This is a genomic window from Streptomyces sp. NPDC017979 (assembly GCF_044328175.1).
Classification (GTDB): domain Bacteria; phylum Actinomycetota; class Actinomycetes; order Streptomycetales; family Streptomycetaceae; genus Streptomyces.
The window spans coordinates 1-114791 of sequence record NZ_JBIRGU010000016.1; the positions used below are offsets into that span (position 1 = coordinate 1).

The following is a 114791-nucleotide window of genomic DNA, read 5'->3' on the forward strand; positions in this document are numbered from 1 at the left end:
GTGGACTACGGCGTCGTGGGCGACCTCCACACCGTCGTCCCCCAACTCACCGACGACATCAACACCCGCAAGAACTGAAGAACTGACCGACCCGCGTCGCGCATCCGGCGACGACGCGTGCAGACCGGAGCCGCACGGCGAACCCGCCGTGCGGCTCCGGCCGTTCCCGCCCACCGTTGACGGAGGCCGAAGCCCCCGACTAGCTTCGCCATGCGGATCATGGATTCCGTTCAACGGAAAATGGGAGGCGTGCAGCGATGGGTTCACAGAAGCAGCCGGCAACCACCTTCGACGGAACCGTCACCGAGGCCGTCGGCGCGGCCCTCGCGCCGGTGGACGCCGAACTCGCCCGCCGCTACCCCGGGGACCCCGGCACCCGTCAGCCCGTCCACACCGTCTACGTACCCGGCGAGGCGTTCGCCGCCGACACCGTCCGCGCCTGGGGTGACCGTGCCCTCGCCGCGCTCGACGAACACGCCCCGGACGCGGTCTCCTTCGCCGCCGCCCTCGGCCTGCCCGACCACCTGGCCGAGCCGGTGCACGGCCGGGTGCTGGCCAAGCTGGCGCGCGAGCCGATCGAGGACCTGCGGATCGACTTCGAGGACGGGTACGGCGGCCGTACGGACGCCGACGAGGACGCCCACGCGGCCCGGGCCGCGCGGCTGGTCGCCGATGCGTACGCGCGCGGCGCCGCCGCCCCGTACATGGGCATCCGGATGAAGTGCATGGAGGCGGCCGTGCGCGACCGGGGCGTACGGACCCTCGACGTCTTCCTCACCGGGCTGGTCGAGCACGGCGGGCTGCCGGCCGGGTTGGTGCTCACCCTGCCCAAGGTCACCTACCCCGAACAGGTCACGGCGATGGTGCGGCTGTTGGAGGCGTTCGAGCGGGCGCACGGACTGGACGCCGGCCGAATCGGCTTCGAGATCCAGATCGAGACGAGCCAGGCGATCCTGGCGTCGGACGGCACCGCGACCGTCGCCCGGCTGATCCGGGCCGCCGAAGGGCGCGCCACCGGACTGCACTACGGCACCTTCGACTACAGCGCCTGCCTCGGCGTCAGCGCGGCGCACCAGGCGAGCGACCACCCGGCCGCCGACCACGCGAAGGCGGTGATGCAGGTGGCCGCGGCCGGAACCGGCGTACGGGTGTCGGACGGCTCCACCAACGTGCTGCCCGTCGGGCCCACCGCGCAGGTCCACGAGGCGTGGCGGCTCCACTACGGCCTCACTCGCCGCGCCCTCGCCCGCGCCTACCACCAGGGCTGGGACATGCACCCAGGGCACCTCCCCACCCGCTACGCGGCGGTGTTCGCCTTCTACCGCGAGGGTTTGGAGAGGGCCGCCGCGCGGCTCGCGGCGTACGCGAACCGGGCGGGCGGCGACGTCATGGACGAGCCCGCCACGGCGAAGGCGCTGAGCGGGTACCTGCTCCGGGGCCTGGACTGCGGCGCGCTCGACCTCGACGAGGTGACCGGGCTCAGCGGGCTCGACCGGGTGGGTCTGGAAGCCTTCGCGGCCCCGCGCCGCGCGGCACCGACCGGGGCGTAGCGGACGGCGGCGGCGGGCGCCCGCGACCGGAACTGGTCGCGGGCGCCCGCCGTGCGGAGTCGGGGGCGGTGGGTCAGGGGCGCCAGATGGACAGGTCGTATCCGCCGGAGGCGTTGGGCGCGCAGTCGAAGTAGGAGGCGCCGGCGTTCATGACCGCCCACTGGCCCGCGTAGGCGCACGCGCCCAGGGACGAGTAGCTGCCCCATGAGACCCATCTCATCGGCTGGACGTCGGAGGCCGGTGCGGCGCTCGTCGTGGCGGTGGTCGGGGCCGCCTGTGCGGCCGGAGCGGCCATCAGTCCGGCGCCGGCGATGGCGGCGGCGACGGCTGTCGTGGCGAACATCTTGCGTAGGGACATGACGTGGAGCCCTCCCTCTTTTCGGGCCTTCGGAGTCCGCGCTCCGACGGCTGGGAGAAGATTGGTCCAGACCTATCCGTCGAGACAACGGGAAGTTCGCATTCCGTAGCGGATTGGCTGATATGTGGAGGAGTTGGCCGATAATGTGCGTAGCTTGTGAAGATGGTGCCGGGTGACTCGTGTGGGGAGGGGCGAGTTCACGTCAGGGCCGTGCCGCGGCCGGTGGGTGGGGCCTCGCGTGCGAGCCGCGTGCGTTCCCTAGCCCGGCGCGATCTCGCCCGAGCCGCGGGGGATCAGCCGGGTCGCCAGCGTCAGTTGGGTCGGCTGGTCCTCGATGCCGTCGAGGCGACGGAAGAGACGTTCCGCCGCGGTGCGGCCGAGCAGCGCCGCGTCCTGCGCTATGACGGTGATGCCGAGGAGGTCGGCGAGTTCGATGTCGTCGAAGCCGACCAGGGCCACCTCCGGTCGGCGGCCCGCCAGGGCGCGCACCGCGGTGACGGTGACGCGGTTGTTGCCCGCGAAGACGGCGGTGACCGGCTCCGGCCCGCTCACCATGGCGTCGACGGCGGCCCGCACCCGCTCCGGCGCGGTGGAGCCGAGGGAGACCCAGGCGTCGTCGACCGCGAGACCGGCGTCCTCCATGGCTGCGCGGTAGCCGCGCAGGCGCTCGACCGCGGTGTGGATGCGGGGTCGGTCGCCGATGAAGCCGATCCTGCGGTGGCCGTGCGCGATGACGTGGGCGACGCCGGCGCGGGCCCCGCCGAAGCTGTCGGAGAGGACCACGTCCGCCGAGATCCGGCCCGGCGGGCGGTCGACGAAGACGGTGGCGACGCCCGCCTTGATCTCCGGCTCCAGATAGCGGTGGTCGTGGCCGGCGGGGATGACGATGAGCCCGTCCACGCGGCGGGCGCACAGCGCGAGCGCCAACTCCTGCTCGCGGTCCGGGTCTTCTGCGCTCGAACCGTTGATCAGCAGGGCGCCGTGGGCGCGGGCGACCTCTTCCACGGCCCGGCTCAGCGGCCCGTAGAAGGGGTCGGCGAGGTCTTCGAGCACCAGCCCGATCGAGGCCGTGCGCCCCTTGCGCAACACGCGGGCGCTGTCGTTGCGGCGGAAGCCGAGGGAGTCGATGGCCTCCTGGACCCGGCGCTCGGTGTCCGGCGTGACGCCCGGCTCGCCGTTGACGACCCGTGAGACGGTCTTGAGCCCCACGCCCGCGCGCGCCGCCACGTCCTTCATGGTCGGCCGGTTGCCGTAGCGCCGTTCCGGGGTGCGGAGGTGGCCGGACACAACGGAGGAACGATTCGTTTCGGCCACGGTGCGCAGTCCTGTCTTCGTGTGGCGTAAGTGGGGTGCAGCGAAGAGCATAGGCCCTGGACAACGTTGTCAGGTGAATGGAGACTGGTGGCCCATCAGTAGGCACGACAGGCCACGGGGGGACCACATACCGATGGATACGGAGCTCGTCGCCGCGCTGGACATCGGCGGCACCAAGATCGCGGGCGGACTGGTGGACGGCGCCGGTCGCGTACTGCTGCGGGCGCAGAGACCGACCCCCGCCCGGGAGGGCGCGGAGACCGTCATGAAGGCCGTGGGCGCCGTCGTCGCCGAGTTGGCGGCGGCGACGGAGTGGCGGCGGGTGAACGCCGTGGGCATCGGCAGCGCGGGCCCGGTCGATGCGTCCGCGGGCACCGTCAGCCCGGTCAACGTGCCCGGGTGGCGCGACTTCCCGCTCGTCGCACGGGTCGGCCGGGCCACCGGCGGGCTGCCGGTCGCGCTCGTCGGCGACGGCGTGGCGATGGCCGCGGCCGAACACTGGCAGGGCGCGGCGCGCGGCTACGACAACGCGCTGTGCATGGTCGTCTCCACCGGGGTGGGCGGCGGTCTCGTCATCGGAGGCCGGCTCCACCCCGGACCCACGGGAAACGCCGGCCACATCGGCCACATCAGCGTCGACCTGGACGGCGACCTGTGCCCGTGCGGTGGGCGCGGCTGCGTCGAACGCATCGCCAGCGGACCCAACATCGCGCGCCGGGCCCTGGAGGACGGCTGGCGGCCCGGCCGCGACGGGGACGCTTCCGCCGCCGCGGTGGCCGCCGCGGCCCGCGCGGGCGACCCGGTCGCCACCGCCTCCTTCGCCCGCGCCGCGCAGGCGCTCGCCGCCGGCATCGCGGCCGCCGCCACCCTCGTGGAGATCGAGATCGCCGTCGTCGGCGGGGGAGTCGCGGGCGCGGGCGACGTCCTGTTCGCCCCGCTGAGGCGCAGCCTGCGCGACTACGCCGCGCTCTCCTTCGTCCGGGAGCTCGCCGTCGCCCCGGCGCTGACCGGCGTCGACGCCGGTCTGGTCGGCGCTGCGGCTGCGGCGCTGCTCAGCAGGGCGGGTGAGACGACGGCCGCGATCGGCGGATGAGCACGCGGGGCGTCCAGCCGCGTACTGCCCGGGGCATACGGCCAGCACTCCGATCACTCAACGCGCTGGTTGGCGATGAAGGGGTGACATACGATCACACAGCGCTCCGCGTACCTTCGTTGAGGCATGTTCGAATATGTTGGAATGGATGTGATATCGGTTGCTCGCTCTCGTGCCGGAGCTTTTGACGGCGCCCTTCTGGGGGAGTTCGGATCCGATTCTCGCGTTCGTTTATGTTGAGTTGGACTCCTGAGGAGGGGGCATGGCGCATGCCTGGCTTGACGGGTCCCACGGTGCAGCAGTGCCCGGAAGTGTGACAAGTCATCGGATGTCACGTCGGAGTTTGTTACGCGGCGCGATGGCAGGCGCGGGAGCCGTCGCCCTGCCCGCGCTCCTGACCGCGTGCAGCGGCGGCCCGGGCGGTGACGGCAAGACCGTCAACCTGGGCTCCAACTCCTCGGACCCGGTGCCGAAGAGGGCCTTCGCGGACGCCTTCGCCGCGTACGAGGAGCAGTCCGACGGCCGGAAGGTGAAGGTCAACACCGTCGACCACAACACCTTCCAGGAGAACATCAACCGCTATCTCCAGGGCAAGCCGGACGACGTCTTCATGTGGTTCGCGGGCTACCGCATGCAGTTCTTCGCCAAGAAGGGCCTGCTCCACGACATCAGTGACCTGTGGGCCGACTACGAGGGCTTCTCCGACGCCCTCAAGGCCCAGTCCACCGGCGAGGACGGCAAGCAGTACCTCACGCCGTACTACTACTATCCGTGGGCCGTCTTCCACCGGAAGAGCCTGTTCCAGAAGTACGGCTACACCGCGCCCAAGACGCTCGACGAATACGTCGCCCTCGCCCGCCAGATGCAGAAGGACAAACTCGTCCCCATCGCCTTCTGCGACAAGGACGGCTGGCCCGCGATGGGCACCTTCGACTACATCAACATGCGGACCAACGGTTACGAGTTCCACAAGTCCCTGATGGCCGGCGAGGAATCCTGGACCGATCGGCGCGTCAAGGACGTCTTCGACACCTGGCGCAGCCTGCTGCCGTACTGCCAGCCCGGCGCCAACGGACGCACCTGGCAGGAGGCGGCGACCAGCCTCCAAAAGCGCGAGGCCGGCATGGCCGTCTTCGGACTGCAACACCCGGGCGCCCAGTTCCCCGAGGTCGACCGGCCCGACATCGACTTCTTCCCCTTCCCCGAGATCAACCCCGAACACGGGCAGCAGGCGGTGGAGGCCCCCGTCGACGGCTTCCTGCTGGCGAAGAAGTCCAAGGCGCTGAAGAACGACAAGACCCTCGCCTCTGCGAAGGACCTGCTGCGCTGGCTGGCCACGGGCAAGGCGGAGGACGTCTATCTGGCCGGCGACCCCAACAACATCGCCGTCAGCGACCGGGCCGACACCTCGGCGTACACCCCGCTGCAGAAGAAGGCCGTGGAACTGGTCGGGGGCGCCGAGCAGATCTCCCAGTTCCTGGACCGCGACACCCGGCCCGACTTCTCGTCGACGGTGATGGTCCCGGCGATCCAGAGCTTCATCAACGACCCCAAGGACGTGGACGGGCTCGTCAACGGCATCGAGAAGCAGAAGAAGACCATCTTCGCCGGCGACGCGTAGGGCGCGTCCGCAGAGCAGCGCCGGCCGCCGGAGGCCCGCGGCCGGCCGCCCGGTTGCCCAGGAGTCCGCCAGCCGGACGTGACCGACTTGGAGTCCACCCGTGCCGCCGACGCGCACCACCGGAGGACAGCCCCCGCGCTCCCCGGCCCCCGCGGCCCGCCGCTCCGGGCGCCGGGGCCCGCGCCGCTACACCCGCCGCGACGTCGCCGTCCTCGGCGTGCTGCTGGGCGTGCCGATCCTGCTGGACGTCTTCGTCATCTGGGGGCCGACCCTCGCCTCCGTCGTGCTCTCCTTCACCAGTTGGGACGGCATCGGCGACATCACCTGGGTCGGTACGGAGAACTACGAGAACCTGTTCACCAACTACCCGGTGTTCTGGCCCGCCGTCCGCCACAACCTGCTGTGGCTGGCCTTCCTCGGTCTCGTCGCCACCCCCTTCGGGCTGCTGCTCGCCGTACTGATCGACCGCGGGGTCCGCTTCAGCCGCTTCTACCAGTCCACGTTCTACCTGCCGGTCGTGCTCTCGCTCGCCGTCGTCGGCTTCATCGCCCAACTGGTCCTCTCCCGCGACCAAGGAGCGCTGAACGCGATCGTCGGCAACGAACAGAACCCCACCGACTGGCTCGGGGACCCCGACCTCAACCTCTGGATGGTCCTGCTGGCCGCCGCCTGGCGGCACACCGGCTACGTGATGATCCTCTACCTCGCCGGACTCAAGGCCGTCGACCCCACCCTGAAGGAGGCCGCGGCCATCGACGGCGCCGGCGAGGCCCAGACCTTCTTCCGGGTCGTACTGCCCACTCTGCGCCCCGTGAACGTCCTGGTCGCCGTCATCACCGTCATCGAGGCCCTGCGCGCCTTCGACGTCGTCTACGCCGTGAACAAGGGCAGGAACGGCCTCGAACTGCTCTCCGTGCTCGTCACGGACAACATCGTCGGCGAAGCCAGCCGCATCGGGTTCGGCTCCGCCATCGCCGTCGTGCTGCTGCTGTTCTCCCTGGGCTTCGTGGTGACGTTCCTGGTCCGGGAGATCCGTGGGGAGAAGAATCGATGACCGCCACCGCACCCCCGTCCCCGGCCCGCGACACCGCCGCCGCCCCGGCACCGCACCGCCGGCGCCGGGTGCGCCCCGGCCGCCTCGGCGTGCACGCCTTCCTGGCGACCGTGTCCCTGGCCTTCCTCGCCCCGCTGCTGCTCGCGGTGTACGCCTCCCTGCGGCCCTACGACGAGACGTCCGAGCACGGATACTTCTCCTTCCCGAAGAAGCTCTCGTTCGACTACTACCGGCAGGCGTTCAGTGACTCGGGCATGACGAAGTACTTCGTCAACACCCTGCTCATCGCCGTGCCCGGGGTCGTCGTCACGCTCTTCTTCGCGTCCTTCGTCGCGTTCGCCGTGGCCCGGCTGTCGATGCGCGGCTCGACCGTGCTGCTGATGCTGTTCACCGCCGGGAACCTGCTGCCCCAACAGGTCGTCATCACCCCGCTGTACGTGCTGTTCAACCGGATCCCGCTGCCGTACTGGATGTCCGACTCGATGACGATGTACGACTCGTACTGGGCCGTGCTCGTGGTGAACGTCGGCTTCCAGATCGGGTTCTGCGTCTTCGTCCTCGCGGGCTTCATGCGGACCCTGCCGCAGGAGATCCAGGAGGCGGCGATCGTGGACGGAGCCGGGGTGTGGACGCGCTACTGGCGCATCACGCTCCCGCTGTGCCGCCCCGCCCTCGCGGCCCTCGGCACCCTCCAGTTCACCTGGATGTACAACGACTTCCTCTGGGCGCTGGTCTTCATCTCCGACGGCGACAAGCTCCCCGTCACCTCCGCGCTCAACAACCTGCGCGGCCAGTTCTTCACGGACCACAACCTGCTGGCCGCCGGCTCCGTCATCGTGGCGCTGCCCACCGTCCTGGTGTTCCTGCTGCTCCAACGGCACTTCATCGCCGGACTGACCCTCGGATCCAGCAAGGGCTGAGCCCCCCGCGGTCCGGGCAAACGGCTTACGTAAGGTGAGACGCTTCACGACCCCCGCCGCCGCCCGACCGGGACGGCGGCCCGGACACATTTCGACCGGTGACGGCCAAGATGTCCGGGTCGGGTTACGCGGCGGGGCGTTGTGGGCAATCCACTGTGGGCGAGGGAAGAGGGGGAACCGTGATCGTCTGGATAAACGGTGCGTTCGGCTCGGGCAAGACGACCACCGCAGGCGAACTGGTGGAGCTGATTCCGAACAGCACGCTGTACGACCCCGAGCTCACCGGCGCGCAGTTGCACCGACTCCTGCCGGCGAAGCAGCTCGACGAGGTGGACGACTACCAGGACCTGCCCATCTGGCGCCGGCTCGTGGTGGACACCGCAGCGGCCATGCTGGCCCAGCTCGGCGGCGTCCTCGTGGTGCCCATGACCCTGCTGCGGCAGGAGTACCGGGACGAGATCTTCGGTGGGCTCGCCGCGCGCAGGATCCCGGTGCGGCAGGTGCTGCTGAGGCCAGATGAAACGATCCTGCGGACCCGGATCGAAGCTCGGGGGGAGCTGCTCGAAGCCCGTGCCGCGGGCAACGGTGCCAAGAGCAACGGCGCCACCCCGCACGCCGGGCGCCGGAACGACAGCCGCCGGGACGCCGACCGCAACGGCGCCGACCGCGACGCCACGGGCGTGCGGGGCCCCGGCGCGGGACCGGTGCGCCGCCAGTGGTCGTACGACCGCATCGAGCCCTACCGCTCGGCCCTGGAGTGGATCAGCGACGACGCCTTCGTCATCGACAACGGCGCGCTCGACCCGCGGCAGACCGCGCACCGCATCGCCGAGGCGGTGCGCACCGGCGAGGCGCCCGTCTGCACCATCGTTCAGACGCCCGAGCCCGTGGCCGAGACGCTCGCCGCCGGCGTCCTCCTCTTCGACGAGGCGGACCGGGTGCTGCTCGTCGACCCCACCTACAAGCCGGGCTGGGAGTTCCCCGGCGGGGTGGTGGAGCCGGGGGAGGCGCCCGCCAGGGCCGGGATGCGGGAGGTCACCGAGGAGTTGGGCCTCGCGCTCGACCGGGTCCCGCGACTGCTCGTCGTCGACTGGGAGCCGCCGAAGCCGCCCGGCTACGGGGGCCTGCGGCTGCTCTTCGACGGCGGCACGATCGGCACCGCGGAGGCCGAACGCGTAACGCTGCCCGCCGACGAACTGCGATGTTGGCGCTTCGTCGGCGAGCGGGAGGCGGCCCGGCTGCTGCCGCCCCCGCGGTACGAGCGGTTGCGCTGGGCCCTGCGGGCGCGCGAGCGCGGTGTGGTGCTCAACCTGGAAGGCGGAGTGCCCGTCGGCTGAGCCCGCCGTTCGGCGCCGGTGGCCGGTGGCCGGTGGCCGGTGGCCGGTGGCCCGGGCCGTACCGCCTCGTGATCCGTCGTCGGCCCGTCCGCAGCGGCGCGCCGACCGGTACCGAGGCGCACGGTCCGGGCCGGGTCGGCCACTTCGGCTCCTTGGTCTACTTCCTACTTCCTCGCGTAGTTCCGCAGGAACAGCGCCTCCGTCACCGACAGCCGCTCCAACTCCTCGGGCGAGACGGACTCGTTCACCGCGTGGATCTGCGCCGCCGGCTCGCTCAACCCGATCAGCAGGATCTCCGTCTGCGGATACAACTCGGTGAGCGCGTTGCAGAACGGGATCGACCCGCCCATGCCGGCCACCTGCATCTCCTGCCCCGGATACGCCACCCGCATGGCGTCCGCCATCGACGCGTACGCCGGACCGGTGGTGTCCGCCCGGAACGGCTGCCCCATGCCGACGTGCTCGATCGACACCCGGGCACCCCACGGCGCGTGCGCTTCGAGGTGCGCCGTCAGCAGCCGGGTCGCCTCGTTCGCGTCCTGCCCGGGCCCCACCCGCAGGCTGACGGTCGCCCGGGCGCTCGCCTGCACCGACGGGGTGGCGCCGACCACGGGCGGGCAGTCGATGCCGATGACGGACACGGCGGGGCGCGCCCACAGCCGTTCCGCCACCGTGCCCGTACCGATCAGCTGCACGCCGTCCAGCACCTTGGCGTCCGCACGGAAGACGTCCTCCGGATACGCCAGCCCGTCCCACTGCTGATCGGCCGCCAGCCCGTCGACGGTGGTCGAACCGTCCTCGGCCCGCAGCGAGTCCAGCAATCGGATGAGCGCGGCGAGCGCGTCGGGCGCGGCCCCGCCGAACTGCCCCGAGTGCAGATTGCCCTGCAACGTGTCGACCCGCACCCGCAGCAGCGTCATCCCGCGCAGCGTCGCCACCACCGTCGGCAGGCCCGTCTGGAAGTTCCCGGAGTCACCGATCACGATGACGTCGGCCGCCAACAGTTCGGGGTGCTGCGCGGCGTACCGCTCCAGACCGCCGGTGCCCTGCTCCTCCGACCCTTCGAGGATCACCTTGACGCCGACGGGCACGCCGCCGTTCGCCTTCAGCGCACGCAGCGCCAGCAGGTGCATGATGAAGCCGCCCTTGCAGTCCGCGGCGCCCCGCCCGTACCAGCGGCCGTCGCGCTCGGTCAGCTCGAACGGCGGCGAGAGCCAGGCGTCCGGGTCCAGCGGCGGCTGCACGTCGTAGTGCGCGTACAGGAGCACGGTCGGCGCGCCTTCGGGGCCGGGCAGGTACCCGTACACCGACTCCGTGCCGTCGGGGGTGTCGAAGACGGTGACGTCCTGGAACCCCTCGGTGCGCAGCGCTTCGGCGCACCAGCGCGCGGCGGCCTCGCACTCGCTCTTCGGGAACTGCGCCGGGTCCGCGACCGAGGCGAACGCCACCAACTCCGCCAGCTCGGCACGGGCCCGCGGCATGAGGGAGGCGACGGTCCCCGCAATCTTGGGGTCGGACATGGGCACGCTCCTGGCGGGTGCGACGTTGGGAGTGGGTGTACGGCGAACGCGCGGTCGATCCTGCCACAGCAGAACGGCGGGGCCGCGCCGTAGGATGCCGTCGAGAGCAGCGTGTACGTGTCGGATCGGGAGCGAAACCACATCGTGAGCAGCGAGAACGGTGTCACCGGGGCAGGAGCGGAAGAGCACGGGCACGGCGAGGCGGTGTGGGACGTCGTCGTGGTCGGTGCGGGGCCGGCCGGTGCGTCCGCGGCCTACGCGGCAGCAGTGGCGGGCCGTCGGGTGCTGCTGCTGGAGAAGGCGGAGCTGCCGCGCTACAAGACGTGCGGCGGCGGCATCATCGGCCCGTCCAGAGACAGCCTGCCGCCCGGCTTTGAACTCCCCCTGAGGGACCGGGTGCACGCCGTCACCTTCAGTTTGAACGGCCGGCTGACGCGTACGCGTCGGTCCAAGAAGATGCTCTTCGGGCTGATCAACCGCCCGGAGTTCGACGCACAGCTGGTCGAGCACGCGGAGAAGGCGGGGGCGGTGCTGCGCACCGGGGTCACCGTCTCGCGGGTCGAGCAGCACGGCGCGGCCGTGCCGGACCGGCGCACGGTCGCGGTGGTGACGGCGGCGGGCGAGACGATCCTGGCGCACGCCGTGGTGGGCGCGGACGGCAGCGCCAGTCGGATAGGCGCCCACGTGGGGGTCAAGCTCGATCAGGTCGACCTGGGCCTGGAGGCCGAGATCCCGGTGCCGGAGCCGGTGGCCGAGGACTGGGCGGGGCGCGTCCTCATCGACTGGGGCCCGATGCCCGGGAGTTACGGGTGGGTGTTCCCCAAGGGGCGGACGCTGACCGTCGGGGTGATCTCGGCGCGCGGCGAGGGCGCGGCGACCAAGCGCTATCTGGAGGACTTCATCGCCCGGCTGGGGCTGGCCGGGTTCGAACCCGCCATCTCCTCCGGTCACTTGACCCGCTGCCGTAGCGACGACTCGCCGCTCTCCCGCGGTCGGGTCCTGGTGTGCGGAGACGCCGCCGGGCTGTTGGAGCCGTGGACCCGCGAGGGGATCTCCTTCGCACTGCGCTCGGGGCGGCTCGCGGGGGAGTGGGCGGTACGGATCGCGGAGGCGCACGACGCCGTCGACGCCCGGCGCCAAGCGCTGAACTACGCCTTCGCCATCAAGGCCGGACTCGGCGTCGAGATGGCGGTGGGGCGGCGGATGCTCACCATCTTCGAGCGCAAGCCCGGGCTGTTCCACGCGGCGCTGACGGGGCTGCGGCCGGCGTGGCGCGCGTTCACGGACATCACGCGCGGGTCGACGACGCTGGCCGGCATCGTCCGCGGGAGCGCGGTGGCGCGCCGGGCCCTGGAGACGTTGGACCGCCGTGCGGGTCGGGCCGGCGCCCGGCCGGGGGACGACGTCGATGCGGACCAGGCGAACAAGGCGAACAAGGGAGACGAGGGCGACGGCAAGGGGGAGATGGAGCCGTCGACCACGGCGTAGCGGTCTTCCGCGGCGTGGCGGCCCTCCGGAGTGTGGCGGCTGACCGCGGTGTGGTGGTTGACCGGGGTGTGGTGGAGGCGCGCGGTTCGGAGACGCAGGGCTCGGAGGTGCGCGCCTCGGGGACGTCGCTGCGGAGTGCCGCGGCTCGTCGGCCGGTTCGCGTCATGGCGATTCGTCGACTTCATCGACTCCCATCGACGGTGATGCGGAAGACCGGGTGCCGGTGGGCCGCGGCCAACAGCTCCTCGTCGGAGGAGTTCGCGTCGACGTCGCCGAAGAAGCGGCCGACCTCCCAGCCCCAGCGACGCAGGTAGTCGCGGAGCAGGGCCGGCTTCTCCTCGTCGGTCAGTTCTACGACGGTGAAGTGCTGGGTCTTGCGGCCCAGCGCCAGCCGGCCGCCGCCCGCGGCCCGGAGGTTGCGCACCCACTGGGAGTGCCCGCGGGCGGAGACGAGATAGGTCGCGCCCTCGTACGGCAGCGGATTGACGGGGATGCTCCGCCACTCGCCGCTGGTGCGACCGAGGACGGACAGCTCGGCCGTGCCCATCAGGCTCACACCGCGGCGTGCGAACCAGCGGACCAGCCCGTTGAGGGCGGTGTCGAAGCGACCCGGCTTGATGTAGTGGCGGTGGTGGTGCTCGGACTGGGGCTGAGCCGGGGCCGGGGGCGCGGGCGGGGTGTGCATGCGGGGCATGGGGTGCTCCTGTGGTTGATGGGGTGCGTGCGGGTGGGTGGCGCGTACACGGTGTGGTTACTGAGGTGATGGTCCGCGAGTCGTCAGGCGACCCGTTGGGCGCCCGGTCGGGCGTCGGGCGACGTGATGATGCTGCTCTCTTTTGAGGGCGGTGCTCCATTTCGAGAGCACTGCTCTCGTTTGGGATCGCCGCTCTCGAACTGACTCCAGTCTGCACGGAGCGGCGCTCCAAAGCAAGAGCAGTGCTCTCGAAATTGGTCAGTGCTCTCCGAGGCGTGGAAGACTGTGCCCCATGACGTCGCTCCGTGGGGCCCGGGACCGGGCCCGTGTTGAAGTCACTGCCGCGATCAAGGACGAGGCCCGCAAGCAACTCGCGGCCGAAGGCGCCGCGAAGCTGTCCCTGCGCGCGGTCGCCCGGGAGTTGGGGATGGTGTCCTCCGCCCTCTACCGCTACTTCCCGAGCCGCGACGACCTGCTGACCGCGCTCATCATCGACGCGTACGACGCCGTCGGCGCCGCCGCCGAGTCCGCGCTCGCCGCCGCGCCCCCGCCCTCGTCGGGGACGCGCTCCGTCCACGTCGCCCGCTGGACCGCGGTCTGTTCGGCCGTCCGCGCCTGGGCCATCGCGCACCCCCACGAGTACGCCCTGATCTACGGATCGCCCGTGCCCGGATACAGCGCCCCCCGGGACACCGTCGGCCCGGCGGCCCGGGTCGGCATGGCCCTGATCTCCGTGGCCCGCGACGCGTACAACACCACCGGACTCGCGCTCCCGCCCCTCGACCCCGCTCTGCGTCCCGAGGCGGAGCGAATGGCCGCAGAGCTCGCCCCCGACCTGCCGCCCGCGGCCGCGTTGGCCTTCGTGGCGGCCTGGGCGCAGCTCTTCGGGCTGATCTCCTTCGAGGTGTTCGGCCAGTTCCACCGGCTCGTCGGAGAGCGGGACGCCTTCTTCGCCCGGGCCGCAACCCGGCTCGCCCACGAGGTCGGCCTGGCCGAGCGGCCCTGAGCCGACCTCGCCCCACGGCTGACTGCACCCGCGGTTGTGGTGCCCGAGGCGCCGACCGCTACTTGGGTGCCATCCGGAGCTCCGGCCGTACTGCCCAGGGAGTAGGGGTGATCACCACACCGGGGTGACGCCCGGCGCACCGGCGTCCGTCTAGCGTTGCCGACATGGAACAACAGCCCGACCGCGTCTGCGGTGGTCCCCCCTGGATGAAGGAGGACGGACCACCGTGGATGCGGCCGTGGGCGCGGCGCCGGGCCGACGGCCGGGTGCCCTGGCCGTCCACTCTGCTGATCGCGGTGTTCGTGCTCGTGGGCACGGAGTTCGCGGCCAGGGGGCAGGAGGGGACGCGGGAGCCCGTGGACGCCTTCGCTCAGGCGCTGCTGGTGACCCTGTCGGCGTGCCTGCTGCTGCGGGTGCGCTGGCCCGTCGTGGCTCTCGTCGGCACGGCCGCGCTGACCTCCGGCTATCTGGCCGCCGGCTATCCCTACGGGCCGGTGTTCGTGCCGGTCCTCGTCGCCGCCTTCTCCGCGGTTCTCGCGGGCCACCGGCGGGCCGCCTGGTGGACCGCGGGTGCCTTCTGGGCGGGGCACGTCCTGCTCGCCCACTGGTGGTACGCGTATCTGCCACCCGCCGGGGACGATGCGGCGCCCTGGGGGCGGGAGTTGGTCTTCGCCGCGTGGATAGCGGCCGTGCTCGCGGGCTCCGAGCTGTTGCGCATACGGTGCGCGGAATGGGCCCGCGCCCGGTTGGAGCGGGCCGCTGCCGCCCGCCGTCGCGCCGAGGAGGAACGCCTGTTGATCGCCCGCGAGTTGCACGACGTGCTGGCGCACTCCATATCCGTGATCAATGTGCAGGCCGGGGTGGGTCTCGCGCTCCTCGACCAGGATCCGGAGCAGGCGCGCACCGCCCTGACCACCATCAAGGCGGCCAGCAAGGAGGCGCTCGGCGAGGTGCGGCAGGTCCTCGGCAGCCTCCGGGCACCGGGGGAGGCGCCGCGCGCCCCGGCTCCCGGGCTCGACCGCGTGCCCGAGTTGGTGGAGCAGGCGCAGAGCGCGTCCCTCGCCGTCGTCGTCGAGACGCGGGGCGCCCCGTTCGCCCTGCCACCGGGAACGGACCTGGCCGCCTTCCGCATCCTCCAAGAGGCCCTGACGAACGTGATACGGCACTCGGGCTCGCGCAGCGCCCGCGTCCAGATCTCGTACGCCCCCGGGCGGCTCACCCTGCGGGTGGCGGACGAGGGGCCGGCCAGCGCTTCGGAGCACAGCGGCAGCGGCAACGGCCTGGTGGGCATGCGGGAGCGCGCGGCCGGGCTGGGCGGCACGATCCAAGCCGGCCCGCGCAGCGAGGGCGGATTCGAGGTCCGTGCGGACCTACCGGTGCGACGGAAGGAGACGCCGTGATCCGCGTCCTGCTCGCCGATGACCAACTGTTGGTGCGCGCGGGTTTCCGGGCCCTGCTCGACGCCCAGCGGGACATCGAAGTCGCGGGCGAGGCGTCCGACGGGCAGGAAGCGGTGCGGCTGGTGGGCGAGGTGAAGCCGGACGTCGTCCTGATGGACGTCCGGATGCCGGTGCTGGACGGCCTCGCCGCCACCCGTCGGATCACCGAGGACGCACGGTTCGAGGAGGTGAAGGTCGTCATCCTGACCACCTTCGAGTTGGACGAGTACGTCTTCGAGGCGATACGGGCGGGCGCATCGGGCTTCTTGGTGAAGGACACCGAGCCGGACGAACTGCTCCGCGCCGTGCGCGCGGTGGTGGACGGTGACGCCCTGCTGTCGCCCGGGGTGACCCGGCGGCTGATCGCCGAGTTCGCGGCCCGCTCCCGTACCCCGGCCGACGCGGGTCGGCTCGCCGAATTGACTGACCGAGAGCGGGAGGTGATGGCCCTGGTCGGGATGGGCCTGTCGAACGAGGAGATCGCCCGGCGGCTGGTGGTGAGCCCGCTGACCGCCAAGACGCACGTCAGTCGGACGATGGTCAAGCTAGCCGCCCGTGACCGGGCGCAGTTGGTCGTCCTGGCCTACGAGTCGGGTTTGGTGCGCCCCGGCTGGCTGGGCTGACCGTCCGGGCGACCGGCCTCGGCGGCCGGCTGCTCCTGGAGTTCGGCCGGGCGGGGGACGGTGCCGTCCAGGGGCGGGGCGGTGACGTTGCGGGCCGCGTAGGCGATCACGGCGGCGCCGGTGGCGAGCAGGGCCACCGTCGTCAGGGCGAGGGGCAAGGTGAACCAGTCGGCGAGGAAGCCGATCGCGGGGGGACCGAGCAGCATGCCGCCGTAGCCGAGGGTGGACGCGGCCGCCACCCCGCTGGGGCCGGCCAGGGCGCCCGCCCTGGCCACGGCAACGGGGAAGATGTTCGCGAGTCCCAGCCCGGCCACGCCGAAGCCCAGCAGCACCAGCCACACCGTGGGTGCCAGGGCGCCGATGAGCATCCCGGCCGCCGCGGTCGTGCCGCCGGCGACCAGGGTGCGGGTCTGCCCGAGCCGTTCCAGCAGGAAGGTGCCCGACAGCCGGCCCACGGTCATGGCCAGGGCGAAGAGGGCGTAGCCGAGCGCGGCGACGCCCGGGGTCGCACCGAGGTCCTGTTCCAGGTGGAGCGCGCCCCAGTCGGCCATGGCGCCCTCGCCGTACGCGGTGCACAGCGCGATCACTCCGAGCAGGACGACGAAGTTCCGGGTGCGTCCCACCAGCCGGCGCGGGCGACCGCGGGGCGCGTCGGGGGCGGGCGGCTGCCCGGTGGTGGGCGCGGGCGCCCGTAGCAGCACGGGCGCGGTGAAGGCGGTGACCAGCAGTCCGAGCGCGGCGAGCGACAGCAGGTGCCGGGTCGGCGACAGCCCGCCGGCGATGAGCGCCCCGAGCCCGGCACCGACCATGCCGCCGAGGCTGTACGCCGCGTGGAACGCGGGCATCACGGGGCGCCCTATTGCGGCGACCAGATCGACCGCCGAACTGTTCAAGGAGACGCTCATGGCTCCGTAGGCGGCGCCGAACACCAGCAGCACCAGACCGAGGGCGACGACGTGCGACATCAGCGCCGGCAGCGCGACGCCAAGCGACATCAGCGCGGCGCTGCCGACGGTGACCCGCAGGCTGCCGAAGCGGTGGCACAGGCGCCCGGTGAGCATCATCGTCACCACGCCGCCGGCCGAGACGCCGAGCAGGGCGAGGCCCAGCGCACTGGCGGAGGCGCCGGTCTGTTCCTTGATGGCGGGGATGCGCACGACCCACCCGGCGAACAGGAAGCCGTCGAGGACGAAGAAGACGGTGAGGGCGAAGCGGAGGCGGGCCAAGGTCGAGGGTGCGGCGGCGCGTGCCGGGCGGGGCACGAACGGCCGTATTTTGTTCATGTCCGGCACAAACGCAGAATAGGTGTGACATCCGTTTCGGACAAGATGGCTGAGCATCCCTGGTCGTTCCCGCCCGGTCGCGCCGGAACGATTCCCTGGCGGGAACGGCGCACGACGGCGCGGCCCGCCCCGGGGCGCACGGCTCGGCACGACGAACGGCAGGGTTCGGCCTGCTGAACCGTACGGCGCGGTTCGGGGCCCCAAGGATCATGGGAGACTCCCCACCATGAACGGCAAGGCGACGAGCACCAGATCGAGGCTGGAGAGGGGCCGCAGCGCGCTCGGTCCCGCACTGGAACTCGTCCACACCGGACGCGCGCCCACCCGCGCCGTCCTCACGGCCGAACTGGGCGTCACCCGTGCCACCGCCGGTGCCGTCGCCGCCGAGTTGGCGGCACTCGGCTTGATCCGCGTCGACTCCCGCCCCGCCGCCGCGACCGGCTCCCAGGGCCGACCCTCCCATCGACTCGCCGTCGACGACGACGGCCCCGTCGTGCTCGCCGCCCAGGTCCACGCGGACGGTTTCCGTGCCGCCCTCGTCGGCCTCGGCGGCCGGACCCTCGCCACCGCACCCGGCTGCCTCACCGTGGCCGCCGACCCCGGCCAGGTCATCGGTGCGGTCGTCGCCGCGGGCGCCGTCCTGCTGCGCGACAGCGGCCGACGCTGCGTGGGTGCCGGCCTCGCGGTGCCGTCGGCCGTCGCCGAACCGGACGGCACCGCCCTCAACCCGCTGCACATCGCCTGGCCCGCCGGCTCCGCCGTGCGCGACACCTTCGCCGAGCACGTCCGCGCGGCCGGCATCACCGGCCCCGCCTTCACCGGCAACGACGTCAACCTCGCCGCCCTCGCCGAGCACCGCCACGGCGCCGGGCGCGGCGCGCACCACCTGCTGTGCGTGGCCACCGGCCACCGCGGCGTCGGCGGCGCCCTCGTCCTCGACGGCCGGCTGCACACCGGCAGTTCCGGGCTGGCCCTCGAAGTCGGCCACCTCACCGTCAACCCCGCAGGGCGGCCCTGCCACTGCGGAAGCCGCGGCTGCCTGGACGTGGAGACCGATCCGCTCGCCTTCCTCACCGCCGCCGGCCGGGTGCCGGGCCCCGAGGTCTCCCTGCTCGCGCAGGCCGGCGAACTGCTGCGCACCGAGCCCGACGACCCCGCCGTGGGCTCCGCCCGCGCCCAGCTCATCGACCGCCTCGGCCTCGGGCTCGCCGGACTCGTCAACATCCTCAACCCCGACCGGATCATCCTCGGCGGACTCCACCGCGAACTGCTCGCCGCCGACCCGGAGCGGCTGCGCGCCGTGGTCGCCGACCGCAGCCTGTGGGGGCGCAGCGGCGGCGTGCCCATCCTCGCCTGCACCCTCGACCACAACAGCCTGGTCGGCGCCGCCGAACTGGCCTGGCAGCCGGTGCTCGACGACCCGCTGACCGCCCTCGGCTGACGCCCCCGCCCGCCACCCGACCGGGGGCATCGAGGACGGCTCGGCCCCCGCGAGCGGGTAGGCGACGAGCATGACCCACGAGCGCCCCGGTGCGCCGCCCCACGGGCATCGCCTCCAGCGACTGCACCGCAGGATCGCCTCGTCCCCCGTCGGCCTCGGCTGGAACCGCGGTCGCGAGATGGAACTGCTCCACCGGGCCATGGGCTTCGCAGCGCTCGGCTTCCTCACCCTCGTGCCGCTGCTGGTGGTGGTCGCGGCGGCCGACCCCGCCAGCAGCCAGGGCTTCGCCCGTTGGCTCGGCCAGGCACTCGGCGTCTCCGAAGCCTCCCAGGCCCAGGTCGAACAGCTCTTCGCGCCACCGGGCACCGCACTCCAGCGCACCACCGCCTTCGGCCTCGCCGCCCTCGCGGTCTTCGGTCTGACCTTCGGCTCGGTGGTGCAGACCGGTTACGAGAAGGTGTGGGACCTGCCGACCGCCCGCTGGCACACCATGTGGCGCCACGTGATCTTCCTCGCGCTGCTGGTCTTCGCGCTGCTGGTGTTCGTCAACACTCCCGCGTTCGGCGATTCGGGCGTCGGCACGGTCGCCACCGCCGCGCTGGACCTCGTCGGCACCTTCGTCTTCTTCCTCGTAGCCCAGCGACTGCTGCTCGGCGGCCGGGTCCGCTGGGGCGCGCTGGTGCCGGGAGCGGCGGCGACGGCCCTGTTCATGCTGGGGCTGCGGGTCTTCTCCCAACTGGTGTTCTCCCCGCTGATCGCCTCGAACGCGGTCACCTACGGTCCGTTCGGCACCGTCCTGGTCCTCCAGTCCTGGCTGGTCGGCGTCGGAGTCGTCGTGTACGGGGGTGCCTTGGTGGGGCGGCTGGTGCACGAGGAACGGGTGCGTCGACGGTTGGAGCACAGCGTGCGCTCCGGCCCGGAGCGGAACCCTCTGTGAGGCCCGGAGGGAATCCCTCCGAAACCCTCTGTGAGGCCCGGAACTGGACCGTATGAGGCCGGGAACAGAACCCCTGTGAGGCCGGGAACGGAACCCCTTATGACGGGTCCGGCTCCCCGAGGACGGCGAGCTGCGGCGCCGTGAGCTGCGGTGCGGCGAGGGTGAACCAGACGACCTTGCCGCCCTCCCCCCGGGGCCGTACGCCCCAGGTCTCGCTGACCGCAGCTATCAATCCGAGGCCGCGGCCCGAGGTGGCGAAGAGGTCGGCCTCCCGCAGGCTCGGCAGCCGCGGGTCGTGGTCCTTGACGGAGACCACGAGCCGATCGAGCAGCAGCTCGATCTCCACGGTGCACAGCTTGTCGGGCTGGGCGTGGCGATGGACGTTCGTCAGCAACTCGGTGACGCCTAGGGCGGCCTGGTCGATCAGTGGATCGAGGTGCCAGTAGCGCAGTTGCGCCGAAATGATCCTGCGGACCTGTCCGATCCGCGACGGCAGGGCTTGCAGCTCCACCGTGCAGTGCCTGCTGGGCTGACTGATCACGGCTACGACTCCCCGAATGAGGTCCGGAGGTCCGGAGGAGGGCGAGGGAGGGAAGACGGGAGGAAGCGAAGACGGGAGGAAGCGAAGAACGGTGCAGTGCGACGAAGAACGACGAGGAACGACGAAGAACGACGCAAGGCAACGGCGTTGGTGGATCGGCGCAGTGGCCGGCTGTCAGCTGATCCGTTCGACGACCGCTGGATCCCAGCGTCACCGCCGATGCACTCTGAGTGATGTGAGACAAGCGTGAACCACTGGCCAAGGTCTCGCAACTCGGCGGCCGTCGTACGCCGCCGTACGGGGGTGCGGGCCTGGAGCGACCGCTCCGACGCCCTCCTGCGGACGCCGCCCCACGGCCCGCCCGTCCCGTCTCGTTCTGCCGCCCGCCCGACGGGCCGCGGCCCGTGCAGCCGGCCGGTGGACCGGCTCAGCCCTCGCTGCCGCCCGCCCCGCGCACGGCCTTCAGGAAGCGCCCCGCCGCCCTGCTCCCGTCGGCCTCCTCGTCACGCTGACCCATCGTCAAGCGGTAGCGCTTGCCGTTCACCGTCAGCGCCGTGCTGGCCTCGTCGGAGAACCACGTCTTGCCCGCGCGGACCGCGCGGACCGGCGCGCTGTCGATCACCCTGCCGTAGCTGGTGAGCAGTTGCAGCCGACCGTCCTTGATCAGGACCTGACCGGCTTTGGTGAGTGAGCGAGGCCATCGCTCGATCCGTACGCCAGTGGCCCGGAACTCGGGCTCTGCCATGGCCATCGGACCCCTCCTCCCCTGTGTGTCACGTCGTCTGAAGGAAGTTTGCAACATCCTGGGGCGCGGGCACCAGTGGACGGCGGCGGCGCTGTGCGCATCCGGGTGGTTCGTTGGGGCGCACGGACCACAAGCGATCCCTATGGATGCCCCAAGCGAATGTTTACGCAGGTGGGGCGCCTACTGTGACGGAAGGGTAAGCACAGTCGACGACAGCCGGCACCGGCGCATCCGGACGCATCCGGTGCACCGGCGCGGCAGGCACAGGGACGGCGGGCATGAACGGCGACGGGCAGCAGATCGGGCAGCGGATGACGGGCCAGGACACCACGACCGGCGACGTGGACCGCAGCGACCCCGGTTACCGCGGCTGGCTGAAGGAAGCGGTCCGCAAGGTCCAGGCGGACGCCAACCGTTCGGCGGACACCCACCTGCTGAAGTTCCCCCTGAAGGAGGAGTGGGGCATCGACCTCTACCTCAAGGACGAGTCCACCCACCCCACCGGCAGCCTCAAGCACCGGCTGGCCCGCTCCCTCTTCCTCTACGGGCTGTGCAACGGGTGGATCCGCCCCGGCCGCCCCGTCATCGAGGCGTCCAGCGGTTCGACCGCCGTCTCCGAGGCGTACTTCGCCAAGCTGATCGGCGTGCCGTTCGTCGCGGTGATGCCCCGCACCACCAGCCCCGAGAAGATCCGGCTCATCGAGTTCCACGGCGGGCGCTGCCACTTCGTCGACGACTCCCGCCGGATGTACGAGGAGTCCGCCGCGCTCGCGGAGCGCACCGGCGGCCACTACATGGACCAGTTCACCTACGCCGAACGGGCCACCGACTGGCGCGGCAACAACAACATCGCCGAGTCCGTCTACCAACAACTGCGCCTGGAGCGCTACCCCGAGCCCGCGTGGATCGTGGCCACCGCCGGCACGGGCGGCACCTCGGCGACCTTCGCCCGCTACATCCACTACATGCAGTACGACACCCGGGTCTGCGTGCCCGACCCGGAGAACTCCTGCTTCTTCGACGGCTGGACCCGCAACGACCCGGGCGCCACCAGCGACCACGGCTCCCGCATCGAGGGCATCGGCCGCCCCCGGATGGAGCCGAGCTTCGTGCCCGGCGCCATCGACCGGATGATGAAGGTGCCCGACGCGGCGTCCGTCGCCGCCGTACGGGCCCTGGACACCGCGATCGGCCGGAAGGCCGGCGGCTCCACCGGCACCGGGCTGTGGAGCGCCTTCAAGATCGTCGCGGAGATGGTGGCGGCGGGGGAGCGGGGGAGCGTGGTCACCCTGCTCTGCGACCCCGGCGAGCGCTATCTCGACAAGTACTACTCCGACGCCTGGCTCGTGGAGCAGGGCCTGGACGTCGCCCCGTACGCGAACGCGATCGAGCGGTTCCTCGACACCGGCCGGTGGACCGACGCCTGACCTACCCCTGACCGGGGCCGCTGCGGCTGCGCCGTCAGTGCGTCGCCGCACGGGCCAGCCGGAGGTCCAGCGCCCGCATCGCCCCGTGGAAGGAGTGCCGCAGGCCCGGCTTCGTCAGCCGCGCGAACGCCCGGGCCGCCGGCGGGCCGTCGACGGCGAACGTCCAGCGCACCCGGCTGCCGCCGGTCGGGCCCGGCAAGATGCGCCACTCCTCGGCGAGGGCCGTCACCGCGGGCGCGTTGGTGCGGTCCACGCGGTACGCGTACCGGGAGTCCGGGTCGCTGGCGAGGACGGTCTCCTCGAACGTGACCCCCACTCGCAGGGCGACGTCCCGGCCGTCGCCGCCGCGCGTCGGAACGACCCCGGAGACCGCGTCGAACCACCGGGGCCAGTCCACCAGGTCCTCGGCGAGCGCTTGGTAGACCGCCTGGGGCGACGCCTCCAGGGCTGCCGCGAAGGCCAGGCGCACGGGCGCGACCTCGACGAAGTCGAGTTCCACCGGGCGGAGTTGGTGAGTCATGGTGCGTACCTCCCGAACTGGACGACCAGATCCGCACACGATAGGCGGCGCGGGGCGCAATGTCCCCGACGGGGCCGGGCGTCCCCGCCGCGTCACGGCACGCGGCGCGCCGGCGAGCGCGTCAGTCGTCGTCGGTCGCAGCGAGCGGAGCCAGCGTGCCGCCCGAGGCCAGCCGTGCCGACAAGCGCACCGTGGAGCCCTGGGGGACCGGCACCGCGAGCGTGGTCCCCCGCTCATCGGCGGCAACCGTGCCCGCAGCCGTGATGCGGCTGACGCCACGACTCCCGGCCGCCAACAAGAACCACTTCCCCGACGGCGAACGCCAGTGCGCGCCGGCGAGGACGTGCTGTCCGAACCTGCTGCACGCGGCCGTGTCATCGGCCCGGGCCACCACCGAGCCCGCCGATTCCGGCCCGCCCGCCGGCGGCTGGAACTGGACCAGCACCCGGCCGCGCCCGCGCCACGTCTCCGCCCGGGTGCACACCCAGGCGGCCCGCCCCGCGTCGTCGGGCAACTGCTGGTGCGCGTAGGTCCAGTCGTTCACCGACCGCACGCCGGCGCCCCGCAGCGCCCCGAGGAGGCAGGCGCTACGGGCCCAACTCGCCAGCGCAGAACCGCCGGTGGCCTCCCTCGGCTGACGCGCGGGCGCGTCCTTGCCCGGCGGCGGAGTGTGCGTGAGGTGCACTGGCGCCAGGTCCCCGAGGTCCGTGACCAAGAAGGCGTGGTCCTCCACGATCTGCTGCGACGACCGCAACTGGAGCGCCGGCCACGACGTGCAGGCAGCTCCGGTCCCGGGAGACGGCACCGCAGCGGTCACCCCGCCGTCGGCCACCGCGAGCGCCCGCGCCGCCCCGCCCGGCTCCAACAGATCGCGCACCGCGGCCTCGGCGATCCACGGCGCCAACAGATGGCGCGCCCCGTCCTTCGTGCGGCCGAGCACGATCGACGCCGCGGTGGTGACGTCCGCGTCGTCCGTACGGGCGAAGTCCAGGGCCGGCGCGCCCGCACCGGAACGCGGCTCGGCGTACCGCACCACCCGGCCGCCGTCGTGGAAGAGGACGACGACCGCGTCGTCGACCGCCCCCGCGTACAGCAACCGGGCGGGCGCAGCGGGCCCGGTGCGCACCGTGTCCGCGGTGGCCGAGACCCGTACGGATGCATCGGGCGCGGCCCAGGCGTCGAGCGCCCGCCGCAACAGCGCCCTGTCGGCCGTGCGCTCGCCGCGCGCCGGCCACACCGAGAAGTCCAGTCGCGCCGTGTCCGTCCAGGCGTCGTGCGGCGCCCGCTGCAACAGGTCCACGTCGAGCGCCCGCGCCAGCGCCATCTGCCCCGGCGCACCGGCGTGCGCGGTCACGGGCGCACCGGCGTCGCGCGCCGGCAGGTCCACCGCGGCCATCCCGGCCGCCAACAGCGCGAGAACGCCACCGGCCGCGGCCGTACGGGACCGCTGACGGCGCCGCAGCAGATCGCTCGGCCGGGTCTGCACCGCACACGGATCGAACTCCGCGGCCCGCAACAGCGCCTCGGCCCGCCCGCCGCCCGACTCCCGCAGCCGCTGCGCCGTCCGCAGCGCCGCGCCGGGATCGGCCACCTGGCACTGCAACAGCAACTCCCTGACGTCGGAGTCGCGGAGCCCTTCGAGCACCCCGAGCGCGAACGCCGCACGCGCCGGCGCGGACGCGGACGACAGCGCCTGGTCCAGCGCCAGTTCCTCGGCCCCGCCAGCGCTCGGGAACAACCGCAGCCCCACCACCAGCGGCAGCCCGCCGCCCCGCCACCACCGCCAGCGCAGCGCACCCCGCAGGATCCGGTGCCGCACCCAGCGGTACGCGGCGCCCTCGACCCCGCCCTGCTGCTCCCCGCCCGCCCCGCCGCGGGACGTCCGCGGCAGTGCGCGCTGCACCGTGGCGTGGGCGGCCAGCACCCGCCGATGGCGCCCCAGCGACGGCGGCAGCGTCAGATAGGCGAGACGTACGAGCCGGGGGTAGTGCTCCACGAGGATCGCCTCCGCCTCCTGGACCTCAGGGCGGGCGCCCGTCGTGGCGCGGAGGGACGGCTGACGGTGTGTCGGCATCGGGCGCTGGGCCTTCCGGTACGGGCATCGCATCGCCATGCGCGGATCGCTCTCACTCGTTGCGTCAAACGAGTGGACCCCGGCTCGGTCACCCCCGGACCGCGCCCGCGTGCCCGCCCCGGCCGCTACCGTGCCCGGTTCGTCATGACTTCGGCGCCCGGTCGGCCCGTGACCTCAACGCAGCACGCCGTCCAGCGCCCGCCCGAATACCACCCGGCCCACCCGCGCCACCACCGGGTCCAACAGCCGCGGCAGCGGACGCAGGCGCAGGTCCTCCGTCCACACCACCAACGAGTGCTCGGCCCCGCGCGGGTGCACCTCGATCTCCGCCCACCCCAGGACGAGACGGCCGCGCTTCTCCAACCGGCAGCGGCCCGGAGCCCCGTCGGCGGGCGGCTCCCACCCGACGACCTCCATCGGGTCGTCGACGCCGATCCGCCCCAGGCCCGAGCGCACCACGAAGACCGTGCCCGGCCGCGTCGGGCCGGCGGTGACGGACGCCAGCGCGGTGAACGGCACCCGGGCCGCGTGCCCGCCCCAGTCCGTGACCCGCCCCCACGCCTGCGTCGCCGACAGCGAGACCTCGCGCTCCAGCCGGAACGCGGTCATTCGCCCGGCTCGCGCTCTCCCGCGACCACCAGCCCGTCCGGCAGGTGCTCCTCGATCTCCGCGCGCGCGGCGGCCGGCAGGCCCGTGTCGGTCACCAGGGCGTCCACCTCCGTCAGCCGGGCGAAGGAACTCAAGCCCACCGTTCCCCACTTCGTGTGGTCGGCGACCACGACCACCCGGCGGGCGGAGCGGACGAAGTGACGGTTGGTCTCCGCCTCCGCGAGGTTCGGCGTGGAAAGCCCGGCCTCCACCGAGATCCCGTGCACCCCGATGAAGAGCACGTCGAAGTGGAGCGTGCGGATCGCGGTGTCCGCGACCGGGCCGACGAGCGTGTCCGACGGGGTGCGCACACCACCGGTGAGGACCACCGTCGCACCGCCGGGCCGGCCGGGCGGCGCACCGGGCGGGGTGCGCTGGGCGTTGTGCAGGACGTCGGCGACCCGCACCGAGTTCGTCACCACGGTCAGGTCCGTGACGTCGACGAGCTGCTGCGCCAGTGCGTACGCCGTCGTCCCGCCGGCCAGCGCGATCGCCGTGCCCGGCGTCACCATGGCCGCCGCCGCCCGGGCGATGTCCTCCTTGGCCCGCAGCTCCAGGCCCGACTTCGCCTCGAACCCCGGCTCGTGCGTGCTGGCCTCCACCACGGGCACCGCGCCCCCGTGGACCTTCTCGATCACGCCCTGCCGGGCGAGCGCGTCCAGGTCCCGCCGCACGGTCATGTCCGAGACGTTCAGCCTGCGGGTGAGTTCGTTGACCCGCACCCCGCCCCGTCGGCGGACCTCGTCGAGGATCAACGCACGTCGTTGCTCCGCGAGCAGGTTCTGGTTGTCGGTCACTTCCCAGGCCCGTCCTTCTGTCCGTCTCCCGCCGCTCCCGGCGCCGCCCCGCCGCCCGTGCGGCCGGGGGCGCCCATCCTCCCACGGGCCCGTCCACGCCCGGGCGTACGGACTCCGTGACCTGTCCGCCGGGAGCTGTCAGAATCCGGGACCCTGAGGCGTGGCGCGCAGGCGCGCCGGCAGCCGAACTCCCACCGAGAGAGCGAGTCACCGCAGTGTCCGCTGAAGCGCCCGCCGAACCCCCGCAGCCGTCCGCACCGGGGCCCGCGCTCGAACTCCTCGTCCACGGCGTCGGCGGCACGACCCCGCAGGAGATGCTGGGCGACCCCCGCACGGTCCTCGTCTCCGGCGACGAGAAGGCCGCGGTCTTCCGCCGCGCCGACGACGTGGGCGCGGAGCGCGATCCGGCCCGCGGCCGCGGCGACCCCGTGCCCGAGGCGTACTGCTGGTCCAACCTCACCTCCGGCAACGGCGCACGGGCGCTGTGGCTGCTGCTCCTGCCCTTCATGGTGGCGAACCTCGCGCACTGGATGCGCCCGCGCGCCCGCGGGCGGGTGCGCACCACCCGGGTGTACGGGGCCCTGGTGCGGCTGGTGGCGCTCAGTTTGACGGTGGTGATGACGGCCGCCGCGTGCGAGGTCGCGCTCGACCTGGTGGCCTGGCAGTGCGCCGGGCGCGCGCCGTGCACGGACGGGCGGTCCTGGATCGGCTTCCTCGCCGCCGACCGCGGCGGCTGGTGGTCCCAGCCCGGCCGCCGGCTCGCGCTCGCGGCCCTCGTCCCGGTCGCCCTGGTGGGGCTCCTCTGGTACCTCTCCAACCGCACCTGGACCGCCTACGAGTCCCAGCGCCCGCCGCTCGGCGAGCACACCCCCGTCGCCGACGGGAGCCGCCGCGCCCCCCACAACCCTCACCCTGAAGTCGAGGATGAGGGTGACGGGGACGGCGAGGGCGAGGAGGACGAGCACGCCGGGGACCGGGAGCCGGACCCCCAGGCGCCGCAGTCCGCCGTGCGCTTCGCCCTGGGCCGACCCGGGTTCTGGTACGGCCGTCGGCACGTCGCCCGACTGCGCGCCGCCCACACCGCGGCAGGGTTCCTCACCGTCGCCGCGGCCGTCACCGGCGCCCCCGCGGGCCACGACCGGGGCGGCGACAGCGCCTTGCTGCAAACGCTCGGCATCCTGCTGACGGGCGCCCTGGCGCTCGGGGCGTGCGCCGTGGTCTGGGTCGTGGTCCACCGCGGACGCAGCGAGCGCCGCTTCGACGTCCGCGTCGAGCGCACCGCCGTCACCGCCCTGCCCGACGCCTCGCTCACGGTGCTCGCCGGCGCCCTGGTGTACGCCTCCTGGTCACGGCCCGGTTGGGAGTCGCACGGCACCCTCCCCGGCGAACTGGCCTTCAGCGTGCTCACCATCGCCCAGGGCGTCCTGGTCGTCGCCCTCGCCGCCGTCGCCCTCCGGTTGCACTGCCGCGCCCGCCACCCCCGCAGCGTCCTCGGCGGCCTCGGCGGTCCCGCCGTCGCCGTGCTCGCCTGCGCGCTGGGCTCCGTCATGACCGGCGGCACCGCCCAGCGCGTCGCCGACTGGCTCGACGGACCGGGCACCCCCGGCATGGACGGCGACGGTTCCATCCCCGGGCCACCCGTGCTGCTGAGCTGGCAGGCGTCGGTGATCCCCGTACTGCTCGCGCTGCTGTTCCTGCCCGCCCTGGCCCTCGCCGTACGGACCTGGCTGACGGGCCGTCGGCTCGGCGGCGCCGTCGAGCGGGAGTACGAGCGGTGGGACAGCCGCCTCGACCGGGGCGACCCGGCCGCCCGGCGCCTCGGTGACACCGGCTGGCGCCCCGACCCGGTCCGCACCCGCCGCATCGCCGGCGCCCGCGCACGGGCCGGACTCACCGACTCGGCGCCCCTGATAGTCGGCGTCCTCGCCGCGGCCACCCTGCTGCTCGGCGCCGCCGCCGTCTACGGCGCGTGGCGCAGCGACGCCGTGCCCGGCCGGGCCTTCGAAGGGGGCTTCGCAGACTCCGCAGCTCAGGCCGTCCAGTTCCTGGGCTCCTGGCTGGTGGGCTTCGGCATCCTGCTCTTCGTCACCTGGGGCCGCCGCGCCTACCGCGACCCCTCCGCCCGGCGCACCATCGGCATCCTGTGGGACGTCGGCACCTTCTGGCCCCGGGCCGCCCACCCGTTCGCACCGCCGTGCTACGCCGAGCGCGCCGTCCCCGACCTGACGTGGCGGATGTCGACGTGGACCGCGCAGACCCGGGCGCGCGGCGGCCGGCTGGTGATCTCCGGCCACTCCCAGGGCAGCGTCCTCGCGGCCTCCGCCGTGTGGCAACTGCCCGCCGAGACCCGCGGGCGGGTGGCGCTGCTGACGTACGGCTCACCGCTGGAGCGGCTGTACGGGCGGTGGTTCCCCGCCTACTTCGGACCCGAGGCCCTGCGCGCCCTGCGCGACGAGGTGCACTGCTGGAGCAACCTGTGGCGGCCCACCGATCCCATCGGCGGGCCGGTGCGCGTGCCGTCGGGCCCCCGGCCGTCGCCCGACCGGACCGCGCTGAAGGACCCGGTGGCGTACGGCCGTTCCGAGCGGCACCCGCTGCCCGAGCCGATCCGGGGGCACTCCGACTACCAGGCCGACCCCGCCTTCGCGGACGCCCGCGCGGACCTCCTGAGCCGCATCCCCGGCGTGCCCCGACAGGGCCGGCGCCGCAGGGGGCCGCGCAGCGGAACCGATCCGCGCAAGGGCCGTCAGGGCAGTTCGGGCAGGTCGTCCGGGTAGAGGAGGGTGAGGGCGTCGGTGTCGACCTCGGCCAGTTCGGCGACCCGCCCGGCGTGCCGCTCGACCATCGACTCGAAGGTCTGGCGCGCCGTGCGGCCGTTGCCGAAGGCCGGCCCCTTCGGCAACCGGCCGAAGTACGACACCAGCGCATCGGACGTGCCGTCGGCGAGCCGGTACTCGTGCTCGTCCGCCTGCTGCTGCACGATCCGCAGCAGCTCGCCGGCGCCGTAGTCCTGGAAGGTGATGGTGCGGGAGAAGCGCGACGCCACGCCGGGGTTGACCGCGAGGAAGCGCTCCATCTCGGCGGTGTAGCCGGCGACGATGACCACGACCGCGTCCCGGTGGTCCTCCATCAGCTTCACCAGGGTGTCGATGGCTTCCTTGCCGAAGTCCCGCCCCGTGTCCTCGGGGGAGAGCGCGTACGCCTCGTCGATGAAGAGCACTCCGCCGCGCGCCCGGTCGAACGCCTCCTGCGTGCGGATCGCGGTGGAGCCGATGTGCTCGCCGACCAGGTCCACCCGGGAGACCTCGACGAGGTGGCCGCGCTCCAGCACGCCGAGGGAGGCCAGGATCTCCCCGTACAACCGGGCCACGGTCGTCTTGCCGGTGCCGGGTGAGCCGGTGAAGACCAGGTGGCGGCGGACGGACGCGGCCTTCAGCCCCGCCTCCTGCCGGCGCCGGCCCACTTCGATCATGTTCGTCAGCGAGCGGACCTCGCGCTTGACGCTGTCCAGCCCCACCAGCGCGTCCAACTCGCCGAGCACGTCCTCCGACGCACGGGCGGGTTCCGCGGCCACGGCGGCGACCTCGGGCCGTCCGGTGGCGGCCGGCGCCGCCGTGGCGGGCGCGACCGTCAACAGCCCCGGGGACTGGACCTCGGTCGCGGTCGCCGCCGGTATCGCGGTGGTGGGGGTGCGATCGGCCGACCCCACCGCGGACTCGTCGCCGGTGCACTCCTCCACCAGCAGCAGGGCCGGGTCGGCGAACTCGTAACCCCCGCGGGAGCACCGCTCGGTGCGGCACCGGCTCAGCGTCGTGCGGCAGCCGTCCATCACGTGGAAGCCGTAGCCGCCGCTGCCCGTGACCCGGCAGCCGCGGAACGTACCCCGGCCCTCCGCCGACACGTAGAAACCGGCCTCGGCGGGCGAGGTGACCGTGCACCGTTCGATCACCGGGTCCGCGCCCTTGGTGACGATCACCCCGGTCTGCGCCGCGTCGATCGTGCAGCCGGCGAGGGTGCCGCCGCTGCCGTGGTCCCGGAACCAGGCGCCCGTGGCGGCCTGGCTGATGCGGCAGTCGTCGAGTTGGGCGGTGGCGCCGTCGCTCACCGACACCGCGGTGTTCCGGATCTGGGAGAGGTCGCTGTCGACGACGTCCACCCGGGAGCCGCGGTCCAGGACGAACAGCGCGTCCGGCACGTCGTGGACCCGGCAGGAGTCCAGCACGGCGGTCGCGCCGTCGCTGATCCACACGGCCGGGTAGTCGCCGGTGCTGTCGTGGATCTCGCACTGGTTGGCGTCCACCCGGGTCCCCGGGTCCCACACCGACAGGCCGTTGCGGCCGAAGCGGCGCACCGAGGAGCGGGTGAGGGTCAGCACCGAACGGGACCGCAGGTCGATCGCGTTCTCCGGGACGTCGTGGATGTCGCAGTCGGAGAGCGTGAGCACGGCGTCCGTGTCGAGGGTGACGCCGTCGGCGGAGGTGCGGTGCACCGAGCAGTCCGACAGGTGCGCGGAGGCGCGGGTGCCGACCTGGACGCCCGCGCCCTTGATCTCGTACACCTCGCAGCCGACCGCTTCCAGGACGCTGCCCTCGCCGGTGGCGGCGAGCCCCGCACCCGAGGCGTGGTGCACCCGGCAGCGCTCCAGCCGCGGATGCCCGCCGCCGCGCACCGAGACGCCCGACTGGCCGGCGCTGACGACCTCGCACTCCTCGTACACCCCGCCGGCGCCGTCCAGCACGGCTATGCCGATGCCGGCCGGGTTGTCGACGGTGACCCGGCGCACGGTCGGCCGGGCTCCGCCGCGGACCTCCAGGCCGGTCGCCGAACGGGTGGAGATCCGCACGTCGACCAGGTCCGGGGTGCCGTCCTCGACCAACAGCGCGGGCGCGGTGGTGTCCTGTCCCTCCACGTGCAGGTCCCGCACGGTGGCCGAAGCACGCACGACCAGGGGCACGCCGTCGACGGGCGCGATCCGCACCGACCCGACCGAGCCCTCCGGGCCGCGCAGCGTGACCGCGTGCTGGAGCACGAGGTTCTCCCGGTACGTGCCCGGTGCGACGGTGAGGACGTCGCCGTCCCCGGCGGCTTCGAGCGCCGCCGCGAGGGTCGCGTACTCACCGGTGCGCCGCCGCCAGCGCGACGTGCCGGTGTGGGTCACCTGGACCGTGCCCTGTGCCATGGTGCTGCTCTGCCCCCACCTCGTGGTGTGCTGCCGTGCCCGACGGCGCGACGCGTCCCGGACCAGTCTTCAGGACGCGGTCCGGCGCGCCGCGGGCGGCACCGGATTCCCGGTCCGCGCGGGCGGGTCGAACCACCGTATCGTGCGCGGCGGACGGCAGTTGACGCGTCGCGGGGTCAGCCCCCGGGCCGCCGGTGGTGGCGTGGCTCACTATGGGGCTCCACCCGTGTGACGTGCGCCGGGGCAAGGCGGCACGGATGCGGCGGAACGATGTGATGAAACGTTACTTCGGGTGTTGTCGCGACACGGTCGAGCGGTGGGTGACGCCGGGGCTCCCCCTTCCCCGACGTCGTGGGACTCCCGCAGACCTCGCCACTGGGAACCCCGACACCTGCGTCCGCGACGCCGCGTCAGTACCCCTGGCCGCCCGGATACGGACGGGCCGGCGGGACGTGGTACCCGGCGGGGCCGTGGCCCTGCGGGGGTGCGGGGCGCATCGCCTCGTACCCGGCCGGAGCCGGACGCGGGGGCTGGGCCTGGGGGCCCGGGTAGCCGCGCGGGACGCCCGGCTGCTGCGGCGGGTACGGCGCCGCCGGCTGGAGCGGCCCGGGATGCGACAGCTGCGGCGGGTGGCCGTACCCCGAAGGCGGTTGGGGGGCCGAGGGGCCCGAAGGGAGCGCGGGCAGGGCCGCGGGGAGCGCCGGCAGGTAGCCGTTGCCGTTGGTGTCGTACGCGGAGGGCACTCGGATCGGCGCGATCTGAGGCGTGCCCCGCTCTGCGACGAGGGAGTCGTAGATCGGGGTGTCGGCGAAGGACGGTGCGGAGTAGTAGCCGCCGCCGTAGGAGGCGCGGGGGGAGGTCATGGGACATAAGTTAAGCCCTGAGTTGTCGGTTGGGGAGTCCGGTAAGGGGGTTCTTTCGGCGGAGATGAGGGGGTGCGCACCCCCAATGTGAGCGAACCCGGGAAAATCGGTCGCACCGGCGAGCAAGGATCGTGTAAAGGGCGAGTTGAGAGCGGGTTACTCACGGGTCCGGAGGAGTCTTCTGGGGTGCCCGGGACGTAGGTTGGTGGGCACGAGCGGTCCGGAACACCCCGGCACACCGACGCAGCGACCGCGATGGGGGCGAGCATGTCCATGCGCAAGGGAGCCAACACTCCGGTGGCGGCGCAGCAGGTCCGAGTGGAACTGGGGTGGCGCACGGGCCCGGCGGTCCCCGACGTCGACGCCTCCGCGCTGTTGCTCGACTCCGGTACGGGCAAGGTCGGCTCCGACGGCGACATGGTCTTCTACAACCAGCCGGCGCACGCGTCCGGGGCCGTGCGCCACGAGGGCAAGCGGACCGGCGCGGGCGGCGCCGTGACGGACGCGGTCGCGGTGGACCTGGCGCGCGTGGCGCCGTCGGTCGGACGCATCGTCCTCGCCGCCTCCGCCGACGGCGGGCCCTTCGGCCGGGTGCCGGGGCTTTACGCCAGGGTCGTCGACGCCGCCTCGGGTGCGGAACTCGCCCGGTACGAGAGCGGGGACGCGACCGTCGAGACCGCGCTCGTGCTCGGGGAGCTGTACCGGCGTCAGGGCGCGTGGAAGTTCCGGGCGATCGGGCAGGGCTACAGCACCGGGCTGGAGGGACTGGCGACGGACTTCGGGATCACCGTCGACGCACGGCCGGCACCAGTTCCTGTTCCTGCTCCGGTGGCGCCGGCCCCGCCCGCGCCTGCCGCGCCTGCCGTCCCGCCCGCGCCTGCCGTTCCTCCCGTACGCCTGACCAAAGTGACGCTGACGAAGGAGGCGCCCACGGTCTCCCTCGCCAAACAGGGCGGCACCTCCGGCGCCCTGCGGGTGAACCTCAACTGGCAGGTGCGCAAGCAGTTCAAGGGCTGGGGAGCCAAACTCGGCCGGGCCATCGCCATGCACGCGGACCTCGACCTCGACCTGTGCGCGCTGTACGAACTCTCCGACGGCAGCAAGGGCGTCGTCCAGGCCCTCGGGAACGCCTTCGGCTCCCTCGACCGACCGCCCTTCATCCACCTCGACGGCGACGACCGCACCGGCGGCACCTCCGGCGAGAACCTCACCATCAACCTCGACCACCAGCGCCACTTCCGTCGCATGGTCATCTTCGTGACCATCTACGAGGGCGCGCGCAGCTTCGCCGACCTGGACGCCACGGTGACGCTGACGCCGCAGCACGGCGCTCCGATCGAGTTCGCCCTCGGCGAGTGCACCGTGCCCTCCACCGTCTGCGCCCTCGCCCTGATCACCAACACCGGCTCCGAACTCGTCGTCCAGCGCGAGGCCCGCTTCCTGGTGCCGCAGCGGGGCGTGAGCCCGCAGCGCACCATGGACCACGCCTACGGGTGGGGGATGAACTGGACCCCCGGCCGCAAGTGACGCTGCGCTGTGCGGTCGTGTGGACGTAGTCGCCGTTTCCCTGCGGGTGCGTTGGTCTCCACCGGGCCGCAGGGGCGACGACACGGTGCGCCGCACGGCGAAACCGGGTCCGCCGAGACGGTCTCGGCTTTCAGCCCTCTTCGGGGGCGGGCTGCGGGCGCGCGTAGGTGCGCCCCTTCCACGCGGCGCCGCGCCCGCGGTAGTGCTGCACCGCCGAGTCCACCGTCATCAGCAGGTACAACAGCGCGGTGAACGGCAGCAGCAGGGCGTACAGCGGCGACTGCCGGTAGTACCGCAGCACCGGCAGATACGTACCGACCATGACCACCTGGGCCAGGCCGCCGGCCCATGCCGCGACCGGATCGCCCCCGACGACCCCGGCGACGAGCGTGCCGACCGGCGCCAGGTACACCAGCGCCAGCCCCGCCACCGTGCCGAGCAACAGCACCGGGCTGTGGCGCAGTTGGGCGTACGCGCTGCGGGCCACCATCCGCCACAGGTCCGCCAGCCGCGGATAGGGCCGTACGCTGTCGACCCGCTCGGCCAGCCCCAGCCAGATCCGCCCGCCCGTCCGCTTCACCGCCCGCGCCAGCGTCACGTCGTCGATGACCGCGTGCCGGATGGACTCCGGGATGCGGGCCCGTTCCACGGCCCGTACGCCCAGCAGCACGCAGCCGCCCGCCGCGGCGGCCGTGCGCGCACCTGGCCGGTTGACCCAACGGAAGGGGTAGAGCTGTGCGAAGAGGTACACGAACGCCGGCACGATCAGCCGCTCCCATGCGCCGGCCACCCGCAGCCGCGCCATCTGTGACACCAGGTCGAGCCCGTTCGCCCGGGCGGACGCCACGAGCGCCCGCAGGCTGTCCGGCGCATGGGCGATGTCGGCGTCCGTGAGCAGCAGGTACTGCGGATGCCGGCCGCGGGCCACCGCGATGCCGTGGCGCAGCGCCCACAGCTTCCCGGTCCAGCCGGCCTCCGGCTCGCCCGGTGAGACCACCTCCAGCGGCAGACCGCCGTGCTGCCGGGACAGGTCGCGGGCCAGTTCGGCGGTGCCGTCCGTGGAGCCGTCGTCCACGAGGACGACCGAGGCGCGACCGGGGTAGTCCTGGGCGAGCAGCGACGGCAGGCTGGCCGGCAGCACCGCGGCCTCGTCCCGCGCCGGCACCACCACGACGATGTCCGGCCACGACGGGGCGTTCGAGCCGGAGCCGGGCCCCGGGTCAGGACCGGCGGGGCGGGGGCCCGGATCGGGGTGCGGTGGCAGCCGCTGGTCCGTGCGCCAGAAGAACCCCTGCCCCAGCAGCAGCCACACCCAGGCGAGCAGCGATCCGACGGCGGTCCAGGCAAGGGTGCTCATGGCCGGAGTCTGCCCCACCTCACCGACCGTGCACGGGCGGTCGACTATGGTGACCGGGTGAAGATTGCGCTCATCGACTCCGGAATCGGCCTGCTCGCGGCGGCTGCCGCAGTGCGCCGGATGCGGCCCGACGTGGATCTCGTCCTCTCCTCGGACCCCGACGGACTGCCCTGGGGTCCGCGCACCCCGAAGGACGTCACCGAGCGCGCCCTGAGCATCGCCCGCGCCGCCGCCGCGCACGCGCCGGACGCCCTGATCGTGGCCTGCAACACCGCCTCCGTGCACGCCCTGCCCGCGCTGCGCGCAGAGCTGGAGCCGGCGGTCCCGGTCATCGGCACGGTCCCCGCGATCAAGCCGGCCGCCGCGTCCGGCCGGTCCCTGGCGATCTGGGCCACTCCGGCCACCACCGGCAGCAGCTACCAGCGGGGGCTGATCCGCGAGTTCGCCGCCTCCGCCGCCGTGACCGAGGTGCCCTGCCCCGGTCTCGCCGACGCCGTCCAGTACGCCGACGGACCCGCCATCGAGCGCACCGTCGCCGCCGCCGCGGCGCTGACCCCCGGCGACGTCACCGACGTCGTCCTCGGCTGCACCCACTACGAACTCGTCGCCGACCGCATCCGTGCCGCCATCGGCCGCCCCGTCACCTTCCACGGCTCCGCCGACGCCGTCGCCGCACAGGCGCTTCGCCGGATCGGAGTAACGCCCGGGGTCGGATCGGGGCGCCCCGACCGGGCCGGCGGCGACCTCACCGTCATCCTCAGCGGACGCGAGGGCCGACTGTCCGCACAGGCCCTGGCCTACGCCGAGGCCAGGCTCCTCAGCCCGGTGGTCCCGGCCCGCTGATCCACTGGGGCGCCGGCCGTTCGCGGCGTCCCCGGACGTCCGCGACCCCTCGCGACCGGACCCTGCCCGAACGGTCGATGCTGGGTACGCTGCACGCATGAGGGACCATCCCCGAAAGCGGTACCCGCAGGGCATCGACCCCCCGCGCCACGGGCAGCCGGTCGAGCAGGCCCCCGAGGTCTGGACCGGCCGGGCCACCAACCGCATCCAGTGGCTGCTCGCGATCGCGGGCGCCGCCTGCCTCGCGCTCGGCATCGAGCTGGCCGTGGTCTCGAACTGGACCTCCGGCATCGTCCCGCTGGTCATGTCGGTCGTCGGCTGCGTCGCGGCCGGACTGCTGATGCTGTACGGCACCCTCGCCTTCGTCCACGTGGCGGTCACCGTCGACGGCGACGCCGTCGAGGTGCGGTGCGGCCACATCGGCGTGCCGCGCCGTCGCATTCCGCTCTCCCACGTCGTCGACGCGGAGTTCGAACCCAAGGTGAACCCCCGGCAGTGGGGCGGCTGGGGCTACCGCTGGCGCCCCGAGAAGGGCACCGCGGTCGTCGTGCGCCGCGGTGAAGGCGTCGTGGTCACCCTGGGCGACGGCCGCACCTTCACCGTCACCGTCGACGACGCGGAGGCCGCGGTGCGCGCCATCCGCGACCGACTCGGCACGGCGTCGGGCGTGAGCACGGGAACCTGACCCGGTCCGCGGCCGGCCGCGGGCCGTCAGCGGCTCGCGCAGTCCACCGCCGTGAAGGGCGTCCGTCCCGACGCCGCGGCGCCGTAGCCCGGCCCCGCGACCCGCGCCGACGCCAACCCCGCGAGCAGTGCGGCGCCCGCGGTCACCGGAGCGAAGCTCAGTGCGTTCCCCAGCAGCGCCAACACCGCCAGCGCGGTCAGCGCGGCACCCGCGCACACCACCACCGGGGTGGGCCGGGGGGAGCGCCACAACTCGTACAGCAGCCACCCGAAGACCATCGCCAACAGCGCCATCCCCACCAAGCCCTGGTCGACCGCCTGCTGGAACAGCGCCGAGTGCGGCTTCCCGTCCGCCCCCGTCACCTGTTGCGCCGTGGCGCTGAGCTGGTCGAAGCGGTCGGGTCCCGCACCCCGTACGGGATCGTCGTGCATCAGGGCGACCGCGTCCCGCCACAGGGCCACCCGGTAGTCGGTGAGCTGGCTGCGGAGCGAGGCGGCGGCGCCCTCGGGCAGGACGTCCTCGGCCACGGCCCACGTCGTCGCGGCCACCACAGCGGGCGCCAGCGCGCAGCCGACCAGCAGGGGCGCACGACGACGGGCGCGAGCGGCGCTGAGGGCACACAGCAGCACCACGGAAGAAGCCGTGACCCCGGCGGGCGACGCCAGGATGACTCCCGTGAGGACCACGCCGTGCGCCGACAGCCACAGCGCCAGCCGCGCCCCGGGGCGGCGGGCGGCCGTCGCGGCGCAGCAGGCCGCGCCCGCGCTCACCGCCAGCAACGCGGCCGACGCCCCCGTGTCCCCCGGGGGTACGGCGAAGCCGGCGGCTGCCCCCGGCACTCCCTCGGGGGAGGCGACCGCGAGCGTTAGGGCCACGAAGGACGCCGCAGCCGCGGCCGAGACCGGCAGCAGGGCGCCGGAGATCCGGCCGCAGGCGTAGCCGGCGGCGACCGCGAACACGGCGAGCAGGGCCCCTTCGGGCCGGGCGTCCCGTCCGACGGCGCTGATCAGAGCCCAGGTGGCGCAGGCGCCGAGCACGACCACGCCCACGGCGTCCGCCGTCCCCCCGCGCGTCCCCGGCGCAGTCATCATGTTGCCGAATCCCCCCGACCGCGAACTGTGGCGGGCACGTCTTCTGCGCCGGCCGCCGCGCATACGGTAGTGGCGGTGCGCACCTGCGAGCCAGCCCCGTTCCACCCGGGGCGGGTCGCGAGTGCCCCCGGCGGTCAGGTCCTGGCAGGGCCCTGACAGGCACGGACGCGTCGTCGGGGCCCATACCCCCCTCCCGTAGACTCGCGCCGTGAGCGCCACCATGACCTCCGACTCCACGTCCGCCACCGCCCCGGCGGCACCGCGACCGCTGCTGCGGTTCGCCCGGCCGGCCGCCGCGGTGGCGGCGGGGCTGATGCTGTACCTGAGCTTCCCGCCGAGGCCGCTGTGGTGGCTGGCGCCGTTCGCGTTCGCGCTGCTCGGCTGGGTGTTGCGGGGGCGGCGGCTGCGGGCCGGCTTCGGCCTCGGCTACCTCGCCGGGCTCGGGTTCCTGCTGCCGCTGCTGAGCTGGACCGGCGAGGACGTCGGCCCGGTGCCGTGGATCGCGCTCGCGGCGGTCGAGGCGTTGTTCCTCGCCGCCGCCGGCCTCGGGATCGCCGCGGTCGGCCGACTGCCCGCGTGGCCCGTGTTCGCCGCCGCGGTGTGGATCCTCGGCGAAGCGGCCCGGGCCCGGGTGCCCTTCGGCGGCTTCCCCTGGGGCAAGGTCGCGTTCGGGCAGGCGGACGGGGTCTTCCTGCCGCTCGCGGCGCTCGGCGGCACGCCCGTGCTCGGCTTCGCGGTGGTGCTCTGCGGCTTCGGCGGGTACGACGTGGTGCGCCGGGTCGTCGCCCACCGACGCGGCGCCGGTCCGCTGCCGCGCGGCCCGCTGGCCCTCGCCCTGCTCGCCGTGATCGTGCCGGTGACGGCCGCGTTCGCCTCGCGCGCCCTGGTGGACACCGCCGCCGAGGACGGCACGGCCACCGTCGCCGCGGTCCAGGGCAACGTGCCCCGCCTCGGCCTCGACTTCAACGCCCAGCGCCGGGCCGTGCTCGACAACCACGTCCGGCGCACCGAACAGTTGGCGAAGGACGTGGCGGCGGGCAAGGAGCCCCAGCCCGACTTCGTGCTGTGGCCGGAGAACTCCTCGGACATCGACCCGTACGCCAACGCCGACGCCCGGCAGGTCATCGACCGGGCCGTGCAGGCGATCGGCGTGCCGACGGTCGTCGGTGCGGTCATCACCCCCGAGACGGGGAAGCTGCGCAACACCCTCATCGAGTGGGACCCGAAGGACGGCCCGGTCGCCACCTACGACAAGCGGCACGTGCAGCCGTTCGGCGAGTACATCCCGATGCGGTCCTTCGTGCGGCTGTTCAGCTCCGACGTGGACCGGGTGCGGCGGGACTTCGGCCCCGGCGACGAGGTCGGCGTCTTCGACCTGGCCGGCACCAAGGTCGGCCTGGTGACCTGCTTCGAGGCGGCGTTCGACGACATGGCCCGGGACACCGTCACGGCCGGCGCCCAGATGATCTCCGTGCCGAGCAACAACGCGACCTTCGGCCGCAGCCAGATGACGTACCAGCAACTGGCGATGGACCGGGTGCGGGCGGTGGAGCACAGCCGTTCCGTGGTCGTGCCGGTGACCAGCGGCGTCAGCGCCGTGATCATGCCGGACGGCGAGGTCGTGGAGGAGACGGAGCTGTTCACCCCGGACGCCCTGGTGGCCGAGGTTCCGCTGCGATCCTCGCTGACGCCGGCGACCCGCATGGGCGCCTGGCCCGAGTTGGCACTGGTCCTCCTCGCGGCCGGCGGCCTCGGCTGGGCGTCCACCGCCGCGGTCCGCGCCCGTCGCGCGGGACGGGCGAAGAGCGAGGGCGAGGGGCCCACCGCCGCGTCCGCGTAACGTACCTTCGCGCAGCCAGTCCTCCTCGTCAGCGCGGGTCCGCGAGGGCCCGGTCGAGGAGGACTTCTGCTGCCGCTCGCGCGTGCCGGCCGTAGTCGGCTTCGTTGAGGACCATGGCGCGACTGGCCGCACCGTCCGCGAGGGTGACCAGTTGCTCGGCGAGCGCGGAGGGCTCCCGGCAGCCGAGTTCGCTCACCAGCGCGGTGACGAGTTGGACCATGCGCAGCTTCTGCTCGCGCGCGTAGGCGTGGACCGTGCTCTGCGGGTCGGGGAACTCCACGGCGGCGTCGATGAACGGGCAGCCGCGCACCGGTGCGGCGTCCACCGCCGGCTGGTCGAACAATCCCAGGATCCGCTCCCGCGGGGGGATGTCCTCGCAGGTCAGCACGGCCTCCAAGGTGGCGCCCGACGACGCGAGGTCTTGTAGGTGGGCGATGACCAGATCGCTTTTGGTCCGGAAGTGCGCATAGAGCGTGCGCTTGGACACCGGAGCCTGGTCCGCGACCTGCTCCATGCCCGTTGCATTGATCCCCTGGGCCGCGAAGAGCTGGGCGGCGGCAGCCAGGATGCGCTCCCGGCCCCCACGTCCCTGCCGCCGAGGCGCGGTCGTCGTCGTACTCATGCAGCAAGTATACGTGCGCGTTTACTTAGGCTGGATCGACCCGTTAGGGTGCTCTCAAGTAAACGGTTTCGTTTACCTGTGTTCTTGCTGAGGAGCATCCGATGAGAAGCCCGGTCCCCACTGACCCCACCGACCGCACTGACCCCACCGAGCTGAGCGGCGCCGCGGAGAAGCTGGTGCGTGGCCGTCACGCGACGCGCGCGTTCCGCCCGGATCCCGTGCCCGCGGACACGATGCGCGCGATCTTCTCGCTGGCCGGGGCCGCGCCCTCCAATTCCAACGCCCAGCCGTGGCAGGTGGAGGTGGTGAGCGGTGCGGCGCGTGAGCGCCTGGCGGACGCCTTGCAGACGGCCCACGCCGAGAAGCGCACCTCGGTGGACTTCCCGTACTCCGAAGGCATGTACGCGCACGTGCACCAGGAGCGCCGGGCCGCCTTCGGGGCCGAGCTGTACGGGGCGCTCGGCATCGACCCCGGCGACCGTGCGGCACGCGCGGCCTACGACGTGCAGAGCCTGCGTTTCTACGGAGCCCCGCACGCGGCGTTCCTCTTCGTCAACGGCGACGGCGGGGTTCGGCTGGCTGCCGACGTCGGCGCCTACCTCCAGACCCTGCTCCTGGCGATGGCCGCGTACGGCGTGGACAGTTGCCCGCAGGGGCTGCTGAGCTTCTACGCCGACACGGTCCGGGGTGAACTCGGCGTCAGCGGAGGGAAGCTGCTCGTCGGCGTCTCCTTCGGTTACGGCGACGAGGCCGCGCCCGTGAACCGGGTGACGGCGCGGCGCGCCGCACTGGAGGCGACCACCGCCTTCCACGGCTGACGGAGCGCCGCAGCCGCCGGGGGCACAGCGGAAACCCCCGCCCGGCACTTCTGGTGCGGGCGGGGGTTCTGCAGTCGTCGAACGCTACGGGGACCACCTCACTTCGTGCTCCCCACCGGCTGCTGCTCCGCCGGCGCCTCGGCCGCGGCGGGGGTGCCGCGCATGAAGATCGCGGTGAGGACTCCACCGACCGCCGCGACCGCCGCGGCGCCGACGAAGGCGGCGCTGAAGCCGTCGGTCAGGGCGGGCAGGTTGCCCAGTTCCCCGGCGCCCTGGGAGGTGGCGACCGCGGTCAGGGCGGCCAGGCCCAGGGCGGAGCCGACCTGGTAGGTGGTGTTGACGATGCCGGAGGCGAGGCCGGCCTCCTCCTGGCGCACTCCGGAGATCGCGGACATCATCGCCGGGATGTACGCCAGGGACATGCCGGTCGCGGCGACCAGCGACGCGGGCAGCACGTCCACCAGGAAGGTGCCCGTCGGCTCGACCGCGGCGAGCCACAGCAGGCCCGCGGCCAGCACCAGCAGGCCACCGGAGATCAACGGCTTGGCGCCGAAGCGGCCCAGCAGCCGGGCGGTGATCAGCGTCATGAAGACCATGAGGAGACCGGTCATCGGCAGGAGCGCCGCGCCGCTGGCGAACGCCCCGTAGCCCAGCACCTGCTGGAGATAGAGGTTGAGGAAGTACCACATCGGGATCCAGGCCGCGCCGAGCAGCGTCATCGCCAGGTTGGAGATGCCGAGGCCGGGGGTGCGCCACACGCCGAGCGGCATCAGGGGCGCCTTGACGGACTTCTGGATGACCAGGAACAGGACCAACAGCACGGCCGCGCCGAGCAGTTGGAGCACGGTCTCGGCGGTTCCCCAGCCGATCTCCGGGGCGCGGACGACCGCGAAGACCGCGAGGGCGAGTCCGGCCGTGACGGCTGCGGCTCCCAGGACGTCGACGGCTCCGCGGCGGGGGGCGGCGGCGGGCAGCAGGCCGGTGGCGGCCAGGGTGGCGATGCCGATCGGCACGTAGATGATGAAGATCCACGGCCAGCTCGCCCACTCGGTGAAGACGCCGCCGAGGAAGACGCCCGCGGTGCCGCCGGCGGGTGCCGCGGCGCCGTAGAGCGCAAGGGCCTTGCCCAGCTCCTTCGGGTCGTGGCTGAAGAGCATCATCAGCAGCGTCATCGACGCCGGGGCGATCAGCGCACCGCCGACGCCCTGCACGGCGCGGCCGACGACCTCGACCCAGGCCGTGGTCGCCGCGGCGGCGACGACCGATCCGGCGATCAGGACGGCCCAGCCGGTGACGAAGATCCGTCGGGCGCCCAGCAGGTCGGAGAGCCGGCCGCCGAGGAGCAGGAGTCCGCCGAAGGCGATGACGTAGGCGTTGAACACCCAACTCAGGTCCTCGGGTGCGAAGCCGAGGTCGCGCTGCATCTCGGGCAGCGCCACGCCGATGATCGAAGTGTCCATGATGACCATGAACTGAGCGGTGGCCAGCACCAGAAGTGCCCACCAGCGCCGTGGGTTGACGGTTGGCATTGCCGTCTCCTCCCCTAAGAGTCGAATACCCCTGGGGGGTATCTGTTCGAGCGAGGAGGACTATACCCATGGGGGGTATCTAGTGCAAGGGGTGATCGCGATGAACGGCCCCGTGCGGGGCTGAGGCTGGGGCTTGTGCGATCCGTGGAGGGGTGCGGCGTGCGGCCGGGTGCGTTCTCGTCGGCGCGACGCGACGGGGTCGGGGCCGGAAAGCGCGGCAGCCCCGGCCCAGGGGTAGGCCGGGGCTACCAGGGTCGGGCATCCGTAGGGGTCGGAGGCCCTGACGGAGCACCGTGGGGGTGACGCGAGGAGGGAGCGTCACGTATCGGTGCCCGGATCCGGGTGGCGTACGCGGTCTCATGATCCCCGGATCGCGACAGGAAGTAAATATATATACCGTCTAGGAAATGTGGGTATGAAAAAATTCATGCACGCTGACGCATGAATGCCCCTGTTCTTCAATGGGCGTTCGTTCTTCACGGGGTTGATGGGGAAGGCGGGGTTCCCGAGGTGTGTGGGGGCTCTCGTGCGGCGCCCCGGTGCCTCGCCGCCGCTTCCGCTCCGGCCGTCTCAGTCGTCGAGGAAGAAGTCGTGCTGCTCGGCGGCGTGTTCGTAGCTTTCGAGCCGGGCCTGCGTCCGCTGCGGGTCGGCGTCCGCCATGGCCTGGAGGAGGGCGGCCGAGAGCACCCCGGGCGCCGCGTACGAGTCGAAGACCAGCCGCGACCCGGTGGGGGCGACCAGCGTCTCGTCGGCCTCCTCGGTCAGCGGGCCGAGCGCCACGTCCGTGATCAGGGCGACCTTCAGGCCCGCGGTGCGGGCGGCGCGGATGGCGGCCAGGGTCTCGTTGGCGTGCCGGGGCATGGCGAAGGCGAGCACCCAGGTGCCGCCCGCCGCCCGCGACTGGAGCAGCGCGTCGTACGCCACGCTCCCGCCGCGCGTCACGGCCCGCACGTCGGGGTGGATGCGCCGGGCCGCGTAGGCGAAGTACTCCGCGAGGGAGGCGGAGATCCGCAGCCCGAGGATGGTCAGCGGCACCGAGCGGGCCAACTCGCGCCCGATGTCGAGCACTTGGTCGGTGTCGGCGAGCAGGCGGCGCAGATGCTCCAGATTGGCGATCTCGGCGTCCACCGCCGCCTGGAGTTCGTTGCGGCGGATCTCCTCGCGGGCCTCGGGCATGCCCGCGATCGCGCTCAGGGCGATGGGCTGGAGGGCTTCGCGCAGCGCCGGATAGCCGCTGAATCCCACGGACGAGGCGAAGCGGGTCACCGACGGCTGGCTGACTCCGACCCGGTCGGCGAGGTCGGTGATCGACAGGAACGCCGCCTCGGTGAGGTGGTCGGTGATGTACTGCGCGATGCGCCGCTGGCCCGGTGAGAGACGGCGGCCGCCGAAGAGCGCGAGGACCTTGTCCGTGGGGGCGGGTTCGGCGTCCGGGCCGGACCCGCCCGGCGTGATCGCAGACGCCTGTGCACGTGCCTGCTGATCTGATGGCACCGGTGTCTCCTTCTCGTCCCGCTCCCGCTCAACATAGCCCAGTCGCCGCGCCGCGCAGAGGGTGCGGGCGCCCGTCACGGCGGCGCATCTCAGATACCGGACGGTACGTGGACGCGTGGGCGGCCCACGGGGTTCTTGTGCGTGTGGACGGAACCACCGTTGCCCTGCGGGCGCGTTGGTCTCCATCTGCCGGTGGTGGCGTGTTCGCGCCGCTCGTCACGGAGCCATCGCCGTACTGGCGGGAGGGTCACGCGGGACACGGCCCGCGGTCGTGAGCCGGCGCGGCACCCCGCGGCGATGAGATGCGCCGCGACCGGGCCCGGGCGCATGCTGACTGTGTGACCTGGTACGGGGCGACCGAGGGCACCCCGCCGCGTCGGCGTCGGGCTGCGCCCGGCACACCGAGGGGCGGCGGCAGCGCGCCGGACCGACTGGCGCTGGAACTCGCCCAGGCGGCCGTCGGCGCCGTCGAGGCGGTCGGCGGCCACGCCGCCGCGGTCTACCTGCGCTCGCCCTCGCCCGACCTGCTCAAGCTCGCCGTCCTCGCCGGGCTCCCCAGCGCCCTCTTCCGTCCCTGGTGGCGGGCGCAGGTGAACCGTCCGCTCCCGGTGTCCGAGGTCCACAGGTCAGGACGGGCCATCCACTTCGCGGACGCCGAGGAGGCGATGCGGCGCTTCCCCCAGCTCATGGCCGGCCTACCGTTCCCCTTCGGGGCGTTGTACGCGCCGGTCTCCGTCCGGGCGCAGAAGTTCGGGGTGCTGTTCGTGCTGCGCCGGGCCACCCCGGGGCGCTCGGTCGCGGTGGACGACCGGCACCGGATCCGCACCGCGGCGCACCGGCTCGCCGCCACCCTCGGCGCCCTCGCGGACGACGGGGTGCCCGTCGCCTGGGAGGGCGAGCCGCTCTCCGTACAGCTCCCCGCGCTCAACGCACCGCCGGTGCGCACCGGTCGGTTCGGCTGGGACCTGGTCGGCGGCGACTTCACCGCCGACGAGGGGATGCGCGCCGTGCTCGGCCCGGGGAGCGCGGGCGCGCCGGGCACCATTGCCGAGCTGACCGACCTGCTGTCGCCCGAAGACGCCGTCGGGCTGTGGGCGCTGGCCCGGCAGGCCGCCGCATTGGAGCACCCCGTACCCCGTCGGATCCGGCTGCGCGGCCCCGACGGGGTGGCCCATCTCGTCGAGGTGTCCGCCGACGGCACCCGGCTCGACGGCTCCCTGGTCGACCTCGGCGGCGGCCCGCTGGTGACGGAGGCGAGCGACCGACTGCCGTACGGGGTGCTCTCGCTCGACCGGCTGTGCCGCATCACCTACCTCAACACCAGCGCCGAGACGCTGGTCGGCCGGGCCCGGCCCGATCTGATGGGCCGCGTCCTGTGGGAAGCGCTGCCCTGGCTCGCCCCCGGCTCCCACGAAGACCACTACCGGGCCGCGCTGATCGCGGAGACCGCCGCGTTCTTCGTGGTCCGCCGCCCCGAGGGGGAGTGGTTGGAGGTGCGGCTGCACCCCGCCCACGACGGGGTGACCGCCACGCTCACCCCGGCCGAGAGCCCCGACCGGGCGCTGCCCGCGCCTGCCGTCCTCGCCCCCGACGCCCCCGGCGCGGCCGGCGCCCTGTCCGAGCGCTCCAGCGCCCTGTACCGGCCCGTCGCCCTCGCCATCGCCCTGACGGAGGCGGTCACGGCCCGTCAGGTTTCGGCCGTGGTGACCGAGGAACTGCTCCCGGCCTTCGGCGGCCGACAACTGGCGATCTACCTGCTGCACGAGCGGCACCTCTTCCTGGCCTGGGAGACGGGCTTCCCGCACGGCTTCCTCGACCGCTTCGACGGCGTGGGCCTCGACGCCCGACTGCCCGGCGTCGAGACGCTCACCTCCGGCCGGCCGATCTTCTTCGAGTCCATGGAGCACCTGGCCGCGGCGTACCCCGGCATCCCCCTCGACGCCCACGTCGGCGCCCGGGCCTTCCTCCCCCTGATCGCCTCCGGCCGGCCGGTCGGCTCCTGCATCCTCGGCTTCGACCAGCCGCGCGCCTTCAGCCCCGAAGAGCGGACCGTGCTCACCGCCCTCGCCGGGCTGATCGCCCAGGCGCTGGAGCGGGCCCGGCGCTATGACACCGAGGCCGCCGTCGCCCGCGGCCTCCAGGACGTCCTGCTCCCGCACCGACTGCCCACCCTGGACACCGCCGGCGCCGTCGGGCGCTACCTCCCGGGCACCCAGGGCATGGAGGTCGGCGGCGACTGGTACGACGTCGTGGTGACCGGCGACCGGCTCGCCCTGGTCATCGGCGACGTCCAGGGGCACGGCGTGGCCGCGGCCGCGACCATGGGGCAAGTGCGCAGCGCGGTCCGGGCCTTCGCGCTCAGCGGCAACGACCCCGAGCAGGTGGTGAGCGGCACCAACCGGCTGCTGATCGACCTCGATCCGGGCCAGTTCGCCAGTTGCTGCTACATCGTCCTGGACCCGGCGACCGGCCGGACCCAGGCGGTACGCGCCGGGCATCCCCAGCCGCTGCTGCGTCACCCGGGCGGCCGTACCGAGGTCCTCGACCTGGCGGGCGGGATCGTCCTCGGAGTCGACCCGGCCGCCGCGTACCCCGTCACGGAACTGGTGCTGGACCCGGGCGCCGTCCTCGCCCTGTACACCGACGGACTGGTGGAGCGGGCGGGCCGCGACATCGACGTCGGCATCGAGACCGTGCGCCGCACCCTCGCCGACTGCGGGGACGGCCCCCTGCACCAGACCGCCGACCAACTCATCCGGGAGGCGCGGCGGAGCCCGGACCGGCCGGACGACATCGCGCTGCTGCTGGCGACGCGCTGGGCGTGAGGCCGCCGTGACCGACGTGCGCACGGGGGAGGGGGGCGGACTTCGGAAGTGATCGTTCCGGCGGTCTTGACGCCGTGCGGCACGCCCTTGCAGGGTCGGCCCCGTGTCTGACAACGCTGTCACGCAACGGAATCAACGGAATCGACGGAACCAACGGATTCAAGGGAACCAACGGAACCAAGAGAAACAGCCGCAGCAGCCGAAGCCATCGGTGCGCGTCGCGCCGCCCGTCCACCCCACTGCCGTCACTCCACCCGGGAGCAGCCCTCATGCATGACGACCGCACCCTCGTCGAGGCCCGTCTGCGCCGGGTCCTGGACGAACGCGTCCGGCCCGCGATCCACCCCGTGTCCGTCCCGCTGGACGTGGCCGTGTGGCACGCCCCCGGCGAACCCGTGCCGGTCCACGAGGGGCTCGCCGCCCCGATGCGGCCCTTCGCGGTGGGCGAGCGGTGGGGCGCCCCCTGGCGGACGAGTTGGTTCCGGGTGACCGGGACCGTCCCCGGAGCCTGGGCCGGCCGCACCGTCGAGGCGCTGCTCGACCTCGGCTTCGACGCGGACCTGCCCGGCTTCCAGTGCGAGGGCCTGGTCTACCGGCCGGACGGGACGCCGGTGAAGGGACTCAACCCGCGCAATGCCTGGGTGCGCATCGGCTCGCCCGCGGCGGGCGGCGAGGAGGTGGTGCTGCACATCGAGGCCGCGGCCAACCCGGTGATCCTCGGCGACCGGCCGTTCGCGTTCGGCCCCACCCCGCTCGGCGATCCGCTGACCGCAGGGGACGCGCCGCAGTACCGGCTCGGCCGGATGGATCTCGCCGTCCTCGACGAGTCCACCTGGCACCTGGCCCTGGACCTGGAAGTGCTCGACGAGTTGATGCGGGAACTGCCCGTCGACGGGGAGCGCCGGTACGAGGTGCTGCGCGCCGTCTCCCGCGCGTTGGACGCCCTCGACCTCCAGGACGTCAACGGCACGGCGCACGCGGCGCGCGGCCACCTCAAGGGCGTGCTCGGCGCGCCCGCCGCCCCCTCGGCGCACCGGATCAGCGCCGTCGGGCACGCCCACATCGACTCCGCCTGGCTGTGGCCGCTGCGGGAGACCGTCCGCAAGGTGGCCCGTACCGCGGCGAACATGACCGCGCTCATCGAAGCGACCGAGGACGGCGACGCCACCGATGACGGGTTCGTCTTCGCCATGTCGCAGGCCCAGCAGTTCGCCTGGCTCAAGGAGCACCGGCCGGAGGTGTACGCGAAGGTCAGAGCGGCCGTCGCGGACGGTCGCTTCGTGCCCGTCGGCGGGATGTGGGTGGAGTCCGACACCAACATGCCCGGCGCGGAGGCCATGGTCCGTCAGTTCGTGCACGGCCAGCGCTTCTTCCTCGCCGAGTTCGGCGTGGAGTGCACCGAGGCGTGGCTCCCCGACACCTTCGGCTTCGCCGCCGGCCTGCCGCAGATCCTGCGGGCCGCGGGCGTCACCCGGCTGCTGACCCAGAAGATCTCCTGGTCGAGGACGAACTCCTTCCCCCACCACACCTTCCAGTGGGAGGGCATCGACGGCACCCGCGTCTTCACCCACTTCCCCCCGGTCGACACCTACACCTGCGCCCTGACCGGCGGCGAGGTGGCGCACGCGGCCCGCACCTTCAAGGAGAAGGGCGCGGCGCGCCACTCGCTCGCCCCCACCGGCTGGGGCGACGGCGGAGGCGGCACCACCAGGGAGATGGTCGCCAAGGCGGCCCGGCTGCGCAGCTTGGAGGGCTCGCCGACCGTCGTGTGGGAGCGCCCCGCCGACTTCTTCGACCGCGCCGAGGCCGAGTACGCCGAACCACCGGTGTGGGTGGGCGAGTTGTACCTGGAGCTGCACCGGGGCACCCTGACCAGCCAGGCCCGCACCAAACAGGGCAACCGCCGCGGCGAACACCTGTTGCTGGAGGCCGAGCTGTGGGCCGCGACCGCGGCCGTACGGACCGGGTTCCGCTATCCGTACGACGCACTGGACCGGCTCTGGAAGACGGTGCTGCTGCACCAGTTCCACGACATCCTGCCCGGCTCCTCCATCGCCTGGGTCCACCGGGAGGCCGAGGCGGAGTACGCGCGGGTCGCGACCGAACTCGACGCCCTGGTGGGCGCGGCCCAGCGCGCCCTGGCCGGTGACGCCGCGGCCGGCGCCCCGCTGGTCTTCAACGCGGCCCCGCACGAGCGCCACGGCGTGCCCGCCGGCGCCGCCGCCCCGGCCACCACCGGCGGCGGCACCCGGCTGACCGCGCGCGACGGTGGCGGATACGTGCTCGACAACGGCTTGTTGGAGGTGGCGATCGACGACCGGGGCCTCGCCGTGTCCGTCTACGACATCGGCGCCGAGCGCGAGGCGGTGGCGCCCGGTGCGGCCGTCGGACTGCTCCAGCTCCACCCCGACGCGCCCGTGATGTGGGACGCCTGGGACGTGGACGCGTACTACCGCAACACGGTCACCGACCTGACCGCGGTCGACGAACTCGCCCCCGTCGTCGACGGCGCGTCGGCGGGGGTGCGGGTGGTCCGCAGCTTCGGCGACTCCCGCGTCACCCAACTCCTGACGCTGAGCGCGGGCGCCAAGCGCCTCGACGTCGAGACCGAAGTGGACTGGCGGGAGACGGAGAAGATCCTGAAACTGTCGTTCCCGCTGGACGTGCACGCCGAGCGGTACGCCGCCGAGACCCAGTTCGGCCACGCGTACCGCCCCACGCACACCAACACCAGTTGGGAGGCGGCCAAGTTCGAGGCGTGCAACCACCGCTTCGTCCACCTGGAGGAGGGCGGCTGGGGCGCGGCGGTGGTGAACGACGCCACGTACGGCCACGACGTCGCCCGCACGGTGCGCGCGGGCGAACGGGGCACGGCGACCGTGGTGCGGGCCTCCCTGCTGCGGGCGCCGCGCTTCCCGGACCCGGCGACGGACCGGGGCGTGCACCGCTTCCGGCACGCGCTGGTGCCGGGGGCGACGGTCACGGACGCGGTGCGCGAGGGCTTTCGCATCAACGTCCCCGAGCGGGTGGTCGTCGGCGCCGGCCCGGTGGCGCCCCTGGTGGCGGTGGACCGGGACGACGTGGTCGTGAGCGCGGTGAAGCTCGCGGACGACGGCAGCGGGGACGTCGTCGTACGCCTCTACGAGGCGCGCGGCGGGCGGGCCAGGGCCGCCCTCGCGCTGGGCTTCGACGCCGACGACGTACGGGCGGCCGACGCGCTGGAACGCCCGCTGGCGCAGCAGGGGCAGATCGAGCACACGGGGCGCGAAGTGGCGGTGGAACTACGCCCCTTCGAGTTCGTCACCCTGCGCTGCGCACGGGGGCGGACGCGGGGTGCCGACGGCTGACGCGCCCGCCGCAGTGCCCCCGTACCGCGTGACGGTGGTACGGGGGTGCCGGTGGTGGACGTCAGCGGCGCAACGTCAACTCCTTCTCGCCGTAGGTGATGACGTGCGGCAGCGGCAGACCGCCGGAGAGGTCCAACTCGATCATGGCGGCCTCGCCGCGCGCGCTGCCGGGGGCGAAGGCGCCGGAGTGCGGGCGTCCGCTGCTGCTCCAGGTGTGCACCCGGTCGTCGCAGGTGGCGGCGGCGCCGCCGGTGTCGGCCCGGGTGCTGCCCTGGAGCGCCTTGACGCCGATCAGGACGGGGTCGGTGCGGAGCGAAGAGCAGCGGTAGGTGCCGGTGAGGGTGACGACGCCGTCTTCGGCGAGGCGTCCGACGGAGTCGACGGTGAGGGTGTCGGGGGCGAACTGCGCGCTCGCGGTGCCGGGTGTCAACCCGGTCGCGAGGGCGGCGGCAAGGGTGAGCGACGTCAGGAGTGCGCCGCGTCGAGCGTTGATCATGCCGGCACAACGAGCCGGATCACACGTGGTGGCGAAGCGGCAGGCGGCTGGGTGAATCGTTTGATCATCGCTCGGGTGTGGCATTCGGAGCCGATCTCGATGCGGATCGGCGATCGGGTCAAGAAATGAACAAGCCAAGTGGGGATGACGGAAAATCATGCCGGCGATCCCCTTCGGGTGATTAACTTTCTTTCACTCTTGGTAATCCTGGGCGGGGCGTGGTAAAGGCTCATCGAGGGCGCCGCTATGGCATATGCCAGCGACTGTTGAGTTCTGACGGCCTCCGGGGGCGACGGACTCGTACGCAACCCGGATGAGTGTTTTCTCCCTCACTTGTTGATGAGTAGGGTGTGGTCCCGCCGCCAGTGATCCACAGGGATCCGATCGTTTTCCGTCGGGCCGTGACCAGGCCCGGAATGCACGGAGGCACGGCGGCATCCGGGGGGAACGGGGGAGGAGAACGTGCCTGCTGGCTCATTCGGCGGACAGTACGTGTGGCACCCGGCGGCCGATGACCACGAGCTAGCCCGCGCCTGCATCGACGTCAGGGCCGGCCGCTACCTGGGCGCCCACCGGGTGCTCCAGGACGCCCGCGACCACTTCGGCACCCGCGCCCACCGCTCGCTCGTCCTCGCGTCCGAAGCCGCCGACTCGGACCTGGCCGAACGCTGGCTCGCCGAGGAACCCGGCCCCGAGTCGGCCCTGTTGTGGGCCCGGGTCGCCATGCTCAGGGCGCTGCGGGCGGCCGACGCAGGCGACGCCCACACCGGCACCCTGCTCGGCATCGCCGAGTCCGCCTGCGAGCGCGCCGCGCGGCTGTACCCGCGCGACCCCACGCCCTGGGTCTCCCAACTGGCCCTCGCCCGCATCCGGCGGTCCCACCACCCCGCGCCCCCCGGTCTGCTCACCGCACCCCCCGGGCCCTGGCCGCAGTTCGCCCGCGTCCTGAGGCTCGACCGCTTCCACCGCGAAGCCCACCACCGCTTCCTGGCCCACTTCTTCGCCCGCCACGGCGGCACCGCCAGCGCACGCTGGGACGTGGCCTCCTACCTCAGCCACCGGGCGCCCGTCACCTCGCCGCTGCGGCTGCTGCCGCTGGTCACCCTCGTCGAGGAGTACGACCCCGCGTCCCTCCTCGCGTACCGCACCTGGCGACAGCCCCAGTGGGTGTCCGCCGCGATGCACGGCTACCACAACTGGCTGCCCGAGGTGCCCCGTTATCCCTTCACCCCGGTGCTCGACCTGTCCTATCTGGCGCACGCCCTGTACCTGGCGAGACGGGAGGGCGAGGCGCGCGAGGTGCTGGCGGCGATGGGGCCGTACGCCGCCCGGATGCCGTGGAGCGCCTTCGGCGACCCCAGCGAGCAGTTGACCAAGGCGAGGCGCGCGCTCGGGCTCGCCGTCCCCGCCTCATGACCAGCAGTCCGGCCCGCGGAAGGGAGCAGAGCGTGTCCGGAGGTACGACGTCCGTCGGGGCGAAGCGCCGGCACCGGGGCGACGGGAGCGTGGCCCTCGACGACGACGCGACGCTGCACGCGATGGGTTATCCGCGAAAACTCACCCGACGGTTTCGCGCCTTCGACAATTTCGCCATCTCCTTCACCATCATCAATGTCATTTCGGGCATTTTCTCCGCCTTCGGGTTCGGAATGGTGGCGGGCGGCCCGCTGGTCCTGGTGTTCGGCTGGATCGGGGTGTCGATCATGGTTCTCTTCGTCGGCGCCGCGATGGCCGAGATCGCCTCCGCGTACCCCACCAGCGGTGCGCTGTATTTCGCCGCCGGAAAACTCGCCAAACGCCACCGCGGCGCCTGGTCCTGGTACACCGGCTGGCTGAACTTCGTCGGTCAGGTCGGCGGCACCGCCGCCACCGCCTACGCCGCCGCCACCTTCATCCAGGCGTTCGTCGTCATGCAGTGGCCGCACTACCAGGTCACCGGCGCGCGCACGGTCACCATCACCGCGCTGATCCTGCTCCTCCAAGCCCTCGCCAACACCTACACCGTGCGGCTGGTCGCCGCCGTCAACCGGATCTCGGTCTGGTGGCTGGTCGGCGGCGTCACGGTCATCGTCGGCTGCCTCCTGCTGATCCCCGCGCACCACCGGCCCGTGTCGTTCTCCGCGCACTTCATGAACGGCACCGGATTCACCAGCGCCGTCTACGCGGGCATGCTCGGCCTGCTGGTCACCAGTTGGACCTTCACCGGCTTCGACGGCAGCTTCCACATGTCGGAGGAGACCGTGCGCGCCACCCGCAGCACCCCCCGCGGCATCATGCGGGCCATCGGCTTCTCCGCCGTCGCCGGACTCGTCCTGATGCTCGCCCTGGTGCACTCGATCCGGGACTACACCGCCACCGCGAACGCCTCCGCGCCCCCGGTGCACATCCTGGTCGACGCCCTCGGCACGGGCGTCGCGAAGCTGCTGCTCCTCGTCGTCATCGGCGCCATGCTCTTCTGCGGACTGGCCAACATGACCAGCAACGCCCGTCAGATCTTCGCCTTCTCCCGCGACGGCGCCATGCCCGGATCCCGGCACTGGCACAGCGTCAACCCCCGCACCCGCACGCCCGTCAAGGCGGTCTGGTTGGCCGCCGGCTGCTCGCTGACGCTGACCGTGCCCGGCTGGTGGTCCCACACCGTCTTCTCCGCCATCGTCAGCGTCAACGTCGTCGGCATGTACCTCGCCTACGGCATGCCCATCTTCCTCAGGCTCCGCCTCGGGGACGAGTTCCGGCCGGGGCCCTGGAACCTGGGCCGCTGGAGCCGGCCGGTCGCCGCGATCGCGGTGGTGTGGATCGCGCTCAGCAGCCTGCTGTTCGTGCTGCCGCACAGCTCCCCCATCACCCCCACCACCTTCAACTACGCACCGATCGCCCTCGCCGCGGTGCTGCTGACGGCCACCGTGTGGTGGCTGGCCACCGCACGAAGACGCTTCCAAGGGCCCGTCAGCTACGGCAGCCCCGACGAGGTCGCCGCCATGGACCTGATCTGACCCCCGCTCCCGCGGCACCACTGCCGGCACGGCCGCGACACCCCACCGACGCCCGAAAGGAACCACCGCCATGACCAACCCGCTCTCCCGGGTCCAAGAGGACACCGGCCTCACCGTCACCAGCGCCACCCAAGAGGAGTGGCAGCAGATCGCCGAGTGGGCCGCGGCCGAGGGCTGGAACCCCGGCAACGGAGACGTCGCCTGCTTCCACGCCACCGACCCGGCGGGCTTCTTCATCGGCCGCATCGAAGGACGGCCCGTCTCCGCCGTCTCCATCGTCACCTACTCGGAGTCCTTCGCCTTCCTCGGCTTCTACCTGGTGCGGCCCGACCACCGCGGCCGCGGCATCGGCCTCGCGACCTGGCGCGCCGCCCTGCCGCACGCCGGCACGCGGCTGATCGGCCTCGACGCCGTCCCCGCCCAGCAGGACAACTACCGACGCTCCGGCTTCACCGCCCACTACAGCACCGTGCGGTACGGCGGCAGCCCGCTGCGCACCGGGAGCATTGCCCCCGGCGTCGTGCCCGTCACCCCCGAACTGCTGGACGCGATCGCCGCGTACGACCGCGAGTGCTTCCCCGCCGAGCGCCGCGGGTTCGTCACCCGTTGGCTCACGGCGCCCGGACACACCGCGTACGCACGGTTGAAGGACGGGCGGATCACCGGCTACGGCGCGATCCGGCCCGGCCGCGACGCCCACCGGATCGGCCCGCTCTTCGCCGACGGCCGCGAGGACGCCGAGGCGCTGTTCGACAGCCTCACCGCGCACCTCGCGGCGGACGAGCCGGTCGCGGTCGACATGCCCGAGGCGCTCGGGGACGCGACGGCGCTGGCGACCGCCCGCGGTCTGACGGCCCAGTTCCCGACCGTCCGCATGTACACCGGGCCCGCGCCCGCCGTCCGCACCGACCGGGTCTTCGGCGTCACCACCCTCGAACTGGGCTGACGCCCCGTCGTACCCGCATCCGCACCCGCGCCGGCCGTCACCCGGCCGCGGGCACGGAGGCCGGCGCCCCGTAGGGGGCCGGCGTCTGCCCGGGCGGCGACGCCGGCGGCGGAGTCACCGGCTGCTCGGGCGTCGTCGGCGCCGATGGCGGAGTCACCGGCTGCTCGGGCGTCGTCGGCGTCGACGGCGTCGACGGCGGGGTGGTGGTCGGCTGGCCGGGCGTCGACGGCGGTGCGGAGACGCAGTTCGTCGGCGTCGCCTGCCCGGCCGGGACCGAGGGGCACGTCGACGGCAGGCTCTGCGCCGGTGGGGTCGTCTTCTGGTCCTTGCTCCCGTCGGAGCCGGTGGGGCGGGTGAACCAACTGTTGCCGTTCTCGTCGTAGACGACGAGTTCGCCCAACGGTTGGGGCGCCGGCTCGATGACGACCACCTGCTGCGCTTCGTAGCCCGGCCAGGCACTGCCCGACGTCGTGTGCGTGCCCTTCAACTCGACCGGCGGCGTCAGCGGATTGCCGCAGGCGCAGCGCACCCGCGGCACGCCCACGTCGTCCACCAGCACGGCCGTACCCGCCTGGAGCACCGCCTGATAGGAGGTGGCCGACCCGTTGCGCCATCCGTGGTTGGTCACCCGGGTGTCCATCCGCAACTGCACCGGCGTCAGCGACCGCAGGTAGTCGGGCACCTTGTCCGGCGCGATGCCCTCCACGGACGCGAACGCCTTGTTCTTGTCCTGGTTGGCCGTCAGATAGCCGATCTGCTGCTCCACGTCGCAACTGGCCACGTCCTGCGTGCCCCCGTACAGCCCCGGCGTGCCGCCGGACACCGCGCGCACGGTGTTGCCGCCCTGCGGCGGAGTGCTGGGCTGCGCGGTGGCCGCGGGGGGAGTGCTCTGCTTCGCGGTGGAGTCGGTGTACGGGTCGGGGCCGGTGGCCCCCGCCGCCTGGAGGAACACCTCACTCTGCTGGCCGCCGCCCGAACCGCCCTGGAGGGTGAGGACCAAGGTCAGCGCGATCACCGCGAGCAGACCCACGACGAGCAGGACGAGCCGGGGCGTGGAGCGCCACCACGGCCGGCTGCCCTCGCCGCCGGGCTCCCCTTCGCCGAACGGGCCCCCGCCCCCGCCCCCTCCGCCACCTTCGGGCGGCTCGGGCGGGGGAGGCGCACCCCGGTCGCCCTTCGAATCCGAGAGCGGCCCGGACGGCGGGCCGGCCGGACGACGTTCGGACGTGGGGGATTCGGACGTCGGGGGTTCGGGCGTGCCGGAATCGGACGTCGGAGGTTCGGCGCTCACGGGCTCTTCCCCAGCTCAGAGGTGGTGCACACACACGACGCGGTGCTCAAGCGGCGCTAGGGCGGCGGCCCGGAAACGGGACCGGTCCGTACGTCCCCAGCCCCTCTGCGCCATTGTGTGCGCCGCTGTCGAACCATTCGCAAACGGACATCAGCCGTCGGCCTTACGCCGTCGGCCCCCTTCGACGCGCGCCGCGCCCGTCCGCTGCCTAGCGTGAGTGCGTGAGCCATCCCGCCCCCTCCGACTCCCGCGCCCACGGGCTCATCGGCCCCGCGGCCCACGGCTGGACGCAAGCCTTCCTCGCCGTGGCCGCCGCCCTGGTGACGACGCTGGTCACGGCGGCGCTCGGGCTGTGGGCCGCCGGTGCGGCAGAGCTGCCCGGCGGCGCGTTCCCCGCCGTCGTCGCCGCGGTGGCCGTGCTGGCGGTCGGCGGCACCGTGGAGCTGACGGGCGACGCGGGCCCGCTCAGCGCGACGGACGTCGAACTCACCGTGGTCCCGCTCTCCGTCACCCTCGCGGGCGCCCTCGTCCTCGCCCGCTACTTCCTCCGGCCGCTGCGCCTGCGGGCGGTCGCCGGGGCGCGGGAACTGCTCGGCTGGGCGGCCCGGCTCGGCGCGCTGTGGGCCCTCGTCCTCGTCGGGCTCGCCGCCGTCGCCCGCCACTCCTTCGACGTCACCCCCGCCGGCACCGTCGCCGACATCGCCGGCCTGCTCGGCATCTCCGCGAAGGCGGGCTTCAGCGCCGACGTGCCGCTCACCCTGCTGTACGGGCTGCTGTGGCTGGCCGCCCTGCTCGCCATCGCGCTGTTGGCCTCCCACCGGGCCCCGCTGCCCGCCCGACTGGTCCGCTTCCACGCCGCGGTCCGCCCCGCCGCACACGCCATGGTCACCCTGCTGCTGGTCTACGTGGCCGCGGCCCTCGTGGTCGCCCTGGTGGTGGCCGCGACCCGGGGACACGCCGCACAGACCATCGCGGTCGTCCTGCTCGGACTGCCCAACCTCGCCTGGCTGGGCATGCTCTTCGGGCTCGGCGCCTCCTTCGACGGCGTGGCCGAAGGGCCCTTCGGGCTGCCGATGCCCAAAGCGCTCGACGCGGTGCTGCGCACCCCCGGCGGCACCACCGTCGACCTGCGCTCGCTCGCCGCCGAGGACGGCCGCGCCTGGTGGCTGCTCGTCGTCTTCGCCGTCCTGGTGTCGGCGGCGGCCGTCGCGGCCGCGGTGCGCACGCCGGCGCCGCTGCGCGCCTGGTACCACGCCTTCCGGATGGCGGTCGCGCTGGTCCTCACCGTGCTGACGGTCAGCTTCCTGTGCCGGGTCGACGCGAGCTACGGACTGTCGCTGTTCGGCCTCGGCGACGTCGGCGGGGTGCTCGCCGCCCGGGTGCACCTGTTGCCCCACTGGGGTACGGCGCTGGGCGCGGCGGCGCTGTGGGGACTGGTCACCGGGCTGCTGGCCGGCCTGCTCGTGGCCACGCTGCGCCGCCGGTCGGGGTGATGAATCCCTGCAAGCCGACTGGAGGAGCGACCCGGGGGCGCTGGGAGTGCCCCCGTGCCCGCAGGGCACAGGGGGAGGAACTGCGCGCCAAGCCACGGACGGCCGGTGGACGCCAAGCCCGCTTCACTCGCAGGGCGCCGTCGCGCCAGTCAGGGCAGCGGCGCCCCGAGGCCGGGAAAGACCGGGCGTGCCCAAGCCGGTGGTGCCGGCGGTGCCGGCGGATGGTCGGGGTGCGCCGGCTCGGCGCGCAGGGGCACCACCCGCGACGGCGCCCGGTCGCCGCGGCTCGCCGCCGCCCGCAGCGCGGACACGAACCGTCCGCAGGTGTCGTACCGGTCGTCCGGGCTCTTCGCCAACGCCCGCGCCACCACCGCGTCCACCGCGCCCGGCAGGTCCGGGCGGCGCGCCGTCAGCGGTGGCGGCGGGTCGAACTGGTGGGCCCACAACAGGGCCATGTCGTCGTCGCGCTGGAACGGCGGCACCCCGGCCAGGATCTCGTACACCACGCAGCCGAAGCCGTACACGTCGCACCGGCCGTCCACCGGGCGTCCGGAGATCTGCTCCGGCGCCACGTAGTCGAGGGTGCCGACGAACTGGCCCACCGTGGTGAACCCGGTCAGCGAGAGCGACTTCTTCGTCAGCCCGAAGTCCGTGAGGTACGCGTGCTCGGGGTGCTCGCTGTCGGTGCCCTCCGCGACCAGCACGTTCCCCGGCTTCACGTCCCGGTGCACCAGGTCGTGGTCGTGCGCCGCATCGAGCGCGGAGGCGACCTGGGCGGCGATCCGCATCGCCTTGGGGAAGGGCAGCGGCCCCTCGCGGTTCAGCAGGGCCCGCAGGTCCTGCCCGGGGACGTAGCGCATGGCGATGTACAGCAGGCCCTCCGCCTCGCCCGCCTCGAAGACCGGCACGATGTGCGGGTGGTCGATGGCCGCCGCCACCCGCGACTCGTGGGTGAAGCGCTTGCGGAACGTGTCGTTGCGGGCGAGTTCGGGTGCGAGCAGCTTCAACGCGACGGTGCGGTCCAGCCGCAGGTCCCGGGCCCGGTACACCACCGCCATGCCGCCGCGGCCCACCTCCTCGTCGATCCGGTAGCCGGCGATGCGCCGCCCCAGCAGCTCCGACGGCCGGCCGGAGACCGGGTCGACGTCCCCGCCGGCACCCCGGTCGACGTCCCCGTCGACGTCGCCGTCCCGGGGCATCAGGGCTCACCGCCCGCCCGGGTGGGCGGATGCCCACCGGGCGCGGGGAAGCCCCCGTCGTCGGTGGGCCGGTCCTCAGCGGACCGCCGTTCACCGTTCGGGGCGCGCCCGCGCTCGTCCGCCGGCGGCGCCGAGACCGCGAAGGTGCTCAACCGGCTGCCGTCGCCGTACACCCAGCGTTCGTGCTCCGCCTCGTACAGCCACACCGACTCCCCGTCGACCACCACGCCCACGCGCACCCCGCGAGTGCGGCGCCGGAAGGTCTCGCGGTCGATCCGGCCGGCCGCGAGGTCGTCCACGGCGCTGCGGTAGCGACCGACGGCCTCCGTGGCCTTCGCCAGGTGGGGACGCTGGTCGGCCGTGCGGGTGAGGGGGCGCCCGGTGGCCGGCGGCGCCTGGGGCACGGCGACCAACAGCCGCCCGTCCACCCACGCCGACCAGCCGTTCGCACACACGATGCGGCCCCAGTCGCCCCGGCGGTCGGCCAGTTGCACCGGCAGCAGCGGATCGAGGGCGGCGGCCGGCCGGTCGTCGTCGGGGGACGCCCAGGCGGGCAGGCCGTCGGGCGGCACCACGTGGGTGGGCTCGAACGCCGGCTCCCGGGCGCTGTGGGCGTGGTCGGCGGCGCACACGGGGCTACTTCCGCATCACCGTCGGCTCCTGACGGCGCAGGAGCAGGGTGACCAGCCAGCCGTACACCACGGCCAGCACCACCATCATCCCCATGTCCAGGAGCCAGATCGACACGGAGTGCTGGAAGAGCGGGTCCGCCGTCAGGTTCCCCGGCACCAGCCGGGACAGCCCGATCGTGGAAGCCATCGCCCCCAGCGCCCACCGCGACGGCACCAGCCACGCCAGCTGCTCCACCACCAGCAGACCGTTCAGCTTCAGCAGCGCACCGCAGAACACCACCTGGACGATCGCGAGGAGCACCAGCAGCGGCATGGTGACCTCCTCCTTGCGCACCATCGCGGAGATCAGCAGCCCCAGCATCATCGCGGTGAAGGACAGCAGGGCCACCGCGAGGGTGAGCTCCACCAGCGGTGGCAGCAGCACCCCGCTGCCGCCCGGCGCGTTCAGCGACACGCCCGCGAGGCCCACGAGCGTGAGCACCACCGCCTGCAACACGGTCACCGTGCCCAGCACCACCACCTTGGACATCAAGTACGCGGTCCGCGACAACCCCACCGCCCGCTCCCGCTGGTAGATCACCCGCTCCTTCACCAACTCCCGCACCGCGTTCGCGGAGCCCGTCAGGACCCCGCCCACGCACAGGATCAGCAGCGCGTTGAGCGCGGTCTGCGCGGTGAGCGCACTGCCGGCGAGCGCCCGGGCCATCGCGCCCATCACGAACGGCAGCGCGATCATCACGACCAGGAACGTGCGGTCCGCGCTCAGTGCCCGCGCGTAGCGCCGCACCAGCGTCCACAGCTGGGCGCCCCAGCTCCGCGGCTCGATCGGCGGGGGCAACGGTTTGCCCGAAGCCCCGCCGACCGGGGCCCGCGGCTGCACCGAGGCGTCGGTGACGAAGCGACGGTGGTACGGGGAGTCGCGGTAGGCCCCCGCCCAGTCGCGGTCCCGGTCGTTCTCGAACGCCTCGAACGCCTCGGGCCACCGCTCGTGGCCGAAGAAGGCCAGCGCCTCGTCCGGCGGGCCGTAGTACGCGATCCGCCCGCCCGGCGCCAACACCAAAAGCCGGTCGCACACGTCGAGGCTCAACACGCTGTGCGTCACCACCACCACGGTCCGCCCGTCGTCGGCGAGCGAGCGCAGCATCTGCATCACCGAGCGGTCCATCCCCGGGTCGAGACCGGAGGTGGGCTCGTCCAAGAAGAGCAGCGACGGCTTGGTCAACAGCTCCAGCGCGACGCTGACGCGCTTGCGCTGGCCGCCGGAGAGCGAGTGCACGTGCTGGTCAGCGCGGTCTTGCAAGCCCAGCTCGCGCATCACGTCGGCGACCCGCTCGCGCCGCTCGGCGGGCGCAGCGTCCTGCGGAAAGCGCAACTCGGCCGCGTATCCGAGGGCCGCCCGCACGGTCAGATGGGTGTGCAGGATGTCGTCCTGCGGGACGAGCCCGATGCGTCGCCGCAGCTCCGCGAAGTCGTGGTAGAGGTCCCGGCCGTCGTACCAGACCGTGCCGCGGTCGGCGGGCCGCAGCCCGGTCAGCGCGTTGAGCAGGGTCGACTTGCCCGCGCCGCTCGGTCCGACCACCGCGAGCAGACACTTCTCGCCGACCGGGAACGACACCGCGTCGAGCAGCGTCTTGCGGCCCCGGTCGACGGTGACGGTCAGGTCCTGCACGTCGAGGCCGACCTCGCCGGTGTCCACGTACTCCCGCAGCTCCGCACCGATGAGGCAGAAGGCGGAGTGCCCGATGCCGACCACGTCACCGGGCCCCACGACAGCGGCGTCGACCGGTTCGCCGTTGAGGAACGTGCCGTTGTGCGAATCGAGGTCGACGATCTCGTACGTCCCGTCGGGGCGGGTGCGCAGCTCCGCGTGGTGGCGCGAGACCGTCAGGTCGTGCACCTGGAGGTCGTTGTCCGTGGAGCGCCCGATGCGGACCGTGCGCGCCGGCAGCCGGTGCACCGACGTCGGCGCGCGGAACGTGTGGGTGGCGCCCGGCACCGCCACCGGCAGCGGCCCGCGCGGCACGGGGCCGCCCAGCACCACCGCGCGCGGGCCGTCCGCCGCGCTGCCGAACCGCAGCTCGCTGCCCGGGCCCACCTCCCAGGACCGCACCCGCGCACCGTCGGCGAACGTGCCGTTGGTGCTCTGCTCGTCCTCCACGGTCCAGTGGTCGCCCTCGGTCCGCAGCACCGCGTGGTGCCACGAGACGCGCTCGTCGTCGATGACGATGTCGCTCAGTGGGTCGCGCCCGACGTGGTACTCCCGGCTCGGGCTCAGCACCGTGGAACCTCGGTCCGTTTCGATGACGAGCTCGGGGGCGGCGGGCGCGACGGGGCGCTCAGCCATGCCTCGATTCTATCGGCGCACCCCCCGCCGCGCCCGTGGGCGCCCCTGCAGGACCTTCAGGCCCGCAGATACGCGAGGCCCGGATGGGCCGCGGTGTACGCGTCCACCAGCCGCCGGGCCGCCGCCACCGAGTCGACCAGCGGATGCAGGGCGAACGCCGCCACCGCGCGGGCCCGCGAGCCGGTCGCCGCGGCCGCCAGCACCTCGCGCTCCACCGCCTTCACCGCACCCACCAGGGCTGCGGCGTGAGCGGGCAGCGGGGCCGCAGCGAGCGGGTGCGCACCGTTCGCGTCCACCGTGCAGGGCACCTCCACCACCGCGTCCGCGTCCAGCAGCCCCAGGGCGCCCCGGTTGCGCACGTTGAGGATCAAGGTGGTGCGGCGGTCGTGGGCGATGGCGTGCATCAGGGCGAGGGCGACCTGCTCGTACCCACCGGACTCCAGGTCCGCCCCGTCGCGCTCGCCCGCGCCCGCCGCCTCGCGGTTGTGCGCCATGTACGTGGCCTCGCGCTCGGCGCGGGTGCGGTCCCAGGTCGCCAGCGCCGGGGCGTCGGCGCGCGCCATCCGAGCGTAGAACCGGGCCTGTTGAGCGTCGAGGAAGGCGCCGCGGGTCTGCTCGGCCTCCCGGTAGGCCCGCACCGTCTCCCGGTTGAAGTAGTAGTAGTGCAGGTACTCGTTGGGGACCGCGCCCAGGGTCGCGAGCCACTCGGGGCCGAAGAGCTTGCCCTCCTCGAAGGAGCCGAGCAGGTCGGCGTCGGCGAGCAGCCGGGGCAGGACGTCCTCGCCGCCCGCCCGCACCCCGCGCAGCCAACCCAGGTGGTTCAGCCCCGCGTAGTCGAAGAACGCGGTGTCCGGATCGACGCCCAGCACCCGGGCCACCCGACGCCCCAGCCCCACCGGCGAGTCGCAGATCCCGATCACCCGCCCGCCGAGGTGAGCGGCCATCGCCTCGGTCACCAGGCCCGCCGGATTGGTGAAGTTGATGACCCAGGCGTCGGGCGCGAGGGCCGCGATCCGCCGGGCGACCTCCTCCACCACCGGGACCGTGCGCAGCCCGTACGCGATGCCGCCGGCGCCCACCGTCTCCTGGCCGAGCACCCCCTCCGCCAGTGCGATCCGTTCGTCCGCCGCCCGACCGGAAAGCCCCCCGACCCGGATCGCGGAGAACACGAAGTCCGCGCCCCGCAGCGCCTCGTCGAGGTCACGGGTCACCGACACCGCGGGCGCGTCGGGCACCCCGGCCGCCTGGTCGGCGAGGACCCGCGCGATGGCCGAGAGCCGGCCGGCGTCCAGGTCGTGCAGGACCACCTCGGTGACCCGCCCCGCGCCGCGGTCGGCGAGCAGCGCCCCGTACACCAACGGCATCCGGAAACCCCCGCCGCCGAGGACCGTGAGCCTCATGCCGCAACCACCCTTCCTACTGCGCGTCGCCGCGCTCGCTGTGGCCGATGAGATAGGCCAGGTCCGGGTAGTCGACCACGAAACCGTCCCCGTCGACCTCGATGTCCCGACGGAAGTCCCCGGAGGCGTACCGCAGCAGAGCGCCGCCGTCCTCCGTCGGCTCCAGCCGGGTGTAGGTCTGCGCGGACGGGGAGACCGTCAGATCCGGCACCGACACCCACGCCATCCGGAACTCCCGCTCGACGCCCGCCCCGTCGGGGCGGTGCAGCCCGTGCCGCAGCACGGGCATGGTGTTCGTCAGCGGGCACAGCCCGAGGTCGCAGTCGAGCGCGCCGTCGAGGTCCGGACGGCGGGTGCCGTCGACGCTCCAGCGGCCGTCGTCGTCGCGCGCCAGCACCACGGTGCGCACCCCCTCCGCGGACTCCGCCGTCACCGTCAGCTCACGGGTCACGAAGGCGTCGCCGGTGCGCAGCACGTAGGAGATCCAGTACGGCTCGGGGGAGATGCCCACGGCCCGCCCGCGGGCTGTCAAGGAGCCTTCCGCCACGGTGACCCAGGCGGTCTCGTACCCCTGGTTGTCCACGACTTCCCAGGTCAGCACATGTGAGGTGGTCATGTGCCCAGACTAACGAGCCCACGGCCGCAGCCGGCGGTGTCAGCGGGGGCGCTCGAAGGCATCGAGGATCTGCTGCGCCGCCCGGGTGGCCGTGAGCGTGCCGTCGCGCACGCCGCGCTCCACGTCGGGGACGAGTTCCCGTACGGCCGGGTGGCCGTGCAGCCGCTCGGTCAGCGCGTCGTGCACCATCGACCACGCCCAGTCGACCTGCTGGTCCCGGCGCTTGGCGGAGAGCCGGCCGGTGGACGACAACAGCGCCCGGTGCTGCTCGACCCGCTCCCACACGGCGTCCAGACCGGTGGACGCACGGGCGCTACAGGACAGCACCGGCACCGTCCAGGCGGCGTCCGCCGGACGCATCAGCCGCAGCGCGCCGGCGAGTTCGCGGGCCGCGGAACGGGCGTCGCGCTCGTGCGGCCCGTCCGCCTTGTTCACCGCGATCACGTCGGCCAACTCCAGGACGCCCTTCTTGATGCCCTGGAGCTGGTCCCCGGTCCTGGCGAGCGTGAGCAGCAGGAAGGTGTCGACCATGTGGGCGACGGCGGCCTCGGACTGGCCGACGCCCACGGTCTCCACGAGCACCACGTCGTACCCCGCGGCCTCCATCACCACCATCGTCTCGCGGGTCGCCCGCGCCACCCCGCCGAGGGTGCCCGCCGACGGCGAGGGGCGGACGAACGCGGCGGGGTCCGTGGCCAGCCGCTCCATCCGCGTCTTGTCGCCGAGGATGGACCCCCCGGTGCGGGTCGACGAAGGGTCGACGGCGAGCACGGCCACCCGGTGGCCGAGCCCGGTGAGCATCGTGCCCAGGGCGTCGATGAACGTCGACTTGCCGACGCCCGGCACCCCGCTGATGCCGATCCGGCTGGCCGTGCCGGTGTCCGGCAGCAGCTCGGTGAGCAGCTCCTGGGCGAGCGCGCGGTGATCGGGCCGGCGGGACTCCACGAGGGTCACCGCCCGCGCCACGTACGCCCGCGACCCGGACCGCACCCCCTTCACGTAGGCGTCGAGATCGATCTTCACTGGCTTCACGGGCATCCCGTCGCGGCCTACGCGGCGTGGCCGAGCGCGGCGGACAACTTCTCGACCAGGTCGCGCGCGGCGTCCGGGATCACCGTGCCGGGCGGGAACACCGCCGCGGCCCCCGCCTCGTGCAGCGTCTGCACGTCCTGCGGCGGAATCACCCCACCGACCACGATCATGATGTCCTCCCGTCCTTCGGCCGCCAACTCCGCCCGGAGCGCGGGCACCAGCGTGAGATGACCCGCGGCCAGCGAGGAGACGCCGACGATGTGCACGTCCGCCTCCACCGCCTGCCGCGCCACCTCGGCCGGCGTCTGGAACAGCGGGCCCACGTCCACGTCGAAACCGAGGTCGGCGAAGGCGGTGGCGATCACCTTCTGCCCCCGGTCGTGCCCGTCCTGGCCCATCTTGGCCACCAGGATGCGCGGCCGACGGCCCTCCGACTCCTCGAACCGGGCCACCTGCGCCCGGGTGCGCGCCACCGACGGGGAACCGTCCACTTCGCCTCGATACACACCGGAGATGGTACGGATCTGTCCGGCGTGCCGTCCGTACACGCTCTCCAAGGCGTCCGAGATCTCCCCGACGGTCGCCTTGGCGCGCGCCGCGTCCACCGCGAGCGCCAGCAGATTGCCCTCCAGGCCGGCCCCGCCGCTGCCGCCCGCCGCCGCGGTCAGCGCCCGCAGGGCGTCCTGGCAGACGGCCTCGTCGCGCTCCGCCCGCAGCCGCCGCAGCTTCTCGATCTGCTGGGTGCGCACCGCGGAGTTGTCGACCTTCAGCACCTCGATCTGCTCGTCGGAGGCGACCCGGTACTTGTTCACGCCCACCACGGGCTGTCGACCGGAGTCGATCCACGCCTGGGTGCGCGCGGCGGCCTCCTCGACCCGCAGCTTCGGGATGCCCGCGTCGATGGCCTGCGCCATGCCGCCCGCCTGCTCGATCTCCTCGATGTGCTGCCAGGCCCGGCGCGCCAGGTCGTGGGTGAGGCGCTCGACGTACGCGCTGCCGCCCCACGGGTCGATGACCCGGGTGGTACCGGACTCCTGCTGGAGCAGGAGTTGGGTGTTGCGGGCGATCCGGGCGGAGAAGTCCGTCGGCAGCGCCAGCGCCTCGTCCAGCGCGTTGGTGTGCAGCGACTGGGTGTGCCCCTGCGTCGCCGCCATCGCCTCCACGCAGGTGCGGGTCACGTTGTTGAAGACGTCCTGGGCCGTCAGCGACCAGCCCGAGGTCTGCGAGTGGGTGCGCAGCGACAGCGACTTGGGGTTCTTCGGGTCGAAGGTGCGCACCAGCTTCGCCCACAGCAGGCGCGCCGCCCGCAACTTGGCGACCTCCATGAAGAAGTTCATCCCGATCGCCCAGAAGAACGACAGCCGGGGCGCGAACGCGTCCACGTCCAACCCGGCGCCGATGCCCGCGCGCAGGTACTCCATGCCGTCCGCGAGGGTGTACGCCAACTCCAGGTCGGCCGTCGCCCCGGCCTCCTGTATGTGGTAGCCGGAGATGGAGATGGAGTTGTAGCGCGGCATCCGCTGGGAGGTGAAGGCGAAGATGTCGGAGATGATCCGCATCGAGGGGCCCGGCGGATAGATGTAGGTGTTGCGGACCATGAACTCCTTGAGGATGTCGTTCTGAATGGTCCCGGCCAGCTTCTCGGGCGGTACGCCCTGCTCCTCGGCGGCCACGATGTACAGCGCCAGCACCGGCAGCACCGCACCGTTCATCGTCATCGACACGCTCATCCGGTCCAGCGGGATGCCGTCGAAGAGTTGGCGCATGTCGTAGATCGAGTCGATCGCCACCCCCGCCATGCCCACGTCGCCGGTGACGCGCGGGTGGTCGGAGTCGTAGCCGCGGTGCGTCGGCAGGTCGAAGGCGACCGACAGGCCCTTTTGACCGGCCGCCAGATTGCGCCGGTAGAAGGCGTTGGACTCCTCCGCGGTGGAGAACCCGGCGTACTGGCGGATCGTCCACGGCTGGTTGACGTACATCGTCGGGTACGGGCCGCGCAGGTACGGCGCGACGCCGGGGAAGGTGCCCAGGAAGTCCAGCCCGGCGAGGTCGTCCGCGGTGTACAGCGGCTTGACCCCGATGCCCTCCGGCGTCTGCCACACCAGGTCTTCGGCGGCGAGGCCGGTGGACTCCTTGACCGCGGAGCGCCACTGGTCGTCGGAGCCGGTGACGGCGCCCGGGCCCAGGGGGATCCGGGTGAAGTCGGGGATGGTCATCACGCCACTCCGATCAGGTTCAGGGCACGGTTGAGGGTGTCGACGGCGTTGCCGCCCAGGGAGACGAACTCGTCCACCCCGGCCTGCTCCAGGGCTTCGCGCAGTTCGCCGGGGCGGCCGGCGAGGTAGACGCGGCGGGCGCCGGCGTCCTTCAACGCCCGTGCCACCTCGGCCGCGTGCTCGGCGTAGAGCGCGTCGCTGGAGCAGATGCAGGCCAACTCCGCGCCGCTGGCGGCGAACGCGGCGCCGGCCGTGGCCGCGTCGACGGTGACCGGGTCGTGGAGGGCCGCGACGCCGCCCGCCTGGAACAGGTTGGTGGCGAAGGCGGCGCGCGCGGTGTGCACGGACGCCGGGCCGAGGGCGGCGATGAACACCCGGGGCCGGGCGCCGGTGGCGGCCAGGTGCGCGTCGGAGCGGGCGCGCAGCGCTTCGAAGTCCTCGTCGCGCCGCACCCGCGGCAGTCCGCCCGTCGCCGGCGCGGGCGCCGGGTCGCGCTCCACGGGGGCCTGGTCGAGCAGCGGGAACTCGCTGACGCCGGTGATCGGTTCGCGGCGCTTGGCGATCTTGCCGCGGCGCCCGCGCCAGGTCGCGTCGATCCGCTCGGCCACCAGCCCGGAGCGGAGCGCGGCGAGTTGACCGCCGGCGCCCTCGATCTCCTGGAACCACTCCCAGGCGGCGTGTGCGAGTTCGTCGGTGAGCTGTTCCACGTACCAGGAGCCGCCCGCCGGGTCGATGACCCGGGCCACGTGCGACTCCTCCACGAGCACCGTGGAGGTGTTGCGGGCGATCCGACGGGAGAAGGCGTCCGGCAGACCGAGCGCGTGGTCGAAGGGGAGCACGGTCACCGCGTCCGCGCCGCCCACGCCCGCGGCGAGGGAGGCGACCGTGGTCCGCAGCATGTTCACCCACGGGTCGCGCCGGGTCATCATCACCGACGAGGTCACCGCGTGCTGCCGCTGGGCGCCCGCCCCGGCCGCCCCGCACGCCTCGGCGACCCGCGCCCAGGTGCGTCGGGCCGCGCGCAGTTTGGCGATGGTCAGGAACTGGTCGGCGGTGGCCGCGTACCGGAACTCCAACTGGCCGAGGGCCGCCGCCACCGGCAGCCCCGCTGCGGTCAACTCGCGCAGCGCCGCCAGGCCGCTCGCCAGCGAACAGCCCAGCTCCTGCGCGGCGGACGCGCCCGCGTCGTGGTACGGCAGGGCGTCCACGGTCAGGGCGCGCAGCGCGGGGCGGTGCTCGTGGCAGCGCAGGGCCAGCGCGCCGGCCGCGGCGAAGGCGTCCGCCGCCCCGTCGTACGCACCCGTGCGCGCGGCGTGCCCGAGCGGGTCGGCGCCCAGGTTCCCCCCGGGCGGGCTGACGCCCTGCTCGTCGAAGAGGTCCAGCAGCGCCCGGGCGGCGTCGTCGAACGCCTCCCCGGCGTCCAGGACGACGGGCGCGAGGTCCAGCAGCACCCCGTCCAGGGCGGTGGGGAGGGCGGTGACCGGGACGCCGGACGCGCCGACGGCCAGCCAGAGGGAGGTGACCCCGTGCTCCAGGTCGGCGAGGACGGCCTCGTTGGTCGCGGCCGGGTCGGGGCGGTCGTGCCGCTGGCGCACGTCCCATCCGGACGTCGCGCCGCCGTCGGGGGTGCCGCCGCGGGTGAAGGGCGCGAAGCCGGGGAACCCGGCGCCTTCGGGGCTGTGGTCCGCGGTGTACAGCGGGCGGGTGGCGAGGTGCTCCTCCACCGCCGTGGCCAGTGCGTCTTCCGCAGTTTCGGGCGGCACGTCCTTGCCCGTCTTGCGCAGCACGCCGGCGACCAACTGCTGCCATTGCGCGTGCGTGGCGTCCGGGAATTCGGAGGCGAGGGCGAACCCGTCGTCGGGAAGCACGGTCATGCTCGGATGCTAGGCCATGGGACTAAATTCTCAGCAGGGCGCAAAGCTGTGACCTTGCCCTCTGCGGAAACGTCCGCGTTGCTCCCTGTTGCACCCCGTTGCGACCGGTGCGGTTCAGGGCTTATGCCCAGGCTCGTCCGGCCGTTGGTGCCCCTCGCGGGGCGGAGTCGGAGGTGGCTCCTGAGGTTCTTTCCGGGGCCGCTGTTCCGCTGTCCCGAGGGGCCTCGGGCGAACGGCTCTCCCGGCGTCACCTCTTGGACTGAACATCGGGTGCCGGCCATTTCCGCCGCCGACCGTCGGTGCTCTGCTGATCGCGTCCCTCATCGCGGACGGACCGCGAGAGGTCGCGACAGACAGAGGAAAGTAGGTCGCCATGCGTCTGCGAGGACGTGTCAGGGCCTGGTCGGCCGCCGCGGTCGGCGCCGTGGTGCTCGCACTGCTGCCGGGCCCGGCGCACGCCGGGGCCGCCGCACCCGACCCGGGTCAGCGCGCGGGCCGGCAACAGCCCGCGGCAGTGCACTACCTGAACCTGCACCAGTGCGTGTACTACGACAGCGGCAACATCCGCCAGCAGCAGCTCACCACCGCCGTACCGAGCCGCGACGGGCGCTTCCTCGGCGGCACCAACGTCTCCAACACCGCCCAGACCAGCCCCGTCTGCGGCCCCGGGGACGGCCGCTACCTGATCAACACCCCGAACACCCGGATGGCCGCGCTCGACCTGACGGCGGGGCGGTACCTGAACCTGCACCAGTGCGTGTACTACTCCGCCAACCTGGACGACCACCTCACCACGATCGTCCCCAGGGGCTTCGACTTCTTCTCCACCGGCACCAACGTCTCCAACACCCCCGAGACCGAGCCGTGGTGCTACGCGGGGCACAGCGACTGGCTCCTGGTGGACCTGTTCTCCTCCGTGAAGTCCATCGACCTGACCGCCGGCCGGTACGTCAACCTCCAGCAGTGCATGTTCTACTCCAGCCGGCAGGCCGACCACTTCACCACCTTCGTCCCCAGCGGTGACGGACGGTTCGCCGCGGGCACCGCCGTCTCGAACACCCGCGTCACCACTCCCGCCTGCGGCCCGGGCGACGGCAACTTCCTGCCCGTACCGATCCTCTCCGGCTCCCTACCGCTCGACCTCGCCTGACCCCGGGGACGTCCCCCGCGCGGCCCCGCCCCGACCGGCGGGGCCGCGCGCCTTCGTCCCACCGACACGGGGCGGCTCCCCGGCGCCCGGAGCGATGGCGCATCCTGGAGGCGAGACCCGGCCCGTCCGACACCTGTGGGGACGTCCATGCGCATCGCCCTGAGCCAGATCACCAGCGGCCCCGACCCCGCCGCCAACCTCGACCTGGTACGGGAGCAGGCCCGGCTCGCCGCCGACGCGGGCGCCCGGCTGATCGCCTTCCCCGAAGCCACCATGGCCTGCTTCGGCACCCGGCTCGCGCCCCTGGCGGAGCCCCTCGACGGGCCCTGGGCCACCGCGGTGCGCCAGATCGCCGAGGAGACCGGGCTCGTCGTGGTCGCCGGGATGTTCACCCCCGCGGCCGACGGCAAGGTCACCAACACCCTGCTGGCCACCGGCCCCGGAGTCGAAGCGTCCTACGACAAGATCCATCTGTACGACGCCTTCGGCTTCACCGAGTCCGCCACCGTCGCCGCCGGGTCCAGCGTGGTCACCATCGACCTGGACGACGTCCGCATCGGCCTCGCCACCTGCTACGACGTCCGCTTCCCGGAGCTGTTCCGGGCCCACGCCGACGCCGGCGCCCAGCTCACCCTGCTGCCGGCGTCCTGGGGCGCCGGCGAGGGCAAGCGCGAGCAGTGGGAGCTGCTGATCCGGGCCCGCGCCCTGGACGCCACCCTCTGGGTCGCCGCCGTCGACCAGGCGGAACCGGCCGCACCGGCCCCCGACACCGCCGCGAAGGCCCCCACCGGGATCGGCCACAGCGCCGTCGTCGCCCCCGACGGAACCGTACGGGACCGGCTCCAGGCCGGCCCCGGCCTGCTGGTCGCCGACGTCGACCCCGCGGAAGTGACGTCCGTACGCCGCGCCGTACCGGTCCTCGCCAACCGCAGGCTGCGCGGGTAGGGCGCGGCGCTCGCCTGCGCTGCGGCTGCGTCCACCCGCACGCCCGACTCGCATCCGGGGCCGGCGCGGGCCAGCCTGGAGGTGGCAGGGGCGCCCGAACACGCAGCCCCAGGAGACCGGCCCTAAGCGAGGGATCACCGTGAACAGTGCGGACCAGCACCCCGAGCCCGTCGTGGTGACGATCACCGGCTGCACCAAGGAGGACGCACACGCCGTCTTCGAAGTGCTGCGCCGGTCCTACACCTGCGACCGCGAGGCCGCCGACCGGCCCGAGTACGTCTCCGTGGGCCACCCGACGGTGTGGACGGCGACCTTCGACGTCCGGCCCGGGACGGCGGGCACCGGCCCCGTGCCGCTGACCGACGCGGTCGAGGCGGAGATGCAGGGCGGCTACTGGGCGGTCGACCGGATGACGGAGACCCTGGCCGCCGCGTTCGACGTGCAGCGGCAGGGCACGGCCGCCGGCGACCAGGAGAAGGACGTCCAACTGCGGCTGGTGAGCCGCGCCGGCTGAACGGCCCAGCGGTCCACCGGCCGAATGCCCGCCTGGATTGCGGCCCCGGCGGGGGCGGGCGAAGGTCGAAGGGGCGCCGTACGCATCGGGGGCGCCCGCCGCCTGACGCGCGTATCCGGCCCGCCCCGGCGGGCACCCGGTGACCGGGACGCCCCCGGCGACCGGGCCGCGCGGGGCGCCCAGGACCCAGGAGGACACGAACCATGCCCATCGCCACGGTGAACCCCGCCACCGGCGAGACGCTGCAGACCTTCGAGGCGATCGGAGGCGACGGGATCGAGGAACGGATCGCGTTGGCCCAGGCAGCCTCCATCGGCCAGCGCACCACCGGCTTCGCCGACCGGGCCCGGCTGCTGCTGCGGGCCGCCACCCTGCTCGACGAGGACGCCGACCGCATCGCCCGCACCGTCACCACCGAGATGGGCAAGCCCCTCACCCAGGCCCGCGCCGAGGCCGCGAAGTGCGCCCGGGCGATGCGCTGGTACGCCGCCCACGCCGAGCAACTGCTCGCGGACGAGCACCCCGGCCCCGACGACGTGCGCGACTCCGGCGCCGCACGGGTCGTCGTGCGCTACCGGCCCGTCGGCGTGGTGCTCGCCGTCATGCCGTGGAACTTCCCGCTGTGGCAGGTCGTCCGCTTCGCCGCGCCCGCCCTGATGGCCGGCAACACGGCCCTGCTCAAGCACGCCTCGAACGTGCCGCAGACCGCCCTGTACCTGGAAGACCTCTTCCGCCGCGCCGGCTGGCCCGAAGGCTGCTTCCAGACCCTGCTCATCGGATCGGGCGCGGTCGAGGGCGTGCTGCGCGACGACCGGGTGGCCGCGGCCACCCTGACCGGCAGCGAACCCGCCGGGCGGGCCGTCGCCGCCGTCGCCGGCGACGAGGTCAAGAAGACCGTGCTGGAACTCGGCGGCAGCGACCCCTACCTCGTGATGCCCTCCGCCGACCTGGAGCGGGCCGTGGACACCGCCGTCGTCGCCCGCGTGCAGAACAACGGCCAGTCCTGCATCGCCGCCAAACGGTTCATCGTCCACGCCGACGTCTACGACGCCTTCTGCGAGGGCTTCACCACCCGGATGCAGGCCCTGGTCGTGGGCGACCCGATGGCGGAGACCACGGAGATCGGCCCGCTCGCCACCGAACAGGGGCGCACCGACGTCGAAGCGCTCGTCGAGGACGCCCTCGGCCACGGCGCCCGGGCCCGCTGCGGCGCCGGCCGTCCGGGCGACCGCGACCGCGGCTGGTACTACCTGCCCACCGTCCTCACCGACGTCGACGCCCGCATGCGCATCCACCGCGAGGAAGCCTTCGGGCCCGTCGCCACCGTCTACCGGGCCGCCGGCCTCGACGAGGCGCTGCGGATCGCCAACGACACCCCCTTCGGGCTCAGCTCCAACGTGTGGACCCGCGACGAGCGGGAGATGGCCCGCTGCGTACGGGACCTCGAAGCCGGCGGCGTCTTCTTCAACGGCATGACCGCCTCCCACCCCGCGCTCCCCTTCGGCGGCGTCAAGCGCTCGGGCTACGGCCGGGAGCTGTCCGGCCACGGCATCCGGGAGTTCTGCGAGATCACCACCGTCTGGTACGGCCCCTGACCCGACCGGCCGACCGGTCCCGCCCCGCCCCGCACGCGCCGAAGGATCCGCCGCCCGCCCCGCATGCGCCGAGGAAGCCGCCATGAACGACACCACCGTGACGCTGCGCAGCCGCATCACCGACACCGAACTCGCCGCCCTCGACGCGCACTGGCGCGCCGCCAACTACCTGGCCGTCGGACAGATCTACCTGATGGCCAACCCCCTGCTGACCGAACCCCTGCGCCCCGAGCACATCAAGCCGAGGCTGCTGGGCCACTGGGGCACCTCGCCCGGCCTCAACCTCGTCTACACCCACCTCAACCGGGTCATCAGCGGCCGGGGCCTGGACGCGCTGTGCGTCTGGGGCCCGGGGCACGGCGGGCCCGCGGTCCTCGCCGGCTCCTGGCTGGAGGGCACGTACACCGAGACGTACCCGGACGTCACCCGGGACGCCGCCGGCATGGAGCGGCTGTTCCGGCAGTTCTCCTTCCCCGGCGGGGTGCCCAGCCACGTGGCGCCCGAGACGCCCGGCTCCATCCACGAGGGCGGCGAACTCGGCTACTCCCTCGCCCACGCCTACGGCGCCGCCTTCGACAACCCGCACCTGCTGGTCGCCTGCGTCATCGGCGACGGCGAGGCCGAGACCGGGCCGCTCGCCGCCTCCTGGCACGGCACCACCTTCCTCGACCCGGTGCACGACGGCGCCGTACTGCCGATCCTGCACCTCAACGGCTACAAGATCGCCAACCCGACGGTGCTCGCCCGACTGCCCCGCGGCGAACTCGACGACCTGCTGCGCGGCCACGGCCACGAACCCGTCCACGTCACCGGCGCCGAACCCCAGGCCGTGCACCGGGCGATGGCGGCGGCCATGGACGCCTGCCTCGACCGCATCGAGGAGATCCAGCGCACCGCCCGCCGCGACGGCGTGCGCGAACGGCCCCGCTGGCCCGTGATCGTCCTGCGCACCCCCAAGGGCTGGACCGGGCCCGCGACCGTCGACGGCGTCCCCGTCGAGGACACCTGGCGCGCCCACCAGGTGCCGCTCGCCGGGGTCCGCGACCGCCCCGAGCACCTGCGGCAACTGGAGGCGTGGCTGCGCTCGTACCGCCCCGAAGAGCTCTTCGACCCCACCGGCCGACCCGTTGCCCAGGTCCTCGGCTGCGTCCCGACCGGCCAGCGCCGCCTCGGCGCCACCCCGCACGCCAACGGCGGGCTGCTGCTGCGGGAACTGCCCCTGCCGCCGCTCGCGGACCACGCCGTCGACGTGGAGCGCCGCGGTGCGGCGCGCCACGAGCCCACCCGCGTCCTCGGCGACTTCCTCGCCGTCGTGATGGGCGCCACCGCCGAGCGGCGCGACTTCCGCGTCGTCGGTCCCGACGAGACCGCTTCCAACCGGCTCGACGCCCTCTACGGCGCCACCGCCAAGGCGTGGCAGACCCGCACGCTGCCCACCGACGAGCACCTGGCCCACGACGGCCGGGTGATGGAGATCCTCTCCGAGCACGTGTGCCAGGGCTGGCTGGAGGGCTACCTCCTCACCGGCCGGCACGGCCTGTTCTCCTGCTACGAAGCCTTCGCCCACATCGTCGACTCGATGGTCAACCAGCACATCAAGTGGCTGCGCACGGCGCGCCGGCTGCCCTGGCGCCGCCCCGTCGCCTCGCTGACGTACCTGCTCACCTCGCACGTGTGGCGGCAGGACCACAACGGCTTCTCCCACCAGGACCCCGGCTTCGTCGACCACGTGCTCAACAAGAGCCCCGAAGTCGTCCGGGTCTACCTGCCGCCGGACACCAACACCCTGCTCTGCGTCGCCGACCACGTGCTGCGCAGCCGTGACTACGTGAACGTGGTCGTCGCCGGCAAGCAGCCCTGCTTCGACTGGCTGACGATGGACGAGGCCCGCGCCCACTGCGCACGCGGCGCCGGGGTGTGGGAGTGGGCCGGCACCGAACACGGCCCGGCCGGGGCGGACGGAGCGGGCGGCGACGGGCCCGACGTGGTGCTCGCCTGCGCCGGCGACGTCCCCACCCAGGAGGTCCTGGCGGCGGCCGAACTGCTGCGCCGGCACGCGCCCCGGCTCGCGGTGCGGGTCGTCAACGTCGTCGACATGGCCCGCCTGCTGCCGTACGACGAACACCCGCACGGCATGAGCGACTTCGAGTACGACGCGCTCTTCACCCGCGACAAGCCGGTGATCTTCGCCTACCACGGCTACCCCTGGCTGATCCACCGCCTCGCCTACCGCCGCGCCGGCCATCCCCATCTGCACGTCCGCGGCTACAAGGAGGAGGGGACGACGACCACGCCCTTCGACATGGTCGTCCGCAACGACCTCGACCGCTATCGCCTGGTGATGGACGTCATCGACCGGGTGCCCGGCCTGGGGGTGCGGGCCGCGGCCCTGCGCCAGACCATGGCCGACGCCCGCTCGCGCCACCACGACTGGATCCGTGAGCACGGCACCGACCTGCCGGAGGTCGCGGACTGGACCTGGGGCGGCTGACCGGGAGGCGGCACCGGGGCGTGGCGGATCAGACCATGCTGCCGGTGCTGCCGGGCTGGAACGCCGGTGTCCGCAGCGGACGCAGCCGTGCGTCCGGGTCGATCCAGTTCACCCGCTCCGGGGCGAGGAACGCCTCCGCGTGCGAGAGGTGCGGACGCCGGGCGCCCGAGGGCGGCAGCGGGTCGCGGATCAGCGACTGCGGCGGCAGTCCGCGGGCGAGCAGCAGCTCCGCGGTCTCCTCGACGAATCCGGCGGGGCCGCAGAGGTAGACGACCTCGCCCGGGCGGTCCGGCCGCGCCCGCAGGTGCGCGTGGAGGCGCTCGGCCGCCCGGGTGCGGCTCTCGTCCTGTTCCTGGCACCACCAGTAGGCGCTGAGCCAGGGGCGGTCGCGCAACAGGTCGTCGAGGTGCGCCCCGTCGTAGAAGTGCGCCCCGGCCCGGGCGACCACGTCGACCCGGACGCGGGGGGCGGGGCTGCGCCGCAGCAGTTCGTCGAGGACGGACTTCACCGGCGCCCAGCCCGTGCCGGCGGCGAGCAGGGTGACGGCCGGGGTGCCCGGCGGCGGTGCGAGGGCCGAGCCGGATGCCGCGCCCAGCCGCAGCGTCTGCCCCGGGCGGGTGCGGTCGCACAGCACGCCGCTGAGTAACCCGCCCGGCACCCGGCCCACGTGGAACTCCAACAGTCGCTCGCGCTCGCCGCCCGCGGCGGTGCCCGCCAGCGAGTACGGTCGCCACACCCCCGGCAGGTCCTCGTGCTCGACGGTGGCGTACTGCCCCGGACGCCAGGGGTAGGGGGTGCGCACCGCGGCCCGCAGCACGGCCGTGCGGTCGCCGTGCAGCCGGTGGCTGACCACGGTGGCCTCCCAGAACGCCGGCTCCCGGGCGGCGATCGAGCGCCGGGCGCCGGTCGCCATCAGCGTGGCGACCTCGTCGTACACCCGCCGCCAGGCGGTCTCGGTGCGCTCGTCCCAACTGGCGGGGGAGTAGCGGGCGATCGCCGTCAGCAGGCTGGCGCCGACGGCCGCGTAGTCCTCGTCGACGATGCCGAACTTGCGGTGGTCGCGCCCCAGCCGCCGCAGGTGCTCGGGGAGGCCGGGGTGCCCGAGGTGGTCCACGACGTGCACGAGGGCGGTGAACATCCGCTCGTACTGGTCGTCCAGCACCGCGGGGAAGAGCGGACGCAGATGCGGGTGATGCCTGAACAAATGTGCGTAGAAGTGCCGGACCACGTGGCGTGACCGCCGTCTGACGCGTTCCAGACTCGCCCGGACGACATCGATGTCGCCGAGAGCGGTGCTGTCGTCGTCCATGTCAGTTCCCCCCGTGCTGCACGTTCGCACGCCGTCCCGACGCGCGCGCGGAGCGTCGGGAGAGCGCACCGTATCAACTCAACGGCGTGCAAGTGCCGTTGTGGGCCGAATTTGTTTCGACCGGGACGGAATGCACCGTCCCGGTCGCGGGGCGCGGTGTGCCGCTGGCGCGGACGCCGTCAGGTCCCTTCTTTCGGATCGGACTGGATCAGCGGGGTCCCCCCACGCCCTTCGGGCGTAGGGCTCTGGTGCCGTGGATCTCAAGGCGGAGGAGGGAGTCGACGCGGTGGGGTACCTCCCGCGCCCGCAGGGCACAGGGGGCCTTCGGTGACGACGGCAACGCTGGAGGTCCCTCCCGTGCCCGAAGGGCTACGGGGGAGAGGTGCGGCACCGGGCACGCGGGCCCAGCAAGATCCGGAAGGGAGTGGTTAGATGCCCTGCCAGGCGGGCTTGGCGGCGTAGGTGGCGCGGAAGTAGTCCCCGAGCTTGAGGCGGGAGGCGGCGGCCTCGTCGACCACGACCGTGGCGTGCGGGTGGAGCTGTAGCGCGGAGGCCGGGACCAGCGCCGACAGCGGGCCCTCGACGGAGAGCGCGACGGCGTCGGCCTTGGCCTCGCCGGTGGCCAGCAGCACCAGGTGGCGGGCCTCCAGGATGGTGCCGATGCCCTGGGTGATCACGTGGTGCGGGACCTCGTCGATGCTGTCGAAGAAGCGCGCGTTGTCCTTGCGCGTCTGCTCGGTCAGCGTCTTGATTCGGGTGCGGGAGGCGAGCGAGGAGCACGGCTCGTTGAAGCCGATGTGCCCGTCGGTGCCGATGCCGAGCAGTTGGAGGTCGACGCCGCCGGCCTCGGCCAGCGCCCGGTCGTACGCCAGGCAGGCGGCGGCCACGTCGTCGGCGGTGCCGTCGGGGCCCATGAACGCGGCCTCGGTCAGCCCGAGCGGCTCGACGACCTCCCGCAGCACGACCGAGCGGTACGACTCGGGGTGGCCGGAGGGTAGCCCCACGTACTCGTCGAGCTGGCATATCCGCGCCGCGGACGCGTCCACCTCGCCCGCCCGCACCTTCGCCGTCAGCGCCTGGTAGATCGGCAGCGGCGTGGAGCCGGTGGCCACTCCGAGGAGCGCCTCGGGCTTGCGCCGCAGCAGGGCGGCCATGGCCTCGGCGATCAGTTCGCCGCCGGCGGCGGCATCCGGAACGATGACAACTTCCACGGGGGCCCCTGTCTGTGTGTGCGCACGCGTATCACGGCCTGCGCAGTGGTGTAGACCAATCTACCGGGTGGGCGGGGGTGCTGTCGCCTGAAGTGAGCAGGTCACCGCGGTGCACTGTGGCAAGCCTCACCGAACTGGGGCCGAAGGCGTGATGAACGGCTCCTCACCTGCGGTTCACGTTCCCGCGCCTGCGTCCGCGCCCGCGTCCAGGCGCCGGCGCGGGATCGCGTGCGTCATGAACGCGTGGCGGTGCCGCACTCCTCGTCCCGGGACTCCTGCGTCCGCTCGTCGATCGACCTGCTGCGGTCGTACGGGTCGACCTCGGGGCCGCCCTTGGGGGCCGTCGACCGCTCCGCCGCGAACTGCGGGGCCAGCAGGCCGGTGGTGGGGCCGCAGCCGCCGTTGGTCATGTCGAGGGAGTACGAGACGAGGGAGAAGGTCCCCGGCTCGGTGATCACCTTCTTGGGGTCGTTCCAGTCCAGCACGACCTCGCGCCGCACGATGGTCCGCGCGACCTCGTCGCCGCCGCTCGCCGGGGCGACCGGGTAGACGTAGGTGACGTCGGTCGTCACGCGCAGCGCCCCGTCCCCGGCCGCCGCGTAGCTGATCCGGCCCCTGGTCCTGACGTCGTCCCCGACGAGGCGAGCGCGCTGGTCGAAGCGGCTGAAGAGCAGCAGCGGGTCGTTCTCCTCGCCGGGGGTGCTGAAGGCGGCCGAGAGGAAGTCCTGGACGTCCTTTTGATGAGGGTTCATCAGGGCGATGGCGCGCGCGGGACGTTCGCCGCGCAGCACGCCGGGATCGAGGTTGGACGCGACGAGGAAGTCCCGCGTCTGCCGGAGTGCCTGCTGCACCTGCGCCGTGCTCATCCACCCGGTGGCCTCGGCCGCGGGCATCGTGATTCCGTCGACGCCGCTGGCCCAGCGCGCCGCGGGCGACCCGCGGAACGGCTCCTCGCGCGTGGGCCGTTCGGCGGTTCCCCGGGGAGGTGCCCCGGTGGGGCGCTCGGACTCCTGGGCGAGCGGCGTCCCGCCCGCGTCGTCCCCGCCGAACCAGCCCGTCACCTGCTGCGGGAACAGCGCCACGGCCAGCAGCGCGACCACCACCAGCAGGGCCACCGCGTACCACCCCGTGCGCTTCGGCCGGGGCGGTGGGGTGTGGGCGCGCCAGGCGGTCGGCGGCGCGGGGTCCTCGCGCAGCCGCCGCGCCACGATCCGCGACCGCGCCGACGGCTCCCGGGGCGCATCCGCCGTACCCTCCACCGACTCCTTGAGGAACCGGTCCCACTCGTCGTCGGGCACGGACGGACCGTGCTGCCCCCCACCCGCGTTCACTCGACTCCTCGCATGCCCGTCACGGCGACGCCCCTGTGCGTCGTCGAACGCATGATCGTACATGCGGGTGGGGCGGTGTCGTCCTGTTCGTGTGCGGCCACGGCCGCGAACTGACGGCTCCTCGGGCGCGCGGCGGTCACCGCGGGGCTGACACGGCACGCGCGGGACGGTGGCCGGGTCAGGTGCCGTCCGCTGCGTCGATGACGGTGCCGTCCTCGTCGACCGTGTGGGTGCGCCAGTAGACGTCCCACTCGTCGTCGACGTGCTTCGGCACCTTGCCTTCCGGGTAGCGCGCGTACCCCTGCGGCGGCTCCTCGCCGTTCGACACGCACGCCGAACCGGTGCCGTTCACCGTCAGCACGGGGTACTCGCCGCCGGAGCAGATGCCCTCCTCGAACTCCAGGAGGGAGCATCCGGTGAGCGCCACCACCGCGAACGCGCCGGCGAGCACGGCACCGACGGCCCGGGGTGCGACGGTCCGGGCCGTGCCGGGACGGGAGGGGGCGGTCGGGCTGCTGGGGCGGCGGGGCATGGACACGATCTCCTCCTGCTGGTGCGGTCGCCTCCCACTCTTGCTGCCGCGGGCCGCCGAACCCTGAGTACGCGTACTCAGAGCCGGCCCGCCCCGATGCTCAACGCGGGGAAGGGCTCTGCCTCCGGTGTAGGTCGCCCCCTGGCCGCGGCCGGACCTCAGAAGAGGGGCAACTGGCCGGGGAAGGGCGGAGCTTCGTACCCGTCGAGGGACGGCTGAAGGGCGCTCTCGTACGGCGCCGGCAGCCGCGAGCCGGGGCAGGACACCAACTCGGAGCCCGTGCGGGTGCGGACGCCGGCGGGGTCGTGGCGGGCGAAACGGGCCGCGACCACGGCGATCTCACGGCGGCACACCGGGCACGTACGGCGAGGAGCTGACATGTGGACAGTCTGCCGGAGACCACTGACAGACCTCGTGTGACGCACCTCCCGCCGACCGCGCTGCGCTCCTGGCGCCACCCGCACGCCGGCCTCCGATCCGTGACGAAGGGCTGCTCGCGCGGTCCCACCGAGGGTGGCCAAACGATCGTGGCCACCGGGCCGCAAGGGCAAACGTGCCGGTGGCGCCACCGCGAGAACGCCCCGGTGGCGTCGGCGGAACCAACCGCCCCCAGGACCCGCGACGGGCCCGCGATTGACTGTGGACGGACGGGTCGCAATGATCGTCCCTGGGCCCTGGCGGCAACCCGTCCGGTGCCTCCCGCGGAACCGGACCGGGGGAGGGGACGGGCGGGTGCCGACCCCCCGAGCGCCGAGAGGACCGGACCGTGCCTGAATCCCCCACAACCGCCCCCATAACCACCGCCCCCACGCCCCCCGCCGGCGCCGCCGACGGCGCACTCGCCCTGCTGAACCGGCTGGGCGCCGCCGCCATCGCGCACCCCGGCGGGAACCTCGTCGACCACCTCCAACGGGTCCGGTCGCAGCTCGCCGTCTGGGGCGCCCGCCCCGCCCTGCAACTCGCCGGGCTCTGCCACTCGTTGTACGGCACCGACGGCTTCCCCGCGGTGCTGCTGCCGCACGAGCGCCGCGCCGAACTGGCGTCGGTCATCGGCGCGGAGGCCGAGGAAGCGGTGTACCTGTACGGCGCCTGCGACCGCGGGGCCACCTACCGCGACCTCGCCCGGGCGGACGCGCCCTTCCACGACCGCCTCACCGGCCGGCCGCACCCGCTCACCGTCCGACGCCGCCGCGACCTCGCCGAACTGACCGCCGCCAACGAACTCGACCTCGCCCGCGCCGACCTCGCCTTCCGCGACGAGCGCGGCGCCGGGCTGCTCGAACTGTTCACCCGCTGGCGACATTTGCTGAGCCCCGGGGCGTGGGACGACTGCGTGGCCGTCCTCAGCGCGCCGGCACACCCGGCGCCGCGGTAGCCGCGTACGCACGGAGGACGACGGGCCGGCCGTCAGCGCACCCCGGTCAGCCGGGCGGAGACGACCACGTTCTCCTCGTACCCCGCCCCCGCCGAATACCGGCCGCCGCAGGTGATCAGCCGCAGTTCGGCGCCGGGGCCGTCCCGGTAGACCCGGTCGGCGGGGAAGTCGTCGCGCGGGAACGCCTCGACGGCGTGGACGGTGAAGAGCGCCGTGCGGCCGTCCGCGCGCAGGACCTCCACCCGGCTGCCGGGCGTCAGCGAGCCGAGCCGGTAGAAGACGGCCGGCCCGGACCTGGTGTCGACGTGGCCGACGACGACGGAGGTGCCGCGCCCGCCGGGGGACGCGGCGTCCGCGTACCAGCCCGCGAGATTGCCGTCGTCGACGGGCGGCGCCTCGATCGAACCGTCCGACGCCAGGCGGACCGCGGTGACCGGGGCGGAGACGCGCAGCGCGGGGACGGCGATCCGTCGGGGCGGGGAGTGGGGGAGCGGGGCGACGGCGGGCATCCGCGCGACGGGTTCCGCGCGGGCCGCCGACGCGGCGGGGCGCGGCGGGCCGTCCGAGGAACCGGCCTTCGCGGCGGTGTCGGCCGCCCCCGACCCCGTACGCAACAGGAACACCCCGAGCAACAGCACGCACAGCAGGGCGAACCAGATGCCGTGCCGCGGGGCGCGGTGTGCGGGCGGCGGTACCGGAGGGGGCAGGGGGCCAGGCATGGTTACCGTCCGTGCCGCCTCATCGCGCCGCGGCGCGCCGACGGCGCATCAGCACAAGACCCGCGCCGACCGCGCCCGAGACCAGTGCGGAACCGAACGCGAGGTGCGTCGGGCTGAGCTGGGGGAGGCTGCCGCCCCCGCCCGCCGTCACACCGCCACCGGGCTTCAGCGCGGAGCCGGGCTCGTGCCCGGAACCGGTGTCGTGGCCGCCGCCGACGTCCTGGGCTCCGGCGTCATGGGTGCCGGTGTCATGTGCCCCGGTGTCGTGAGCGCCGGCGTCGGGCACACCAGTGTCACCTGCGTCACCAGTCTCACCGCCGTCACCAGGGGGTACAGCGGCCCCGTCCGCACTGCGGTCCGCGGTCGGGCCCGCCCCCTCGACGACGATCCGGGCCGAGCCGCGCTCGCCCTTGCAGTCGAAGGTGACGACGTGTTCCGCACCCGGCTCGGCCTCGTCGAAGACCCGCGCCGTGGCGGCCTGACCCCCCGTCAGGGTCACCGTGTCGAAGACGCCGGACGAGGCGGTCACCGTCGGCGAAGCGCACTCCGTCGCCTTGAGCGTGACCGTCCCGCCGGGGGCGACGGTCTGCGGGGTGACCGTGAACCCGAACGACGTGACGTCCGCGCCGGAGTCCGCCGAGAGGCGGTCCGCCGGGGCCGTCGCCGGCGCCGGGACCGCGGGGACCTCCTCGTCCACGGGCTCCGGCAGCGGCGCCGAGACCGACGTCGCAGCGCCGGCCGCCGCAGCGCTCGACGGCACGGCCGCGGCGGCGACCGGAGCGGTGGCGGTCAGCAGGGTCGCGGCACAGATCAGGGCGAGTTCCGCACGTCGTATGGCACGCATGGTCAGCTCTTTCGGTGGGGGACTGGCACCACGTCGACATCGACGCTAGGAACGGGCCGGGCCCCCCGCCACATCTGCTACGCCGAACAGGCACGCGGCTCGGCCATCGGAACGACCCCGCAGCCCGCCTGCCGGCGTCACTCCTTGCGGTACGCGTACGCCTCCGACGCCGCGTTCGCCACCGCGTCCAGGTCACCGCCCGCCACTGCCGTCACCACCGCCGCGACCGCCCCCTCCAAGAAGGGCGCGTCCACCAGCCGCGAGCCGTCGGGCAGTTCGTCCCCCTCGGCCAGCAGGGACTTCACCGTCAGCACCGCACTGCCCAGGTCCACCAGGAGCGCCACCCCCGCGCCCCGGTCCACCGCGTGCGCGGCGCTCGCGATGCGCTCGGAACTGGTGCCCACGCCCCCGTCGGGCGTACCCCCCGCGCCGATCACGGGTGCACCGTCGCCCGCACCGGCGAGCGCCTTCGCCAGCGCCGCGCTCGCATCCGCGACCTCGCGGCTGTGCGACACCAGGACGACCCCCACGGGCCCCGGCCCGCTCACGCCGCCACCGCCTGCGCGAGCGCCGCCACCAGCAGCGCCGACGACGCGGCCCCCGGGTCCTCGTGGCCGATGCTGCGCTCGCCCAGATAGCTCGCCCGCCCCTTGCGGGCCTGCATCGGGACGGTCTCCAACGTGCCCTGCTCCGCCGCGGCCCGCGCCGCGTCGAACGAGTCCGTCGTGTCGTCGAGGGCGGCGACCGCCGGCTCCAGGGCGTCCAGCATCGTCTTGTCCCCGGCCCGCGCCCCGCCGAGCTGTGCGACCGCCGCGACCCCGGCCCGCAGCGCCGCCGCGAACTGGGCGGGCGTCACCTCCACCGCATCGCCCAACTCCTTGCCCGTGCGCCGCAGCAGCGTCCCGTACAGCGGCCCGGACGCCCCGCCCACCTTCGAGATCAGCTGGCGGCCGGCCAACACCAGGACCTCGCCCGGGGAACCCGTCCCCTGCTGCGCCAGCGCCTCGGTCACGGCGGTGAACCCGCGCTGCATGTTCGCTCCGTGGTCCGCGTCCCCGATCGCGGAGTCCAACTCCGTGAGGCGGTCCACCTCCCGGTCGATCAGCGTGGCCGCGGCCTGCATCCAGCGGCGGCAGAAGTCGGCGTCGAGCACGTGCCCTCCCTGTGGCGGTGATTGGTGGTGCGGTCGTGCTGGTCGTGCTGGTCGTGCTGGGGACCGTCGCTCAGCGGCCCCAGCGCAGCGCCGCGGTCTGCACCGGTGCGTCCCACAGCCGTAGCAACTCCTCGTCGACCTGGCACAGGGTCACCGAACAGCCCGCCATGTCGAGCGAGGTCACGTAATTGCCGACCAGGGTGCGGGCCACGGTCACGCCCCGGTCCGCGAGCACCTTCTGCACCTCGCCGTTGAAGCCGTACAGCTCCAGCAGCGGGGTCGCCCCCATGCCGTTGACCAGCACCAGCACCGGGCCGGTCGGCTTGCGGTCCTCCAGCAGCGCGTGCACGGTGAAGTCGGCGATCTCCCGGGAGGTCATCATCGACCGCCGCTCCCGACCCGGCTCGCCGTGGATGCCGATCCCCAACTCCAGCTCCCCGGGCGGCAGATCGAAGGTCGGAGAACCCTTCGCGGGCGTCGTGACCGCGCTGAGCGCCACGCCGAAGCTGCGCGAGCCCTCGTTGACCCGGCGCGCGATCGCCTCGACCCGCTCCAGTGGCGCACCAGCCTCCGCCGCGGCGCCGGCGATCTTCTCCACGAACAGGGTGGCGCCCGTGCCCCGGCGCCCCGCCGTGTACAGGCTGTCGGTCACCGCCACGTCATCGTCGACCAGCACCTTCGCCAACCGGACGCCCTCGTCCTCGGCGAGTTCGGCCGCCATGTCGAAGTTGAGCACGTCCCCCGTGTAGTTCTTGACGACGAAGAGCACGCCCTCGCCGCTGTCCACGGCAGCCGCCGCCCGCACCATCTGGTCCGGTACCGGACTGGTGAACACCTCACCGGGGCACGCGGCGGACAGCATCCCGGGGCCGACGAAACCGGCGTGCAGCGGCTCGTGCCCCGAGCCGCCGCCGGACACCAGGCCCACCTGTCCCGCCACCGGCGCGTCCCGGCGCACCACGACCCGCCGCTCCACGTCCACCACCAGTTCGGGATGGGCTGCTGCCATGCCGCGCAGGGCATCGGCGACGACGGTCTCGGGGACGTTGATCAACATGCGCAACGTAGATCTCCTGACGGCCGGTCCGAGTGACGCTCGGGCGCCCCGGGCAGGGGCGCACCGCTGCGCACCAGTATCGACGGGGCGCCCGCATCGCGCAGCCCTGGTGCGGCGCCAAGCGGCTCACGCGCCGTTGCGCCCGCCCTCCCCGCGCGCCGGTGAGCCGCCCTCCGGGCGCCCCCGTTCGGGCCGTGCGCCGGCGCGTTGGGGGCGGGCGGTGAGTGTGCCGTCCCGCTCCCGCGCCACCTGCACCCCGAAGCGCCCGCTGACCTGTGCCAAGGTGCGCTGGAGCCATGCCGAGCCCTCGTTCGGCGCGTGCTCCAACCGCAGCCGGCGGGCGCGCAGCGGCACCATCCTGACCTGCCGGAACGCGCCGTCGGCGGCGAGCGAGACGAGGTACAGCAGCCGCAGGTCGTCCCGGTACTCCTCGTGCCCGGAGATGCCCTCGTAGTCGTTCACCAGGTCACCGCACCCGTAGAGGACGAGCGCGCCGCGGTACGCCTCAAGGGGCCGGGGGTGGTGCGAGGAGTGCCCGTGCACGACGTCGGCGCCCGCGTCGACGAGGGCGTGCGCGAAGCGCCGCTGCTCGCCCGAGACGCCGTACCCCCAGTTCCCGCCCCAGTGGACCGAGACGACCGCCAGGTCCCCCGGCCGTTTCGCCGCCCGCAGCACGGCGGCGGGCCGGGCCGGATCCAACGGCTCGTCGACGCGGGCGACGCCGGACCTGCGCGCCGTGGCGGCCCAGTCGCGGGGCACGCCGCTGGACGCCGTGCCGCAGGCGAGCACCAGCAGCCGGCGCCCGCCGGGCAGGGGGACGACCGCGGGCGCCCACGCCTCCGCGGCGTCCCGGCCCGCGCCCGCCCGGCGGACGCCGGCTCCCGTCGATGAACCGGGCGCGCCGAGCGCGTCCAGGGCGTCCAGGGTGTCGGTCAGCCCCGGCCGCCCGAAGTCGAGGACGTGGTTGTTGGCCAGTGCGCACACGTCGGGACGCACGGCGGTCAGCGCGGGCAGATTGCCCGGGTGCATCCGGTAGTGGATCCCCTTGCCGACGGCGCGCTCCCCGCCCCGGGTCACGGAGGTCTCCAGATTGAGGACGCGCACGTCGGGCGCCGCGGCGTCGAGGACGTCCAGCGCCACCCCCCACGGCCAGGAGTACGGCGCGGGGCGGGGCACCGGGCCGTACGCGGCCTCCGCCAGCCGCACGTAGGTGCGCGCGTCGCTGACGTACGCCTCCGCGAGCGCGGGGTCACCGGGGTGCGGCAGGACCTGGTCGACACCGCGGCCCAGCATGACGTCACCGCAGAGGAACACGGTGACGAGGTCACCGGTCACGCCCCCCAGGGTAGTGCGCCGGCTGCACGCGGTGACCCGGCTGCGCCCGGCCTGGCGATCGCCCGTGCGGGTGGGCGACAATTGATCACATCGACCCCCGGCTCGACGGCAGCACGAGGGGAGCGGTGGAGATGACGTACGAGAACAGGGACGTCGCCGGACGGCGGCTGGCGACCCGGCTCGAACACCTCAAGGGACGGGACGTGGTCGTCCTCGGCCTGCCCCGGGGCGGAGTGCCGGTCGCGGCCCGGGTCGCCCGGGCGCTCGGCGCCCCTCTGGACGTGTGCCTGGTGCGCAAGCTCGGCGTGCCGTTCCAGCCCGAGCTGGGCATGGGGGCGGTCGGCGAGGAGGGCGTGCGCGTCGTGAACGACCGGGTGGTGCGGTTGGCCGGGGTGCGCGACGACGAACTGGCCCGCGTCGAGTCCCGCGAGCGCGCCGTGCTCGCCGAGCGCGCCCGGCGCTACCGGGGCGGGCGGGCGCCCGAGCCGCTGAAGGGCCGTACGGTCGTCGTGGTCGACGACGGCGTGGCCACCGGGTCGACCGCCCGGGCCGCGTGCCGGATCGCCCGGGCGCGCGGCGCGGCCCGCGTGGTGCTCGCGGTGCCGGTCGCACCACCGGGCTGGACGGAACTCCTCGCGGACGAGGCCGACGAACTGGTCTGCCCCGACACGCCGGCCGACTTCAGCGCGGTGGGCCAGTTCTACGTGGACTTCGCGCAGACGGAGGACGACGAGGTCGTGGCGATCTTGAGCGCCGCCCGCCGCACCTCGGCGCACGGGCCCGCCCCGGCGGATCGAGAGGTACGGATCCCGGCCGGCCCCACGGACTCCGCAGGTGCCGCGGACCACTTGGCCGGACACCTCGCCCTGCCCCGCGGCGCACACGGCGTCGTGCTCTTCGCGCACGGCAGCGGCAGCAGCCGGCACAGCCCCCGCAACCGTCACGTCGCCGAAGGACTGCGCGCCCGGGGCCTGGGCACCCTGCTGTTCGACCTGCTCACCGATGCGGAGGCGGCCGACCGGGCGAACGTCTTCGACACGGACCTGCTGGCCGGACGCCTCACCGCGGCCACCGACTGGCTCCGCGCCCGGCCCGAGGCCGGCGGGCTGCGCTTCGGCTACTTCGGCGCCAGCACGGGCGCCGCCGCGGCGCTGTGGGCGGCGGCGGAGGCGGACAACGACTGCGCGGCCGTGGTGTCCCGCGGCGGACGGCCCGACCTCGCCGACGAACGCCTGCCGGCGGTGACCGCGCCCACCCTGCTCGTGGTCGGCGGCGCCGACCTGCTGGTCCTCGACCTCAACCGGCGGGCGCAGCGACGCATCGGCGGTGAGTGCGAGTTGCTGGTGGTCCCCGGCGCCGGGCACCTCTTCGAGGAGCCGGGCGCCCTGGACGCCGTCACCGCCGCGGCGGCCGACTGGTTCGCGGACCACTTCTGACGAACGTCGTACCCCGCCGTCACACCAACCGGCCGTCGCGGGCGATCACCCGGCCGGCGCGCACCACGGCGCTCGGCACCGGGCGGTCCACGACCGCCGCGGGCAGCGAGGCGGCGGCCACGAGGACGAAGTCGGCCGGGTCGCCGACGGCCAGCCGGGACGCGGGGAGCCCCAGCAGGGCGGCGCCGCCCTGTGCCACCACCTCGTAGCAGCCGGCGAGTTCGACGTCGGTGCGGGCGTCCGTGCGGTACGCGAGCAGATGCGCGCGGTTGATCATGTTGCCGTCACCGAAGGGCGACCAAGCGTCGCGCACGCCGTCCGAGCCGGCCGCGACGAGGACCCCGTGCCCGGTGAGGGCGTCGGTGGGCAGGACCGGGTCGGCGCCCAGCGCGCAGGTCGTGAGGTGCACGCCGGCTTCGGCCAGCACGTCCGCGATCTGCGCCAAGGCGTCCCCGGAGAGTTCGGCGAGGCAGAACGCGTGGCTCACGGTGACCCGGCCCTCAAGGCCCGCGGCCACCGTGCGCCGGGCGATCTCGGTTACCTGGCGCAGCCCGTCGGCACCCCCGTCGTGGAGGTGGACGTCGAGCGGGACGCCCCGGCGCACGGCGGTGTCGAAGAGCCAGCCCAACTGCCCGTCCAGGTCGCCGTCCACGCCGATCGGGTCCAGCCCGCCCAGGACGTCGGCGCCCTCGGTGAGGGACCGTTCGAGGAGTTCGGCCGTGCCGGGCCTGCTGAGCAGCCCGAGTTGGGGGAAGGCGACGACCTGGACGTCCAGGAGGTGGCGTCGGGCGTCGGCGGCCTCGCGCACCCCGTGCACCCCGGACAGGCCGTACACCGGCGCGACGTCGACGTGCGCGCGCATGGCGCGGGTGCCGTGGGCGACGGCGTTGTCCAACAGGGCGCCCGAGCGTTCGGCGACCGGGGCGGCGATGCTCGAACGGGTCCGTACGTCGCCCTCGATGAGGTCCTTGAGCGAGTGCGCGGGCTCCCGGCTCAGCCAGGGACCGCCCCAGGTCGTCTTGTCGGGGTGGATGTGCGCGTCCACGGGCGACGGCAGCGCGAGGGCGCCGTCCGCTGCCGCGGTCACACAGCCCGCGGGCAACTCGGCCGGGTCGTACGCGGCGATGCGCCCGTCGACGACGAGCAGGTCCCGGACGCGTCCGCCGTCGGTGCGGACGGCGGTGAACAACACGGGCGGCAAGGGGGTGTCCTGGGCCATGACCGCGTACTCCTCGGGTGTGTCGATGACGTCGCCCCGCGGGTGCGCGGGGCGCCGGCGCCGGGGCGGGCCGGTCCTCGTGGGTCCCGGTCCGGTGGCCTTCGCGATCATCTCAGAAGCCCGGTGCAGGTCAGAGGTGGGAGGAACGCGGGCGCGGGCGAAAGGGCCGGCCGAGTCAATCGGGATGTGTAGTATCTCGATTGTGTTGATGGGTGAAGGCGTCGAGTGGGGTCTGCACTGCTGCTTGGCCCTGGCGTGGCTCGAAGACCGGGGGCCGGTGTCGGCCGGTCGGTTGGCCGAGTTCTTCGACCTGCCGCCGGCGTACCTGAAGAAGCAACTCCAGCCGTTGGTGCGGGCGGGGATCCTCTCCTCCACGCCCGGCGCCAGGGGAGGGTACGCACTGGCCCGCCCGCCCGAGCGGATCACCCTGATGGACGTGGTGTCCGCGGTCGAGGGGCGGGAAGAGGCGTTCCGCTGCACCGAGATCCGGCAGCAGGGGGCCGGCGCCGAGGCCGCGCCGTCGGAGTTCGGGCAGCCCTGCGGCGTGGCCCGGGCGATGCGCAAGGCGGAGTTGGCGTGGCGGCGGGAGTTGTCCGCGCAGACCGTCGCCGACCTGCTGGCGGTGAGTCCGCCGGCCGCGCCGGCCCGACTGCGCCGGTTCCACCAGCGGTTGTCCGGCTGACCTGCAACCCGGCTGCCCCGTAGCGTCCGCGCACCACCCCCGCGCGGGACCCTCCCGCACGTCCGTCCCTGGAACCCCGCACGAGAAGTGATCCGCTGCGCCCGGCCGCCCGGCCGGGCCTTCTTGGAAGGTAATTCGGGATGTTAAATGTCTCGATAAAGTCGAGGCGCTCCGGCGGCCCCGGCCGAACACTGGTACTGGCGCTCGGCACGTTCGGCGTGGGCACCGACGCGTTCGTCCTGGCCGGGTTCCTCCCGGACCTGGCCGCCTCTCTGGACGTGCCGACGGCCGCCGCCGGCCAGGCGGTCACGGTCTTCGCCGTGGCGTACGCGGTGGCCTCGCCCCTGGTGGCCACGGTCACCGCCCGGGTGCCGCGCCGACTGCTCCTGGTGGCCGCGCTCGTGGCGCTGGGCCTGGCGAACGCGGCGTCGGCGCTGGCCCCGAACCTCCCCGTCCTCCTGGTGACCAGGGTCCTCGCCGCGGTCGCAGCCGCCGCCTACACCCCGACCGCAGGCGCGGTCGCCGCCCGGCTCGTACCGCAGGAACAGCGGGGCCGCGCGCTCGCCGTGGTCGTCGGAGGGCTGACGGCGGCGACCGCGCTCGGCGTCCCCCTCGGCGCCGCGCTCGGCGCCCTGCTGGGCTGGCGGGCCGCGCTCTGGCTGGTGGCGGCGGTGTGCCTGGTGACCGCGGCGGCCCTGGCCGCCCTCCTGCCGGCGCTGCCCGGCGCCGCCCCCGTACCGCTGGCCGACCGCCTCGCGGCGCTGCGCCGCCCCGGCGTCGCCACGGTCCTCGGGCTGACCGTGCTCGGGATGGCCGCCGCGTACACCGGCTACGCCTTCGTCGAGCCGGCGCTACGGGCCGTAGGCGTCACCGGCGGGGGCACCGCGTGGATGCTCGCGGCCTACGGCATCGGCGCCGTCGCCGGGAACCTGGCCGCCGGGGTCGCAGCCGACCGGGTCGGCCCGGCGAAGGTGCTGACCACCGGTTACGCCGCGATGGCCGCGACCATGACGGCGTTCGCCCTGCTGGCGGCCGCCGACATCCACTCGCTGCCGGCGGTCGCCGTGCTGGCCGCCGCGTGGGGCGCCGCCAGTTGGTGCCAGACCCCGCCCCAGCAGCACCGTCTGATCGGCGCGGCCCCCGACCAGGCCCCGCTGCTCGTCGCCCTCAACTCCTCCGCGATCTACCTCGGGATCGGCGCCGGCACCCTCGTCGGGGGCCTGACGATCCCCACCGGCGCGGGCGCGATGTTCGCCGTCGCGGCCGTGCTGGCGCTGGCCGCGCTGACCCTCACGACCCGCCCGGCTTCGCCCCGCGCCGGGCTGCGGTGAGGCGCGGCCCCTGGGACGTGCCCGGAGCGCCCTGCGACCGTCGCCCCGCCGTACGCGGTTGCGCCGCGCGGCGAGTGTGTTGCCGCGTCTGCGCGACCAGCAGGACCAGGGACCAACTCCCCGTAGGGGAAGCGCGCGGGGCCGGCCGGAGCAGCAAGGGGCGCGGTCAGGGGGTGATCGCGGTGAGGAAGACCGCCGCGCCGGTCAGACACACCATCAAGGTCGCCGCCGCCGCACGGGCCGCCGACGTGACGCATTCGGGGGCCGTGGCACCGCCCCAACGGGCGACGGCGCCGGCCGCGGCCGCCGCGACGGCCGCGGTCAACACCACCAAGGCCAGGGCGAGCAGCAGAATCGCGGTACGGGCGGGCACGGGGCCTCCTCGGCGGGTCGGGATCGGTGGGCCACCACCATCCGACGGCGTCCGACCCGGTCGGCGGGGCGGGAGATTGTTCCGGGGACAACCCCACGTTGTCCCCGGACAACCGGACGGCCGCCGGGCCGCCGGGATGCCCGTGGGAGGGTGACGGCCCGACGAAGGAGGCAGACGTGGGGGGAATGAAGCGGCCGGGGCGGCCGTGGGCACCGGCACGCGGGACGGACCGGGAGACCAACGAACTGGTGGCCATGGTCCGCGGCTGGCTGGACGGCGCCGGGATCTCGGTGCCCCAACTGCACCGCCGGCTGACGGCCGAACACTTCACCGGCGGGCTCGTGCCGGAGCTGCGGAAACTGCGGGACCAGCTCTCCGGACCGGGGCTGACGTGGGACCTCGTGGAGGCGATCGCCGACGTGTGCCTGCCGGACGAGGCGAAGGCCGCGCAGTGCCGCGGGGAGGCGCGTCGCCTGTGGGACGCGGCGCGCTCCGCCCCCACGCCCCTGCTGCCCCGGGACGCCGTCCCCGCCCGCGACCTCGTCGCGGTCCAACAGCGCACCATCGCCGCGCTGGAGGAGCTGTCCCGGGTGCGCCAGGCGTACGAGACCAGTGAACGGGCGCGCACCCAGGCGCTCCAGATGGCCATGCTCCTCTTCGGCATGCTGGGACAGGCCCAGGAGCGCGTCGCCGAGCTGACCCGCCGACTCGACGCGCTCGCGGCGACCGTGCCGCAGCCGGCGGAGCTCGCCACCACCCGCAACCAACTCGGCCGCGCCCAGGGCCAGGAGGCCGATCTGCGCGGGCAGCTCGAACGCGCCGAGGCGGAACGCGACCGCGCCCAGCGCCTCGCCGACCACGCCGCCCGCCGCATCCAGGAGTTGGAGGCACAATTGCGCGCCGGTCGCGGCGCGCCGACCCAGCCGAGCGGCACCCTCGCCCTGCCGGACGTCGCCGACGGCAGCGGCGACGAAGCGCTCGACGAGGTCGACCAGGTGTTGGAGAAGGCCCGGGAGGTGTTGGACCGCCAGCACGAGGCGGTGCAGAGCGCCGCGGACGACCTGGGGTGGCAGGGCGCGGCCACGGCCCCGGACGACGGGGCGCCGCGCGTCATCCGCGACGGACGCGTGGGGGCGGGGTTGTCCCGGACAACGCCGAACAACTCGCTCACCGCCGAAACGACCTCCGAGACCGTCAAGTTCCTGGGGTCGGCGACGCGGCGGATCTCCCGCGGGATCGACCTCGACGAGATCGTGCTCGGCCTGTGCCGGGCCACCGTGCCGACGTTCTCGGACGCGATCCTGGTCTATCTGCGCGACCCGCTGCCGGTGGGCAACGAGCGTCCCATCCGGCCGTTCGTGCTGCGGCTGCGCCGCACGGACCGGCGGCGCGCCGCGGAGGGGAAGACCGGGTCCGTCGGGACGGACCTGCTCCCCTACGTCGAGCAGCAGGCGGACGAGTTCGTCCCCCTGATCGAGCAGTGCGAGGTCCGTTCCGGCGGCGCGCTCTCCGAGGTGCTGCGCGGGGTGCGGCCGGTCTTCGGCGACTCCGCCGCGGCCCGAGCCGCGCTGCCGGACCTGCTGGGTGTGGGGCCGGCCGTGCGCAACGGGCACCACGTGATCCTGGCGCCGCTGCGCGGGCGGCGCCGGGTGATCGGTGCTGCCGTCTTCCTGCGCCGCCCCGACCGGCCGGCCTTCGAGCCGAACGACCTGCTCGTGGCGGCCCAACTCGCCACGCACACGGCGCTGGGCATCGACAAGGCGGTGCTGTACGGACGGGAGGTGTACGTCGCGGACGAGCTCCAGCGCACGATGCTGCCGGACTCCCTGCCGCAGCCGACCGGGGTCAAGCTGGCCTCGCGCTATCTGCCGGCTGCGGAGACCGCGCGGGTCGGCGGCGACTGGTACGACGCGATCCCGCTGCCCGGCAGCCGCGTCGCCCTCGTCGTCGGCGACGTCATGGGCCACTCCATGGCCTCCGCCGCGATCATGGGGCAACTCCGCACCACGGCGCAGACCCTCGCGGGTCTGGACCTGCCGCCGCAGGAGGTCCTGCACCGCCTGGACGAGCAGGCCCAGCGGCTGGGCACGGACCGGATGGCCACCTGCATGTACGCGGTGTACGACCCGGTCTCGCACCGGATCACCATCGCCAACGCCGGCCACCCGCCGCCCGTCCTGCTCCACCTCGGCGGCCGGGCCGAAGTCCTGCGCGTACCGCCCGGCGCCCCCATCGGCGTCGGCGGCGTGGACTTCGAAGCCGTCGAACTCGACGCACCCGCCGGCGCCACCCTGCTGCTCTACACCGACGGGCTCGTCGAATCCCGGCTGCGGGACGTGTGGACCGGCATCGAGCAGTTGCGGAAGGTGCTGCAAGTCCTCGGCCGGCTGTGCGGCCCCGACCAGGCGCCGCCGCTGGAAGCGCTCTGCGACACCGTCCTCGACGAACTCCTCGGCGCCGGCGACCGGGACGACGACGTCGCGCTCCTCGGGGCCCACTTCGAGGCGTGAACGGGCTCCGCACCGTCGCCCGGCCATTCGATACGATCGCGCCACCGTGGCGGAAAAGGCCCAGGCGGGCCCGTGGGAAAGGGGTGGCCGTGCGAGCCGAGCAGTGGAGCGGGGTCGTCACCCACCACGGGGAAGGCCCGGGCTGGGACCCGTACGCCGGGCGGTTGCGGGCCGTCGACCAACTCGCCGGGGACCTCGTGACCTTCACCGACGACGGCGGCGTGGCCGAGCGGCGGCACGTCGGGGACGTCCTCGCGGCCTGGCGGCCGCGGAGCGCCGGCGGGCTCGTCGTCGCGGTCGAGCGCGGCTTCGCCGTCCTCGCGCCGGACGGCACCGCCACGACCGGCCCCGAACTGTGGCGTGACCCCACGGTCCGGATGAACGACGGCGCCTGTGGTCCCGACGGCGCGTTCTACTGCGGGAGCATGGGCTACGACGCCCGGCCCGGCGCGGCCGACGTGCACCGGCTCGCGCCCGACGGGACCACCTCCGTCGTCCACCGCGGCGTCACCATCTCCAACGGCCTCGCCTGGGCGGCCGACGGCACCTTCGCGTACTACGTGGACACCGCCGACGGCTGCGTCGCCAAGGTCACCGTGGAACCGTCGACGGGACGCTTCGACGCCGTGGAGCCGTGGGTCACGGTCGACGCGCACGACGGCGCCCCCGACGGCATCGCGCTCGATGCCGAAGGGGGCGTGTGGGTCGCGCTCTGGGGCGGCTCGGCCGTGCACCGCTACGCCGCGGACGGCGCCCTGGACGCCGTCGTTGAGGTGAACGCCCGCCAGGTCACCGCCTGCGCCTTCGGCGGCTCCGACGGCGGGACCCTGTACGTCACCACGTCCCGCCAGGGGCTCGCCGACGACGAAGACCCGGCGGCGGGCGCCGTGTTCGCCGTGCGCCCGGGCGTCGAAGGGGCGCCGCTCTTGCCGTACGCGGGCTGACGGGGCCGGGGCTCAGGCGTCGACGAGGCGGTTGCGGTGCCGCCCCAGGCCCTCGATCTCCAGCTCCATCACGTCACCCGCGCGCAGATAGGGGAACCGGCCCGAGAGCGCGACGCCCTGCGGGGTGCCGGTGTTCACCAGGTCGCCCGGGTCCAGGGCCACGTACTGCGACAGATGGCGCACGATCTCGGCCACCGTGAAGATCATGTCCGCGGAGGTGGAGTCCTGACGCGGCTCCCCGTTGACCCACGACCGCAGCCGCAACTGCTGCGGGTCGCCGACCTCGTCCGCCGTGACCAGCCACGGGCCGAGCGGATTGAACGTGGGGGAGATCTTCCCCTTGGACCACTGGCCGCCCGCCGCGCCGAGCTGCACCGCCCGCTCCGACACGTCGTTGCTCAGGACGTAGCCGGCGACGTACGCGAGGGGGTCGTCGTCCGGGGTCAGCCGGTGCGCCCGGCGCCCGATCACCACCCCCAACTCGACCTCCCAGTCCGTCTGCTCGTAGCCCGCCGGGATCACGACGTCGTCCTCCGGCCCGGCCAGCGAGTTCGGCCCCTTGTAGAAGAGGATCGGCTCGGCCGGCGGCTCGGCGCCCGACTCGGCGGCGTGCGCCGCGTAGTTCTGGCCGATGCACAGCACCGCCCCGGGGCGGGCGATCGGCGGCGCCACCCGCACCCCGGCCACGTCGATCGAGGGCAGGGCGCCGGCCCGGTGCGCCGCCGCCACCCGGGCGGGGCCGTCCGCGGCGAAGAACTCGGGGGTCAGGTCGTCGGTCAGCGCGGACAGGTCGTAGTGCCCGCCGTCCGCGTCGCGCAGGACCGGACGCTCGCTGCCGGCCGCGCCGACACGCATCAATCGCATGGTGTTCCGTTCGTTCCACTCGTGGATGGGACAGGGAGGGGGAGGGGCCGATCACTCGACCCGGGTCAGCGCCTGCGGGCCGACCGCGTGCAGCAGGGGCCGCCCGCCGAAGAAGCGCTCGACCTCGGCCACGGTGCTGTCGCCGAGCGCCCACCGGCCCTGGACCGTGGCCGCCGCCTGGTGCGGGGTGAGCAGGACGTTCGGCAGGCTCCGCCACGGGTGCTCCAGCGGCAGCGGCTCTTGGTCGAACACGTCGAGCGCCGCGTCCAACCGCCCGCTGCGCACCTCGGCGAGGAGCGCCGACTCGTCGACCAGCCAGGAGCGGGCCGTGTTCACCAGCCCCGCGCCGTCGGGCATCAGGGCCAGCTCGCGGGCGCCCAGCAGATGCCGGGTCTCCGGTAGCGCCGGGGCGTGCACCGCGACGATCCGACTGGTGCGCACCACCTCGTCCAGCGGTGCCACGGCCACGCCCAGCCGGTCGGCCTCGTCCTGCGTGAGGTACGGGTCGTACACCGACACCCGCGCGCCCAGGGCCCGCACCAGCGTCACGTACGCCCGGCCGGTCCGGGACGCACCGATCACGCCGATCCGGCAGCCGCGGATCTCGTGCCGCGGCGGGGCCTCGCTCGCCGCCGCCCACTCCGCTCCGCTGCGCAGGGCGTGGTCGAAGCGGTGCACCCGGTGCAGCAGGCTCAGGGTGAAGGTGAGCGCGACCTCGGCGACCGGCGGACCCATCGCCGCCCCCGCCTGGGTGACCTGCACGCCCCGGTCGAAGACGTCCCGGGTGACGAACCGGCTGACCGCGCCGCCGGTGTGGGCGACCAGGCCCAACGCGTCGGCCCCGGCCAGCAGTTCGGCGTCCAGGACGGGGGCGCCCCACGCCGTCACCAACACCCGGGCGCCGCTCAGCGCGGCAGCCACGGCCGCACGGTCGCCGTGCGCGTCGACCACGGTGACGTCGGCGAGCGAGGTCAGCCGGCGCCAGGCGTCCTCGGTGAAGAACTCCGCCCGCAGCCGCGGCGGCACCGCGACCACGACCCGCCGCAACGCACCCGGCACCGGCCCGTCAGCGGAGCCAGTCATCGAGGTGCTCCCGCACGAAGTCGTCGTCGGTCAGCCAGGGGTACGCGGCGCCGACCCGCGCGATCTCCTCGGCCTGGCCGGGCGAGAGCCGCTCGTCCGGGTTCAGGCACCAGGTCCCCGCCAGCAGCCCTTGGGCCCGCAGCACCTCGTGGACGCCGGCGATGCAGCCGCGGAAGGCGTTGGCGACGTCGAACACGGCCGCGTTCGCCTCGCTGAGTTGGGGCGCGCGGCGCAGCAGGTCCGTGGTGAGGGCGTGGTCACCGGCGCGCGCGGCGCGCACCTCGTCGAAGAGGTCCACCGCGGCCCGGGTCCACACCGCCCACTGGCCCAGCAGCCCGCCGGCGAACCAGCGCAGCCCGCGCGCGGTGCGGTAGGGGGTGAGCAGGTCCTGGATGATGGCGTCGTCGTTGCCGGTGTAGAGCGCGACCTCCTCCGCCCGGTCGGACGCGGCGACGGCCGCGATGACCTCGGCGGTGCGGTAGCGGTCGAAGGGCGCCGTCTTGATGGCGACGACGGAGGGGATGTCGGCGAGCGCCCGCCAGTAGTCGGGGGACAGGTGGCGGCCCCCGACGGCGTCCTGGAGGTAGAAGCCGATCACCGGCAGCACCTCGCCGACCGCGCGGGTGCGCTCCAGCAGCCCGGCCTCGTCGGCGCCGGGGACGGCCGGGCTCAACAGCACGGCGTCGTAGCCGAGGGACGCGGCGAGTTCGGCCTCCGCGACGGCCTGCGCGGTGTAGCCGCAGGCGCCGGCGACCTTGACGACCGGGCGGCCGCCGGACGCCGCTGCGCCGGTGCGGATCTCCTCGGCGGCCAACTCCAGCACCGGGCGCAGCAGCCCGACGGCGGGTTCGCGGATCTCGAACTGGGTGGTGTGCACGCCGACCGCGATGCCGCCGGCGCCCGAGGCGAGGTAGTAGCGGGTCAGGGCGCGCTGCCGGCGCTCGTCGAGGCGGCGTTCGGCGTCCAGCGCCAGCGGGTGGGCGGGGACGACCGTGCCGGCGGCGAGCACGTCGAGCGGGTCGAGCGGGTCGACGGCGGCGGACGCGGTGGAGGGGGTGGACGTGGGGGTGGACACGGTGCGTCAGAACCTTCCGTCGCGGACCTGGAACTTGGTGGGCTTGCCGGAGAGCGGATGGCCGCGCCTGATCCACTCCGCCTGCCAGGACACCAGGGTCCGCAGCGACAGGGCGGGATAGCCGAACAGGGCGTGGCACAGGGACGAGTCGGACAGCAGCGCGGTGCCGGACTCCTCGCCCGCGAACTGCGCCGGCCGGTCGAACTCGGCGGCGAAGAGCTGGGCCAGCCGGCGTACGGACGCGGTCTCGGGGCCGCTCAGGTTCAGCGTGAAGGGGGCCTCCCCGCCGGACGCGTGGGCGAGCGCGCGGAGCGCGACCTCGTTGGCGTACCCCTGCCACACCGCGTTGAGGTGCCCGGTCCTCAGGTCGACGGGGGTGCCCGAGTGCACCGCGGTCGCGATGTCCGCGAGGACGCCGTACCGCAGGTCGACGGCGTAGTTGAGACGGATCACCGCGAGCCGCAGCCCGTGCTCGGCCGCGTGGTAGCCGAATACCCGCTCCCGGCCGAGGCAGGACATCGCGTACTCGCCGACCGGCGCGACCGCGTCCTCCTCGGTGCTGCCGGCGGACGCCGTGGACACCAACGGGTAGACGTTGCCGGTGGAGAACGCGGAGATCCGGGCGGTGCGGTAGCGGCGGGCGACCCGGTCCGGCAGGGCCGAGTTCACCGCCCACGCGTGCGTCGGATTGCCGGCCGAACCGAACTTCGCGCCGACCATGAAGACCACGTTGCCCGCGTCCGGCAGGGTCGCCGGGTCGCCGTCGAGGAGGTCGAAGGGGACGGGCGCGACCCCGTCGGCGGCCAGCCGGTCGGCGGCCGCGCGGTCCGTCCAGCGGGAGACCGCGTGCACGGTCAGGTCGGTGCGTCCGGCCGCGTCCAGGGCGCGCCGGGCCAGCCGGGCGAGGCTCGGCCCCATCTTGCCGCCCGCGCCGAGGATCACCAGGTCCCCGTCGAGGTCGGCGAGGTCGGCGACGAGCCCCGGGGACGGGGTGGCGAGCAGCGCTTCGAGGGCGTCCTCACCGTCCGGGAACACCGCGGGGGCGGACGGCGGGGCGTGCATGGGCGAGGTTGGCATGGGCGTCATCCCTTGACTGCGGAGCCGGTGATGCCTTCGGTGAAGTACCGCTGGCCCACGAGGTAGGCGCTGAAGATCGGCACGAACGCGACGACGGAACCGGCGAGGACCTGGTTGAGCGGCACCTGTTGCTGTTGGAGCGAGGCGATGCCGACGGTGAGCGTGCGCATCTCCGTGCTCTGACCGATGACCAGCGGCCACATGAAGTCGTTCCAGTGCCACAGGAAGACGAAGGTGCCGAGCGTGGCGAGGATCGGTTTGAGCAGCGGCAGCACGATGCGGAAGAAGATCTGGAGTTCGTTCGCGCCGTCCAGCCGCGCCGCTTCGAAGAGTTCGTCGGGCAGTCCGAGGATGAACTGCCGCATCAGGAACACCGCTTGGGCGTTGGCGAGGGTGGGGACGATCAGACCCCAGTAGCTGTCCACCCCGCCGAGCTTCGCGATGAGGATGAAGGTCGGGATCATCGTGACGTGGTACGGGACCATCACCATCGACAGGAACGACCAGAACATGGCCTCCCGGCCGGGGAAGCGCTTCTTCGCGAAGGCGTAGCCGGCGAGCGCGGCCAGCAGCAGCGTGCCCACCACGGACACCAGCGAGTACACGAGGGTGTTGAACAGCCAGCGCGGCACGTCCTGCGAGCCGAGGACGTCGCCGTAACTGCCGCCGTCCAGCGGCCACGGCAACAGGCTGCCGGGCAGGTCGACCGCGCCCTCCGGCTTCAGCGACAGCACGACCATCGCGTAGAACGGGAAGAGGGTGACGATCGACGCCAGCGCGAGCAGCACGCCGCGCACCAGTTTGCCGCGGGTGCGCATGCGCAGCGCGTTCGGCAGAGTGTCCCGCTCCCGCGGCTCCCGCCGGCGCCGGGGGGCGGTCGTCGTCGGGTCCGCCTTCGTCGGGGCGGGCGCCGCGCCGGTGGGACGGGGCCCGGCGGTCACGGTGGTCTCGGTGTTGGTGTCGCTCACGGTCACTGCTCCTTTCCGATGACCAGCCGCTGGATCCCGGCCACCACGAGCGTGAGGACGAACAGGACGCAGCCGATGGCGCTGGCGTAGCCGAGGTCGAAGTACTTGAAGCCGGCGTCGTACAACTGGAAGACCAGGCTGTAGCTGGAGTTCGCGGGACCGCCGCCGGTCATCATGTAGACGGCGTCGAAGACCTGGAAGCTGGCGGTGGTCTCGATCACGGCCAGGAAGAAGAACGAGCCCTTCAACTGCGGCGCCACGATGTACCGGAAGCGCTGCCAGGGCCCCGCGCCGTCCATCAGCGCGGCTTCCTCCAACTCCCGCGGCACCTCCTGGAGCCGGGCGAGCAGGATCAGCATGCCGTAGCCGCAGCGCGACCAGACGCCGACGAGCGCGATCGCGGGCAGCACCAGCGCGGAGTCGGTGAGCCACGACTGGTCGGGCAGGCCGAGCCAGCCCATCACCGTGGACCACGGCCCGTCGGTGGAGAAGATCCAGATGAACACCGTGGACGCCAGGATCAGGCTGGTGACCACGGGCAGGAAGAACACCGAGCGGAACAGCTTGGAGCCCAGGAAGGCGCGGCGGGTGAGCAGCGCGAGGCCCAGGGAGAGGGCGATGGTGACCGGCACCGCCATCACGGTGTACAGCACGGTCACCTTCAGGGCCGACCAGAACACCGGGTCGTCCATCAGGCGCTGGAAGTTCTCCAGACCGGTGAAGCTGGTCTCGGCGCCGAGGGTGTAGTCGGTGAAGCCGAGAAGGAGGCCCGCCGCCGCGGGCCCGAAGCGGAAGGCGAGGAAGACCAGGAGCGCGGGCAGGACGAACAGCAGCCCGATCCTCGCCTCCCGTCGGGCGTGCGGCCCGCGGCGGACCTTGGTCGTGCGGGGTCGTTCCGCGACTGCGGCCACGGGACCTCCTTCGTACGGCGGTGCGATGGGACAGGGGTGAAAGGGACGGTCAGGACGGGGGCGTCACGGCACTGCGCCGGCGCCGGTCAGCGCTTGCGGGCGATGAGCTGGTCCGCCGCCTTCGCCGCCGCGTCGAGGGCGGCCTGCGGGCTCTTCTGACCCAGCAGCGCGCCCTGGATCTCCGGGGCGAGCACGCCCATCACGTCCCGCGCGGCCTTGTTCAGCGGCCCGACCTCGGTGGTGTCCAGCACCTTCGCGGTCTCCTGCGCCTGTGCGTCGGACGGGTACAGGTCGGCGGCGGCGGTGCGCGGCGGGAAGTAGCCCATCGGCTTCTGGAGCCCCGCGCTGTTCTTCTCCTGGGAAACGAAGGAGACCCACTTGCCGGCGGCGGAGGTGTTGCCGCCCTTGAAGACGGCGAGGGTGCCCACCGTGCCGTACGCGACCTGGGCGTCGGCCTTCAGCGCCGGACGCACCACGATGTTCTCCTTGCCCCAGAAGGGCTCGACCTCCGCGGCGGAGTTCTGCCAGGTGCAGGCCACCTTGTTCTTCGCCAGGTCGGTCTGCTCCATCTTCGGCGTGGTGGTGACCAGGTCCTTGGGCGCCCAGCCCGCGTCGATGAAGGTCTTCAGCCAGGTCAGCGCCTTGACGCCGGCGTCGCTGTTGAAGGCGGCCTTCTTGCCGTCCGTGCTGAACACGTCACCGCCGGCCTGCCACAGCAGCGGGTAGAAGGTCATGTTCAGCGTGGCGGTGGTGTCGCCGCTGTAGCTGGTGGCGTAGTACCCCTTGGCCTTGAGCTGCGGTGCGAGCGCGCTCAGCTCCTCCCAGGTCGTCGGGTACTTGTCCGCCAGCCCCGCGCCCTCGAACACCTTCTTGTTGCAGAGCAGCGGATACGCCGACATCAGCACCGGCGTGGCCATCGGGGTGTCGTCGACGGTGACCGCCTTCAGCGCCGCCGGGCGCAGCGCGTCGCGGTCCGCCTTCGACAGGTAGTCGTTCGCCGGGACCAGGTTGCGCTGGTAGGCGGCGAGCTGGTCCGGGATCAGATACGCCACGTCCGGGCCCTTGTTGGCGGCCAGCGCGGTGGCGAGGGCGGTGTCCCGGTTCGCCCACGGGTAGGTGGACACCTTCACCTTGATGTCCGGGTTCTCCTTCTGGAACGCCTTCACCATGCCGTCCCAGTACGCCTGGTTGGCCTTCTCGTCGGCGATGACCGGATAGACCCAGGTGTTGACGGTGCCGCCGCCCGAGCCGGAGTCGCCGGAGCCGCAGGCGGTGAGCCCGACGACGGTGGCGAGGGCGAAGGAGGTGCACGCCAGCGTTCTGCTGATTCTCATGGTGTTCGATCTCCTGGTGAGGGTGTCTGGGAAAGTCAGCGGTGCGGCGGGGCCGCTCAGTGCTCGGGGACGCGCTCGACGGTGCCGAGGTGCCGGGAGCGTTCGGCGGCGAAGGCCGCGAGGTGGCTGCTCAGGGACTCGGCCGGCCCGGAGCGGATGAAGGACCGGTCCCCGGTGGCGAGCGCGGCGACGAAGGACGCGATCAGGACGGTGTCGCCGCCGCCGTGCCCGTCCGCCGCGTTGGAGCCGGTCGCGGCCGTCTCGTGCACGGTCACGCTGTCGTCGCGGAAGTCGTGGACGGTGACGCGCTCCCCGTCACCGCGCAGCCAGCCGTGGCTGCCGAAGATCCGGGTCTGCCGGTGCGTCTGCTCGGTGAACGCGGTCATGGTGAACGTGCCGGTCAGCCCGCCCGAAAGCTGCATCGCCACGACCTGGTTGTCGACCACGTCGTTGTCGGTGCGGTACACGCAGCGGCCGTACGGGCCCGAGCGCAGCGCCTCGGTCAGCACGGCCTCGTCCGCGGGCCCCGCGGCCCGGTCCGTGACGTGGCTGACGGGCCACTGGCCCCCGGTGCGCCGCAGCGCGGGGTAGTACAACTTGCGCGCCGAGTAGGGGCAGTCCGTCTCGACGCCCGCCGGGCAGGTCAGGCAGTTGTCGGTGGAGCCGTCGGGCGCGTTCTCCGGCCGGAAGTGGGCCAGGGAGCCGAAGCTGGCGACCGACTCGATCCGACGTCCCGTCACATAGGTGATCCAGTCCAGGTCGTGGCTGGACTTGGCGAGGATCATCGGGGACGACTCGTCCTGGCGCCGCCAGGGCCCCCGCACGTAGCTGTGGGCGTAGTGCCACCAGCCGACCGGCTCCAGGTGCTCGATGCCGGTGAGGGTGCCGAGCACCCCGCTGTCGACCACGCCCTTCACCAGGTCGGTGTAGGGCGTGTAGCGCAGGACGTGGCAGACCGCGAAGGGCACGCCGGTCTCCCGTACGCCCGTCACCAGCGTGCGGCACTCCTCCTCGGTGGGCGCGAGCGGCTTCTCCGTCAAGATGGCGTAGCCGGCACCGGCCAGGGCCAGGACGGGCTCGACGTGGTCCCGGTCCTGGGTGCAGACCATGACGGCGTCGGCGATCCGCTCCCCGGTGGGGGAGGGTTCGAGCAGGGCGCGCCAGTCGTCGTACTCGGCCACCGGACCGACGGCGCGTTCGACGGCCCGCGCACGGGCGCGCGGATCGGGGTCGGCCACGGCGGTCAGCCGGGCCCGCGAGGGGTGGTCGTGGATCCAGTCGGTGTAGGTCAGACCCCGGTTGCCCGCGCCGACCAGGGCGATCTGGACGGGCCGGTCCTCGGGGATCGAGCCGGCGACGGGCGGGGTGGAGGCAGCAGACATGGTCGGTCCCGGGTGTTCGCGGAGAACGCAGGCGGCAGGGGTACGGAGAAGGGGGGGGCGCGGGCACGGCGACCCGCGCCCCGGCATCGGCTAGCCGAGCAGCAGGTTTCCGGCCTCGTGCCGGATCCGGTCGCCCTCGGGCGGCATCGCGGTGCGTCTCGTGCCGTCCTCGACGCAGCCGCTGTGCAGCAGGTGGCCGGAGCCCGCGAAGGCGCCGGCGGCCAACTCAAGACGGCCGCCGCTGAACGTGGAGTTCGACGCCTGGTAGCGGTTGGTGCCCTCGGTGATCTTCAGATGGGCGGTGTCGGAGACGGCGGTCTCGCCGTGGAATCCGTCCAGTCGCCAAGTGACGGTGCGCTCGCCGCCGGTGCGGCCGAGCAGTGCGCCGGCGCCGTTCGTCCCCGAGAAGCGCGCTCCGCCGTCGAGGCGGATCTCCTGGTCCTTGCCGGAGTTCAGGACGAAGCCGGTGTCGCGGTAGCGGCCGCCGCTGACCGTGGTGGAGGGGTGCGCCAGCGAACTGGGCGCGGCCTTGTCGGACGCGCCGGTGAAGACGCAGCGCTCCAGCACCAGGTCACCGGTGCCCTTGAAGGCGGCGCCGTCGAGACCGGTGAGGGTGACCCGCTCCAGATGGACGTCGGCGCTCACGTTCTCCTGGGTGACCACCGAGCCCTTGCCCTGGTGGAAGGTGGAGTCGGCCACCACGTTGGCGCGCCGGGAGAGCTTGGACGCCTGGGTGATCACCAGGGGGCCGGACGCGGTGCAGCCGCGCATCTGCACGCCGTCGGCGTTCACCCAGATCATGCCGGAGCCGGACTGGGAGTTGCCGATGACCCGCAGGTCCTCCAGGGTCAGGTCGGTGACCTTCACCCGGGCCACGAACCAGGAGCAGACGTGCTGGCGCACGGTGATCCGCTTCGCCGCGGAGCCCCAGGCGGCGCCCGAGTTGGCGAACGTCATCAGCCCCGAGTTGCCGGTGTAGACCAGGTCGTGTTCGAACTGGCCGTGGGTGACGAAGGGGCCCTGGTCGTCGCCGTCGCCGTGGCAGTTGGTGACGTAGCCGTAGGCGGAGGCCGTCCAGTCGTTGAGGTGCCGGGCGTTGGACGCGTGGCAGTCCTCGACGTGGCCGTACAGACAGTAGATCTGCTGGGTGAGGTAGCCGGCGCCGCCCCAGGTGACGGACGCGGGGTTGCGCAGTTGGCACTGGTAGGTGTGGAAGTAGGTGCACCAGCGGCGCATCACCACGGGCCAGAAGGTGTCCGTCGCGTCGATCCCGGACACGTCGCAGGAGACCGCGTACTCGTACGCGACGGGGTGGGAACCGGTGTACTGGTCGCCGCCCTTCACGCCCTCGAAGACCATGTTGCGCACGTGGGCGCGCTCGACGGGCTCGACGCGGGTCCAGCGGAAGGTGCGGCCGGCGGCCAGCTCCCAGCCGATCTTGTAGTTGACCCGGACGTGCGTCCCGTCGACCTTCTGGGTGATCTGGACGAGCCGCTGCACCTCGCGCTCGTACTTGCCGCCGCCCTTGACCCCGTCGACCTCCACGGCCCACCACTGGCCGACCTCGAAGGCGCCCGAGTCGGGCACCTCGAAGACGTCCGCGAGGTCGGGCATCGGCGCCGAGAGGGTGGCGGTGACCTTGGTGTCGGTGACCTTCCCCTGGAAGAGGAGGACCGCGCCGAAGGGGTTGTCGGCGGTGTTGCGCTCGATGCCGGTGGTACGGACCCGGTGGCCGCCGAAGTCCAGCTCGATCCCGGACCGGCCGAAGGTGTGCCGCCGGGTGAACAGCAGGTCCGTGTGGGCCTCGATCCGGTGCACGGACGCGTCGTTCACCAGCGCGTCGAGCGCGGCGTCCGCGGGGGCGCCGTCGTCGAAGTGCCCGAAGGTGCGGAAGTCGACGACGCCGTCGTGCAACTGGAGCCAGCGGCCGCGGGGGCCGGGGGCGGCGGGGGCGAGCACGGTGCCGCCGTTGTGGGCGGCGGCGGACGAGGCGTCCCAGCGGAGGGACGCCCCGCCGCCGTCGCCCGCGGTGCGGTAACCGGCGACGACGGCGACCTCGCCGTCCTCCAACTGCTTGGGCGAAAGGGCGCGCAGCGCGGCCACGTCGGTGACGGCGCGGATCCGCGCCGCGCCCTTGGGGCCCTTGGCCGCGGCGGGCTGCGTGCCCGCCGCGGTGGCGGCGATGAGCAACCCGCCGATGCCACCGGCGCGCAACAGGTTGCGGCGCCCGGTGCGGTCGGGGGCGGCGGGGGTGTCAGGGGTGTCGGGGCCGTCCGTCAACGGACGCGCGAAGGGGCGGGGCACAGAGCTCACGGGGTCCTCAGCCTTCGAGAGGGTGGGCAAGTGAGGTGAGGGGGGTCCCGCGGCGAGAGCCGGAGCACCGGACGTCGGTACGGTGCGTCACACAGGCGGATGGCTGAAAAGCGATGGTGAGGCGAGAGGGGGTGCGGTGGCCGGGGGAGCAGCCCCGGGGGATGGAACACCAGCAACCGTGGGGCGAGCGGTGTGATCCGCTCGACACGCCAGGAACTTAAACCGCGTGTACGGAGTCGGTCAACCCTTTGCGGTTGGCCGAATCCATCTGCGCGTCGCCCCGCCGCCCGCGCCGGCTCACGCGCTGGACACCCCGCCGTGCCCCTGCGGAAGCGTCTGCCTCTGCGGCCCGGTGGTGGGTTGTTCGCGCAGTTCCCCGCGCCCCTAAAAGCCTGCCCCTGACCCGCAGACGAATGGCGGGGGTCAGCACATCAGGGGCGCGGGGAACTGCGCGAGAACCACGCACGGTCCGCAGAGACCAACGCACCCGCGGGGTCACGGCGGAGGGTCAGGCGCGCGAGGAAGGGCGCAAGCACAAGCGCGGCAACGGGCCCGCGGGGCGCCGCAGACGCGCTCCCGGGCGCGCGGGTCAGGAAACGGGCGCGTAGCCCAAGGCGCGGCTGATGCGTTGCGCCGCGTCAGCCACCTCGCGCCCGATCTCCTGGAACCGCCAACTCGGCTGGTCCAACTTCAGCCCCGTGACGCTGATCGCCCCCGCCGTCCCCCCGCGGTGGTCCCGCACCACGCTCCCCACGCAGAAGATGCCCTCCGCGTCCTCCTCGTCGTCCAGCGCGTACCCGGACATCCGGATGTCCCGCAGGTGCGCGAGCAGGGTCTCCTCGTCGGTGATCGTGCGGGAGGTGCGCCGGCGCAGCCCGGTGCGGGCGATCAGCGCGCGCGCCTCGTCCAGCGGCATCTCGGCGAGCAGAGCCTTGCCGAGCCCGGAGCAGTGCGGCAGCTCACGCGTGCCCATCCGCAGGTCGAGCCGGGGCCCGTGCTCCAGGTCGACCTGGTCGATGACGACGGCGTGGCCCGCTTCGAGCACCGCCACGCGCGACGCCATCCCGGTGGCCGCGGTCAGCTCCAGCAGCACCGGCCGGGCGACGTCCCGCAGCGAGACCTGGGAGCGGGCCCGGTCGCCCAGCCGGGCGAGGGCCATCCCGAGCCGGTAGCGGCGGTGCATGCCCTCGCCCTCGTCGGCGACCAGACCGTAGTGGCGCAGCGTCTGGAGGATGCCGAAGGCGGCGCTCTTGGAGATCCCGCACGCCTGGCCGACCTCGGTGACGCTCATGCCGTTCCCGGGCCCCCGGGTGGCGAGCGCCTCCAGGATCTCGGCGCCCCGCCCGACGGTCTTCACCCAGTACTTGGCGCGCTCGGCGGCCTCGGCCCCGGTGTCCACCGCGCCGACCTGTTCCTCGCTCTGGCTGTTCTGCATATCCGAACAGGATAGTGCGATCGAGGGGTGTGCGGTGGCGAAACGACTCTTGACGGCGGAGAAACGGCGATCTACAGTGAGCGCACTGTTCTGCTATGTAGAACAGCGTTCTGAAAATGCGAACGGCGCGGAAACGCCGCCCGCCGCAGGCTTCGGAACGACCACGGAACGCGCTCACCGAGGCGAGGCGACTCGACTCGACCGGGCGCGGTCCACCAGCACGCGACGACTGCCCGGGCGGATGGCACCCGCGACCGGTGGCTGTGCAGAGCCACCGGTCCGACCGACAGCAATCGACGCAAGGAGCACCGCATGACGCTCGCCGAGCGCGCCCGCCGGGTCATCCCCGGAGGTGTCAACAGCGGCCAGCGCAGCATCCCCGGCTTCACCGATCTCGTGATCACCCGTACCAGGGGCGCCCGCTTCTGGGACCAGCACGGCCGGGAATTCACCGACTACCACGCGGCCTTCGGGCCCGCCCTGCTCGGCCACAACGACCCCGACGTGGCCGCCGCCACCGCTGCCGCCGGCGCCGGACTCGCCCTGCCGGGCGTGGCCGTCACCGACGCCGAGGTCACCCTGGCCGAACGCCTCACCGACCTGGTGCCGTCCCTGGAGAAGGTGCTGCTCACCAGCACCGGCAGCGAGGCCACCTTCCACGCCCTGCGGGTCGCCCGCGCGGCCACCGGCCGCCGCCTGGTCGTCAAGTTCCAGGGCTGCTACCACGGCTGGCACGACTCGGTCAGCCTCAACGTGATCTCCGCGCCGGAGCGCGTCGGGTCCCACGACCCGACCTCCACCGGCATCCTCCCGGAGGTCCTGGACGCCACCTTGGTCCTGCGGTTCAACGACGTCGCCGCCGTGCGCCGGGTCTTCGCCGACCACGGCCACGACATCGCCGCCGTCATCCTGGAACCCATCCCGCACAACGTCGGCGCGATCCTGCCCACCGACGACTTCCTGCGCACCCTGCGCGAGGAGTGCACCAAGGCCGGCAGCGTGCTCGTCTTCGACGAGGTCATCACCGGCTTCCGGCACGCACTCGGCGGCTACCAGTCCATCTGCGGGATCACCCCCGACCTCACCACCCTCGGCAAGGCCATCGCCAACGGCGCCCCCATCGGCGCCCTCGGCGGCCGGGCCGACCTGATGGACCTCTTCTCCACCCGCCCCGGCGGCCCGGCCTTCTTCGCCGGCACCTACAACGGCCACCCGCAGGTCGTCTCCGCCGCCATCGCCACCCTGCGCAAGCTCACCGACGAACCCGTCCACGAGCACACCTTCCGGCTCGGCGAACGCGCCCGCACCGAACTCGCGGCGCTCTACCGCCGGCTGGAGGTGCCCGCCGTCGTCACCGGCTTCGGCTCGGTCTTCGTCACCTACTTCATGGCCGGCGAACCCCCGCGCAGCTACGACGACCTGCTCGCCAACGACGCCGCCCGCTTCATCGGGGTCCGGCGCAACCTCACCGAGCACGGCATCTTCGAACTGCCGCTCAACCTCAAGCGCAGCCACATCTCCTACGCCCACACCGACGCCGACATCGACCACCTCATCGAGGCCACCGAGACCGCCGTGCGCAAGACCCTCGCCGAAGGCGGCCCCGACGACCTCGCCCACACCTCCACCATGGGCGGAGCGCAGCGCTGATGCTCACCGTCAACACCACCAGACCGGCCGGCCCCGCCGGACGCATCACCCGGGTCGAGACCCTGGTCCTCGGCACCGCCTGGCGCGACTTCGGCTACGTCCGCATCCACACCGACGAGGGCCTCAGCGGCGTCGGCGAGATCACCCATCCCTACCGCGTCGCCGAGACCTGCCAACTCGCCGAAGCCATGGGCCGGCGCCACCTCATCGGTGCCGACCCCTTCGACGTCGAAGAGATCTGGCTGCGGATGTACCAGGGCGACTTCCTGCGCGGCGGTGACGTCGGCGGCGTCGTCGTCTCCGGAGTCGACCAGGCGCTGTACGACCTGATGGGCAAGGCGCTGGGGCTGCCCGCCTACCGGCTCACCGGCGGCGCCGTCCGCGACCGGGTCCGGGTGTACGCCAACGGCTGGTACACCGGCGAACGCGACCCCGAGGTCTTCGCCGCCAAGGCCCGCGAAACCGTAGCCAAGGGCTACTCCGCCCTCAAGTTCGACCCCTTCGGCGCCGGCCTCACCCATCTGGAGAAGGCCGAACTGCGCCGCTCGGTCGACCTGGTCGCCGCCGTCCGCGCCGCCGTCGGCCCGGACGTCGACCTCTTCATCGAGGGCCACGCCCGCTTCGGCACCGGCACCGCACGCCGCCTCGTGCACGAACTCGCGCCGTACGACATCGGTTGGTTCGAAGAGCCGATGCCCTGGACCCACATCGAGCGCTACGCGGAACTGCGCGCCGTCGCGCCCTTCCCGATCTCCGGCGGGGAGCACTTCCACAACCGCTACGAGTACAAGCAGCTCTTCGCCACCGGCGCCGTCGACATCATCCAGCCCGACCTGTCGATGGCCGGCGGCTTCACCGAGCTGCGCAAGATCGCCGCCCAGGCCGACGCCCACGGCATGACGGTCGCGCCGCACAACTCCAACTCGCCGCTGTGCACCACCGCGTCGGTGCACGCCGCCCTCGGGATCCCCAACTTCCAGATCCTGGAGACCTTCGACGGGCTGCTGGAGCCCTACGTCTTCGACGCCGTCAAGGGCGCCCTGCCCGTCGTCGACGGCCACGTCGAACTGCCCACCGCCCCCGGCCTCGGCATCGAACTCGTCGACGAGGTCTTCGCGGAGCACCCGCCGAGCCACCGGTTCTGGAACATGTTCGCCGAGGGTTGGGAGAAGAGGAACCGCACATGATCGTCGATGTGCACTCCCACCTCTTCCGGCACAGCCACGACTTCGACGACGCCTTCCGCACCGAGTCCGCCCGCGCCCACGCCGGCGAGGTGGACCTCACCGTCCGCTTCGATGAGTACGCCGCCACCGCCCCCGACGACACCCGCACGGTCGTCGTCGGCGGCAAGGCGCGCCGCAGCGGCCTCTGGGTCGACGACGCCGCCGTGGCCGACTACGTCAACGCCCGCCCCGACCGGCTGATCGGCTACCTCTCCGTCGACCCCACCCAACCGGGCTGGCAGGACGAACTGCGCCACGGCCACCAGGACCTCGGCCTGCGCGGCATCAAGATCATGCCGATGTACGCCGGGTTCAACCCCGCCGACCCGGCGTACGACGACCTCTTCGCCTACGCCGAGCGGCACGGGCTGCCGATGCTGGTCCACACCGGGACCACCTTCGTCTCCCAGGCGCCGCTGGAGTACGCGATGCCCCGGCACCTGGACCCGGTCGCCATGCGCCACCCCGAGCTGCGGATGGTCCTCGCCCACCTCGGCCACCCCTTCGAGGGCGAGTGCATCGCCGTCATCCGCAAGCACCGGCACGTCTACGCCGACGTCAGCGCCCTGCACTACCGGCCCTTCCAGCTCTGGCACAGCCTGCGGCTGGTCCAGGACTACGGGGTGTGGGACAAGCTCCTCTTCGGCAGCGACTACCCCTTCACCACGGTCGACGACTCCGTCGCAGGGCTCCGCCGGATCGCCCGCGTCCCCGGCATCCCCGGACTCGACCCGCTCGACCAGGACGCGGTCGAAGCCCTCATCCACCGCCCCGCGCTGGAACTGCTGGGCCTCGACTGAGCCCACCCGGACCGGGCCCGGGCGCCTTCACCGCGCCCGGGCCCGTCCACCCCGACGTACCACCATCAGGAGCGTTCCCCATGCACCGCTTCGACCTCACCGGCCGCACCGCCCTGGTGACCGGTGCCGCCCGCGGCCTCGGCCGGGCCTTCGCCACCGCGCTCGCCGAAGCCGGCGCCGACCTCGTCCTCGTCGACCTGCCCGGCGCCCCCGGGCTCGCCGAGACCGCGGACCTGGTGCGCCGCACCGGCCGCACCGCGCACCCGTACGAGCAGGACCTGTCCCGCACCGACGAACTCGCCGCCTTCGCCGACGAGGTGCGCGCGGCCGTGGGACCGCTGCACGTCCTGGTCAACAACGCAGGCGTCGCCGCCCTGGAGCGCTTCAACGAGATCACGCCCGAGAGCTGGTTCCGCGTCATGCGGGTCAACCTCGACGCCGTCTTCTTCCTCACCCAACGCATCGCCGAACACATGGTCAACGACCGGGTCGCGGGCCGGATCATCACCGTCACCTCCAAGAACGGCCTGGTCGCCGAGGCCGGACTCGCGCACTACAACGCCTCCAAGGCCGCCGCCGAACTGCTCAGCCAGACCCTCGCCATCGAACTCGCACCGCACGGCATCACCGTCAACACGCTGGCGCCCGGCATGGTGGAGACCCCCATCGACGGCGAGTTCCCCTTCGACCGGGACGCCTTCGAAGCCGCCTACCGCGAGCGGATCCCGCTCGGGCGCTACGCCCGGCCCGAAGAGTGCACCGGGGCGCTGCTGCTGCTCGCCTCCGACGAGGGCAGCTACCTCACCGGCAGCCGCATCGTGGTCGACGGCGGCGTCCTCGCCGACCAGATGCCCCGCACCCGCTTCATGCCCCCCTACCGCAACACGCTTCCGTCGGCGGACCCCGCGCCATGACGGTCGCCCACCGCACCGCCCGCCCCGACGACGAGCCCGCCCTGTGCGCGCTGTGGGCCACGGCCTTCGCCGGCGCCCCTGTCGTCGAGCTGTGGCGGCTGGCCCCCGAACGCCACCGGCGCACCCTGGTCGCCGTCGACGACGGCACCGTGGTCTCCGCCCTGCACCACCAGCCACGCCCGCTGCGTTCGGCCACCGGAACGGTCGAACGCGTCGGATGCGTCGGCTCGGTGGCGACCCTGCCCGAGGCCCGGGGCCGCGGCCACGTCCGCGCCCTCCTCGCCGCGGCCGTCCGCGCCATGACGGCCGACGGCTGTGCCTGGTCGCTGCTGTTCACCGACACGCCGGGGGTGTACGAGGGCGAGGGGTGGCGCACCTTCTCCCGGCCCACCTGGCACGGGCCCTGCGCCGACCCCGCGCCCCGGCCCGGGCGCGAGGTGCGCATCAGAGCGGCCCGAGCTGCCGACCGCCCGGCGCTCACCGCGCTGCACGACGCGTACGACGCACACCGCCCGCTCACCACGGTCCGCACCGCCGCCGACTGGGCGCACCGGCTCCCCGCCTGGTACGTCCCCGGCACCACCGACACCCTCGTCGCCGAGGACGCCGCCGGGCGGTGCGTCGGATACGTCGTCCTGCGTCGCCACGGCGACGGCACGGCGGACCTCGACGAGATCGCGCTCGGCGCCGCCGCGCCGGCCGAGCCGCTGGCCAGGGCGCTGTTCGCAGCGGCGGCCGAGCGGGTCGGGCCGGGCAACACCGTCCGGGTGCACCTGCCCGCCGACGGCGCGGTGCTGGCCGCCCTGCCCGCCTTGCTGGCCGAAGCGTGGGTCACCGACGACCGCACCGGCATGGCCCGCCCGCTGCACACCACCGCGGCGGCGGTACGGGCCACCGTCACGGCGCCCGGCGCGACCCACTGGCACGGCGACTCGTTCTGACGCCGCACCGGTCGGGCACCTACTGCGGCCGGTGCGTCCAGCCGCGGGCCGTACGGGTCAGCTCCTGGAAGCCGAGCGAAGCCAACAGGGCCCGCTCCGCCGCCGCTTCGTCGTCGTCGGCGGCATAGGCGAGCAGCCGGTCGACCCCGGCCAGCGCCAACCAGCGCCGGGCCTCCCCGAACAGCCACTGCGGCAACCCCGCCACCGGCCCGTCCGGCAGGTCGAAGTCCGCGACGTCCGCGGTGCCGCCGGAGCGGGCGAGCCGCTCGGGACGGTCGAGTTGGGTGTCCAGTTCGACGTACGCCACGTCCGCACCGTCGAGCCGGGCGATCAGCCGGGTGCCCAGCGGGCCGAGGACCCGGCGGACGGTCAGCCCCGGCAGCGGTGCCGGACCCGGGGCGGGCAGGGCGTCCACCGCGGCGAGCAGCACGACCTCGACGTCCCCGGTGTGGACGAAACCGGCGCGTTCGACGACGGCGCGCACATGGGGCCAGGCGTCCGGGAGGCCGTACACACCGGGGACCGGGAGGCTGCCGTCGAGGAACCGGGTCCGCACGTGCCAACGGCTGAGCTGCGCCAGGCACGCGGACATCAGTACGTCCGCTGCCGTCGAGCCCGCGCCGGCACCTTCGGCACCCTCTTCGGCGTCGTCGGGATCCGCGGGCACGTGCAGGAACCACTCCACCTGCCCGGCGTCCCGGTAGTCGTCGCCGACGTCCGGGTCGTTGCGGTAGCGCAGCAGGTGAGCGGCGGCCACGACGCGCTGCCGCTGCTGGGCGATCAGGGTGACCCGCTCGGCCACCCACGGGTCGGTGACGTACTCGTCGGGGTGGCGCTCCAGGCTGCTGAGGACGGTGTTCACCGACGCGGCCGCACCGGGGACGACGGCGGCGGCGTGCGCATTGACGAGCGCGGTCAGCTGATCGCGGTCCTCGCGGTGGAAGGGGCGCACGTACACGGAAGAAGACACGACAGGGCCTCCGTAGGAAACGGTCGGGGAGGCCGCCATGAGGTGCGGTACCCGATCACCGTAACACCCCTTCTCACCCCCGTGGCTGCCGGGGGAACCGCCCGGACCGGCGCTCGCGAGACCCTAGGGTGAGCCCGACGAGATCGTTCGGCAGACCGAGAGGTGGCGCATGGGCGCGATGAGTCCGCAGATCAAGGAGCGGGTCGACGGGGCGTTCTTCTGGTTCGTGGCGACCGTCACGGACGACGGCGCTCCCCATGTGAGCCCCATGTGGCTGGGGAGCAAGGGCGACCTGCTGCTGTTCAACACGGCCCGCGGGCGCATCAAGGAGCGCAACCTGCGCCTCGACCCCCGGGTGCACCTCTCGAACGTCGCCCCGGGTGACCCCTACGACCGGGTGCAGATCCAAGGGCGCGTGGTGGGCTTCGTCGACGGCGCCGAGGCGGACCGGGACATCGACCGGCTCGCGCAGAAGTACCTGGGCACGGACTTCACCGAACTGCGGGTGCCGGGCGAGCAGCGGGTGAGCGTGCTCATCGAGCCGCTGCGGGCGCGACACGTCGTGGGCGTGGAGAAGTTCCCCGAAGGCGTCCTGGAGCAGCAGGCCGGCCGGCACTGACGGGGCGTACGCAACGGCTCCCGGGCACCCGCACGTCCAGCGGGCGCCCGGGAGCCGCCGTCCGTTCGGCCCGTCGGCCGTCGCTCAGCCCGTCGACAGGGGGGACAGCGCGGAGATCTCCGGCAGGGACAGGTCCATCCGCTCGTGCAGGAACCGCACGATCGTCCAGTGCGGCAGCGCGCCGTCGTCGA

94 protein-coding genes and 1 pseudogene (1 of these 95 running past the window's edge) are annotated in these 114791 nt (G+C 73.5%); 42 read left to right on the forward strand and 53 right to left on the reverse strand.

Going from position 1 to position 114791, the window contains the following annotated elements; genetic code table 11:
* The first annotated feature begins 257 nt into the window (after nt 1-257).
* Nucleotides 258-1550 carry a DUF6986 family protein gene (locus ACH4E8_RS30525; RefSeq protein ID WP_398454394.1) on the forward strand — a complete coding sequence of 431 codons (1293 nt, stop codon included), beginning with the start codon at nt 258-260 and terminating at the stop codon, nt 1548-1550.
* A 73-nt stretch (nt 1551-1623) separates the two neighbouring features.
* Here the strand turns inward: ACH4E8_RS30525 and ACH4E8_RS30530 are convergent, their stop codons facing one another.
* Together ACH4E8_RS30530 and ACH4E8_RS30535 are read right to left on the reverse strand one after the other, a co-directional pair.
* Nucleotides 1624-1908, reverse strand: a complete 285-nt coding sequence (locus ACH4E8_RS30530) for a hypothetical protein (RefSeq protein WP_398454396.1) — start codon at nt 1906-1908, stop codon at nt 1624-1626.
* 258 nt (nt 1909-2166) lie between these two features.
* Entirely contained in the window at nt 2167-3144 is a 978-nt protein-coding gene (locus tag ACH4E8_RS30535) for a LacI family DNA-binding transcriptional regulator (protein WP_398454696.1), read from the reverse strand.
* Between the two features lie 211 nt (nt 3145-3355).
* Here ACH4E8_RS30535 and ACH4E8_RS30540 point away from each other — a divergent pair, with 211 nt between their 5' ends.
* The 5 genes from ACH4E8_RS30540 (at nt 3356) to ACH4E8_RS30560 (ending at nt 9247) form a co-directional block, all read left to right on the forward strand.
* Nucleotides 3356-4315 (forward strand): ROK family protein, encoded by a 960-nt coding sequence (locus ACH4E8_RS30540; RefSeq protein WP_398454398.1) that lies wholly within the window; start codon nt 3356-3358, stop codon nt 4313-4315.
* A 328-nt stretch (nt 4316-4643) separates the two neighbouring features.
* On the forward strand, nt 4644-5936 hold the full coding sequence (locus tag ACH4E8_RS30545; RefSeq protein ID WP_398454401.1) for an ABC transporter substrate-binding protein: 1293 nt from the start codon (nt 4644-4646) through the stop codon (nt 5934-5936).
* A 100-nt stretch (nt 5937-6036) separates the two neighbouring features.
* Entirely contained in the window at nt 6037-6990 is a 954-nt protein-coding gene (locus ACH4E8_RS30550) for a carbohydrate ABC transporter permease (RefSeq protein WP_398454404.1), read from the forward strand.
* Nucleotides 6987-7910 (forward strand): carbohydrate ABC transporter permease, encoded by a 924-nt coding sequence (locus ACH4E8_RS30555; RefSeq protein ID WP_398454407.1) that lies wholly within the window; start codon nt 6987-6989, stop codon nt 7908-7910. The genes ACH4E8_RS30550 and ACH4E8_RS30555 overlap by 4 nt, the downstream gene beginning before the upstream one ends.
* Nucleotides 7911-8089: 179 nt before the next feature.
* Nucleotides 8090-9247: an NUDIX domain-containing protein gene (locus tag ACH4E8_RS30560; RefSeq protein ID WP_398454410.1), complete on the forward strand. Its 1158-nt coding sequence runs from the start codon at nt 8090-8092 to the stop codon at nt 9245-9247.
* A gap of 164 nt (nt 9248-9411) precedes the next feature.
* Here ACH4E8_RS30560 and ACH4E8_RS30565 read toward each other — a convergent pair whose 3' ends face one another.
* The gene (locus ACH4E8_RS30565) at nt 9412-10767 is read right to left on the reverse strand and encodes a dipeptidase (RefSeq protein ID WP_398454412.1); all 1356 of its coding nucleotides are present in this window, start codon (nt 10765-10767) and stop codon (nt 9412-9414) included.
* A gap of 144 nt (nt 10768-10911) precedes the next feature.
* Here ACH4E8_RS30565 and ACH4E8_RS30570 point away from each other — a divergent pair, with 144 nt between their 5' ends.
* Nucleotides 10912-12255 carry a geranylgeranyl reductase family protein gene (locus tag ACH4E8_RS30570; protein WP_398454414.1) on the forward strand — a complete coding sequence of 448 codons (1344 nt, stop codon included), beginning with the start codon at nt 10912-10914 and terminating at the stop codon, nt 12253-12255.
* A gap of 181 nt (nt 12256-12436) precedes the next feature.
* Here ACH4E8_RS30570 and ACH4E8_RS30575 read toward each other — a convergent pair whose 3' ends face one another.
* Entirely contained in the window at nt 12437-12940 is a 504-nt protein-coding gene (locus ACH4E8_RS30575; protein WP_398454698.1) for a nitroreductase family deazaflavin-dependent oxidoreductase, read from the reverse strand.
* 301 nt (nt 12941-13241) lie between these two features.
* On the opposite strand from ACH4E8_RS30575, the gene ACH4E8_RS30580 reads away from it, so the two are divergent.
* The 3 genes from ACH4E8_RS30580 to ACH4E8_RS30590 all read left to right on the forward strand — a co-directional run bounded on the left by ACH4E8_RS30580 (nt 13242) and on the right by ACH4E8_RS30590 (nt 16017).
* The gene (locus ACH4E8_RS30580) at nt 13242-13955 is read left to right on the forward strand and encodes a TetR/AcrR family transcriptional regulator (protein WP_398454416.1); all 714 of its coding nucleotides are present in this window, start codon (nt 13242-13244) and stop codon (nt 13953-13955) included.
* Nucleotides 13956-14119: 164 nt separating this feature from the next.
* Entirely contained in the window at nt 14120-15355 is a 1236-nt protein-coding gene (locus tag ACH4E8_RS30585; RefSeq protein ID WP_398454419.1) for a sensor histidine kinase, read from the forward strand.
* Nucleotides 15352-16017 (forward strand): response regulator, encoded by a 666-nt coding sequence (locus ACH4E8_RS30590; RefSeq protein ID WP_398454421.1) that lies wholly within the window; start codon nt 15352-15354, stop codon nt 16015-16017. The genes ACH4E8_RS30585 and ACH4E8_RS30590 overlap by 4 nt, the downstream gene beginning before the upstream one ends.
* On the opposite strand, the gene ACH4E8_RS30595 is transcribed toward ACH4E8_RS30590, so the two are convergent.
* Nucleotides 15978-17309 (reverse strand): MFS transporter, encoded by a 1332-nt coding sequence (locus ACH4E8_RS30595; RefSeq protein WP_398454423.1) that lies wholly within the window; start codon nt 17307-17309, stop codon nt 15978-15980. The genes ACH4E8_RS30590 and ACH4E8_RS30595 overlap by 40 nt on opposite strands.
* Before the next feature lie 217 nt (nt 17310-17526).
* On the opposite strand from ACH4E8_RS30595, the gene ACH4E8_RS30600 reads away from it, so the two are divergent.
* Both ACH4E8_RS30600 and ACH4E8_RS30605 read left to right on the forward strand, forming a co-directional pair.
* Complete coding sequence (locus ACH4E8_RS30600) at nt 17527-18741, forward strand: ROK family protein (RefSeq protein WP_398454425.1); 1215 nt, start codon at nt 17527-17529, stop codon at nt 18739-18741.
* A 70-nt stretch (nt 18742-18811) separates the two neighbouring features.
* A complete protein-coding gene (locus ACH4E8_RS30605; protein WP_398454428.1) occupies nt 18812-19678 on the forward strand; it encodes a YhjD/YihY/BrkB family envelope integrity protein in 867 nt (288 codons plus the stop codon).
* Between the two features lie 97 nt (nt 19679-19775).
* Here ACH4E8_RS30605 and ACH4E8_RS30610 read toward each other — a convergent pair whose 3' ends face one another.
* Together ACH4E8_RS30610 and ACH4E8_RS30615 are read right to left on the reverse strand one after the other, a co-directional pair.
* On the reverse strand, nt 19776-20219 hold the full coding sequence (locus ACH4E8_RS30610; protein ID WP_398454430.1) for an ATP-binding protein: 444 nt from the start codon (nt 20217-20219) through the stop codon (nt 19776-19778).
* Nucleotides 20220-20646: 427 nt separating this feature from the next.
* Nucleotides 20647-20970, reverse strand: a complete 324-nt coding sequence (locus ACH4E8_RS30615) for a hypothetical protein (protein WP_398454432.1) — start codon at nt 20968-20970, stop codon at nt 20647-20649.
* Between the two features lie 272 nt (nt 20971-21242).
* On the opposite strand from ACH4E8_RS30615, the gene ACH4E8_RS30620 reads away from it, so the two are divergent.
* Complete coding sequence (locus ACH4E8_RS30620) at nt 21243-22391, forward strand: PLP-dependent cysteine synthase family protein (protein WP_398454434.1); 1149 nt, start codon at nt 21243-21245, stop codon at nt 22389-22391.
* A 34-nt stretch (nt 22392-22425) separates the two neighbouring features.
* On the opposite strand, the gene ACH4E8_RS30625 is transcribed toward ACH4E8_RS30620, so the two are convergent.
* The 4 genes from ACH4E8_RS30625 to ACH4E8_RS30640 form a co-directional block, all read right to left on the reverse strand.
* A complete protein-coding gene (locus ACH4E8_RS30625) occupies nt 22426-22911 on the reverse strand; it encodes an SRPBCC family protein (protein WP_398454437.1) in 486 nt (161 codons plus the stop codon).
* Nucleotides 22912-23032: 121 nt separating this feature from the next.
* Complete coding sequence (locus tag ACH4E8_RS30630) at nt 23033-24985, reverse strand: hypothetical protein (RefSeq protein ID WP_398454439.1); 1953 nt, start codon at nt 24983-24985, stop codon at nt 23033-23035.
* A 174-nt stretch (nt 24986-25159) separates the two neighbouring features.
* The gene (locus tag ACH4E8_RS30635; protein ID WP_398454441.1) at nt 25160-25594 is read right to left on the reverse strand and encodes an SRPBCC family protein; all 435 of its coding nucleotides are present in this window, start codon (nt 25592-25594) and stop codon (nt 25160-25162) included.
* Entirely contained in the window at nt 25591-26430 is an 840-nt protein-coding gene (locus tag ACH4E8_RS30640; RefSeq protein ID WP_398454444.1) for a DeoR/GlpR family DNA-binding transcription regulator, read from the reverse strand. The genes ACH4E8_RS30635 and ACH4E8_RS30640 overlap by 4 nt, the downstream gene beginning before the upstream one ends.
* Before the next feature lie 215 nt (nt 26431-26645).
* On the opposite strand from ACH4E8_RS30640, the gene ACH4E8_RS30645 reads away from it, so the two are divergent.
* Nucleotides 26646-29207, forward strand: coding sequence for a hypothetical protein (locus ACH4E8_RS30645; protein ID WP_398454447.1), 2562 nt, complete (start codon nt 26646-26648; stop codon nt 29205-29207).
* On the opposite strand, the gene ACH4E8_RS30650 is transcribed toward ACH4E8_RS30645, so the two are convergent.
* Nucleotides 29177-31609: a right-handed parallel beta-helix repeat-containing protein gene (locus ACH4E8_RS30650; protein WP_398454449.1), complete on the reverse strand. Its 2433-nt coding sequence runs from the start codon at nt 31607-31609 to the stop codon at nt 29177-29179. The two genes, ACH4E8_RS30645 and ACH4E8_RS30650, sit on opposite strands and share 31 nt — an antisense overlap.
* A gap of 410 nt (nt 31610-32019) precedes the next feature.
* Complete coding sequence (locus ACH4E8_RS30655; protein ID WP_398454452.1) at nt 32020-32472, reverse strand: DUF6643 family protein; 453 nt, start codon at nt 32470-32472, stop codon at nt 32020-32022.
* A 267-nt stretch (nt 32473-32739) separates the two neighbouring features.
* On the opposite strand from ACH4E8_RS30655, the gene ACH4E8_RS30660 reads away from it, so the two are divergent.
* Nucleotides 32740-33999 (forward strand): TerD family protein, encoded by a 1260-nt coding sequence (locus ACH4E8_RS30660; RefSeq protein ID WP_398454454.1) that lies wholly within the window; start codon nt 32740-32742, stop codon nt 33997-33999.
* Between the two features lie 130 nt (nt 34000-34129).
* On the opposite strand, the gene ACH4E8_RS30665 is transcribed toward ACH4E8_RS30660, so the two are convergent.
* Nucleotides 34130-35356 (reverse strand): glycosyltransferase, encoded by a 1227-nt coding sequence (locus ACH4E8_RS30665; protein ID WP_398454457.1) that lies wholly within the window; start codon nt 35354-35356, stop codon nt 34130-34132.
* A gap of 57 nt (nt 35357-35413) precedes the next feature.
* Between ACH4E8_RS30665 and ACH4E8_RS30670 the strand changes: the two genes are divergently transcribed.
* Both ACH4E8_RS30670 and ACH4E8_RS30675 read left to right on the forward strand, forming a co-directional pair.
* Complete coding sequence (locus tag ACH4E8_RS30670; RefSeq protein ID WP_398454459.1) at nt 35414-36199, forward strand: glutamate racemase; 786 nt, start codon at nt 35414-35416, stop codon at nt 36197-36199.
* Between the two features lie 97 nt (nt 36200-36296).
* The gene (locus tag ACH4E8_RS30675; protein ID WP_398454462.1) at nt 36297-36884 is read left to right on the forward strand and encodes a hypothetical protein; all 588 of its coding nucleotides are present in this window, start codon (nt 36297-36299) and stop codon (nt 36882-36884) included.
* Nucleotides 36885-36910: 26 nt separating this feature from the next.
* Here the strand turns inward: ACH4E8_RS30675 and ACH4E8_RS30680 are convergent, their stop codons facing one another.
* A complete protein-coding gene (locus tag ACH4E8_RS30680) occupies nt 36911-37975 on the reverse strand; it encodes an O-antigen ligase family protein (RefSeq protein WP_398454464.1) in 1065 nt (354 codons plus the stop codon).
* A 208-nt stretch (nt 37976-38183) separates the two neighbouring features.
* On the opposite strand from ACH4E8_RS30680, the gene lnt reads away from it, so the two are divergent.
* Nucleotides 38184-39815, forward strand: coding sequence for an apolipoprotein N-acyltransferase (gene lnt, locus ACH4E8_RS30685; protein ID WP_398454466.1), 1632 nt, complete (start codon nt 38184-38186; stop codon nt 39813-39815).
* A 28-nt stretch (nt 39816-39843) separates the two neighbouring features.
* Here the strand turns inward: lnt and ACH4E8_RS30690 are convergent, their stop codons facing one another.
* The gene (locus ACH4E8_RS30690; protein WP_398454468.1) at nt 39844-40437 is read right to left on the reverse strand and encodes a TetR/AcrR family transcriptional regulator; all 594 of its coding nucleotides are present in this window, start codon (nt 40435-40437) and stop codon (nt 39844-39846) included.
* A gap of 101 nt (nt 40438-40538) precedes the next feature.
* Here ACH4E8_RS30690 and ACH4E8_RS30695 point away from each other — a divergent pair, with 101 nt between their 5' ends.
* On the forward strand, nt 40539-41255 hold the full coding sequence (locus ACH4E8_RS30695; protein WP_398454471.1) for a nitroreductase family protein: 717 nt from the start codon (nt 40539-40541) through the stop codon (nt 41253-41255).
* Nucleotides 41256-41353: 98 nt separating this feature from the next.
* Here the strand turns inward: ACH4E8_RS30695 and ACH4E8_RS30700 are convergent, their stop codons facing one another.
* The gene (locus tag ACH4E8_RS30700; RefSeq protein ID WP_398454474.1) at nt 41354-42784 is read right to left on the reverse strand and encodes an MFS transporter; all 1431 of its coding nucleotides are present in this window, start codon (nt 42782-42784) and stop codon (nt 41354-41356) included.
* Nucleotides 42785-43354: 570 nt separating this feature from the next.
* Nucleotides 43355-44278, reverse strand: coding sequence for a MurR/RpiR family transcriptional regulator (locus tag ACH4E8_RS30705; protein ID WP_398454476.1), 924 nt, complete (start codon nt 44276-44278; stop codon nt 43355-43357).
* 302 nt (nt 44279-44580) lie between these two features.
* On the opposite strand from ACH4E8_RS30705, the gene ACH4E8_RS30710 reads away from it, so the two are divergent.
* Together ACH4E8_RS30710 and ACH4E8_RS30715 are read left to right on the forward strand one after the other, a co-directional pair.
* Nucleotides 44581-47103, forward strand: coding sequence for a SpoIIE family protein phosphatase (locus ACH4E8_RS30710; protein ID WP_398454478.1), 2523 nt, complete (start codon nt 44581-44583; stop codon nt 47101-47103).
* A gap of 269 nt (nt 47104-47372) precedes the next feature.
* A complete protein-coding gene (locus tag ACH4E8_RS30715; RefSeq protein ID WP_398454481.1) occupies nt 47373-50450 on the forward strand; it encodes an alpha-mannosidase in 3078 nt (1025 codons plus the stop codon).
* A gap of 61 nt (nt 50451-50511) precedes the next feature.
* On the opposite strand, the gene ACH4E8_RS30720 is transcribed toward ACH4E8_RS30715, so the two are convergent.
* Nucleotides 50512-50946 carry a DUF6299 family protein gene (locus ACH4E8_RS30720; protein WP_398454484.1) on the reverse strand — a complete coding sequence of 145 codons (435 nt, stop codon included), beginning with the start codon at nt 50944-50946 and terminating at the stop codon, nt 50512-50514.
* Nucleotides 50947-51408: 462 nt separating this feature from the next.
* On the opposite strand from ACH4E8_RS30720, the gene ACH4E8_RS30725 reads away from it, so the two are divergent.
* The 3 genes from ACH4E8_RS30725 (at nt 51409) to ACH4E8_RS30735 (ending at nt 54885) form a co-directional block, all read left to right on the forward strand.
* On the forward strand, nt 51409-52362 hold the full coding sequence (locus ACH4E8_RS30725; protein ID WP_398454486.1) for a hypothetical protein: 954 nt from the start codon (nt 51409-51411) through the stop codon (nt 52360-52362).
* 122 nt (nt 52363-52484) lie between these two features.
* Nucleotides 52485-53939, forward strand: coding sequence for an amino acid permease (locus ACH4E8_RS30730; RefSeq protein ID WP_398454699.1), 1455 nt, complete (start codon nt 52485-52487; stop codon nt 53937-53939).
* 70 nt (nt 53940-54009) lie between these two features.
* A complete protein-coding gene (locus ACH4E8_RS30735) occupies nt 54010-54885 on the forward strand; it encodes a GNAT family N-acetyltransferase (RefSeq protein ID WP_398454488.1) in 876 nt (291 codons plus the stop codon).
* 37 nt (nt 54886-54922) lie between these two features.
* Here the strand turns inward: ACH4E8_RS30735 and ACH4E8_RS30740 are convergent, their stop codons facing one another.
* Complete coding sequence (locus ACH4E8_RS30740; protein WP_398454491.1) at nt 54923-56176, reverse strand: DUF6777 domain-containing protein; 1254 nt, start codon at nt 56174-56176, stop codon at nt 54923-54925.
* 221 nt (nt 56177-56397) lie between these two features.
* On the opposite strand from ACH4E8_RS30740, the gene ACH4E8_RS30745 reads away from it, so the two are divergent.
* Nucleotides 56398-57669 (forward strand): streptophobe family protein, encoded by a 1272-nt coding sequence (locus tag ACH4E8_RS30745; RefSeq protein WP_398454493.1) that lies wholly within the window; start codon nt 56398-56400, stop codon nt 57667-57669.
* 149 nt (nt 57670-57818) lie between these two features.
* Here ACH4E8_RS30745 and ACH4E8_RS30750 read toward each other — a convergent pair whose 3' ends face one another.
* From ACH4E8_RS30750 to ACH4E8_RS30785, 8 genes are read right to left on the reverse strand one after another with little or no spacing between them, the layout of a single operon-like run.
* The gene (locus tag ACH4E8_RS30750) at nt 57819-58868 is read right to left on the reverse strand and encodes a serine/threonine-protein kinase (protein WP_398454495.1); all 1050 of its coding nucleotides are present in this window, start codon (nt 58866-58868) and stop codon (nt 57819-57821) included.
* Nucleotides 58868-59500: a hypothetical protein gene (locus ACH4E8_RS30755; protein ID WP_398454498.1), complete on the reverse strand. Its 633-nt coding sequence runs from the start codon at nt 59498-59500 to the stop codon at nt 58868-58870. Before ACH4E8_RS30755 ends, ACH4E8_RS30750 begins: the two co-directional genes overlap by 1 nt.
* 4 nt (nt 59501-59504) lie before the next feature.
* Entirely contained in the window at nt 59505-61844 is a 2340-nt protein-coding gene (locus tag ACH4E8_RS30760; RefSeq protein WP_398454500.1) for an FHA domain-containing protein, read from the reverse strand.
* A 56-nt stretch (nt 61845-61900) separates the two neighbouring features.
* Nucleotides 61901-63244 (reverse strand): 6-phospho-beta-glucosidase, encoded by a 1344-nt coding sequence (locus tag ACH4E8_RS30765; protein ID WP_398454503.1) that lies wholly within the window; start codon nt 63242-63244, stop codon nt 61901-61903.
* Nucleotides 63245-63260: 16 nt separating this feature from the next.
* Nucleotides 63261-63860, reverse strand: coding sequence for a putative glycolipid-binding domain-containing protein (locus ACH4E8_RS30770; protein ID WP_398454506.1), 600 nt, complete (start codon nt 63858-63860; stop codon nt 63261-63263).
* Between the two features lie 39 nt (nt 63861-63899).
* A complete protein-coding gene (meaB, locus tag ACH4E8_RS30775; RefSeq protein ID WP_398454509.1) occupies nt 63900-64898 on the reverse strand; it encodes a methylmalonyl Co-A mutase-associated GTPase MeaB in 999 nt (332 codons plus the stop codon).
* Nucleotides 64899-64909: 11 nt separating this feature from the next.
* Nucleotides 64910-67108, reverse strand: a complete 2199-nt coding sequence (scpA, locus tag ACH4E8_RS30780) for a methylmalonyl-CoA mutase (RefSeq protein WP_398454511.1) — start codon at nt 67106-67108, stop codon at nt 64910-64912.
* Nucleotides 67108-68982, reverse strand: a complete 1875-nt coding sequence (locus ACH4E8_RS30785) for a methylmalonyl-CoA mutase family protein (protein WP_398454513.1) — start codon at nt 68980-68982, stop codon at nt 67108-67110. Before ACH4E8_RS30785 ends, scpA begins: the two co-directional genes overlap by 1 nt.
* A gap of 373 nt (nt 68983-69355) precedes the next feature.
* Here ACH4E8_RS30785 and ACH4E8_RS30790 point away from each other — a divergent pair, with 373 nt between their 5' ends.
* From ACH4E8_RS30790 to ACH4E8_RS30810, 5 genes are all read left to right on the forward strand, one after another.
* Nucleotides 69356-70132, forward strand: coding sequence for a hypothetical protein (locus ACH4E8_RS30790; RefSeq protein ID WP_398454516.1), 777 nt, complete (start codon nt 69356-69358; stop codon nt 70130-70132).
* A 147-nt stretch (nt 70133-70279) separates the two neighbouring features.
* Nucleotides 70280-71077 carry a carbon-nitrogen hydrolase family protein gene (locus ACH4E8_RS30795; RefSeq protein WP_398454518.1) on the forward strand — a complete coding sequence of 266 codons (798 nt, stop codon included), beginning with the start codon at nt 70280-70282 and terminating at the stop codon, nt 71075-71077.
* A gap of 139 nt (nt 71078-71216) precedes the next feature.
* On the forward strand, nt 71217-71591 hold the full coding sequence (locus ACH4E8_RS30800; RefSeq protein WP_398454521.1) for a hypothetical protein: 375 nt from the start codon (nt 71217-71219) through the stop codon (nt 71589-71591).
* Between the two features lie 203 nt (nt 71592-71794).
* Nucleotides 71795-73186: an NADP-dependent succinic semialdehyde dehydrogenase gene (locus ACH4E8_RS30805; RefSeq protein WP_398454523.1), complete on the forward strand. Its 1392-nt coding sequence runs from the start codon at nt 71795-71797 to the stop codon at nt 73184-73186.
* A gap of 82 nt (nt 73187-73268) precedes the next feature.
* Nucleotides 73269-75677 carry a phosphoketolase gene (locus tag ACH4E8_RS30810; protein ID WP_398454525.1) on the forward strand — a complete coding sequence of 803 codons (2409 nt, stop codon included), beginning with the start codon at nt 73269-73271 and terminating at the stop codon, nt 75675-75677.
* 28 nt (nt 75678-75705) lie between these two features.
* On the opposite strand, the gene ACH4E8_RS30815 is transcribed toward ACH4E8_RS30810, so the two are convergent.
* The 5 genes from ACH4E8_RS30815 to ACH4E8_RS30835 all read right to left on the reverse strand — a co-directional run bounded on the left by ACH4E8_RS30815 (nt 75706) and on the right by ACH4E8_RS30835 (nt 80440).
* Nucleotides 75706-76986, reverse strand: coding sequence for a globin domain-containing protein (locus tag ACH4E8_RS30815; RefSeq protein ID WP_398454528.1), 1281 nt, complete (start codon nt 76984-76986; stop codon nt 75706-75708).
* Between the two features lie 428 nt (nt 76987-77414).
* The gene (gene nagB, locus ACH4E8_RS30820) at nt 77415-78197 is read right to left on the reverse strand and encodes a glucosamine-6-phosphate deaminase (RefSeq protein WP_398454531.1); all 783 of its coding nucleotides are present in this window, start codon (nt 78195-78197) and stop codon (nt 77415-77417) included.
* 233 nt (nt 78198-78430) lie between these two features.
* Entirely contained in the window at nt 78431-79495 is a 1065-nt protein-coding gene (locus tag ACH4E8_RS30825; protein ID WP_398454534.1) for a hypothetical protein, read from the reverse strand.
* A gap of 211 nt (nt 79496-79706) precedes the next feature.
* The gene (locus ACH4E8_RS30830) at nt 79707-80060 is read right to left on the reverse strand and encodes an SCO0607 family lipoprotein (RefSeq protein ID WP_398454701.1); all 354 of its coding nucleotides are present in this window, start codon (nt 80058-80060) and stop codon (nt 79707-79709) included.
* 158 nt (nt 80061-80218) lie between these two features.
* Entirely contained in the window at nt 80219-80440 is a 222-nt protein-coding gene (locus ACH4E8_RS30835) for a hypothetical protein (protein ID WP_398454536.1), read from the reverse strand.
* Nucleotides 80441-80826: 386 nt separating this feature from the next.
* Here ACH4E8_RS30835 and ACH4E8_RS30840 point away from each other — a divergent pair, with 386 nt between their 5' ends.
* Nucleotides 80827-81435: a DUF6817 domain-containing protein gene (locus tag ACH4E8_RS30840; RefSeq protein ID WP_398454538.1), complete on the forward strand. Its 609-nt coding sequence runs from the start codon at nt 80827-80829 to the stop codon at nt 81433-81435.
* A 32-nt stretch (nt 81436-81467) separates the two neighbouring features.
* Here the strand turns inward: ACH4E8_RS30840 and ACH4E8_RS30845 are convergent, their stop codons facing one another.
* The 6 genes from ACH4E8_RS30845 to ACH4E8_RS30870 all read right to left on the reverse strand — a co-directional run bounded on the left by ACH4E8_RS30845 (nt 81468) and on the right by ACH4E8_RS30870 (nt 86543).
* Nucleotides 81468-82154 (reverse strand): class F sortase, encoded by a 687-nt coding sequence (locus ACH4E8_RS30845; RefSeq protein ID WP_398454540.1) that lies wholly within the window; start codon nt 82152-82154, stop codon nt 81468-81470.
* Nucleotides 82155-82173: 19 nt separating this feature from the next.
* Nucleotides 82174-82998 (reverse strand): hypothetical protein, encoded by an 825-nt coding sequence (locus ACH4E8_RS30850; RefSeq protein ID WP_398454543.1) that lies wholly within the window; start codon nt 82996-82998, stop codon nt 82174-82176.
* A gap of 137 nt (nt 82999-83135) precedes the next feature.
* Complete coding sequence (locus ACH4E8_RS30855; RefSeq protein ID WP_398454545.1) at nt 83136-83546, reverse strand: PTS-dependent dihydroxyacetone kinase phosphotransferase subunit DhaM; 411 nt, start codon at nt 83544-83546, stop codon at nt 83136-83138.
* Entirely contained in the window at nt 83543-84151 is a 609-nt protein-coding gene (gene dhaL, locus ACH4E8_RS30860) for a dihydroxyacetone kinase subunit DhaL (protein ID WP_398454548.1), read from the reverse strand. Before dhaL ends, ACH4E8_RS30855 begins: the two co-directional genes overlap by 4 nt.
* A gap of 70 nt (nt 84152-84221) precedes the next feature.
* Nucleotides 84222-85214, reverse strand: a complete 993-nt coding sequence (gene dhaK / locus ACH4E8_RS30865) for a dihydroxyacetone kinase subunit DhaK (protein WP_398454551.1) — start codon at nt 85212-85214, stop codon at nt 84222-84224.
* Between the two features lie 120 nt (nt 85215-85334).
* A complete protein-coding gene (locus ACH4E8_RS30870; RefSeq protein ID WP_398454554.1) occupies nt 85335-86543 on the reverse strand; it encodes a CapA family protein in 1209 nt (402 codons plus the stop codon).
* Nucleotides 86544-86674: 131 nt separating this feature from the next.
* Between ACH4E8_RS30870 and ACH4E8_RS30875 the strand changes: the two genes are divergently transcribed.
* Entirely contained in the window at nt 86675-87979 is a 1305-nt protein-coding gene (locus tag ACH4E8_RS30875) for a phosphoribosyltransferase family protein (RefSeq protein ID WP_398454557.1), read from the forward strand.
* Between the two features lie 19 nt (nt 87980-87998).
* On the opposite strand, the gene ACH4E8_RS30880 is transcribed toward ACH4E8_RS30875, so the two are convergent.
* Nucleotides 87999-89198 carry an amidohydrolase gene (locus ACH4E8_RS30880; RefSeq protein ID WP_398454560.1) on the reverse strand — a complete coding sequence of 400 codons (1200 nt, stop codon included), beginning with the start codon at nt 89196-89198 and terminating at the stop codon, nt 87999-88001.
* Between the two features lie 208 nt (nt 89199-89406).
* On the opposite strand from ACH4E8_RS30880, the gene ACH4E8_RS30885 reads away from it, so the two are divergent.
* Complete coding sequence (locus ACH4E8_RS30885) at nt 89407-89880, forward strand: RrF2 family transcriptional regulator (RefSeq protein WP_398454563.1); 474 nt, start codon at nt 89407-89409, stop codon at nt 89878-89880.
* 140 nt (nt 89881-90020) lie between these two features.
* Nucleotides 90021-91211: an MFS transporter gene (locus tag ACH4E8_RS30890; RefSeq protein WP_398454566.1), complete on the forward strand. Its 1191-nt coding sequence runs from the start codon at nt 90021-90023 to the stop codon at nt 91209-91211.
* 166 nt (nt 91212-91377) lie between these two features.
* On the opposite strand, the gene ACH4E8_RS30895 is transcribed toward ACH4E8_RS30890, so the two are convergent.
* Nucleotides 91378-91584 carry a hypothetical protein gene (locus ACH4E8_RS30895; protein WP_398454569.1) on the reverse strand — a complete coding sequence of 69 codons (207 nt, stop codon included), beginning with the start codon at nt 91582-91584 and terminating at the stop codon, nt 91378-91380.
* A 185-nt stretch (nt 91585-91769) separates the two neighbouring features.
* Between ACH4E8_RS30895 and ACH4E8_RS30900 the strand changes: the two are divergent.
* Both ACH4E8_RS30900 and ACH4E8_RS30905 read left to right on the forward strand, forming a co-directional pair.
* Nucleotides 91770-94088 (forward strand): annotated as a pseudogene (locus ACH4E8_RS30900) (SpoIIE family protein phosphatase); the annotation flags it as partial.
* A gap of 95 nt (nt 94089-94183) precedes the next feature.
* Nucleotides 94184-95038, forward strand: coding sequence for an SMP-30/gluconolactonase/LRE family protein (locus tag ACH4E8_RS30905; RefSeq protein ID WP_398454572.1), 855 nt, complete (start codon nt 94184-94186; stop codon nt 95036-95038).
* A 12-nt stretch (nt 95039-95050) separates the two neighbouring features.
* Here the strand turns inward: ACH4E8_RS30905 and ACH4E8_RS30910 are convergent, their stop codons facing one another.
* The 10 genes from ACH4E8_RS30910 to ACH4E8_RS30955 form a co-directional block, all read right to left on the reverse strand.
* Nucleotides 95051-95902, reverse strand: coding sequence for a fumarylacetoacetate hydrolase family protein (locus ACH4E8_RS30910; protein ID WP_398454575.1), 852 nt, complete (start codon nt 95900-95902; stop codon nt 95051-95053).
* Nucleotides 95903-95953: 51 nt separating this feature from the next.
* Nucleotides 95954-96985: a hydroxyacid dehydrogenase gene (locus ACH4E8_RS30915; RefSeq protein WP_398454578.1), complete on the reverse strand. Its 1032-nt coding sequence runs from the start codon at nt 96983-96985 to the stop codon at nt 95954-95956.
* On the reverse strand, nt 96969-98060 hold the full coding sequence (locus tag ACH4E8_RS30920; protein WP_398454580.1) for a dihydrodipicolinate synthase family protein: 1092 nt from the start codon (nt 98058-98060) through the stop codon (nt 96969-96971). Before ACH4E8_RS30920 ends, ACH4E8_RS30915 begins: the two co-directional genes overlap by 17 nt.
* Nucleotides 98061-98066: 6 nt before the next feature.
* Nucleotides 98067-99137, reverse strand: coding sequence for an NAD-dependent epimerase/dehydratase family protein (locus tag ACH4E8_RS30925; protein ID WP_398454582.1), 1071 nt, complete (start codon nt 99135-99137; stop codon nt 98067-98069).
* 5 nt (nt 99138-99142) lie between these two features.
* On the reverse strand, nt 99143-100105 hold the full coding sequence (locus tag ACH4E8_RS30930; RefSeq protein ID WP_398454584.1) for a carbohydrate ABC transporter permease: 963 nt from the start codon (nt 100103-100105) through the stop codon (nt 99143-99145).
* A gap of 2 nt (nt 100106-100107) precedes the next feature.
* A complete protein-coding gene (locus ACH4E8_RS30935) occupies nt 100108-101016 on the reverse strand; it encodes a sugar ABC transporter permease (RefSeq protein ID WP_361538203.1) in 909 nt (302 codons plus the stop codon).
* 86 nt (nt 101017-101102) lie between these two features.
* Complete coding sequence (locus ACH4E8_RS30940; protein ID WP_398454586.1) at nt 101103-102350, reverse strand: extracellular solute-binding protein; 1248 nt, start codon at nt 102348-102350, stop codon at nt 101103-101105.
* A 56-nt stretch (nt 102351-102406) separates the two neighbouring features.
* Complete coding sequence (locus ACH4E8_RS30945; RefSeq protein ID WP_398454588.1) at nt 102407-103732, reverse strand: Gfo/Idh/MocA family protein; 1326 nt, start codon at nt 103730-103732, stop codon at nt 102407-102409.
* A 90-nt stretch (nt 103733-103822) separates the two neighbouring features.
* A complete protein-coding gene (locus ACH4E8_RS30950; protein ID WP_398454702.1) occupies nt 103823-105691 on the reverse strand; it encodes a peptidase C14 in 1869 nt (622 codons plus the stop codon).
* 943 nt (nt 105692-106634) lie between these two features.
* On the reverse strand, nt 106635-107402 hold the full coding sequence (locus ACH4E8_RS30955; protein ID WP_398454704.1) for an IclR family transcriptional regulator: 768 nt from the start codon (nt 107400-107402) through the stop codon (nt 106635-106637).
* Nucleotides 107403-107792: 390 nt separating this feature from the next.
* On the opposite strand from ACH4E8_RS30955, the gene ACH4E8_RS30960 reads away from it, so the two are divergent.
* The 5 genes from ACH4E8_RS30960 (at nt 107793) to ACH4E8_RS30980 (ending at nt 113011) form a co-directional block, all read left to right on the forward strand.
* A complete protein-coding gene (locus ACH4E8_RS30960; RefSeq protein ID WP_398454591.1) occupies nt 107793-109130 on the forward strand; it encodes an aspartate aminotransferase family protein in 1338 nt (445 codons plus the stop codon).
* Nucleotides 109130-110317: a mandelate racemase/muconate lactonizing enzyme family protein gene (locus ACH4E8_RS30965; RefSeq protein WP_398454593.1), complete on the forward strand. Its 1188-nt coding sequence runs from the start codon at nt 109130-109132 to the stop codon at nt 110315-110317. Before ACH4E8_RS30960 ends, ACH4E8_RS30965 begins: the two co-directional genes overlap by 1 nt.
* Entirely contained in the window at nt 110314-111156 is an 843-nt protein-coding gene (locus ACH4E8_RS30970) for an amidohydrolase family protein (RefSeq protein ID WP_398454595.1), read from the forward strand. Before ACH4E8_RS30965 ends, ACH4E8_RS30970 begins: the two co-directional genes overlap by 4 nt.
* 80 nt (nt 111157-111236) lie before the next feature.
* Nucleotides 111237-112070 (forward strand): SDR family NAD(P)-dependent oxidoreductase, encoded by an 834-nt coding sequence (locus ACH4E8_RS30975; protein ID WP_398454598.1) that lies wholly within the window; start codon nt 111237-111239, stop codon nt 112068-112070.
* Nucleotides 112067-113011, forward strand: coding sequence for a GNAT family N-acetyltransferase (locus ACH4E8_RS30980; protein ID WP_398454600.1), 945 nt, complete (start codon nt 112067-112069; stop codon nt 113009-113011). The genes ACH4E8_RS30975 and ACH4E8_RS30980 overlap by 4 nt, the downstream gene beginning before the upstream one ends.
* Before the next feature lie 19 nt (nt 113012-113030).
* Here the strand turns inward: ACH4E8_RS30980 and ACH4E8_RS30985 are convergent, their stop codons facing one another.
* Entirely contained in the window at nt 113031-113981 is a 951-nt protein-coding gene (locus ACH4E8_RS30985; protein ID WP_398454603.1) for an N-acetyltransferase, read from the reverse strand.
* A 169-nt stretch (nt 113982-114150) separates the two neighbouring features.
* On the opposite strand from ACH4E8_RS30985, the gene ACH4E8_RS30990 reads away from it, so the two are divergent.
* Nucleotides 114151-114600, forward strand: coding sequence for a PPOX class F420-dependent oxidoreductase (locus tag ACH4E8_RS30990; RefSeq protein WP_398454606.1), 450 nt, complete (start codon nt 114151-114153; stop codon nt 114598-114600).
* 84 nt (nt 114601-114684) lie between these two features.
* Here ACH4E8_RS30990 and ACH4E8_RS30995 read toward each other — a convergent pair whose 3' ends face one another.
* Nucleotides 114685-114791: the 3' end of a hypothetical protein gene (locus ACH4E8_RS30995; RefSeq protein ID WP_398454609.1), read on the reverse strand. 430 nt of this gene lie beyond the right edge of the window; only the last 107 of its 537 coding nucleotides appear in the window; its start codon lies beyond the right edge, outside the window — the gene reads right to left on this strand; it ends in the stop codon at nt 114685-114687.

What these genes read in the sequence shown, in the direction of transcription:
- ACH4E8_RS30525 (WP_398454394.1), top strand. Translation starts at nt 258, where the DNA reads ATGGGTTCACAGAAGCAGCCGGCAACCACCTTCGACGGAACCGTCACC.
- ACH4E8_RS30530 (WP_398454396.1), bottom strand. Translation starts at nt 1,908, where the DNA reads ATGTCCCTACGCAAGATGTTCGCCACGACAGCCGTCGCCGCCGCCATC.
- ACH4E8_RS30535 (WP_398454696.1), bottom strand. Translation starts at nt 3,144, where the DNA reads ATGAAGGACGTGGCGGCGCGCGCGGGCGTGGGGCTCAAGACCGTCTCA.
- ACH4E8_RS30540 (WP_398454398.1), top strand. Translation starts at nt 3,356, where the DNA reads ATGGATACGGAGCTCGTCGCCGCGCTGGACATCGGCGGCACCAAGATC.
- ACH4E8_RS30545 (WP_398454401.1), top strand. Translation starts at nt 4,644, where the DNA reads ATGTCACGTCGGAGTTTGTTACGCGGCGCGATGGCAGGCGCGGGAGCC.
- ACH4E8_RS30555 (WP_398454407.1), top strand. Translation starts at nt 6,987, where the DNA reads ATGACCGCCACCGCACCCCCGTCCCCGGCCCGCGACACCGCCGCCGCC.
- ACH4E8_RS30565 (WP_398454412.1), bottom strand. Translation starts at nt 10,767, where the DNA reads ATGTCCGACCCCAAGATTGCGGGGACCGTCGCCTCCCTCATGCCGCGG.
- ACH4E8_RS30575 (WP_398454698.1), bottom strand. Translation starts at nt 12,940, where the DNA reads ATGCACACCCCGCCCGCGCCCCCGGCCCCGGCTCAGCCCCAGTCCGAG.
- ACH4E8_RS30580 (WP_398454416.1), top strand. Translation starts at nt 13,242, where the DNA reads ATGACGTCGCTCCGTGGGGCCCGGGACCGGGCCCGTGTTGAAGTCACT.
- ACH4E8_RS30585 (WP_398454419.1), top strand. Translation starts at nt 14,120, where the DNA reads ATGGAACAACAGCCCGACCGCGTCTGCGGTGGTCCCCCCTGGATGAAG.
- ACH4E8_RS30600 (WP_398454425.1), top strand. Translation starts at nt 17,527, where the DNA reads ATGAACGGCAAGGCGACGAGCACCAGATCGAGGCTGGAGAGGGGCCGC.
- ACH4E8_RS30605 (WP_398454428.1), top strand. Translation starts at nt 18,812, where the DNA reads ATGACCCACGAGCGCCCCGGTGCGCCGCCCCACGGGCATCGCCTCCAG.
- ACH4E8_RS30615 (WP_398454432.1), bottom strand. Translation starts at nt 20,970, where the DNA reads ATGGCCATGGCAGAGCCCGAGTTCCGGGCCACTGGCGTACGGATCGAG.
- ACH4E8_RS30620 (WP_398454434.1), top strand. Translation starts at nt 21,243, where the DNA reads ATGAACGGCGACGGGCAGCAGATCGGGCAGCGGATGACGGGCCAGGAC.
- ACH4E8_RS30625 (WP_398454437.1), bottom strand. Translation starts at nt 22,911, where the DNA reads ATGACTCACCAACTCCGCCCGGTGGAACTCGACTTCGTCGAGGTCGCG.
- ACH4E8_RS30630 (WP_398454439.1), bottom strand. Translation starts at nt 24,985, where the DNA reads ATGCCGACACACCGTCAGCCGTCCCTCCGCGCCACGACGGGCGCCCGC.
- ACH4E8_RS30635 (WP_398454441.1), bottom strand. Translation starts at nt 25,594, where the DNA reads ATGACCGCGTTCCGGCTGGAGCGCGAGGTCTCGCTGTCGGCGACGCAG.
- ACH4E8_RS30650 (WP_398454449.1), bottom strand. Translation starts at nt 31,609, where the DNA reads ATGGCACAGGGCACGGTCCAGGTGACCCACACCGGCACGTCGCGCTGG.
- ACH4E8_RS30655 (WP_398454452.1), bottom strand. Translation starts at nt 32,472, where the DNA reads ATGACCTCCCCCCGCGCCTCCTACGGCGGCGGCTACTACTCCGCACCG.
- ACH4E8_RS30660 (WP_398454454.1), top strand. Translation starts at nt 32,740, where the DNA reads ATGTCCATGCGCAAGGGAGCCAACACTCCGGTGGCGGCGCAGCAGGTC.
- ACH4E8_RS30665 (WP_398454457.1), bottom strand. Translation starts at nt 35,356, where the DNA reads ATGAGCACCCTTGCCTGGACCGCCGTCGGATCGCTGCTCGCCTGGGTG.
- ACH4E8_RS30675 (WP_398454462.1), top strand. Translation starts at nt 36,297, where the DNA reads ATGAGGGACCATCCCCGAAAGCGGTACCCGCAGGGCATCGACCCCCCG.
- ACH4E8_RS30680 (WP_398454464.1), bottom strand. Translation starts at nt 37,975, where the DNA reads ATGATGACTGCGCCGGGGACGCGCGGGGGGACGGCGGACGCCGTGGGC.
- ACH4E8_RS30690 (WP_398454468.1), bottom strand. Translation starts at nt 40,437, where the DNA reads ATGAGTACGACGACGACCGCGCCTCGGCGGCAGGGACGTGGGGGCCGG.
- ACH4E8_RS30695 (WP_398454471.1), top strand. Translation starts at nt 40,539, where the DNA reads ATGAGAAGCCCGGTCCCCACTGACCCCACCGACCGCACTGACCCCACC.
- ACH4E8_RS30700 (WP_398454474.1), bottom strand. Translation starts at nt 42,784, where the DNA reads ATGCCAACCGTCAACCCACGGCGCTGGTGGGCACTTCTGGTGCTGGCC.
- ACH4E8_RS30710 (WP_398454478.1), top strand. Translation starts at nt 44,581, where the DNA reads ATGCGCCGCGACCGGGCCCGGGCGCATGCTGACTGTGTGACCTGGTAC.
- ACH4E8_RS30715 (WP_398454481.1), top strand. Translation starts at nt 47,373, where the DNA reads ATGCATGACGACCGCACCCTCGTCGAGGCCCGTCTGCGCCGGGTCCTG.
- ACH4E8_RS30720 (WP_398454484.1), bottom strand. Translation starts at nt 50,946, where the DNA reads ATGATCAACGCTCGACGCGGCGCACTCCTGACGTCGCTCACCCTTGCC.
- ACH4E8_RS30730 (WP_398454699.1), top strand. Translation starts at nt 52,485, where the DNA reads ATGGGTTATCCGCGAAAACTCACCCGACGGTTTCGCGCCTTCGACAAT.
- ACH4E8_RS30735 (WP_398454488.1), top strand. Translation starts at nt 54,010, where the DNA reads ATGACCAACCCGCTCTCCCGGGTCCAAGAGGACACCGGCCTCACCGTC.
- ACH4E8_RS30750 (WP_398454495.1), bottom strand. Translation starts at nt 58,868, where the DNA reads ATGCCCCGGGACGGCGACGTCGACGGGGACGTCGACCGGGGTGCCGGC.
- ACH4E8_RS30760 (WP_398454500.1), bottom strand. Translation starts at nt 61,844, where the DNA reads ATGGCTGAGCGCCCCGTCGCGCCCGCCGCCCCCGAGCTCGTCATCGAA.
- ACH4E8_RS30765 (WP_398454503.1), bottom strand. Translation starts at nt 63,244, where the DNA reads ATGAGGCTCACGGTCCTCGGCGGCGGGGGTTTCCGGATGCCGTTGGTG.
- ACH4E8_RS30770 (WP_398454506.1), bottom strand. Translation starts at nt 63,860, where the DNA reads ATGACCACCTCACATGTGCTGACCTGGGAAGTCGTGGACAACCAGGGG.
- meaB (WP_398454509.1), bottom strand. Translation starts at nt 64,898, where the DNA reads ATGCCCGTGAAGCCAGTGAAGATCGATCTCGACGCCTACGTGAAGGGG.
- scpA (WP_398454511.1), bottom strand. Translation starts at nt 67,108, where the DNA reads ATGACCATCCCCGACTTCACCCGGATCCCCCTGGGCCCGGGCGCCGTC.
- ACH4E8_RS30785 (WP_398454513.1), bottom strand. Translation starts at nt 68,982, where the DNA reads ATGACCGTGCTTCCCGACGACGGGTTCGCCCTCGCCTCCGAATTCCCG.
- ACH4E8_RS30790 (WP_398454516.1), top strand. Translation starts at nt 69,356, where the DNA reads ATGCGTCTGCGAGGACGTGTCAGGGCCTGGTCGGCCGCCGCGGTCGGC.
- ACH4E8_RS30795 (WP_398454518.1), top strand. Translation starts at nt 70,280, where the DNA reads ATGCGCATCGCCCTGAGCCAGATCACCAGCGGCCCCGACCCCGCCGCC.
- ACH4E8_RS30805 (WP_398454523.1), top strand. Translation starts at nt 71,795, where the DNA reads ATGCCCATCGCCACGGTGAACCCCGCCACCGGCGAGACGCTGCAGACC.
- ACH4E8_RS30810 (WP_398454525.1), top strand. Translation starts at nt 73,269, where the DNA reads ATGAACGACACCACCGTGACGCTGCGCAGCCGCATCACCGACACCGAA.
- ACH4E8_RS30815 (WP_398454528.1), bottom strand. Translation starts at nt 76,986, where the DNA reads ATGGACGACGACAGCACCGCTCTCGGCGACATCGATGTCGTCCGGGCG.
- ACH4E8_RS30830 (WP_398454701.1), bottom strand. Translation starts at nt 80,060, where the DNA reads ATGCCCCGCCGCCCCAGCAGCCCGACCGCCCCCTCCCGTCCCGGCACG.
- ACH4E8_RS30835 (WP_398454536.1), bottom strand. Translation starts at nt 80,440, where the DNA reads ATGTCAGCTCCTCGCCGTACGTGCCCGGTGTGCCGCCGTGAGATCGCC.
- ACH4E8_RS30845 (WP_398454540.1), bottom strand. Translation starts at nt 82,154, where the DNA reads ATGCCTGGCCCCCTGCCCCCTCCGGTACCGCCGCCCGCACACCGCGCC.
- ACH4E8_RS30850 (WP_398454543.1), bottom strand. Translation starts at nt 82,998, where the DNA reads ATGCGTGCCATACGACGTGCGGAACTCGCCCTGATCTGTGCCGCGACC.
- ACH4E8_RS30875 (WP_398454557.1), top strand. Translation starts at nt 86,675, where the DNA reads ATGACGTACGAGAACAGGGACGTCGCCGGACGGCGGCTGGCGACCCGG.
- ACH4E8_RS30880 (WP_398454560.1), bottom strand. Translation starts at nt 89,198, where the DNA reads ATGGCCCAGGACACCCCCTTGCCGCCCGTGTTGTTCACCGCCGTCCGC.
- ACH4E8_RS30885 (WP_398454563.1), top strand. Translation starts at nt 89,407, where the DNA reads ATGGGTGAAGGCGTCGAGTGGGGTCTGCACTGCTGCTTGGCCCTGGCG.
- ACH4E8_RS30890 (WP_398454566.1), top strand. Translation starts at nt 90,021, where the DNA reads ATGTTAAATGTCTCGATAAAGTCGAGGCGCTCCGGCGGCCCCGGCCGA.
- ACH4E8_RS30910 (WP_398454575.1), bottom strand. Translation starts at nt 95,902, where the DNA reads ATGCGATTGATGCGTGTCGGCGCGGCCGGCAGCGAGCGTCCGGTCCTG.
- ACH4E8_RS30915 (WP_398454578.1), bottom strand. Translation starts at nt 96,985, where the DNA reads ATGACTGGCTCCGCTGACGGGCCGGTGCCGGGTGCGTTGCGGCGGGTC.
- ACH4E8_RS30925 (WP_398454582.1), bottom strand. Translation starts at nt 99,137, where the DNA reads ATGCCAACCTCGCCCATGCACGCCCCGCCGTCCGCCCCCGCGGTGTTC.
- ACH4E8_RS30940 (WP_398454586.1), bottom strand. Translation starts at nt 102,350, where the DNA reads ATGAGAATCAGCAGAACGCTGGCGTGCACCTCCTTCGCCCTCGCCACC.
- ACH4E8_RS30945 (WP_398454588.1), bottom strand. Translation starts at nt 103,732, where the DNA reads ATGTCTGCTGCCTCCACCCCGCCCGTCGCCGGCTCGATCCCCGAGGAC.
- ACH4E8_RS30960 (WP_398454591.1), top strand. Translation starts at nt 107,793, where the DNA reads ATGACGCTCGCCGAGCGCGCCCGCCGGGTCATCCCCGGAGGTGTCAAC.
- ACH4E8_RS30965 (WP_398454593.1), top strand. Translation starts at nt 109,130, where the DNA reads ATGCTCACCGTCAACACCACCAGACCGGCCGGCCCCGCCGGACGCATC.
- ACH4E8_RS30970 (WP_398454595.1), top strand. Translation starts at nt 110,314, where the DNA reads ATGATCGTCGATGTGCACTCCCACCTCTTCCGGCACAGCCACGACTTC.
- ACH4E8_RS30975 (WP_398454598.1), top strand. Translation starts at nt 111,237, where the DNA reads ATGCACCGCTTCGACCTCACCGGCCGCACCGCCCTGGTGACCGGTGCC.
- ACH4E8_RS30980 (WP_398454600.1), top strand. Translation starts at nt 112,067, where the DNA reads ATGACGGTCGCCCACCGCACCGCCCGCCCCGACGACGAGCCCGCCCTG.
- ACH4E8_RS30990 (WP_398454606.1), top strand. Translation starts at nt 114,151, where the DNA reads ATGGGCGCGATGAGTCCGCAGATCAAGGAGCGGGTCGACGGGGCGTTC.